The organism is Actinacidiphila alni (genome assembly GCF_900112845.1).
Classification (GTDB): domain Bacteria; phylum Actinomycetota; class Actinomycetes; order Streptomycetales; family Streptomycetaceae; genus Actinacidiphila; species Actinacidiphila alni.
Window position 1 is genome coordinate 1 of the sequence record NZ_FONG01000011.1, and the last position, 113,786, is coordinate 113,786.

Consider the following 113,786-nt stretch of genomic DNA (forward strand, 5'->3'; position numbering starts at 1 on the left):
CGAGCAGGGCCACCGCGACGGCGGCGGCGAGCAGGACCCGCAGCCGGCTCAGACGCCGCGACAGGCCCGGGGTATTCAGGGGACTCGGGGAGTCCGGGACGGTGACCACGGTGGCGATTCCTCTCGGTGGGGGGACGGAACGCTTCAGTTCGTGGTGGGGGTTCCGACGGGACCGCTTATGGGAGCGCTCCCATTCGTAACCGTATGGAAGCGACGTCAGCCGTCCGGCGTCAAGGGGAAGCGCAGCCTTCAAGAAGTGAAGCGGCGTCAGATCGGCGTCCGTACGGGCGCGCGGAGCGGCCCCGTGCGGGCGCGCGGAGCGGCCCCGTGCGGGCGCGCGGAGCGGCCCCGTGCGGGCGCGCGGAGCGGCGCGGCGGACTCGCGCGGGAATCGGTTAGGCTTACCTAACCAACAGCACGGCACGGCACCACCAGCACAGGGCCGCCGCACATCGACGGTCGATCGAGAGAGCGGAGCACGCCCATGGCAGAGCGACCGGCGGACCGGGAGCGCCGTACCCCGCGGCTGCGGCACGCCCGGGTGATCAGTTCCGAGCGCATCACCCCGCACATGATCCGGGTCGTGCTCGGCGGCGAGGGCCTGGCCGGGCTTCCCGTCGGCGACCACACCGACCACTACGTCAAGCTGCTCTTCGCGCCGCCCGGGGTCAGCTATCCCGAGCCGCTGGACATCGAGGCGGTCCGCCGGGACCTGCCGCGCGAGCAGTGGCCGACGACCCGTACGTACACCGTGCGGGCCTGGGACCCGGCGGGTCCGGAGATGACGATCGACTTCGTGCACCACGGCGACGAGGGACTCGCCGGACCGTGGGCGGCTGGCGTCAAGCCGGGCGACGGCATCCACTTCATGGGGCCCGGCGGCGGTTACGCGCCGGAGGCCGACGCCGACTGGCATCTGCTGGCGGGCGACGAGAGCGCGCTGCCCGCCGTCGCCGCCGCGGTGGAGCAACTGCCGCCCGGCGCGCGGGCGAAGGTGTTCGTCGAGGTCGAGGGGCCGGCCGAGGAGCAGAAGCTGGTCACGGCGGGCGACGCCGAGATCGTCTGGCTGCATCGCGGTACGCGGCCGGTCGGCCAGGCGCTGGTCGAGGCGGTCACCGCGCTCGACTTCCCGCCCGGTGACGTGCAGGTCTTCGTGCACGGCGAGGCCAATTTCGTCAAGGAACTGCGCCGCCACCTGCGTCTTGACCGGAAGATCCCGCGCGAGCGGCTGTCGATCTCCGGCTACTGGCGGCTCGGCAGGAACGAGGACGGCTGGCAGGCGTCCAAGCGGGAGTGGAACGAGCAGGTGGAGCGGGAGCAGGAGACCGGCGGCGCCGACGGCTGAGGCCCCGCTGCGACACGGGAGGCGGGCGGCGGCAGGGAGTCCCCTGTCACCGCCCGCCTTCTGTGCGGCCTTCGGTCAAACCGACTTCTGGTACGAGCGGAAGGTGCGCGTCGAGAGCCACACCGCGGCCAGTGCCAGGGCGAGCAGACCGCCGCCGCGGCTGAGCACATCGCCCCAGTCAGGGTCGGCGGACATCGCGGAACGGCCCGCGACCAGCGCCCAGTTGACCGGGTTGAAGTCGGCGACGTGCCGCATCCAGGACGGCATCAGGCCGGGAGCCATGAAGGCGGAGGACAGGAAGGTCAGCGGCAGCAGCAGGAAGGTGTTGATGCCGATGATGCTCTCGCGCTGCCTGACCAGCATGCCCAGCGCGTTGGAGAAGGCGCCGAAGACCGTGCCGAGCATGATCGACGCGATGATCAGCAGCACGATGCCGCCGATCCCGCCGGGGTAGTCGGCGCCGCCGAGCTTGCCGAGCAGCACGATGATCACCGACTGGCCCGCGGTGCTGAAGCCCTGCTGCACGACATTGGCGTTCATCAGGGCCGCGCGGCTGACCGGTGTGGTCAGGAAGCGGTTCAGCGTGCCGCGCTCGATCTCCTCCAACGTGCCCATGCCCGCCCACATGTTGGAGGACACCGCGCTCATCACGACGACGCCCGGCACCAGATAGTCCAGGTACGATCCGCCACCGAAGCCCGGCAGTTCGACGACCTTGCGGAAGAGCGAGCCGAACAGGAAGAGCCAGATGACGGGTTGGACGAGGGTGATGACGACGAAGACCGGCTGGCGGACGATCGCCATGAGCTGACGCTGCGTCATGTACCAGGTCTGGTCGAGGGTCGTGCTCATCGCGCGCCTCCGGAGGTGCGGGCGGGGACGTTCCCCGCGGTGTCGTCGTGCGCGCCGGCCGCGTCCGTACGGCCGGTGGGGTCGGCGGGCGCGGTTCCCCCCGTACGGCCGGAGTTGTCCTGGTGGCCCGCGGTGTCCGCCTCGGAGAAGCGGCGGCCCGCGTACCGCAGATAGACGTCGTCCAGCGACGGGCGGGCGACGGTGACCGAGGCGACAGCGGCGCCCTGCTGTTCCAGGGCGGTCAGCACCCGGGGTACGGCGGCAGGTCCGTCGTCGGCGCGGGCGCTGAGCCTGCGGCCGTCGAAGGTCACCTCGCGCACGGCGGCGCATTCGCCGAGCGCGGTGGCCAGCAGCCGTGCGTCCACCTCGTCGGGGGTGCGGCTCAGCTCCACATGGACGGCGTCGCCGCGCAGTTCGCCCTTCAGCCCGTCCGGGGTGCCCTCCGCGACCACCCGGCCGCGGTCGACGATCGCGATCCGTTCCGCGAGCCGATCGGCTTCCTCCAGATAATGCGTGGTGAGCAGGATCGTGAGTCCCTCGTCGCCCGCGAGCCGGGAGATCTCCTCCCACATCGCGGTGCGCGCCTCCGGGTCGAGTCCGGTGGTCGGCTCGTCGAGGAAGAGCACCTGCGGCCGGTGCATCAGGCCGAGCGCCACGTCCAGCCGGCGCTGCATACCGCCGGAGTACGTCTTCACCATCCGGCGCCCGGCGGCGGTCAGGTCGAAGCGGTCGAGCAGTTCGTCGGCCCGCTTGCCGAGCGCGGCGCCCCGCAGGCCGTAGAGCCTGCCCTGGAGCAGCAGATTCTCCCGGCCGGTGGCGACCGGGTCGGCGCCGGACTTCTGTGCGACGACGCCGATGGCGCGGCGCACCCGGTCCGGGTGGCGCAGCGCGTCGTGCCCGGCGACGACGGCGGCGCCGGAGTCCGGGCGGGCCAGTGTGGTGAGGATCTTGACGGTGGTGGACTTGCCCGCGCCATTGGGTCCGAGCAGTCCGAAGACGGTGCCGGCCTCGACGGTGACGGCCATGCCGTCCAGGGCCCGTACCCCGCCGGGATAGGTCTTGATCAGGTCGTGCGCCACGACAGCGGGCGCGTGAGCGGTCATGATGTCGGTCCTCCGCGTACAGGTGGGCGCCGCCGGGCGGCCGGGGCCCGCGCTGCTGCGGGGGCCGGCCGACGGACGGCGTTTCGGTGACGCGGGAGGGAGCCGGGTTATCGTGGGTGTGCCGCACCTCGGACCCGGCCCGCTTCCCGCGGGTGTCCGTTCGATGGTTCGTTCTCCGGCGTCCGCTGTTGCCGCAGCGGGCGCCGGAGTCTTGCGTTCCGGACCTGTTGCGGGTCCGGATTCCTCACGGTGCTTCGGTCAGTCGGTGTTCCCCTTCAGCCGCTCCAGCAGATCGCTCGCGGTGCCGGAGTCGCGCAGTTCGTCCTCCAGCACGGCCCACTGCTCCGGCACCCGGCCGGTCTCGTGCCACTCGCGCCATTCGGCGGCCCCGGAGACCGTCCCCTCGTCCAGTTCCTTGAGCAGCGACCGCACCCAGGTGACCTCGGCCTCCCGCATATGGGCCTGGAATTCGGTCTCCAGCACGAAGATCCGCGGCAGTTCGCCGTCCAGCATGGTCAGCACGCCGCGCAGCGCGGCGGCCTGCACTTCCTGCGCGCGGGCCCGCTCGGCGAGCAACTCCGCCGCCTCGTCCGGGTGCAGCGCCATGAGCAGCGACAGCGCGGACTCGAAGGCCGGGTACTCGCGGGACGGCACGGCCACCATGTCGGCGAGCCAGTCGTGCATCTCGGTGCGGCCCTCGTCGGTGAGCCCGTAGAGGGTGCGCTCGGGCCGGTTGCCCTCGCGCTGGACCCCGACGGCCGTCACGAAGCCGTGCTTCTCCAGATTCTGCACGACCGTGTAGAGCGACCCGTAGTTGATCTTGATGCTGTGTTCCTTGCCGCGCTGCCGCATCAGCCGGGCGATCTCGTACGGGTGCATCGGGCGTTCGTTGAGGAACACCATGACCGCCAGGGCCAGGGGGTTGGAGAGTTTGCGTCGCTTGGCCGTCGGACCCACCTCCCTTCGCTTGCCGCTTATCGCTCGTCGCCGTATATCCGTGGCCGAGCATATCGCGTGTATCGCGTCGGGACAACCGCGATACATCGTGAATTTGACGGCCGCGCGCACGATACCTCCGAAGGCCCTCCGGCGCCGGAAAGCGCACCGCCGGGGTGGGGTTTTCTGTACCCCGGAATCCGGATACTGCCTGCATGTCGCGGCCCTTCCGCGATCCGTAGCGTCGTCGGTGTCGGAAGAACAGCCGGTACGGCGGAAGGACAAGGCGATGGACAGCATCACGAGGGGCGGCGCCGCGGAGGCGCTGAGGCTGTCGGACGTGGTGAAGGTGTACGGGGCCGCGGGCGAGGGCGAAGGAGCGGGCGCGGGCCGCCCGGTGACGGCGCTCGACGGCGTCTCGCTGGCGCTGGCCGCCGGCACCTTCACCTCGGTGATGGGGCCGTCCGGCTCCGGCAAGAGCACCCTGCTGCAATGCGCGGCGGGCCTGGACCGGCCGACGTCGGGCCGGGTGCTGGTCGGCGGCACCGAACTGCCGGGCGGCGGCGAGTCGGAGCTGACCCGCTTCCGGCGCTCGCGGATCGGCTTCGTCTTCCAGCACTACAACCTGGTGCCGTATCTGACGGTGCGGCAGAACGTGCTGCTGCCGCAGACGCTGGCCGGGCGGCGCCGCCGCAGGGCCGGGGCCGAGGCCGTCGCGGTGCTCGAACGGCTGGGCATTGCCGAGCTGGCCGACCGCCGGCCGGCCGAACTGTCCGGCGGGCAGCAGCAGCGGGTGGCGATCGCCCGGGCGCTGGCCACCCGGCCCGCGGTGCTCTTCGCCGACGAGCCCACCGGCGCGCTCGACACCAGCAGCGGCCGGCAGGTGCTCAAGCTGCTGCGGGAGAGCGCCGACGCCTTCGGCCAGACCGTCGTCATGGTCACCCACGACCCGGTGGCCGCGGCCTACGCGGACACCGTCCTCTTCCTCGCGGACGGCCGCCTGGTGGATGAGCTGAGCTCCCCCGAGGCGACCGAGGTCGCCCGCCGGATGGCCGCTCTCGACTCCCGCGTGACCGCCGCGGGCGCCGCGCCGGCAGGACCCGGCACCCCCGTGACCGCCGCCGCCCGCGCCTTCCGGACGGAGGTCGCGTGATGGCCACCGGACTCGCCCGCGCCTCGGTCGCGCACCGCCGCGGCAGCTTCGTCGCCGCCTTCCTCGCCGTGTTCCTCGGCGCGGTCATCCTGATGTCCTTCGCCTCGCTGCTGGACACCGCGGGCGGCGACGGGGTCGGCAAGACCGATCGGAACACGCTCACCATCATGGCCTCGGTCGTCGGCGGCTGGGGGGTACTCGTGGTCGCCTCCGCGGTGGCCACCACCCTCGCGGTCGCGGCCAGGCAACGCGCAGGCGAACTGGCGCTGCTGCGCTCGCTGGGCGCCACCCCCGGCCAGAGCGTACGGCTGGTGGTCGGCGAGACGGCCCTGGTCGCACTGGCCGGTGTGGTGCTCGCGCTGCCCTTCGGCTACGGCGGCGGCTGGACCCTGCTGCGTCTGCTCCAGAACAGCGGCCAGGTGCGGGACGGGGTGGACTTCGCCTTCGGCGCCTCGGCGCTGGCCGTCGGCGCGGGCGGCACCCTGCTGGCCGCTCTGGCCGCGTCCTTCGGCACCGCCCGGCGCGCCGCCCGCAGGCGGGCCGTCGAGGCGCACCGGCAGGCGTCGGCGGGCGGGCGGCACACCAGCCGCTTCCGGCTGATCGCCGGGCTGGTGCTGGTGGTGGCGGGCGCGAGCTGCGCGGTCGTCACGGCCACCTCCCTGGACGGCTCGAAGATCGACTCGCAGTCGGTCGCCGGCGAGGGCGCGATCCTCACCGGCATCGGCTTCGCCCTGCTCGCCCCGGTGCTGGTGCGGGCGGTCACCGCCGCCGCGGCTCCGCTGCTCGGCCTGCTCGGATCGCCCGGCACGCTCGGTGTGCTGGCCGTACGGCAGCGCTTCCAGCGGGCGGCCACCGCGGTGATGCCGATCGTGCTGTGCACGGCGATCTCCACGGGCACGCTGACCATGCAGGCGGTGTGGAATTCCGCCCACCCGCAACTGTCCGCCGACGACAAGGGCACCGCGATACTCAACTACGTGGTGGTCGGCATGCTCGCGGTCTTCGCCGCGGTGATGCTGGTGAATCTGGTGGTGGCCGAGACCACCGCGCGGCGCGCCGAGTTCGCGCAGCTGCGGCTGGCCGGCGCGACACCCCGGCAGGTGCTGCGGCAGGTGACCGCGGAGACCGCGCTGATGCTGGTGACCGGGCTGCTGTTCGGCACCCTGGCGGCGGTGGCCTCCGCCGTGCCCTACAGTCTGGCCGTGACCGGTGACGCCCTGCCCAGTTCCGCCGTCGGCATCCACGCGGCCGTGGTCGCCGGGGTGGCGGTGCTCGCCCTCGGCGCCGCGCTGGCCGCCGCCCGGCGCACCGGGCGCACCCCCATGACCACGGCGCTGCGCCCGGCGGTGGCGGCGTGACCGCCGGTCAGCACCCCTCCCGACCGGGCCCGCGGCTGCGCGGGCCCGGTCGGGGCGCGTGGCCGCGCGGGTCGGGCTGGGGTGTGTGGCTGGTCCGGCAGGCGGCGCTCTCGGTGGTCGTCGCGGTGGCGGTGACGCTGGTGTGGGCGCAGGCGCGCCCGCAGTACTTCTGGCCGCGCTGGGTGTGGTTCGGCCTCGGCGTCAATCTGGCCGTGCAGTACGGCGTCCGGTGGGCGGTGCGCAAGCCGCGCGGCCGGCGCGGGTTCGCCCTCCAACTGGCGCTGAGCGCGGTGTACGTGGCGATCGACGTGGTGTCCTGGGCGCTGAGCGGCGGCGGCTTCTTCTGGCCGGTGTTCTCCACCCCGGTGGTGGCGGTGGCGCTGCTGGCGCACGCCTGGTGGCTGCAGCGCAGGCCGCCGGCCCGCGAGCGGGAGCTGGCCGAACGGGTGGCGGCGCTGCGCCGCACCCGCAGCGGCGTCCTGGACGTACAGGCCGCCGAGCTGAAGCGGATCGAACGGGACCTGCACGACGGGGCGCAGGCCCGGATGGTGTCGCTGGCGATGAATCTGGGCCTCGCGGAGCACTTGTTGAGCAGCAAGCCGGAGGCGGTCGCGCCGCTGCTCGCCGAGGCGCGGGCCACCACGCTGACCGCGCTGGAGGAGCTGCGGACGGTCATGGAGGGCATCCAGCCGCCGGTGCTGGCCGACCGCGGTCTGGTCGGCGCGGTGGAGGCGGTCGCCCTCGACCTGGCCCTGCCGGTACGTGTCGAGGCGGAGGTGCCGGGCAGGCTGGAGGCGCCGGTGGAGTCCGCAGTGTACTTCGCGTCCGCCGAGTGCCTGGCCAATGTGATCAAGCACAGCGGTGCCACCAGGGCGTGGGTCCACCTCGCGCACCGCGCCGGTACGCTGACGGTCGTCGTCGGCGACGACGGTTCCGGTGGCGCGCAGCTCGGCGCCGGCACCGGACTGACCGGGGTGGCCCGCAGGCTCGAGGTCTTCGACGGCACCTTGACTGTGGACAGCCCGCCCGGGGGCCCGACCCGGGTCACGATGGAGGTACCGTGCGCGTTGTCATCGCCGAAGACCTCGCCCTCCTCAGGGACGGCCTGACCCGCCTGCTGGAGGCGCACGACTTCGAGGTGGTGGCGGCGGTCGGCGACCCGGAGGCGCTGTCGCGGGCCCTGGCCGAGGAGGACGTGGACGTCGCCGTCGTCGACGTCCGGATGCCCCCCACCTTCAGCAACGAGGGCCTGGTGGCCGCGCTCGCCGCCCGCGAACGCCGCCCCGGCCTGCCGGTGGTCGTCCTCAGCCAGTACGTGGAGCAGCTCTACGCGCGGGAGTTGCTCAGCTCCGGCGAGGGCGCGATCGGCTACCTCCTCAAGGACCGGGTCGGCAATGTGCCCGACTTCGTGGACGCGGTGCGCCAGGTCGCCAGGGGCGCGACCGTGCTGGACCCGAAGGTGGTCTCGGCGATGGTCTCCCGGCTGGGCGGCAGCGGTCCCGTCTCCCGGCTGACCCCGCGCGAGCGCGAAGTCCTCTCCCAGATGGCCCAGGGACGTTCCAACGCGGGCATCGCCGCCGCCCTCGTCGTCACGGAGAACGCGGTGAGCAAACACATCAACAGCATCTTCGGCAAGCTCGACCTGCCGACCGCCACGGACGACAACCGCCGGGTGCTCGCGGTCCTTGAGTATCTGCGCACCGAGGAGTCGTCCTAGGCCGTGCGCCCGCACTCCCCCGCGAGGTCCGTCCCGTGCGGGGCGCCCCACGCGCACCCCCGGCACCTCAACCACCGTGCGCGTGACCGGAGTCGCACCCTCCGTGCGCGAACTGTCCCTACACTGTGCGGATTGCTCACCGACGGGGAGGACCACGGCCGCATGCGCCGCACCACCGCACTCACCACCACCTTGCTCGCCCTCGCGCTCGCCGGTACGGCGCTGGCGGGCTGTTCGTCGTCCGACGACAAGTCCGACGCCTCGGACAAGCCGTCGGGGCAGGCGTCGGGTCAGGCGTCGGGTCAGGCGTCGGCCTCGACGCAGCCGACCGGCTCCGCCGCCGCGCCGACGACGACGGCCGCGACCGTACCGACGAGGTCGGGCAACGGGCGGCTCGACTACACCGGGGACGCCTCCGGCACCGCGGTGTTCACCGGCGCGATCTCCTGCGAGGTCGTGGCGGGCAAGCTGATCGGGGTGACCGCGCCCGACAAGACCGACGCGTCGGCGCCCCGCTACCCCACCTTCATCGCGACGACCGCGGGTCCGCAGAAGCTGGCGCTGCTCGACATCTCGGCCGAGCAGAGCTTCAGCAGCCGCCAGTCGGGCACCGTGTCCGGCGGCAAGAGCGGCGGGACGTGGAAGGTGACGGTCAAGGACCTGGTCATCGAGGCCGGCATGACGGGCGGCAGCGGCCAGAAGGTCACCGTCAACGGCTCGCTGACCTGCACCAAGACCACCGGTCACTGAGCCCCGGTCGCGACGGCGGCCCCGTACCCGCGGGAAGCGGGCGCGGGGCCGTCAGCGTCGAGCGGCCGACCGCCGGCCGCCGGTCTTCGGCCCTCAGCTCTCAGCTCTCAGCTCTCAGCCGACCGATGAATACGCCACCACGCCGCGTCGCAGCCCGTCGACGGCCTTGCGGGCGTTGCGCCGGACGGGGCTGCCCTCGGGCGCCGCGTCGCTGATCTGCCCGAGCACATCGATGAGTTGCTTGCACCAGCGCACGAAGTCACCCGCGGGCATGTCGGCGTCGGACAGCACCGAGTCGAGGCCGTGGCCGGACGCCCAGCGGTAGGCGGGCCAGGCGAAGCCGAGATCGGGCTCGCGCTGACCGACGCCCTCGGCCTGGTTGATCCGGTGCGTCTCCTCCAGCGCGTCCAGCCGGCCCCAGATCCTGACCATCTCGCCGAGCGCCGCCTTGGCGTTGCCGGTCGGCAGCTTCGGCGCGACCGCGTCGTCGGACTGCCGGGTCTCGTAGACCAACGCCGAGGCGCACGCCGCCAGTTCGGCCGGGCCGAGCCCGTCCCAGACGCCCTCGCGCAGGCATTCACTGGCCAGCAGGTCCAACTCGCCGTAGAGCCGGGCCAGCCGCCGTCCCTCGGGCGTGACCTTCTCGCCCTCCAGATAGCCCAGTTCGGACAGCAGCGCGCAGATCCGGTCGAAGGTCCTGGCGATGGTGTTGGTGCGGCCCTCGATCCGCCGCTCCAACTGCTGGGTGTCGCGCCGCAGCCGGTGGTAGCGCTCCGCCCAGCGGGCGTGGTCCTCGCGCTCCTCGCAGCCGTGGCAGGGGTGCGCGCGGATCGCGGCGCGCAGCCGCGAGATCTCGGTGTCGTCGGCCGCCGCGGCCCGCTGCTTGCGGTGCCGCGCGGGCGCCGACCAGCCCGCCGTGCCCGCCTTGGAGCGCATGGCCGAGGCCAGGTCGCGCCGCGACTGCGGGCTGCGCGGATTGAAGGACTTGGGGATCCGCATCCGGTCGAGCGCCTCGACGGGCACGGGGAAGTCCATCTGTCCGAGTCGCTTGACCTGCCGCTCGGCGGTCAGCACCAACGGGCGCGGCCCGTCGGCGAATTCCTCGTTGCGATGCGGGTGGCCGTTGGACCGGCCGGCCGGGACCCCGGGTTCCAGCACCAGCGCGAGACCGGCGTACTTCCCCGCGGGCACATGGATGATGTCGCCCGGCTTGAGCTTCTCCAGCGCGCCCGAGGCCGCCGCGCGGCGCTGCATCGCGCCCTGCCGGGACAGCTCCGCCTCGCGTTCCTTCAGCTCGCGGCGCAGCCGCATATAGGCGTCGAAGTCGCCGAGGTGACAGGTCATCGACTGCTTGTAGCCGTCGAGCCCCTCCTCATTGCGCTGCACCTGCTTGGAGATGCCGACCACCGAGCGGTCGGCCTGGAACTGCGCGAAGGACGTCTCCAGCAGCTCCCGCGAACGGTGCCGCCCGAACTGCCCGACGAGATTGACCGCCATGTTGTACGACGGCTTGAAGGACGACCGCAGCGGATACGTACGGGTGCCGGCCAGGCCCGCGACCGCGCCCGGGTCGAACCCGCGCTGCCACAGCACCACGGCGTGGCCCTCGACATCGATGCCGCGCCGCCCGGCGCGGCCCGTGAGCTGGGTGAACTCGCCGGGGGTGATGTCGGCGTGGGTCTCGCCGTTCCACTTCACCAGCTTCTCCAGCACCACCGAGCGGGCCGGCATGTTGATGCCGAGCGCCAGCGTCTCGGTGGCGAACACCGCCTTGACCAGGCCCTTGACGAACAGCTCCTCCACGACCTCCTTGAAGGTCGGCAGCATGCCCGCGTGGTGGGCGGCGATCCCGCGCTCCAGGCCCTCCAGCCACTCGAAGTAGCCGAGGACGTGCAGATCCTCGTCCGGGATGGCGCGGGTGCGCTCCTCGACGATGGCCCGCACCTGGGCCCGCTTGTCCTCGGTGTTCAGCCGCAGGCCCGCGTACAGGCACTGCTGCACCGCGGCCTCGCAGCCGGCCCGGCTGAAGATGAAGGTGATCGCGGGCAGCAGTCCTTCGTTGTCCAGCCGGTCGATGACCTCGGCGCGGCTGGGCGTCCAGACCCGGCTGCGGGCGCGTCGTTCGCGCTCCCGGTCCGCCTCCCGGCCGCGCTTGGCCCGGGGGTGGTAGCTGCGCTGGTTCTCCATCCGCGCGAGCCGCTCCAGGTCCGCGTTGACCTCGCGGCGGCCCCTGCCCCGGCCGTCGGGGCCGGCGGACTTCTCCTCGAACAGGTCGTACAGCCGGCGGCCGGCCAGCACGTGCTGCCACAGCGGGACCGGCCGGTGCTCGGAGACGATGACCTCGGTGTCGCCGCGTACAGTGTCCAGCCAGTCGCCGAACTCCTCGGCGTTGGACACGGTCGCGGACAGCGAGACCAGGGTCACCGACTGCGGGAGGTGGATGATCACCTCTTCCCAGACGGCGCCGCGGAAGCGGTCGGACAGGTAGTGCACCTCGTCCATCACCACATAGCCGAGGCCGTCGAGGGCGGCGGAGCCCGCGTACAGCATGTTCCGCAGCACCTCGGTGGTCATGACGATCACCGGGGCGTCGCCGTTGACGCTGTTGTCGCCGGTCAGCAGGCCGACCTTCTCGGCGCCGTAACGCTTGGCGAGGTCGCTGTACTTCTGGTTGGACAACGCCTTGATCGGCGTGGTGTAGAAGCACTTGCGGCCCTCGCGCAACGCGAGGTGGACGGCGAATTCACCGACGATGGTCTTGCCCGAGCCGGTCGGCGCGGCGACCAGGACGCCGCTGCCGCCCTCCAGCGCACGGCACGCCTCGATCTGGAAGGGGTCGAGGCCGAATTCGTACATCTCGCGGAACTGCGCGAGAGCCGTCGCGTTCTCCGTGGCGCGGCGGCGGCTGGCGGCGAAGCGCTCGGCCGGCGACATCGCGTCGAACGCCGCTTCGTCGGCCGCCGTGCCGTCCGCGGGCGTCCCGCCCGGTGACATCTCGTGTGGGGACATCTCTTCGGTCATCTTGACTCCGAGCCTACCCGCAGGCACCGACACACCACGTGATCTTTTCCTCCGCCTTACCCGCCGCGGACCCCGGCGGCCGGGTCCCGGGCCGGCCCGCCGACCAGCCGGTACGGGCGACGGCCCGGCCCGGAACGGCACGGACATGCCCGTGCCGGCTCAGGCCAGCAGCCGTACCGCCTTGGGCACCGTCTCCGCGACCAGCGGCAGCGGGCCGACCCGCTCGCCGTCCGCGTAGCCGGTCACGTCCTGCGCCGGGTCGACGTCGAGCCGGACGCGGGCCGCGCGGCGCATCGTGACCACCGGGTGGCCGGTGTGGGTGCCGCGGTAGACGCGCGGGAAGACCCGCAGCAAGGTGGCGCGGCTGCACGGGCCGACCACGCACACGTCGAACCGCCCGTCGTCCATCGCCGCGTCCGCGCAGATCCGCATGCCGCCGCCGTACGAGGAGCCGTTGCCGACCGCGATCAGCGTGGCGTCGATCCGTTCCTCCGGCCCGTCGTCGAAGGTCACCCGGAACGGGATCGGCCGCAGCGCCGCCAGTTCCGCGACCATCGCCAGGTCGTAGCGGAAGCGGCCGACGGGCCAGGTCATGCGGTTGCCGCGGTCGTTGACCCGCGAGTCGAAGCCGGAGGCGAGCACCGTGCCGAACCAGCGGTCGCCGATCCGGCCGAGGTCCAGCGCCCGGTCCCGGCCGTCCCGCAGCGCCGCCGCGATCGCCGTGCCCGCGGCGGCCGGGTCGCGGACCGGCAGGCCGTTCACCCGGGCGAAGTCGTTGCCGGTGCCGACCGCGACCACACCGAGCGGGGTGCCCGTCCCGGCGACGGCCTGGAGCGCGAGCGAGACCATGCCGTCGCCGCCGACCGCGACCAGCGCCCCGGTGCCGTCCGCGACGGCCGACCGGGCCCGGTCCAGCGCGTCGGCCGCGTCCTCGCCGACGACGGTACGGACGCCGAAGCCGGCCGCGCGCAGCGCCTGAGCGGCGGGCTGCGCGGCCCGCGCGCCCCGGCCGCGTCCGGCGACGGGATTGACGAAGAGGGTGATCTCGCTGGTCACGCGCGGACCCTACCCGACCGGCGGCACGCCGTCACCCGGCCGGCCGGGGTCTCGCGTCAGGTGGCGTCGTCGTAGCCGTCGTCGAGGCGCTCGCCGGTCCTGTCCTGGTACGGCTCGGCGGTGATCTGCTCGGGCACGTGGTCCAGGGTGGACGCCTCGTCCGGGTCGAGCGAGAAGTCCGGGTCGGCCTCGCGGCGGCGCTTGCGGCGGTTGTCGTTGAAGAAGCAGACGCCCATCGCCAGGAAGTACAGCACCACGATCGGCGCGGCGAGCAGGCACATCGTGAGCGGGTCGCCGGTGGGGGTGGCGACGGCGGCGAAGACGGTGATGCCGATCACCATGCCGCGCCACCAGCCGAGCATCCGGCGTCCGCTGACCAGGCCGGTGAAGTTGAGCAGCACCAGCACCAGCGGCAGTTCGAAGGCGAGGCCGAAGACGATGACCATACGGACGACGAGGTCGAGGAAGTCGTCCAGCGCCAGCAGGTTGGTGGTGTCGTCCGGGACGAAGCCGATCATGATCTTGGCGGTCTGCGGCAGGATCGCGTACGCCAGCAGGGCGCCCGCGAAGAACAGCGGGACGCCCGCGGCGACGAAGCCCAGCGTGTAGCGCTTCTCGTTGCGGTGCAGACCGGGCGCGAGGAAGGCCCAGAGCTGGTAGAGCCAGACCGGCGAGGACACCACGATGCCGGCCATCAGCGAGACCTTGAGCGCGATGGAGAAGCCGCCGAGCAGACCGTTGACGGTCATCTGGGCGCAGGGCTGGCCGTTCTTCTGGTGGGTCGCGCCGTCCACACAGCCGACCGACTTCAGGATCGGGTGCTGGAAGAAGTGGATGATGTCCTTGTAGACGAAGGCCGCCACGATCGTGACGACCAGAATCGCCAGGACCGACTTGGCCAGCCTGTTGCGCAGCTCACGCAGGTGGTCCGCGAGGGGCATCCGCCCCTCGGGGTCCTTCTCCTGCTTGCGGGCAGTCTTGAGCACCCACGTCCTCGTCTCGTGCGGCAGCCGCCGCCTCGCGGCCGGCTTCGTCCTTCAGCAGAGGGGGTCAGGCCGGATCAGCCCTGCGTACGGTCCGCGGGCTCGGCGACCGGACGGGCACTGGTGGTGTCGCCGGGCGCGGCCTGGATCGTACGGGGAGCGGCCGTCTCCTGCGGCGCGGCGGTGGACTCCGCGGTGGCGTCGTCGTTCTTCATCGCCTTGGCCTCGCTCTTCAGGATGCGCGCCGACTTGCCGAGGGACCGGGCCATGTCGGGCAGCTTCTTCGCGCCGAAGAGCAGGACGACGACGAGAAGGATGAGGACGATCTCCAGGGGCTTGAGATTGCCGAGCATAAAATGTCTACCTTCTCACCGGTGGGCGGCGTGTTCCTGCCTGCCTCCGCATCAGCTTCGGCAGGTGCCCGGCGGTTCGGACAGGTGCCCGGCCGCCGCGCTGGCTGTGATCGTAGCGTGCACCGGTGAATGCCGGGCAATGCCCCGGAATCCGTCCGGTTGCGAGCCCTCGCCGCGCTGTTTGGTACGGGCCGCCCGGTCAGCGTACCCCGCGTGAGCGGGGTCGCGGCAGGCTCAACCCCGGGAGATCTGCCCGGCGCGCTCGGCCAGCGGGCGCGCGGCGCGCTGCATCCGGTCGCTCGCGGCGGCCAGTGCGGCGGTGCTCGCGGCCACCTGACGGGCCAGTTCCCGCACGGCGGCGAAGACCCGGATCGCGAGCACCCCGAGCACCAGGAGTCCCGCGGTCGACAGGCCGACGTACAAGTAGAGCCACCACATGGGCCGCGAGCCTACCGCTTCTCAGTGACCGTGCAGGCGCATCGTACTGACGCCGCCGACGGTGAGGAGTTCGACGATCCGCTCGCCGGCCGGCTTGCGGACGGCGGTGTCGCACTCGGGACAGGTGAAGGAGTAGAAGGTGGTGCGGGCCGAGGCGCCGATGGCCAGCCGCAGGGCGGTCGCGGACAGTTCGAAGCTGGAGCGGCAGTGCGGGCAGCCGGCCCGGAAGAGCACGGGGGCGGGCAGGGGCGTGGGCGCGCAGCCGGAAGCCGTGGCCGTCATCGTGATGTCCTCTCACTCCCCGTAGGCGGCGAGCGCCAGTACGGCCGCGTCGCGTGCGTCGGCGGCCAGTTCGGCGGGCGAGACGATCCGGCCGTCCCGGCCGAGGCGCAGCGCCAGCCGCCGCAGCGAGCCGGGGTCGGGGGTGCGCAAGGTGATGCGCAGGCCGCCGTCGGGCTGCTCCTCGGCGCTGTCGTGCGGATAGTATTCCGCGACCCAGCGCCCGCCGGGGCCGACTTCGATCACGACCTCCGGGTCGTCGCCCGCGGGCTGCACCAGGCCCTGCGACAGGTCGCGCGGCTCGATCCGCGGCGGGTCGGCGGGCTCGTCGAGCAGCCGGATCTCCTCGACGCGGTCCAGCCGGAAGGTGCGGCGGTCCTCCGAGAGGCGGCACCAGCCCTCGAAGTAGGTGTGCCCGACGGCGAACAGACGGATCGGGTCGACCTCACGCTCGGTCAGGGCGTCCCTGGCGGGCGAGTAGTAGCGCATCCACAGCCGGCGCCGCTCGGTGATGGCCCGGTCCACGGTGGCGAAGACGCTGCCCTCGGACTCGAAAGTCACCGACAGCCGGGCGCTGGCGCCCGCCGCCTCGCCCGCCGCGGCCTCCAGCTTGGCGCCGGCCCGCAGCAGCGCCTGCCGGTCGCTGTCGCGCAGCCCCGGCAGATTCGCCACCGCGCGGGCGGCCACCAGCAGCGCGGTGGCCTCGTCGGCGGCCAGCCGAAGCGGCTGCGCCACGTCGTCGGCGGTGCCCGGATTGTGCCACCAGATCCGCTCGCCGTCGGTGTCGATGTCCAGCAGGTCGCCGCCGCGGAAGCTGGTGCCGCACAGCGGCAGCACATTGAGGTCCCCGATCAGCTCGGCCTCGGTCACCCCGAACGCCCGCGCCACCTCGCTGACCCGCGCCCCGGGCCGCTCCCGCAGATACGTCACGAGGGACAGCATCCGCCGCGTCTGGTCGATCGCGTTGCTCATGAGTTCGAGCCCCCCTCAGCCCTTGGCCACGGCGCGCAGCCGGTCCGTCACGTCGGCGCGGAGTTCCTCGGGGGCCAGGACGACGACGTCGGGGCCGAATTCGGCGAGCCAGGCGTCGAGTCCGTGACCGTAGGGGATCTCCAGCTCGTCCCAGTCGGCGTCCACCGGGGTGCTCGTCACGGCGCGGGCGCGCAGCGGGTAGCCGCTGTCGCGGCGCAGGCGGATGCGGGCGGTCGTGGTGGCGCCCTCGCCCGCCCAGCGGGCCACGGCCTCGCGGACGTCCACGTGCGCGGGCACCTCGGCGGTGAAGGCGCCGCGGGTGCGGACCTTGCCGCTGATCCGGGAGAGCCGGAAGACCCGGACGGCGCCGCGGTCGCGGTCCCAGCCCGCCACGTACCAGTGGCCGCGCCAGCACTCCAGCGCCCAGGGTTCGACCTGCCGCGGCTCGGGCCGTACCGCGTTGGCCTTGCGGTAGTCGAAGGCGACGGCGCGCCGCTCGCGGGTGGCGAGCATCAGCGCCTCGAAGGCGGGCTCCGGCGTCGGGATCCGCGGCTCCAGGGCGCTGTGCGTGTCCTCGTACGGGACGCCGGCCGCGCGCAGCTTCTGCAGGGCGCCGCTGGCGGCCTCGGCGAAGCGGGCCTGCTGCCACACCTTCGCGGCCAGCGCGAGCGCCGCGGCCTCCTCCGGGTCGAGGGCGATGTCCGGCAGCCGGTTGCGGTCCCGCCGCGCCAGATAGCCGAATTCGCCGTCGAGATTCTCCACCGTGTCGATGACCAGGCCCAGTTCGCGCAGGTCGTCCTTGTCCCGCTCGAACATCCGGTTGAAGGCGTCGTCCGAGGTGACCTCGTGGTACGCCTCGATGGAGCTGCGCAGCTCGCGTTTGCTGACCGGGCGCCGGGTGTTCATCAGGCACAGCGCGAGATTCATCAACCGCTCAGCCTTGGCAATCGCCATCCCGCACCCTTCGTTCAGCTCTCGCCGCCGACCGTACCGCTACCGGGTCCCACGGCAAAAGCCGAGGGGCCCCGGCCTCCCGGCCGGGACCCCTACCCTCACCCAGAGGTGAGCGAGCCAAAGGGCGCGCCGGTGTCGAAAAGGAGAACGCGCGGAGATCCTGAGGAACGAAGGATTGAGCACGATCGACTGTCGACACCGGGTCTAAGCGCCCGGAGGCGAGCGAACACAATCAGACGGCGACGAGGTCGCAGACGAAGATCAGCGTCTCGCCCGGCTTGATGGCGCCGCCGGCGCCGCGGTCGCCGTAGGCGAGGTGCGCCGGGATGATCAGCTGGCGGCGACCGCCGACCTTCATGCCCTGCACGCCCTGGTCCCAGCCGGCGATGACCTGGCCGACACCGAGCTTGAACTGCAGCGGGGTGCCGCGGTTCCAGCTCGCGTCGAACTCCTCGCCGGAGGAGAACGCGACGCCGACGTAGTGGACGGAGACATTGTCCCCGGCCTTCGCGACCGGGCCGTCGCCCTCCCAGATGTCCTTGATCTCCAGATCGGCCGGCGGCTCGCCGCCCGGGAAGTCGATCTCGGGCTTCTCGATGCTCACGTCAATGCTCCTTGTGCTGTTGCGGGCAACCCGGACAGTCTTACAGAATCGCCAGGATGTCCAAGGAGAAGACCAGGGTGGCATTGGCCGGGATGTTGCTGCCGCTGGGCGGGTTGGCGCCGTAGGCGAGGTCCCCAGGGGTCACCAGCATCACCCGGCTGCCGGCCTTCTTGCCGACCAGGCCCTCCTGCCAGCCCTTGATCAGCTGGGCGAGCGGGAAGGCGGCGAGCTGTCCCGCGGTGTAGCTGGCGTCGAACTCCTTGCCGCCGTCCCACAGCACGCCCTTGTACTGGAGCAGCAGCGTGTCGGTGGCCTTCACCGCGGCGCCGTCGCCCTCCAGGATGTACTCGGAGACGAGCTTGGTGGGCGCCTTGGTCTTGGGCACGGTGATGCTGGGCGCCTTGCCGTCGGTGTTGGTGCCGACCTTGGGCAGGTTCGCGTCCTCCTGCGGGACTTCCTTGCCCTTGGCGGAGCTCTTGGCGTTGAAGGTCTCCAGGATGTCGATCACGAAGACCAGCGTGTCGGTGCCCTTGATGCCGGCCTGGGAGTTGCCTGAGGTGCCGTAGCCCAGGGCCGGCGGGATCGCCATCTCCACGCGGCTGTTGACCTTCTGGCCGACCAGGCCCTTGTCCCAGCCGGGGATGACCTTCCCCTGGCCGATGACGTTGGTGTACGGGCCGCGGCCGAAGGAGGTGTCGAAGACCTTGGCGGTGTCCCAGATCTGGCCGAGGTAGTTGGTGGTGACGTAGTCCCCGGCGACGACGGCGGCGCCGTCGCCCTGGATGACGGTCTTGACGGCCAGGTCGGTGGAGGGGGTGCCGGTGCCCTTGGCGACGGTGGGCTTGTCGCCGAACTTGGTGCCGGCGGTGATGTCCGGTACGGGCCCGGCCACGATCTTGGTGCTCGGCGTGGCGGACGCGGACGGCGTGCCCGAGGTCGAGGGCGATTCTGAGGCCGCCGCGTCGCTCTTGCTGTCGTCGCTGCCGCAACCGGCGGCGGTGAGCATGAGCGCGGGCACGGCGAGCAGTACGGAGCGTCGGCGCACGAGGGTCCTCGGTTCGGGTCGGGTCGGGAACGGCGGCTGGATGCCGTCCCACACCCTACGGCGTGCCACAGGCCCCGTACGAGTTCCGCACGGGGCCTGTGTGCCGCCTGTGGCGCCGAGTTGGGGTGTTTTCCGTCCGCCCCGGCACCGCCACCGGTCCTACATTCCGGCGATGAGCTTTTCGACCCGGTCGTCCACGGAGCGGAAGGGGTCCTTGCACAGCACGGTCCGCTGCGCCTGGTCGTTGAGCTTGAGGTGCACCCAGTCGACGGTGAAGTCGCGGCGCTGTTCCTGCGCGCGGCGGATGAAGTCGCCGCGCAGCCGCGCCCTGGTCGTCTGCGGCGGCACCGACTTGGCCTCGAAGATCTTCAGGTCGCTGCAGATCCGCTTGGCCTGCCCCTTGCGTTCCAGCAGGTAGTACAGCCCGCGGCGGCGGTGGATGTCGTGGTAGGCGAGGTCGATCTGGGCGACCCGGGGGTGGGACATCGAGATGTTGTCCCGGTTCCGGTAGCGCTCGATCAGTTGGTACTTCATCACCCAGTCGATCTCGGTGCCGATCGCGGACAGGTCGCCGCTGCCGATGGAGTCCAGGGTGCGGCCCCACAGCTCCAGCACCTGGTCGATGACGCCGCTGCGGATGCCGCGCCGCTCGCAGAATTCGACGGCTTTGGAGTAGTACTCCTGCTGGATGTCCAGCGCGGACGCCTCGCGGCCGGAGGCCAGCCGCACCTTGCGGCGGCCGGTGATGTCGTGGCTGACCTCGCGGATCGCCCGGATCGGGTTCTCCAGGGTCAGGTCGCGCATCACGGTGCCGGCCTCGATCATCCGCAGCACGAGGTCGGTGGCGCCGACCTTGAGCAGCATCGTGGTCTCGGACATGTTGGAGTCGCCGACGATGACGTGCAGGCGCCGGTAACGCTCGGCGTCGGCGTGCGGCTCGTCACGGGTGTTGATGATCGGGCGGGAGCGGGTGGTCGCGGAGCTGACGCCCTCCCAGATGTGCTCGGCCCGCTGGCTGACGCAGAAGACGGCGCCGCGCGGGGTCTGCAGCACCTTGCCCGCGCCGCACAGCAGCTGCCGTGTGACGAGGAAGGGAATCAGGATGTCGGCCAGCCGGGAGAATTCCCCGTGCCGGGCGACCAGGTAATTCTCGTGGCATCCGTAGGAGTTGCCGGCCGAGTCGGTGTTGTTCTTGAAGAGGTACACATCTCCGGCGATGCCCTCTTCGTGGAGCCGCCGTTCGGCGTCCACGAGAAGACCTTCCAGGATGCGTTCGCCAGCTTTGTCGTGCGTGACGAGTTCGGTGACGTTGTCGCACTCGGGAGTGGCGTACTCCGGGTGCGAGCCGACGTCGAGGTAGAGGCGGGCACCGTTGCGGAGGAAAACATTGCTGCTACGGCCCCATGACACGACACGGCGGAAGAGGTACCGCGCCACCTCGTCAGGGGACAGACGCCGCTGTCCCCTGAACGTGCATGTGACGCCGTACTCGTTCTCCAGCCCGAAAATGCGGCGGTCCATGTCTGAACATTACGCCTGATGCGTGGAGCTGAAACGAGGTTCGACCGCTCCGTTTCGATCTTTTTCGGACCCGCCCGCGAGGTTTGGAACCGTCAGGATTCGGCTGGTGGACAGCAGGACGAGGGTGGCGACCGCGCCGCCCGCGCCCGCCACGCCGAATCCGGCGGCCGTACCGCCGTGTTGGGCGGCAAGGCCCGCGGCGGCCGTCCCGAGCGCCGCGCCGACGCCGATGGCGGTCACCACCCAGGAGAACGCCTCCGTGACGGTGCCGCTCGGGGCGTGTCGGTCCACCACGAGGAAGCCGCAGGCCAGGGTCGGCGCGAGGAAGAGTCCGGACAGGGCGGCCAGCGGCAGCATCCAGCCGACGCCGGGGACGAGCATCAGCGGCGGGAAGCAGAGGGCGAGGCCGACCGAGAGCAGCCGCAGCCGCCGTTCGGGGACGCCGGACCAGCCGCGGGCGCCGTAGCCCAGGCCCCCGATGAGCGCGCCCGCGCCGTTGGCGGCCAGGACATACGCGGCGACCGGGCCGCCGCCGTGCGCGTCGCCGTAGGCCACGGCGGCCAGCGAGACGGTGCCCAGCGCGATGCCGACGAAGAAGAAGGCGCCGAGCAGGACGGCCAGACCCGGGGAGCGCAGGGCGCCGAGCCAGTGCGCCTCGCGCGGTGCGGCGCGCCAGTCCCGGGACGGCCCGGAGGTGATCACGACCAGGGTGCCGGCCACGCCGAGCACGCCGGTGACGATCAGGGCGGCAGCCTGCGAGGCGGCGGAGACCACCAGGGTCACCAGCAGGGGGCCGACCGTGAACAGCACCTCCTGGGCGGCGGCGTCCAGCGCGTACGCCTTCTGCACCTGCTGCTCGTCGCGCAGCACGGCGGGCCACAGGGCGCGCAGGCCGCCCTCCAGCGGCGGGGTGGCGACCCCGGCCAGGACGACGGCGGCCACGGCCACCGGGAGCGGCCGGGGGCCATTGGCGGCGAGCAGCGCGAAGCCCGCGCCGGACAGCAGGGCGGCGGCGGTCATCACCCGCGGCTGGCCGCGTCGGTCCACGGCCCGGCCGAGCAACGGCTGGCCGACGGCCACGGCGGCGCCGTAGAGCGCGGACAGCGTGCCCGCGAGCCCGTATCCGGCGCCCTCGGAGCGCAGGAACAGCACGATGGCGAGGGCGGCCATGGCGTTGGGCAGCCGGCCCAGCAGGGTGCCGCCGAGCAGCCGGCCGGCGTGCCGGGTGCGCAGCAGGTCCCCGTATCCGGTCCCAGGTCCCGCCATCCCGGCCCCTCTCCCCCGGTCGCCACCCGGTCGGCCGTCACTCGGCCGGCCGCTCAGGTGTTACGTATAACGTCTACGGTCATACGTACCATGACGGCTGTCGGCGGGTCCACCCGCACGGACGAACGGAAAGGGTGCGGAAGGTTGACGGGGAGCGCGCGGCCGACCTCGCGGGACGTGGCGCGGGCGGCCGGGGTGTCGCAGGCCACGGTGTCGCTGGTGCTCGGCGGGAAGTGGCACGGCCGGGTGTCGGAGCGGACGGCGCACGCCGTACGGGACGCCGCCGGTCGGCTCGGCTACCGGCCGAATCTCGCGGCCCGCAATCTGCGGCTCGGCCGCACCCGCACCGCCCTCATGGTGGTGCCCGCCCTCACCAACGACTACTTCGCCCGGGTCTACACCGGCGCGGCGCGGGTCGCCGCCGAGCACGGCTTCGGGGTGGTGCTCTATCCGTCGCCGGCCGGGGTGGGGCCCGCGCGTGACCCCTTCGGCTCCGCGCAGGCCGCGATCGACGGGGTGATCGCCTCCTCGATGGCCGCGGACGCGCTCGCCGGGATCGGCGGCGGCGAGCTGCCGCTCGTCATGCTCGACAGCGGTCCGGCGGCGCCGGGCGGGCCGCCCACGGTGGACCTGGCGGTCGCCGACGGGATGCGGCAGGTCGTACGGCACCTCGTCGGCCTCGGGCACCGCAGGATCGCCCATGTCGCGGCCGACATCGACGCCTGGACGTTCCGGGTCCGTACGGCCACGGTGGCGGCCGAGCTGGCCGGCGTGCCCGGGGCCGTCCTCACCTCCGAGCGGTGCCCGCTCGACGTGGACGCGGCCCGCGCCGCGGCTCTTCGCGCGCTGCGCCCGCCCGCCGGACAGGCCCGGCCCACCGCCCTGCTCTGCGACGGCGATCTCCTCGCCGCCGGCGCCTGCAAGGCCGCGCGGAGCCTCGGGCTCCGGCTGCCGGGTGACCTGTCGGTCACGGGATTCGACGATTTCGCGCTCGCCGCTGCGCTTGATCCCGAACTCACGTCGGTCCGGCTGCCCGCCGAGGACGTCGGTGCCCGGGGCATGACGGCCCTGCTCGCCCTCCTCGACGGCGAAGCCGTCGACTCCGTCGAGCTGCCCGTGGACCTGGTGGTCCGGGACTCCACGGCTCCGCCTGCGGTCTGACGTCTTCGGCCGCCCCGCCGTCGTGGTTGCTCGCGCAGTTCCTCCCCCAGCTACCGCTGGGGGTGCCCCCAGCGCCCTTCACGGGGCACCCCACTCCTCACGGAGAAAGGTGGCGCCCCAAAGGGGCGCGAGGAACTGCGCGCTCAGCCCAAGGCCGGGCAGCAGGTCTCGGGACGGGTCCCGAGTGGCTCGGCGGGGAGTCCGGCGAACCGAGCCGGATGGCTAGTCTTCGTCGGAGGGGTCGTCCGTTTCCGTGGTCGCGGCCGACTCCGTCTCCAGGAGACGGGAGAGCTGGCGGCCCAGGATCCGCTTGAACTTGCGCTGTTGGGGCCGGGTGCGGTCCAGGACCGCGACTTCGAGCTGCTCGGCGGTGAGCTGCCGGTCACTGCCGTTGTTGTCGCGGCCGAGGGATTCCACGGCCAGCGCCAGCGCCTCGGCGAGCGTCATCCCGTCCCGGTGCCGCTGGTCGAGATAGCTGCCGATCTGGTCGGAGTTGCCGCCGACCGCGACGGCGCCGTGCTCGTCCACGATGGAGCCGTCGTGCGGCAGCCGGTAGATCTGGTCGTCCTCGGGGGCCGCGCCGACCTCCGCGACGATCAGTTCGACCTCGTACGGCTTCTCCCCCACGCTGGAGAAGATGGTGCCGAGCGTCTGCGCGTAGACATTGGCGAGCCCACGGGCCGTCACGTCCTCGCGGTCGTAGGTGTAGCCCCGCAGATCGGCGTAGCGCACGCCGCCGATCCGCAGATTCTCGAACTCGTTGTACTTGCCGACCGCCGCGAAGGCGATCCGGTCGTAGATCTCGCTGACCTTGTGCAGGGCGCGGGACGGATTCTCGGCGACGAAGACGATGCCGTCGGTGTACTGGAGCACGACGACACTGCGGCCACGCGCGATGCCCTTGCGGGCGTACTCGGCGCGGTCGGCCATGGCCTGCTGGGGTGATACGTAAAAGGGCGTGGACACCGGCTAACCGTGCCTTTCTGCTGTCGGCTCTGAGGGGTGCGTCGGACGACCGGTACTCACCTGACCGGCTCTCAGAGCACCTGGGCCTGCGGCCCGTCGGGGTGCTCCAGACGTCCGTCGAGAACCGACCGGGCGATCTCGGAGACCTCCGCGTCGGCGAGCCTGCGGAAGCCCTCTTCGGTGATCACGCTGATGATGGGGTAGATCCGCCGGCTGACGTCGGGGCCGCCGGTGGCCGAGTCGTCGTCCGCGGCGTCGTAGAGCGCCTGGAGGACGGCGGTGACGATCTGCTGCTCGGTCAGATCGTGCCGGTAGAGCTTCTTGAGGGAGCTGCGCGCGTACACCGAGCCGGAGCCGGTGGCGGCGAAGCCGGTCTCCTCGCTGCGCCCGCCGGTCACGTCGTAGGAGAAGATCCGGCCCTTGTCGCGCTCGGTGTCGTAGCCGGCGAAGAGCGGGACGACGGCCAGGCCCTGCAGGGCCATGCCGAGATTGCCGCGGATCATGGTGGACAGCCGGTTGGCCTTGCCCTCCAGCGACAGCGTCGCGCCCTCGATCTTCTCGTAGTGCTCGAGCTCCAGCTGGAAGAGCTTGACCATCTCCACGGCGAGGCCGGCGGTGCCGGCGATGCCGACCGCGGAGAACTCGTCGGCGGGGAAGACCTTTTCGATGTCCCGCTGGGCGATGACGTTGCCCATGGTGGCGCGCCGGTCGCCGGCGAGGATCACGCCGCCGCCGAAGACCGCGGCCACGATCGTGGTGCCGTGCGGGAGTTCGACGGCGCCCTTGATCTCGGGGAGCGCGCGGTTGCCCGGCAGCAGCTCCGGCGAGTGGTCGCCCAGGAAGTCCAGGAAGGAGGAGGATCCCGGCGTCAGGAACGCCGCCGGGAGCCGTCCGGTGCCATACGTGCCGGCTGCCACCTACTCGCCGCCCTTCTGTACGAAGGAGCGCACGAAGTCCTCGGCGTTCTCCTCCAGTACGTCGTCGATCTCGTCCAGAACCGAGTCCACGTCGTCCGAGAGCTTCTCGTGGCGCTCCTTGAGGTCGTCGGCCGCCTGGGCGTCCTGCTGGACCTCCTCGACCTCCTCCGTGGAACGCGTCGCCTTCTGCTGTCCGCCGTCGGTGTCCTTGGTAGCCATGTCCCTCACCCCGCTTGATTCCGTGCGCTCGGTTGACTGCCTACAAGATCAGACCCTACAAGCAGGGCCCGACATCAGCGCTCGATTACGTCAACGTACGAGTGCTACTGGGTTGTTTCCCGGTTCTGGACCATTTCAGCCGCGGATCAGCCGCCGGACAGGATCCGTACCAGGTCCTCTGCCGTGCGGCAGCGGTCCAGCAGCTCCTTGACGTGCTTGCGGGTGCCGCGCAGCGGTTCCAGGGTGGGCACCCGCTGCAGCGAGTCCCGGCCGGGCAGATCGAAGATCACCGAGTCCCAGGAGGCGGCGGCGACGTCGTCCGCGTACTGTTCGAGGCAGCGGCCCCGGAAGTACGCCCTGGTGTCCTCCGGGGGCTTGGTCGCGGCCCTGACGACATCGGCCTCGTCCAGCAGCCGCTTCATGCGCCCGCGGGCCGCCAGCCGGTTGTACAGGCCCTTGTCGGGGCGCACGTCGGCGTACTGGAGATCCACCAGGTGCAGCCGGGCCGCGTCCCAGCCGAGGCCGTCACGGCGCCGGTAGCCCTCCAGGACCTCGCGCTTGGCGACCCAGTCCAGTTCGCTCGACAGGCTCATCGGGTCGTTCTCCAGCCGGTTGAGCACGTCCTCCCAGCGACCCAGCACGTCCCGGGTCTGCGGGTCGGCGTCCACGCCGTAGCGCTCCTCGACGTACTTGCGGGCCAGTTCGTAGTACTCCATCTGGAGCTGGACCGCGGTCAGCGTCCGGCCGTCACGCAGCGTGACGAGCTGTCGCAGGGTGGGGTCGTGGGAGACCTCGTGCAGGGTGCGGACCGGCTGGTCCACGGCGAGGTCGACCTTGATGAAGGAGTCCTCGATCATGGAGAGCACCAGCGCGGTGGTGCCCAGCTTGAGGTAGGTGGAGATCTCCGACAGATTCGCATCGCCGATGATCACATGGAGCCTGCGGTACTTCTCGGCGTCCGAGTGCGGTTCGTCGCGGGTGTTGATGATGGGGCGCTTGAGGGTGGTCTCCAGGCCGACCTCGACCTCGAAGTAGTCGGCGCGCTGGCTGATCTGGAAGCCGTCCTCGCGGCCGTCCTGGCCGATGCCGACGCGGCCGGCGCCGGTGACGACCTGGCGGGAGACGAAGAACGGCGTCAGGTGCCGCACGATGTCCGAGAACGGGGTCTCCCGCTTCATCAGGTAGTTCTCGTGCGTGCCGTAGGACGCGCCCTTGTTGTCGGTGTTGTTCTTGTAGAGGTGGATCGGCTGCGCTCCGGGCAGCTGGGCCGCGCGCAGCGCCGCCTCGGCCATGATGCGCTCGCCCGCCTTGTCCCACAGCACCGCGTCGCGCGGGTTGGTGATCTCCGGCGAGGAGTACTCGGGGTGCGCGTGGTCGACGTACAGCCGCGCGCCGTTGGTGAGGATCACATTGGCCAGGCCGATGTCCTCGTCGGTGAGCTGGGTGGAGTCGGCGGAGTCACGGGCCAGGTCGAAGCCCCGGGCGTCCCGCAGCGGGTTCTCCTCCTCGAAGTCCCAGCGGGCCCGCCGCGCCCGCTGCATCGCCGCCGCGTACGCGTTGACGATCTGGGACGAGGTGAGCATGGCATTGGCGTTGGGGTGTCCGGGGACGGAGATGCCGTACTCCGTCTCGATGCCCATTACTCGCCGTACGGTCATGCGGCCCTCCTTGCCCGGCTCCGGCCCGTGCTGAGCCGGGAACACACCGGCTGCGGGTACCCGCTGTGGGTGCCCGCAGCCGGAGGGTAGTGCTTACAGATACTGTCCCGTGTTCGCCACGGTGTCGATGGAGCGTCCGGTGTCCGCGCCCTGCTTTCCGGTGACCAGCGTGCGGATGAACACGATCCGCTCGCCCTTCTTGCCGGAGATCCGGGCCCAGTCGTCGGGGTTGGTGGTGTTGGGCAGGTCCTCGTTCTCCTTGAACTCGTCCACGCAGGCGGCGAGCAGGTGGGAGACGCGCAGGCCCCGCTGGTCGTGGTCCAGGAAGTCCTTGATCGCCATCTTCTTGGCCCGGTCCACGATGTTCTGGATCATCGCGCCGGAGTTGAAGTCCTTGAAGTACAGGACCTCCTTGTCACCGTTGGCGTAGGTGACCTCCAGGAAGCGGTTCTCCTCGGTCTCGGAGTACATCCGCTCCACGACCGACTGGATCATCGCGTCCACGGTGCCCGCCGTCGACCCGCCGTGCTCCGAGAGGTCCTCGGTGTGCAGCGGCAGGGTGTCGACCAGGTACTTGGAGAAGATGTCCTTGGCCGCCTCGGCGTCCGGCCGCTCGATCTTGATCTTCACGTCCAGGCGGCCGGGCCGCAGGATCGCGGGGTCGATCATGTCCTCGCGGTTGGAGGCGCCGATCACGATGACGTTCTCCAGGCCCTCCACACCGTCGATCTCGGCGAGCAGCTGCGGGACGATGGTGTTCTCCACGTCCGAGCTGACGCCGGATCCGCGGGTGCGGAAGAGGGACTCCATCTCGTCGAAGAAGACGATGACCGGAGTGCCCTCGCTGGCCTTCTCCCGGGCCCGCTGGAAGACCAGGCGGATCTGCCGCTCGGTCTCGCCGACGTACTTGTTCAGCAGCTCGGGGCCCTTGATGTTGAGGAAGTAGCTCTTGCCCTGCGGCTGTCCCGTGACCTCGGCGACCTTCTTGGCCAGCGAGTTGGCGACGGCCTTGGCGATGAGCGTCTTGCCGCAGCCGGGAGGGCCGTAGAGCAGCACGCCCTTGGGCGGGCGCAGTTCGTATTCCTTGAAGAGTTCGGCGTGCAGATAGGGCAGTTCGACCGCGTCGCGGATCTGCTCGATCTGGCCGCCGAGTCCGCCGATCTGGCGGTAGTCGATATCGGGCACCTCTTCGAGGACGAGTTCTTCGACCTCGCTCTTGGGGACCCGTTCGTAGACATAGCCGGAACGCGGTTCGAGCAGCAGGGCGTCGCCGGGACGCAGGGAGCCGTCGAGCAGGGGCTCGGCGAGCCGTACCACCCGCTCCTCGTCCGTGTGCCCGATGACCAGCGCGCGTTCGCCGTCCTCGAGGATCTCCTTGAGGGTGACGATGTCGCCGACCCGCTCGAACTCCATCGCCTCGACCACATTGAGCGCTTCGTTGAGCATCAGCTCCTGTCCGCGCCTGAGGTCGTCCAGCTCGACGGACGGGCTGACGTTCACCCGGAGCTTGCGCCCGCCGGTGAAGATGTCCGCCGTGCCGTCGTCATTGGCCTGCAGGAAAACGCCGAAGCCGGCAGGTGGCTGCGCGAGCCGGTCGACCTCCTCCTTGAGGGCCACGATCTGGTCGCGGGCCTCGCGGAGGGTGTTCGCCAGCCGTTCGTTCTGCGCGGACACACCTGCCAGGTTGGTCTGCAGCTCGACGATCCGCTCCTCGAGAATCCTCGTGTGCCGCGGAGAATCGGCGAGCTTGCGTCGCAGGACGGCGATCTCCTGCTCAAGAAAGGCGACCTGGCTCATGGGGTCTTCCGAACCACGAGCGGGTCGGCCGCCACGGTTGTAGTCGTCGTCGTGGGCCGCCACGGTCCTCACCTCCTCCAAGGGGAGCTGGACGTTTCCAGACCCTACCTGGGCCGGTAGGGGTGTAAACCCCTAGATCAAAAAGACGGTCGCGGTGTGTCCGATCTTCACCCTTGCGTATGTCCTTCCGCCAGTGAGATACCCACAGACACCCGCCGATCACCATCCGAAAGCCGCCGGTTGTATCGTCGATTCGGTCAACGTCCCGCGAGGGCTGTTGCTTCCTTGTGCTTCCTGAACGACGAACGACAGGCGAGGGTTTCCGTGGGCGACGAGACGGCCGAAGCGCTCGAGGTCTGGATCGACCAGGACCTCTGCACCGGCGACGGGATCTGCGTGCAGTACGCGCCCGAGATCTTCGAGCTGGACATCGACGGGCTGGCCTATGTGAAGGGGCCGGCTCCGGAGGGTGAGGAAGCCGAGCTGCTGCAGGAGCCCGGTGCCACCGTACCCGTACCCCTGCCGTTGCTGCGGGACGTGGCCGACTCGGCCAAGGAGTGCCCGGGCGACTGCATCCATGTGCGCCGCGTCACGGACCGCGTGGAGGTCTACGGGCCGGACGCCGACTGACCGGGCCGCCCCCGGCCTGGGTGTCTCAGATGCTGTTGGCCATGGCGCCGGGCAGCGCCACATAGCGGCCGTCGCGCCACTCCCAGGAGTAGTTCCGCCTCAGGTCGGGGCAGCAGCGCGGTGTGGTGTCGCTGGAGTAGCCCAGCACGGTGGCCTTGACCGTACGGCCTTCGAGCCGGAAATCGGTGATGTCGCGCTTGTCCTGCGGCCGGACCAGGGTCTCGGCTATTCGGGGGGCGCCGCCGGCCTTGGCGGGCGCGGACAGTACGAACACGCCGCTGGGCGGGGTGCCGGTGTCGGTCGCGCAGCGCACCACGACGACCGTCTCGGGCCGCCCGTCGCCGTCCAGGTCGCCGGAGACCTGGTGCAGCACGTCCACCGGCGCGCCCGCGCAGTCCAGCGGATACGTGACCGCCCGCGGGTCGGGTGCGGCCACCGGCGCCGCGGACGGCCCGGCCGCGCCGTGGGCGTCCTTGGGCGAGGCGTCCGCGGGCTGTACGAGGGCCACGGCCGCCACGACGGCGCCGAGCGCCGCGGCCGTGCTGAGCCAGTGCACCGTGCGGGTGCGGGTGTGCGGGAGGGCCGGGCCTGCGGACGGCTGCACTCGCCTGTCTCCTGGGGTCGAACGGCGGGGGTGGCCAGCATGGTGCCACACGTCACACCAGGGGGGAACGGCGGGGCGGGGGTTGCCCGTGGGACCGGCCGGGAGGGCTGTCGGGCGGAGCCTGGAGCGGGCAGGAAAAAGGCCGCCACCGGCGCCCAAGGGGAGCAAACCGGTGGCGGCCGCGTGAAGTTGGCCGAAAGCCGTGGCCTAGGAGACGGACTCGGGCGCGGCCGTACCGCCGCTGCCACTGCCGGGCCCTGTGTAGTCCTCGCCGTAGGCGCCCTTGGCGGGCCTGCGGCGGCGCAGCGGCGGCTCCACGCCGTCGGCGAGCCGGCGGGCGGTGAGCAGGAAGCCGGTGTGCCCGATCATCCGGTGGTCAGGGCGGACGGCGAGGCCCTCGACGTGCCAGGTGCGGACCATGGTCTCCCAAGCCGCGGGCTCGTTGAAGGTGCCGTGCTCGCGGATCGCCTCGACGGTACGGGCGAGCTGCGTGGTGGTGGCCACGTACGCGCACAGGATGCCGCCGGGGACGAGCGCCTTGGCGACCGGCTCCAGGCACTCCCAGGGCGCCAGCATGTCCAGGATGACGCGGTCCACGTCGGTGTCCGACAGGTGGTCCTGGAGGTCGCCGACGGTGAGCTGCCAGGCGGGGTGCGGGCCGCCGAAGTAGCGCTCGACGTTCTGGGTGGCGATCTCGGCGAAGTCCGCGCGGCGCTCGTAGCTGTGCAGCATGCCGTGGTCGCCGATGGCGCGCAGCAGGAAGGTGCTCAGCGAACCGGAGCCCACGCCCGCCTCGACCACCCGGGCGCCGGCGAAGATGTCGGCCATCGCCAGGATCTGCCCGGCGTCCTTGGGGTAGACCACGGCGGCGCCGCGGGGCATGGACAGGACGTAGTCGGGGAGCAGGGGGCGCAGCGCGAGGTAGGCGACGTTTCCCGTGGTTCTGACCACACTGCCCTCGGGGGCGCCGATCAGCTCGTCGTGCGGGAAAGCGCCCTTGTGGGTGTGGAACTGCTTTCCGGCTTCGAGCGTGAACGTGTAGTGGCGTCCCTTGGGGTCGGTGAGCTGGACCTGGTCCCCGACTCTGAAGGGCCCGCGACGGCGGGCGGCACCGGTCGGTTCGGACATAAGACCACCCTACCGGCTGTACGGACACCCACCGTTCACGTACCAGGGGCGGCCGTTCGGTCCCGCGGTCGGGTCAGGGCGGTCGCGGCGATCAGGCGCCGGGCCTGGCCATCGCCGCCAGGAAGGCGCGCTCGACGTCGGAGGTGGACAGCACCCCGTAGATCTCGCCGGTGGGCTCGACCACCAGATACTCCGTGGACGGGGTGGCCCGCAGGGTGTCCAGCAGGTCCTCGCCGGACAGCTCGGCGGAGACCCGCATGCCGGGGGTGAGGTCCTGGGCGAGGCCGCTGACCGCGACCCAGGGACGGCGGTGCTCGGGAATGCCGACGATCGCGGATTCGCGGACCAGCGCGGTGGCCGCGCCCGCTCCGTCCACCACGACCAGGGCGCGCGCCCCGGCCTCGTTGGCCCGGCGCAGCGCCTCGGACAGCGGGGTGTCGGAGGCGACCGGCACCGCGCGGCGGGTCAGGGTGCGGGCCCGCAGTCCTGGCAGCCGCTCGCGCAGCCGGGCCATCCGCAGGCTGTTGCCCGCGCCGGTCCAGATGATGGCGGCCAGGATCGCGGCGAGCAGGGCGTCGGTGAGCGAGTCGACCCCGCTGCCGCCGCCGTCGTCGCGCAGGCCGCCCGCGTAGGACAGCAGCGGCAGGCCGATCAGCACGGCGAGGGCCAGGCCGCGGCCGACCCAGGCGGCGGCCACGGTGCCGGTCATCGGCTTGCCGCTGATCTTCCAGACCACGGCGCGCAGCATCCGGCCGCCGTCCAGCGGCAGCCCCGGCAGGAAGTTGAAGATCGCCACGATCAGATTGCTGACCATCAGACCGGCCAGCAGCACACCGGGCACCGTGCCGGACTCGACGAGCTGCATGCCGCCGAAGAAGACCGCGGCCAGCACCAGGGAGAGCAGCGGGCCGACGAAGGCCAGCACGAATTCCCGGCCAGGGGTGTCGGACTCCTTCTCGATCTCCGAGACGCCGCCGAAGAACTGCAGCTGGATCCGCCGGACGGGCAGCCGGAAGCGCAGCGCGGCGACGGTGTGCGCCAGTTCGTGGATGAGTACCGAGGCGTAGAAGGCGACGGCGAAGAAGAGCGAGACCAGATAGCGGACCTTGCCCAGCTCCGGCAGGACGGTGTCGAGCTGTCCGCCGAACACCCAGGTGATCAGCGCGGCGACCAGGAACCAGCTCGGGGCGACATAGATCGGCACTCCGTAGAAGCGGCCCATGAGGATCCCGCCACCGGGCTCGCGCGGCTGCTTGTCGCCGTTGTCCCCGCCCGGGACGTGGGTGTTCTGGGACGGCGGACGGCCGCTCTCGCTCACTGGTTCCCCTCGTTCGGATACGGACCCTGAGTCGATCATGCGGGACGAAGGGCTCCGTAACCATGCTATTGCCCCGCCGTTTCGCACCGGACACCTGCACCTGCCGGGCCGGGACGCGCGCCGGGGCCGCGAAACACCCGGGTCCGGTCCGCCGGGCGGGCCGCCGCTGTCAGTGGCAGGCCATAGGGTCGTCTGCCATGGGCACCAGCACCGAGAACATTCCGCCGCAGCCGGACGGCGGCGCGCCGCGGGCGCAGAGCATTCCGCCGCGACCGCCGTCGTCGCTGTCCCCGTCGCGCGCGGCGGACTTCATGCGCTGCCCGCTGCTGTACCGGCTGCGGGTGATCGACCGGCTGCCGGAGCAGCCGAGCGAGGCCGCCACCCGGGGGACGGTGGTGCACGCGGTGCTTGAGCGGCTGTTCGACGCGCCGGCGGCCGAGCGCACCGCGGAGCGGGCCCGGGCGATGGTGCCGGGCGAGTGGGAGAAGCTGCTGGCCGCCCGGCCGGAGCTGGCGTCGCTGTTCCGGGCGGCGGACGACGCGCTGGACGCGGCGGCGCTGGCGAGCTGGCTGGAGAGCGCCGGGAAGCTGGTGGAACGCTGGTTCACGCTGGAGGACCCGACGCGTCTGGAGCCGGCCGAGCGCGAGCTGTACGTGGAGACGGTGCTGGAGTCCGGGCTGACGCTGCGCGGCTACGTGGATCGCTTGGACGTCGCACCGGCCAGCGGTGACTTGCGGGTGGTGGACTACAAGACCGGCAAGGCGCCCCGCCCGGAGTACGCGGACGAGCCGCTGTTCCAGATGAAGTTCTACGCGCTGGTGCTGTGGCGGCTGCGCGGGGTGGTGCCGCGCCGGCTCCAGCTGGTCTACCTGGGCAGCGGGGACGTGCTGACGTACGACCCGAGCGAGGCCGATCTGCGGGCCACCGAGCGGAAGTTGCAGGCGCTGTGGGAGGCGATCAGGGCGGCGACGGCCAGCGGGGACTGGCGGCCGCGCCGTACGCCGCTGTGCGGCTGGTGCGACCATCAGGCATTTTGTCCCGAGTTCGGTGGGACTCCCCCGCCGTATCCCCTCGCCGAAATCTCGGGGCCGCCGTCCCTCGTGGGTGAGAATGGTCCGGCCTAGCGAAGGAGATCCCGTGGCTATTCGCGTCCTGCTGGTGGACGATCAGCCCCTGTTGCGTACCGGTTTCCGGATGATCCTGGAGGCCGAGACGGATCTCGTCGTGGTCGGCGAGGCCGGGGACGGCCAGCAGGCACTGGACCAGGTACGGGCGTTGCAGCCCGATGTGGTGCTGATGGACATCCGGATGCCCCGGATGGACGGGGTGGAGGCGACCCGGCAGATCACCGGCCCCGACCGTTCGGGTCCGGCGAAGGTGCTGGTGCTGACCACCTTCGATCTCGACGAGTACGTGGTGGAGGCGCTGCGGGCGGGGGCCAGCGGCTTCCTGCTCAAGGACGCGCCGGCCGCCGAGCTGGTGCAGGCGATCCGGGTGGTCGCGGCGGGCGAGGCGATGCTCGCGCCGAGCATCACCCGGCGGCTGCTCGACAAGTACGCGGGCCGGCTGCCGTCCGGCGAGGACGCGGTGCCGCAGCCGCTGCACGCGCTGACCGAGCGCGAGGTCGAGGTGCTGAAGCTGGTGGCCCGCGGCCTGTCGAACGCGGAGATCGCCGCCGAGCTGTTCGTGAGCGAGACGACGGTCAAGACGCATGTCGGCCATGTGCTGACCAAGCTGGCGCTGCGCGACCGGGTGCAGGCGGCGGTGTACGCGTACGAGAGCGGCCTGGTGCGCCCCGGCGCGGGCTGACCGCCCTGACCCCGCCCTTGTGACTTTTGACCGCCGCCCGGCCCGCCCGCAACGGCCGTACGCCCCTGTGAACGCCGCCGACCGCGGCCCCCGGATCGCTCCGGGGGCCGCGGTCGGTGGCGTTTCGGCGCTTGTCGGCGCTCCGGGTCAGCCGGAGACGCCGCGGCCCAGCTCCCAGAACTGGGTGGTGGTCGAGGAGTTGAGCGCCCACTCGACACCGGTGATGTCGCTGCGCGCCGCGATGTACTGCTTGCCCTGCCACAGCGGCAGCATCGGCACATCGTTGGCGATCAGATTCTGCGCGGTCCCGAAGTCGGTGCTCGCGGTGGAGCGCTCGGCCTGCTTGCGGGTGGCGGGCAGGATCTGGTCCTGGATCTGCTTGTTCTGGTACGGCAGGTTGAGGAAGTTGTCCTTGTCGAAGAACGGCGCGATGTAGTTGTCCGGGTCCGGGAAGTCCGGCAGCCAGCTGATCGCGAAGATCTGGTAGGCGCGGGAGGACGCCTTGGACAGGAAGGCGTTCCACTGCTCGCTCTTGGCCGTGACCTGGAACAGGCCGCTGGCGTTGAGCTGCCGGGCGATCTCCTCCGCCTCCGCCTGGTTCGACGTACCACCGTTGTCACGGCGGTAGTTGATGGTCAGCGGCACCTTGTCGTGGATGCCCGCGCCGTGCAGCAGCGCCTGGGCCTTGCTGACGCTCGGCTTGCTGTACTTGTTGAAGAACGAGTTGATGTGGCCGGTGATGCCCTGCGGGACCACCGAGTACAGCGGCTCGGCGGTGCGCTTGTAGACGTCGCGGGTGATCGCCTGCCGGTCGATCAGCCACGCCATCGCCTGGCGGACCGCGACCTCCTTGAGGTTCGCGGAGTCGGTGTTGAGGAAGAGGTAGCGCGCCTCGCCACCGGGGGCCTCGGTGAGCTTGATCTTCTGGTCGGTGCTCTGCAGCAGGCCGTTGATCTGGTCCGGGTCCAGCGTGCGCGACATCACGTCGATGTCACCGGTCTTCAGCGCGGACTCCATCTTCTTGGAGTCGGCGAACAGCTTCAGCTCGACCTTGCTGTTGTTGACCTTGAGGATGCCGCCGTAGTGCGAGTTCTTGGAGAACACGCCCTGCTTGCCCTGGACGAAGGAGTCCAGCGTGTACGGACCGGAGCCGACCAGCTTGAAGCCGTTGTACGGCTTGTCCATGTCGTAGACCTGGCTGTCCACGATCGCGGCGGCCGGGGTGGCGAGCTTGGCGGGGAAGGTGGCGTCCGCCGACTTCAGGTGGAAGACGACGGTCTTGGAGTCGGGTGCCTCGACCGACTTCACGTCGGATATCAGGGAGGCGGGACCCACCTTGTAGTTGATCTTCTGCATGCGCTCGATGGAGAACTTGACGTCGTCAGCCGTCAGGTCGTGGCCGTTGGAGAACTTCTGGCCGTCGCGCATGGTGCAGGAGTACGTCAGCCCGGAGACGTCGGTGTAGTGGCACTCCTTGGCCGCGTCGGGCGTGGGCGTGGTGCTGCCGCGCGGGTAGGTGAGCAGCATCTGGAAGGTGTTGTAGAAGATGTTCCAGGTCGCGCTGTCGTAGGAGGTCGCCGGGTCGAGCGGGGCCGGGTTGTCCTTGGTCAGCTCGATGCTGTCCGTGGTGCCGACGACGATGGCTTTGCCGCTGTCGCCGCTCCCCCCGCCGGTACCGCCGCACCCAGCGATCAGGGGTGTCATGACGCCCAGCAGGGCGGGCAGCACCAGAAGCTTGCGGTTCATCGTCGTCGTTCTCCTCTTGTTCCTGCTCATGTTCCTTGGGCGCTCGCGGCGTGCTGGTGCAGGTGGCAGGCGACCTGCACGCCGGTCTTCGGAATCAGGTCGAGGCGCGGATCGCGTGGCGGGGCGAACTCCACCACGGCCCGGCCGCTTTCGGCATGCATCGAGACCACTCCGCGCCAGAAGGGCTCACGCGGATCGGACGCCGATGCTTCCTCACGCAGACGCCGGAGGTATTCCAGCACATCCTCGGCCGTGTGGCTTCTCCCGGGGGCGATCGATACCGTGCCGAGGCCGGGCGCGGCCGGTTCGTCGAAGTTCCCCAGCAGGGCCTTCTCGGCCGCCGAGGTCTCCGGCGGCAGGTCGAGCCAGCGGCGTTCCAGCAGCGCGCGCAGGTCGCGGGCCTCCCAGCCGCACTCGGCGACGGCCACCGGGCAGCGCGGGTGGAAGGCGCAGCCCAGCGGCGGCGCCGCCGCGTCCGGGATCTCGCCGCGCGGCAGTTCGCGCTCCACGGCCAGCCGCGGGTCGGGCTCGGGTATCGCGGCGAGCAGCGCCTTGGTGTACGGGTGCTGCGGGTCGGCGAAGACCTGCTCGGTGGGGCCGTACTCGACGATCCGGCCCAGGTACATGATCGCGATGGTGTCGCAGAAGAACTTCGCGCTCGCCAGGTCGTGCGTGACGTAGACGTAGGTGAGGTCCAGGTCGCGCTTGAGGTCCAGCATCAGCTGGAGGATCTTGGCGCGGACGCTCATGTCGAGCATCGAGATCGGTTCGTCGGCGACCAGCAGCTCCGGCTCGGCGATGATCGCGCGGGCCAGCACGGCGCGCTGCTTCTGGCCGCCGGACAGGTCGGCGGGGAACTTGCCGAGGTAGCGCTCGGGCGGGGTGAGGCCGACCCGCTCCAGGGCGTCGGTGACCCGTGCGTCGTACTCCTGCTCGCTGTCCACGAGCCCGTGGATGCGCAGCGGGTGGCCGACCGCGGTGCGGATGTCCATCGCGGGGTTGAGCGAGGCGTGCGGGTCCTGGAAGACCATCTGGAGCTTGCGGCGCAGCGGGCGCAGGGCGCGCTCGCCGAGGCCGGAGATCTCCTGGCCGCGGTAGCGGATGGAGCCGCCGGTGGCCTTGTTCAGGCCGATCAGGGTGCGGCCGAGGGTGGTCTTGCCGGAGCCGGACTCGCCGACCAGGCCGAGCACTTCGCCCTTGCGCAGGGTGAGGTTCACGCCGTCGACGGCCTTGACGGCGCCGGCCGCCTTTCCGCCGAAGCGGCCCAGCAGGCTGCCGCGCAGGCCGAAGTGGACTTCGAGGTCCGCGACCTCGACGAGCGCCTCCGCGCTGTCCCCGGCGCCTTCGCCGGAGGGCTTCACATCAGGCTTCGTCAGCAACGCTGATCTCCTTCACGGCGGCGAGCGGCTCGCGCCCGCCCGTTCCCAACTCGTCGGCCAGCGAGGGATCGACCTCGACGGCCTGCTGCCAGCAGGTGCTGCGCACACCGGAGGGCAGCGTCACCTCGGGCGGCTCCACCGTCGCGCAGCCCACCATCGCCACCGGGCAGCGCGGGTGGAAGCGGCAGCCCTCCGGCGGCTGCACCAGGTCCGGCGGGCTGCCGGGGATGAAGTGCAGTCCGGTGGTGGACAGCGAGATGGTCGAGCGGAGCAGTTCCTTGGTGTACGGGTGCTGCGGGTCGGCGAAGACCGTACGCGCATCGCCCTGTTCGACGATGTGTCCGGCGTACATCACCGCGACCCGGTCGCACGCTTCGGCGACGATACCGAGATTGTGCGTGATCAGCACCAAAGAGGTGTCGAAGTTCTTCCTCAGGTCGGCGAGGATGCGGATGATCTGGGCCTCGACCAGCACGTCGAGGGCGGTGGTGGGCTCGTCCGCGACGATGAACGCGGGCCGCAGCACCAGGGCGAGCGCGATCATGATGCGCTGGCGCATGCCGCCGGAGAACTCGTGCGGGTAGTTCTCGTAGCGGCTCTCCGGGATGCCCATGCCGCGCAGCGCCTCCAGGGCGCGCGCCTTGACCTCCTTCTTGGGCAGGCCCTTGTGGTGGGTGTGCAGGGCCTCCTCGAAGTGCTGGGAGATCCGCATCAGCGGGTTGAGCCGGGTCATCGGCTCCTGGAAGATCAGGCCGAGTTCGGGGCCGCGCAGCTGCTGGATCTCGCGGTCGGACAGCTCGGTGAGATTGCGGCCCGCGCCGCCCTTGCTGTTCAGCCGTACGTCGCCGTCGACCGCGGCGGCGGCCGGGGTCAGGCCCAGCACGCCCCGGCCCAGGGTGGACTTGCCGCAGCCGGACTCGCCGACCAGGCCGAGGGTCTCGCCGGGCCGTACGTCGAAGCTGACGCCGTCCACGGCCCGCACGGGGCCGCGTTCGGTGCCGTACCAGACGCGCAGGTCGCGGACGGACAGCACGGGGTCGGCGGTGCGGTTCATGGGTTCGGTCACGGTGCTCATTCGGCGGCCGTCCCTTCTGTGGCGTCGACCGTGCGGCGGCGGGTGTGTGCCGGGAGCAGCACCTTGGAGATCCGGCGGCGGCGCATGGTCGGGTTGAGGACGTCGTTGAGGCCCTCGCCGAGCAGGGTGAAGCCGAGGATCGCGATGATCATGGCGAGGCCCGGGTAGAGGCAGGTCCACCACATGCCGGCGTTCACGTCGTCGATGGCGCGGGAGAGGTCGTAGCCCCATTCGGCGGCGTCGGTGGGCTGGATGCCCAGGCCCAGGAAGCCCAGGCCCGCCAGGGTCGCGATGGCGTCGGCGGCGTTCATCGTGGTGATCACCGGCACCGACTGGATGACGTTGCCGAACAGGTACTTGCGGATCACCACCGACGGCTTGGCGCCCATCGCGCGGGCCGCCTCGACGAAGGTCGCCTCGCGGGCGGACAGCGCCGAAGCGCGGACCACCCGGAAGTACTGCGGGATGTAGACGACCGTGATCGACAGCGCCGCGGTGATGATGCTGCCGCCCGCGATCCCGGCGAAGACGAAACCGGCCACGATCGCCAGCAGCAGGTAAGGGAACGCGAACAGCGCGTCCATCACCAGCACCAGGATGCGGTCCAGCCAGCCGCCGAAGTAGCCGGACAGCAGGCCCAGCAGGACGCCGATGACCAGCGAGAACACCACGGCGAGCACCATCACCTCAAGGGCGGTGCGGGCGCCGTAGACGGTGCGGGAGAGCACGTCGAGGCTCTGCACCGTGGTGCCGAACCAGTGGTCGCCGTCGGGCGCGCCCTGCTTGGGGAAGCGGGTGCCGCCGGACTGGTAGGTGTCGAAGCCGTACGGCGCGATCAGCGGGCCGAAGAGCGCGAGGATCACGAAGAGCGCGGAGATCACGGCGCCGGTCCAGAGCATGAAGCGCGGTACGCCGCGGGCCTCGCGGATCGCCGCCCAGATCCGGCGCAGGCCGCCGAAGCGGGCCGACCGGGGCGCGGGCAGCGGCGGGCCCGCGGGCGTCTCGCCGACGGGGGCTGTGGGGGTTGTCTGGGCCATCAGTACCGCACCCTCGGGTCGATCAGCGCGTTCACGAAGTCGATCAGCATGCTGATCACCACGACGACCAAGGCGAAGACGGTGACGATGCCCTGGACGGCGACGTAGTCGCGCTGGTTGATGTAGTCGATCAACTGGCGCCCGATACCGGGCCAGTTGAAGATCTGCTCGGTGAGCACGGCGCCGCCGAGCAGCATGGCCACCTGGAGGCCGAGCACCGTGATGACCGGCACCAGGGCGTTGCGGAAGCCGTGCCTGGCCACCACATGGCGTTCCTTGACGCCGCGGGCGCGGGCCGCCTCGATGTAGTCGCCCTGGAGCGACTGGATGAGGTTGATCCGGATCATCCGGATGAAGACGCCGACCACGAGCAGGCCGAGTGAGACCGACGGCAGGATCAGGTGCTGGGTGATGTCGCCGACCGCGTCCCAGTCGCCGGCGAGCGCCGCGTCGAGGATCAGGATGTGCGTCTGGGTGGGCACGTTGAGCTGTACCAGCGGGGACGCCTGGCCGGAGGTGGAGCCGAAGGCCAGCATCAGCAGCGGCGCGGTGACGAAGACCGGCGCGGCGTAGCTGACGGTGCTGAACAGCCGGCTGGTGACGTCCACGGCGCGGTCCCGGTAGCGCCCGGCCAGCAGTCCGACGGGGATGCCGATGACGGCGGCGAAGACCAGCGCGCCGGCGGTCAGGGTGAGGGTGGCGCCGCCGTTCTCGACGATGATGTCCCGCACGCTGCGGCGGTCGGAGAAGGTGGTGCCGAAGTTCAGGGTGGCGACGGACTTCAGGTAGTCCCAGAACTGCTGGTAGAGGGGGGCGTCGAAGCCGGCCGCGTGGCGTCTGGCGGCGAGTTCGGCCGCGTTCAGCTTGCCGCCCTGCGAGGCGGAGATGGGGTCACCGGGCGCCACCCGCATCATCACGAAGACCAGGACCAGCAGGATGAGGACCATGGGCACGGCGAGCGCGATCCTGGTGAGGACGTAGCGGCGCAGCGACCCGGACTGCTTGCTCGTGTTGCTCAACTGAGTGTGTCTTTCTTCAGGAACATGAAGCAGGCTCAGGAACGGTTTCCGTCAGAGCGCGGGGTGGGGGGACGGCAGAAGCGGCCGGTCCGCGGGGGGGTGTCCCCCGCGGACCGGCCGTCCGTCACTTGGTGCCGAGCTCGTAGAACCGGAACATCGTCGGGTCCAGCGCCTTGTCGGCCCCGGTCACACCGTCGCGGATGACCACGGTCTGCTTGCCCTGCCAGAGCGGGATGATCGGGGCGTCGTCGGCCACGATCTTCTGGATGTCGGCGAACGCCTGGTCGCGCACCTTCGGGTCGTCGGTGCCCTGCTCCTTGACCAGCAGGTCCTGGACCTGCTTGTTGTCGTAGCCGGTGCCGAGGAAGGGCTGCTTGCTCAGGAACGGCGAGACGTCGTTGTCGGCGTCGGGCAGGTCGGGGAACCAGCCGATCATGTACGAGGCGTACGTGTCGGACTTCTCGTCCTTCTGGTACTGCTGCCACTCGGTGGAGCTGAGCTTCACCTTGAACAGGCCGGTGGCCTCCAGCTGCCGCTTGATCGCGGTGGCCTCGTCGGCCGCCGCCGCGCCGTAGTGGCTGGGGGTCCAGGCGTACGCGAGGTCGACCGGGGCGGTGATGCCTGCGGCCTTGAGGATCGCGGCGGCCTTGGCCTTGTCGGGCGTGCCGTACTTGTCCTTGAACGCCTCGGTGTGGCCCTGGATGCCGTTGCCGACCATGGAGTAGAGCGGGGCCACGGTGCCGTCGTAGGCGTCCTTGGCGATGCCCTCGCGGTCGATGACCTGGGCGACCGCCTGGCGGACCGCCTTCTGGTCGGCCGGCTTCACCTTGGCGTCGAAGACCAGGTAGCGCTTCTCGGTGCCGGTGCCGTCGAGCACCTGGATGCCGGAGGTCTTCTTCAGGTCCGCGGTGTCGGTGGGCGACAGGGTGCGGAAGGCGGCGTTGACCGTGCCGTCCTTGACGGCCTGCTTCAGCGCGGACGCCTCGGAGAAGTACTGGAGCACGAACTGCCCGTTGTTGAGCTTGGCCGGGCCCTTGTACGTCTTGCTGGCCAGGAACGACGCCTGCTGCTTGGCGGTGTACTTGTCCAGCGTGTACGGGCCGGAGCCGACGATCTTGGAGCCGTCGAGCAGCTTGTCCTTCGGGAAGGTCTTCTCGTCGACGATCGCGCCCGCGTCGGTGGCGAGCACCGAGGGGAAGGTCGAGTCGGCCTGCTTCAGGTGGAAGACCACCTGGTCGGTGCCCTTGGCCTCGGTGCTCTCCAGGCTGCCGAGCAGGCTGGAGGGGCCGTTGGGCGCCGCGATGCCGACCATGCGGTCGAACGAGAACTTCACCGACGCGGCGGTGAGCTTGTCGCCGTTGGAGAACACCAGCCCCGGCTGGAGCGTGCAGGCGTACGTCTTCGGGTCGGTGAAGGCGCACGACTTGGCCGCATCCGGCTCCGGCGTGGTGCCGCCGGTCGGGAAGTGCATGACCTTCTGGTAGACGCTGTCGATGACCTCCCAGGAGCCGTAGTCGTAGGCTCCCGCGGGGTCGAGTGACGACACCGAGTCGATGGTTCCGACGATCACGGCGCCTTTTCCGCCACCGGCCGACGAGTTGTCCTTCTTGCCACCACACGCGGACGCACCGACGGCCAGGAAGGCCACGGCGGCTGCGGCGACGACACGCTTGTTACGTGACATCCAGTGAATCCCCTTGCTCAAATGCCGGTCGTTCGATTCGGCATTGACCAGCAGGGACACTATCCGGACGGTCGTACTCCACCAGGGCACGGCAAAGTTGAGGCGGAATTACATACCGATAACGAGGTCCGGAACACCGATTAACGGACGACGGTACGTTCCGCACCGGTCGGAGCATTTCGGGCATTCCGCCGGGTCATGGGCTCCGATCTGCGGATCTCTTTCAGCTCCGGGCGCGCACTGTCGACCTTCCGCGCCCGTGACATAGATCACCAAGAGCCGGTCCCGACCTGTGAGACGGCCCTGAGCGGCCCTATTCAGGAATACGCTCAGTGAACGCGCGCATTCACAGCGCGCAGGAACGGAACACTCAGCTCTTCCAGCGAGCCGACGACGGTGCGGCCGGGAGCGGGCGGGATCGGCACCAATGACGGCACCGCCACCACCCGGCAGCCGGCGGCCTCGGCCGACGCCACACCGGTGAGGGTGTCCTCGACCACCACACAGGCGGCCGGGTCCGCGCCGAGCTTCGCCGCGGCCGTCAGATACGGCTCGGGGTCCGGCTTGGTGCGGCTCACCTCGTCCCCGGCGACGGTGAAGGCGAAATTCTCCGCGCCCAGCGTGCGCAGCATCACGTCGATGGTCCGCCGGTGCGAGGCCGACACCAGGGCGGTCGGGACGCCGTGCGCGGACAGTTCGGTGAGCAGCCTGCGGGCACCCGGCATCAGCGGCGCCCCGTGCGCGATCAGCGCCTCGAAGCGCGTATTGATCGCCACGGTCAGCTCGGCCAGGGTCGCCGTCGTCCCCGTGGCCGCGATCAGATGGCCGACGCTGCGGGCCATCGGGCCGCCGATCACCACCTCGCGGTGCGTGTCGTCCAGCACATGCCCGAGGTCGGCGAAGACCTCGCTCTCCGCGAGCCACCAGATACCCTCGGTGTCCACCAGGGTGCCGTCCATGTCGAGGAGCACCGCCTGGAGGGCGGGGCCCTGCGCCATACGGGTGTCGGCGACGGGGATGCTGCTGGTCATACGCCCCACTCCTCGGCTGGTCAGCGGTGCCGGCGCCGCCCCCTCGCGACCTGCCCCGTTCCCGGGGGACACAAAGGCCGGTCGCCGCGTCCCGCGAGCGGGAGGGCGACCGGCCTCTGCCGGACCGTCAAGTGTACGACGCGCTGGTGAGTGACGCTCAACGCGCGTTGAAGTACTTGGCCTCCGGGTGGTGAATGATGATCGCGTCGGTGGACTGCTCGGGGTGCAGCTGGAACTCCTCGGACAGCTCCACCCCGATCCGGCCCGGCTCCAGCAGCTCCGCGATCTTGGCCCGGTCCTCCAGGTCGGGACAGGCCCCGTAGCCCAGCGAGAAGCGCGCGCCGCGGTACTTCAGCGCGAACATGTCCTCGACCTCGGCCGGGTCCTCCCCTGCGAAGCCCAGCTCGGCGCGGACCCGCGCGTGCCAGTATTCGGCCAGCGCCTCGGCGAGCTGCACCGACAGGCCGTGCAGCTCCAGATAGTCGCGGTAGGCGTCGGCGGCGAACAGCTCATTGGCCGCCTCGGAGACCCGGTTGCCGACGGTCACCACCTGGAAGCCGACGACATCGGTCTCGCCGGACTCCTCGGGCCGGAAGAAGTCCGCGAGGCACAGCTGCCGGCCCCTGCGCTGGCGCGGGAAGGTGAAGCGGGTCCGCTCGGTGCCGTCCTCATGGAGCACGATCAGGTCGTCGCCCTTGGACACGCACGGGAAGTAGCCGTAGGTGACCGCGGCCTCCAGCAGGCCCTCGGACTGCAGCCGGGTCAGCAGCCCGCGCAGCCGCGGCCGGCCCTCGGTCTCGGCCAGCTCCTCGTACGTCGGACCGGTCGAGCGCGCCTGCTTCAGGCCCCACTGGCCCTTGAACAGCGCGCCCTCGTCCAGCCAGGAGGCGTAGTCGGCGAGCTGGATGCCCTTGACCACCCGGCTGCCCCAGAACGGCGGCGTGGGCACCGGATTGTCCACCGCGACGTCGGAGCGGATCTGGCCGAGGTTGACCACCGGCTCCTCCTCGGCGACGGGCCGCTGCGGCACCCGGCGCTGTTTCAGCTCCGGCAGCGCCGCGCCGGGCACCCCGCGCTTGACGCCGATCAGCGCGTCCATCAGCCGCAGGCCCTCGAAGGCGTCCCGGGCGTAGCGCACCTCGCCCTGGTAGATCTCGTGCAGATCCTGCTCGACATAGGCGCGGGTCAGGGCGGCGCCGCCGAGGATCACCGGGAAGTCGGCGGACAGGCCGCGCTGGTTCAGCTCCTCCAGGTTCTCCTTCATGATCACCGTGGACTTCACCAGCAGGCCGGACATGCCGATCACATCGGCCCGGTGCTCCTGGGCGGCGTCCAGGATCGCAGAGACCGGCTGCTTGATGCCCAGATTGACCACGTTGTAGCCGTTGTTGGACAAGATGATGTCGACCAGATTCTTGCCGATGTCGTGCACGTCGCCGCGGACGGTGGCGAGCACGATGGTGCCCTTCCCGTCGTCCTCACTCTTCTCCATGTGCGGTTCGAGATAGGCGACCGCGGTCTTCATCACCTCGGCGGACTGGAGCACGAACGGCAGCTGCATCTGGCCCGAGCCGAACAGCTCGCCGACCACCTTCATGCCCGCGAGCAGCGTGTCGTTGACGATGTCCAGCGCGGGCCGCTCGGCCAGCGCCTCGTCCAGGTCGGCGGACAGGCCGTTCTTCTCGCCGTCGATGATCCGGCGCTGCAGCCGCTCCTCCAGCGGCAGCGCGAGCAGCTCCTCGGCCCGGCTCGCCTTCAGCGACTTGTTGTCGACGCCCTCGAACAGCTCCATCAGCCGCTGCAACGGGTCGTAACCCTCGCGGCGCCGGTCGTGGACCAGGTCGAGCGCCGCCTCCCGCTGGTCCTCGGGGATGCGGGCGATCGGCAGGATCTTGGAGGCGTGCACGATCGCCGAGTCCAGGCCGGCCTTGACGCACTCGTCGAGGAAGACGGAGTTCAGCGCGACGCGGGCGGCCGGGTTGAGGCCGAAGGAGATGTTGGACAGGCCGAGCGTGGTCTGCACATCGGGGTGCCGGCGCTTGAGTTCGCGGATCGCCTCGATGGTGGCGACACCGTCCCCCCGGGACTCCTCCTGGCCGGTGCAGATGGTGAAGGTCAGGCAGTCGATGAGGATGTCGCTCTCACGGATGCCCCAGTTGCCGGTCAGGTCGGCGATCAGCCGCTCGGCGATCTCCACCTTCTTCTCGGCGGTACGGGCCTGGCCCTCCTCGTCGATGGTCAGCGCGATCAGTGCCGCGCCGTGCTCCCGCGCGAGGGCGGTGACCTTGGCGAAGCGCGACTCGGGCCCGTCGCCGTCCTCGTAGTTGACGGAGTTGAGCACCGCACGGCCGCCGAGCTTCTCCAGGCCCGCGCGCAGCACCTCCACCTCGGTGGAGTCCAGCACGATCGGCAGTGTCGAGGCGGTGGCGAACCGGCCGGCGATCTCGGCCATGTCGGCGACGCCGTCCCGGCCGACGTAGTCCACGCACAGGTCGAGCAGGTGGGCGCCCTCGCGAATCTGGTCGCGGGCCATCTCCACGCAATCCTCCCAGCGGCCCTCCAGCATCGCGTCGCGGAATTTGCGGGAGCCGTTGGCGTTGGTGCGCTCGCCGATCGCCAGGTACGAGGTGTCCTGCCGGAACGGCACGGTCTGGTAGAGGGAGGCCGCGCCCGGCTCGGGGCGGGGCCTGCGCGGGTGCAGGTCCTGGCCGCCGACCCGCTCCACGAGCTGCCGCAGGTGCTCGGGCGTGGTGCCGCAGCAGCCGCCGACCAGGGACAGACCGTACTCGCGGGCGAACATCTCGTGCGCGTCGGCCAGTTCCCCGGGTGTCAGCGGGTAGTGCGCGCCGTCCTTGGTGAGCACCGGCAGGCCGGCGTTGGGCATGCAGGTGAGCGGGATGCGCGAGTGCCGGGCGAGATAGCGCAGGTGCTCGCTCATCTCGGCCGGTCCGGTCGCGCAGTTCATGCCGATCAGGTCGATGCCCAGCGGCTCCAGCGCGGTCAGGGCGGCGCCGATCTCGGAGCCGAGCAGCATCGTGCCGGTGGTCTCGACGGTGACCGAGCAGATCACCGGCAGGTCCGCCCCCGCGGACGCCATCGCGCTGCGGGCGCCGATCACGGCGGCCTTGGTCTGCAGCAGGTCCTGGGTGGTCTCGATGATCAGCGCGTCGGCGCCGCCGGCGATCAGTCCGGCCGCGTTGGCCTCGTACCCGTCGCGCAGCACCTGGTAGGGCGCGTGGCCGAGGGTCGGCAGCTTGGTGCCGGGGCCCATCGAGCCGAGCACCCAGCGCGGCCGGCCGTCGGCGGCGAAGCCGTCGGCGACCTCGCGGGCCAGGCGCGCGCCCGCCTCGGCCAGTTCGTGGATCCGTCCCGGGATGTCGTACTCGCCCAGCGCGCTGTGGTTGGCGCCGAAGGTGTTGGTCTCGACGCAGTCCACGCCGACCGCGAAGTACGCCTCGTGGACCGAGCGCACGATGTCGGGGCGGGTGATGTTGAGGATCTCGTTGCAGCCCTCGAGCTGCTGGAAGTCGTCCAGCGTCGGGTCCTGCGCCTGGAGCATGGTGCCCATGGCGCCGTCGGCGACGACCACGCGGGAGGCGAGCGCCTCGCGGAGGGCGGCGGCGCGGGGGGCGTTCATCGGCGACGCGCTCGTCAGCGATGCGGAGGAACCGGACGTAGGGGACGACGGAGAAAGCGAGGCCATGGAACGTGCTCCCTGGGATGCGACGGCTGTCGGCTATGCGTGTCCCCGCCGCGCCGACGAGTCGGCCGCGGGACGCGCACCCGGCCAGCCTAGCGGGCCGGGACGCCACGGCTCGAAGGCATTCCGAAGGGCGGACGGCAGTGCCAGAATCGGTTCTGAGACGATGAAGGTCGACATTGTCGACCGACGCACGACAGAATGATCACTGCGATCATCGCCTCGGGCCGTCCGACCGGTCCGTGGCCGCCCCCCCTCGCTTGGAGTGCTCCGATGCCAGGTCCCATCCAGTCGCTGGAACGCGCGGCGGCCATCCTGCGGCTGCTGGCCGGCGGCGAGCGACGGCTCGGCCTGTCCGACGTGGCCTCCTCGCTGGGCCTGGCCAAGGGCACCGCGCACGGCATCCTGCGCACCCTCCAGCAGGAGGGCTTCGTGGAGCAGGAACCGGTCTCGGGCAAGTACCAGCTGGGCGCCGAGCTGCTGCGCCTGGGCAACAGTTATCTGGACGTGCACGAATTGCGGGCCCGCGCCCTGGTGTGGACCGACGACCTGGCCAGGTCCAGCGGCGAGGCGGCGTATCTCGGGGTGCTGCACCAGGACGGGGTGCTGATCGTGCACCACGTCTTCCGGCCGGACGACAGCCGCCAGGCGCTGGAGGTCGGCGCGATGCACCCGCTGCACAGCACCGCGCTCGGCAAGGTGCTGTCCGCCTTCGACCCGGTGGCGCACAACGAGGTGGCCGAGCACGAGCGGGCCGCGCTGACCGCCCGCACCGTCACCGGGGCCGCCGAGCTGGAGGCGGTGCTCGACCTGACCAGGGCGCGCGGCTGGGCCGCGGACCTGGAGGAGACCTGGGAGGGCGTGGCGTCGGTGGCCGCGCCCGTCTACGACCGGCGGCGGATGCCGGTGGGCGCGGTGGGCATCACCGGCGCCGTGGAACGGGTCTGCGACGAGTCCGGCATCCAGGCCCGGCTGGTCGCGGCGGTACGGGACTGCGCCCGCGCCGTCTCCCGCGACCTGGGCGCCGCCCGCTTCTGACGAGGCCGGGTCCCACCCCGCCCCCCGCCCGGTCGTACGGGGCCTTCCGCACCGTTCACGCGCCCTTTCGCGCAGTTCACAGTCCCACCCTCTTGACCTGCCGCTTCCGGGAGGAAAATATTCGCTGTACGGTCGACATTGTCGAACGCCGGACGGAACCCGGGCCGCTCGTGCCCTGACGTCAAGACACTTGGACAAAGGAGTCGCTGTGTCCAACGGCCACATCTTCATCGGCGAGACCATTGGCACCGCCGTGCTCATCCTGCTCGGTGGCGGCGTCTGCGCCGCCGTCACGCTCAAGAGATCGAAGGCACAGGGAGCGGGCTGGGTCGCCATCTCCTTCGGCTGGGGATTCGCCGTCCTCGGCGGTGCCTACATCGCCAACGGCTACTCCGGAGGCCAGCTCAACCCGGCCGTCACGCTCGGCGTGGCCATCAAGTCCGGTGTGTGGCACACCGTGCCCTTCTATCTGATGGGCCAGCTGCTCGGCGCGATGATCGGCGCCTTCTTGGTGTGGGTGGCCTATCTGGGCCAGTTCCAGGCGCACTTGACCGACCCCGAGGTGATCGGCGAGGGCGAGACCTCGCCCGAGGGCCCGGAGACCGACCGCAAGGGCCGTCCCGCGGGCCCCGTTCTCGGCATCTTCTCGACCGGCCCGGAGATCCGTAACCCGGTGCAGAACGTGCTCACCGAGGTCATCGGCACCGCCGTCCTGGTGCTCTTCATCCTCACCCAGGGCATGACCAAGGGCCTGGCGCTCAACGGGACCGGCATCCTGCTCACCTCGCTGCTGGTGGTCGGCATCGGTCTGTCGCTCGGCGGGCCGACCGGCTACGCGATCAACCCGGCCCGCGACCTCGGCCCGCGTATCGTGCACAGCCTCCTGCCGCTGCCCAACAAGGGCGGTTCCGACTGGAGCTACGCGTGGATCCCGGTGCTGGGCCCGCTGGCCGGCGCCGCGATAGCCGGCGGCCTGTACAAGCTCGCCTTCACGTAGCACGCACCGACGGCGGCACGCGGCGGCACCCGCCATCGGCGGCCGCCCGCCGGAGCCGCCACTCCCCCGCAGCCCTTCCCCCGCGCAGACCACCGAGGAGCACGACGTGACCGACACCACCGCCACGGGCAGCAGCCACTCGCACGGCACCGGCCCGTTCATCGCCGCCATCGACCAGGGCACCACCTCCAGCCGCTGCATCGTCTTCGACCGGGACGGCCGGATCGTGGCCGTCGACCAGAAGGAGCACGAGCAGATCTTCCCCAAGCCGGGCTGGGTGGAGCACGACGCCGCCGAGATCTGGACCAATGTCCAGGAGGTCGTCGAGGGCGCCATCCGCAAGGCCGCCCAGGACATCGAGGGTTTCACCGCCGCCGACGTCAAGGCGATCGGCATCACCAACCAGCGCGAGACCACCCTGCTGTGGGACAAGAACACCGGTGAGCCGGTGCACAACGCGCTGGTCTGGCAGGACACCCGTACCGACGCGCTCTGCCGGGAGCTGGGCCGCAACGTCGGCCAGGACCGCTTCCGCCGCGAGACGGGCCTGCCGCTGGCCTCGTACTTCGCCGGACCCAAGATCCGCTGGCTGCTGGACAACGTCGAGGGCCTGCGCGAGCGTGCGGAGCGCGGCGAGATCCTCTTCGGCACCATGGACTCCTGGGTGATCTGGAACCTCACCGGCGGGGTCAACGGCGGCCGGCACGTCACCGACGTCACCAACGCCTCGCGCACGCTGCTGATGAATCTGCGCACCCTGGACTGGGACGCCAAGATCCTGGAGTCGATCGGTGTGCCGGCCGCCGTGCTGCCGGAGATCCGCTCCTCCGCCGAGGTGTACGGCGCCACCGTCGGCGGTGTGCTGGACGGCGTGCCGGTGGCCTCCGCGCTCGGCGACCAGCAGGCCGCGCTGTTCGGCCAGACCTGTTTCGCCGAGGGCGAGGCCAAGTCCACCTACGGCACCGGCACCTTCATGCTGATGAACACCGGCGAGACCCCGGTGAACTCCTACAACGGCCTGATCACCACCGTCGGTTACCGGATCGGCGACGACGCGCCGGTCTACGCGCTGGAGGGCTCGATCGCGGTCACCGGCTCGCTGGTGCAGTGGATGCGCGACCAGATGGGGCTGATCAGCACCGCCGCCGAGATCGAGACGCTCGCCTCCTCCGTCGAGGACAACGGCGGCGCCTACTTCGTCCCGGCCTTCTCCGGCCTGTTCGCCCCCTACTGGCGCGACGACGCGCGCGGGGTGATCGCCGGTCTGACCCGGTACGTCACCAAGGCGCACATCGCCCGCGCGGTCCTGGAGGCGACGGCCTGGCAGACCCGGGAGATCGCCGACGCGATGACCAAGGACTCCGGCGTGGAGCTGGCGGCCCTCAAGGTCGACGGCGGCATGACCTCCAACAACCTGCTCATGCAGACCCTCGCGGACTTCCTGGACGCGCCCGTGGTGCGCCCGATGGTCGCCGAGACCACCTGCCTGGGCGCGGCCTACGCGGCCGGTCTCGCGGTCGGCTTCTGGCCCGACACCGAGGCGCTGCGGGCGAACTGGCGGCGCGCCGCCGAGTGGACCCCGCGGATGGACGCGGCCCAGCGGGACCGCGAGTACAAGAGCTGGCTCAAGGCCGTGCAGGCCACGATGGGCTGGCTCGACGAGAGCACCGCGAAGGAGCACTGAGACCCACCATGACCACCGTGCAGCCCACCCTGCCGCGCGTTCCCGCCCTGGGTTCGCACCCGACCGCCGGCGCCAACCCCGGACGGGCCGAGACCCGGGACGTCCTCGGCCGCGCCACGTACGACCTGCTGGTCGTCGGTGGCGGCATCCTCGGCATCACCACCGCCTGGCACGCCGCCCAGTCGGGGCTGCGGGTGGCCATGGTGGACGCCGGTGACTTCGCCGGCGCCACCTCGTCGGCCTCCTCCAAGCTGCTCCACGGCGGTCTGCGCTACCTGCAGACCGGCGCGGTGAAGCTGGTGGCCGAGAACCACCTGGAGCGGCGCGCGGTCTCCCGGGACATCGCGCCGCACCTGGCCAATCCGCTCACCTTCTACCTGCCGGTCTACAAGGGCGGCCCGCACGGCGCGGCCAAGCTCGGCGCGGGCGTCTTCGCGTACTCGGCGCTGTCCGCCTTCCGGGACGGTGTCGGCCATGTGATCAGCCCCGCGAAGGCCGCGCAGGATGTGCCGGAACTGCGCACCGACAATCTGCGCGCGGTCGCCGTCTACGAGGACGGGCAGATGAACGACGCCCGGATGGCGCTGATGACGGTACGGGCCGCGGTCGACGCGGGCGCCACCGTGCTCAACCACGCGGAGGTGACCGGGCTGCGCTTCACCCGCGGCCGGGTCACCGGCGCCGATCTGCGCGACCGTGTGGACGGCAGCGAATTCGGGGTGGACGCGCGGCTGGTGCTTAACGCGACCGGGCCGTGGGTGGACCACCTGCGGCGGATGGAGGACCCGGCGGCGGCGCCGTCGATCCGGCTGTCCAAGGGCGCCCACCTGGTGCTCAAGCGGCACTCGCCGTGGCGGGCCGCGCTGGCCACGCCGATCGACAAGTACCGCATCACCTTCGCCCTGCCCTGGGAGGACATGCTGCTGCTCGGCACCACCGACGAGGTGTACGAGGGCGACCCTGCCGATGTGCGGGTCACCGAGGCCGACATCGCGCAGATCCTGGACGAGGCGTCCTTCTCCGTCCGCGACCAGCAGCTGACCCGGGACCTGATGACGTACTCCTTCGCCGGGCTCCGGGTGCTGCCGGGCGGCCCCGGCGACACTTCCAAGGCCAAGCGGGAGACGGTGGTCACCGAGGGCACCGGCGGCATGCTGTCGGTGGCGGGCGGCAAGTGGACGACCTTCCGGCACATCGGCCGCACCGTGATGACGAAGCTGGCGTCGCTGCCGGGCCACCCGCTGGCCGACGACATGGAGCCGATGGCGCGGCTGCCGCGCCGGGCGCCGCTGCCGGGCTTCGCCAGCCCCGACGCGGTGGCGCACCGGCTGCTGGTCGACGGCGACGCGCCGGGGCCGCGGATGGCCGCCGACACCGCGCGGCACCTGGCGACCCACTACGGCTCGCTGGCCTTCGACATCGCCCGGCTGGCCAACGAGGACCCGGCGCTCGCCGCCCGGATCCACCCGGACGCGCCGGAGATCTGGGCGCAGGTCGTCTACGCCCGCGACCACGAGTGGGCGCAGGACGCCGACGACGTGCTGCGGCGGCGGACGACGCTGACGATCCGCGGTCTCGACACCCCGGAGGTACGGGACGGGGTCGAGCGGCTGCTGCGGGCGCGGGACTGAGATCCGCCCGGTCCTGACGGCCGCCGCCGCGCTCAGCCGACGGCGGCCGTCAGCCGGTCCAGCTCGGCGAAGAGCGCGGCCGGCTCCGGGCGGCCGGTCCTGGCCAGCAGGGTCAGCCAGCGGTCGCGGCCCTCGCGCCAGAGGCTCACGGGGGTGGCTTCGGCGACGGCCGCGACCGTACGGGCGGGCAGTTCGGCCTCGGCGGCGCGCGACGGGGTGAGCCAGTGCGCGGTGCTGTTCTCGGCGAGCCGGGCCATCCACAGCACATGGCGGGCGGCGTGCCACAGCGCGTCCTGGGCGCGCAGCCGCTCGCCGCGCGCGCCCACGTGCAGGGCCAGCACCAGCCAGTTGGCGAAGCGGCCGCACAGATCGGCGATCTCCTGCGGCCGCGAGGGGATCACCGGGTGTTCCGGCACCGCGGCGAGCACCGGGGTCAGCAGGCCCTCGCGGTCCACCACGATCATCGTGTCCACGGCGGCGCCGCGGGCCGGCCACCGCGCGACGGACGGGATGTCGTCGGTGGTGGCGAAGTGGAATTCGCCGCGCACCGGGCCGGGGAAGAGCGCGACATGGCTGCCGAATTCATTGAGCAGCACCAGATCGGTGGCCGCGACCTGACCGATCCACCGCTCGGGGTCCAGCTCGGCGCGCCGCTCCGGCTCGGCGAAGAGCCAGAATTCGACGTCGCTGTGGGCGTCGCCCTCGCCCGCGGCGAAGGAGCCGTACATCAGGGCCGCGCCGATCCGGTCGTCGGCGCGGCACAGCTCCCGCACCCGGGCGATGAGGTCGTACTGGATCACGCGGCCCAGTATGGGTCGCGGCCGGAGAGGGCGACAGCGATTTCGAAGTCGGTCGCGCCGGCGGGCGGCTCGACGGGCTCGGCGAAGCCCTTGTACTGGCGGAACATCTCGGCCTGTTCGCGGACGATCGCCAGCAGCAGCTTCCCGGACGCCGGGTCGGCGCGGAATTCCTGCCCGGTGGCCTTGGCGACGTCCCAGCCGTGCAGCAGCAGCTCCATGAAGAGCATGCCGGCGATGGCCTCGGCGGACATCGCCATGCCGCCCATGTCCAGGTCGCCCTCCCAGGCGGCCGGGTCGGCCCAGGCGTCGGCGGACCTGCGCAGCTGCTCGGCGTAGGCCGCGGCCCAGCCGCGCTCCGCGGTGAAGTCGCGGGTCGCGAGGTCATCGGGATACGGCTGCTTGCGGGCCCGCAGCTCCATGCCGGGGCCGGTGTAGGCGACCCAGTGGTTGACCAGGGCGCGGGTGTCGTAGTCGGGGCAGGGCGTGGCGCCGGTCAGCCGGTCGTCGGTGACCCCGGCGGCGACCCGGGCGGCCTCCACCGCGCTGTCGGCGATCTGTGCGTGGAAGTTCATGCCACCGACGCTAGGCGTGGGCCGACCGCCGGTCTTGAAGAAACGCGACAGCGGCCGTCCGTCGTACCGGGGCCTTGTCGGTGGCCGCGCCTACAGTGGCGGCATGAGCGGGGCGGACGGCACGGGCGGGCACGGAATGGGGCGCGGGGTGCTGCGGCCCGACCTGGCGGCCGGGCGCGTCGAGCTACGGCAGCGGGCGCCCCGGCCGGAACTGGCGCCGCTGGTCGAGTTCTACTGGAATCCGCGCTGGGACCTGCGCGGGCGCCCGGACCACGAGCAGAAGGTGCTCGCGCACCCCAATGTGCATCTGGTCTTCGAGGAACCGGGGCCGCTGGTCTACGGGGTGCAGCGCGGGGTGTTCAACAGGGTGCTGTCCGGGCGCGGGCAGGTGCTGGGGGTGAAATTCCGGCCGGGCGCCTTCCGGCCGTTCATCGACGGCCCGGTCGCGGATCTCGCGGACCGCGCGGTGCCCGCCGCGGAGCTGCTCGGCCCGGACGCCGGGCCGGGCCTCGCGGCGCTGAACCGGGAGATCCTGGTACTGGACGACCTGACGGCGATGACCGCACTCGCCGAGGACCATCTGCTCGGGCTGCTCCGCTCGGCCCGGCCCGATCCGCTGGTCGCCGAGGTCACGGAGCTGGTCGAGAGGATCACGGCGAGCCCGCAGCTCTTCCGGGTGGACGAGCTGGCCCGCGAGCTGGACATGCCCGTACGGCGGCTGCAACGGCTCTTCGCGGAGTATGTCGGGGCCAGCCCCAAGTGGGTGCTGCGCAGGGCGCGCCTCCATGAGGCGGCGGCCCGCGCGGACGGCGGCGCGGACATCGACTGGGCGGCGCTGGCCGCCGACCTCGGCTACGCCGACCAGGCCCATCTCACCCGCGACTTCACCGCCGCGGTCGGCGCGCCGCCGAGCCGGTACGCCAGCCGCTGAGCCCGGTGGTGCCCACTGTTAGGTGTTCGGGCCCGGCGGGCCCATAATGAGACCAATACATCGGAGGTCTGGCGGCGGCGGGACCTGAGCAGGGGAGGCGCTGATGGCGGTCACCGACGAGGCCATCGAGAGAATCAAGGAGATGATCGTCTCCGGGGCGCTGCGTCCCGGAGACCGGCTCCCCAAGGAGAGCGAGCTCGCGGCCGAGCTGGGACTGTCCCGCAACTCCCTGCGGGAGGCCGTGCGGGCGCTGTCGCTGATCCGCATCCTGGACGTACGGCAGGGCGACGGCACCTATGTCACCAGCCTGGACCCGCAACTGCTGCTCGAAGCGCTCAGCTTCGTCGTGGACTTCCACCGGGACGACACGGTGCTGGAATTCCTCGCCGTGCGCCGGATCCTGGAGCCCGCGGCCACCGCGATGGCCGCGGTGCGCATCCCCGTCGAGGAGCTGGACGCGCTGGAGGGCAAGCTCGACGCGCTCGGGCCGCAGCCGTCGGTGGAGGAACTGGTCGCCTCCGACCTGGAGTTCCACCGCGGCATCGTGCAGGGCTCCGGCAATTCGGTGCTGTGCTCGCTGCTTGACGGCCTGTCGGGGCCGACCACCCGGGCCCGGGTGTGGCGCGGCCTGACCCAGGAGGACGCGGTCAGCCGCACCCTGCACGAGCACCGCGCGATCCTCACCGCGCTGCGCGACCGCGACGCCGAGGCCGCCCGCTCCTGGGCGACGGTGCATGTGGCGAGCGTCGAGCAGTGGCTGCGCTCGACCCTGTAGCGCCGTAGCTCCTCGTACCGCCGTAGCTTCTCCGGGGGCTCAGCCCAGACCGTAGACGCGGGCCGCCGTGCCGCCCAGGACGGCGGCCCGGTCCGCGGCGGGAAGTCCGGCGACCGCCTCCTCCGCGAGGGCGAGCACGTCCCCGTAGCTTCCGGCGAGTGTGCACACCGGCCAGTCGGAGCCGAACAGCAGCCGGTCAGGGCCGAAGCTGTCCAGCAGGTGCCGGGCGTACGGCAGCACGTCCGCGGGCCGCCACCGCTCCCAGTCGGCCTCGGTGACCAGCCCGGACAGCTTGCACGCGGTGTTCGGCAGCGCCGCCAGGTCCGTGACCCGCGCCGCCCACGGCTCCCGACCGCCCGCCGCGATCGCCGGTTTGGCACCGTGGTCGAGCACGAAACGGGTGCCGGGCAGCGCCCGTACGGTCGCGGTCGCGGCCGGCAACTGGTCGTGGGTGACCAGCAGGTCGTAGACCAGACCGGCCGCGCCGACCGCGGCGAGACCGGCCACCACGTCGGCGCGCGCGAGCCAGTCGGGGTCCGCCTCGTCCTGCACCTGGTGGCGTATCCCGACCAGGGGTCCGGCCGCGGCGAGCGAGGCCAGCACGTCGGGCAGCGCCGGATCGGTGAGATCGGCCCAGCCCACGACGCCGGCGATCCGGCCGCCCGACGCGGCCGCCAGGGCGAGCAGTTCGCGGGTCTCGTCGAGCGAGGAGCTGGACTGGACGAGGACGGTCGCGTCGATCCCGTGCTCGTCCAGTTCGGGGAGGAGGTCGGCCGGCCGGAAGGTGCGGGCGATCGGGTCGAGCGCCGCGCCGGTCAGCCAGGGCTGCGGCCGCCGCTCCAGGTCCCACAGATGGTGGTGCGCGTCGATCCGCATCGGCTCAGGCCCCCGGCCCCGGTGCGGCCACCGGCAGCGGCACGTCCTGGTCGAGCAGGCCGCGCGCGACCAGCGCGGTCCACAGTGCGTCGGGGATGTCGTAGCTGAACAGCGCGGCGTTGTCGCGTACTTCGGCGGCGCTCGCCGCGCCGATCAGGGCGGAGACCACCGACGGGTGCGCGAAGGGGTAGCGCAGCGCGGCGGCTCGCAAGGGGACGCCGAATTCCGCGCAGACGGCCTCGATGGCCTGGGCGCGGGCCAGCACCTCCGGGGGCGCCTGCTGGTAGTTGTAGTGCGCGCCGGGCCGCGGGTCGGCCAGCAGCCCGGAGTTGTAGACGCCGCCGACGACGACCTGGGTGCCGCGCCGGGCGCAGACCGGCAGCAGGTCGTCGAGCGCGGTGCGCTCCAGCAGTGTCCAGCGGCCCGCGCAGAGCACCACGTCCACGTCCAGGTCGGTGACCAGCCGGGCCAGGACGTCGCTGTGGTTCATGCCGAAGCCGATCGCCTTGACCACCCCCTGGTCGCGGAGGTCGGCCAGGGCCGCGAAGCCGGTGGCGTACACCTGCGGCAGGTGGTCCTCGACGTCGTGCAGATAGACGATGTCGACGGCGTCCACGCCGAGGCGTTCCAGCGAGCCCTCCAGCGTGGCGCGGATGCCGTCGGCGCTGAAGTCCCACTCGCGGGCGCGGGCCGGCAGGTCGGTGAAGCCCTGCCCGTCCGGGGCCTCGCCCGGCCGCAGGTCGCGCAGCCTGCGGCCGACCTTGGTGGACAGCACGTACGAGCCGCGGTCCCGCCCCGCGAGCGCCCGGCCGAGGCGTTCCTCGGAGCGGCCGAGACCGTAGTGCGGCGCCGTGTCGAGATACACCGGCCCCGCGGCCCCGGTCTCGAAGGCGGCGGCCACGACAGCCTCCGCCTCCTCCTCGGCGACGGCGCGGTAGAGATTGCCGAGCGGCGCGCAGCCGAGGCCGAGCCGGGGCAGTGCGGGTACGGGCATGGCGGGCTCCCTCGTCTCTCCCTTGAAGGGGGTCAATCCTGCTTCTCGCCGCTGGCGAAGCGGGAGATGATCAGCGCGACGATGATGATCGCACCGTAGAGGAACTTGTCCCACAGCGGCGGCACTCCGCCCAGCGTCGTGACGTTCACGACGAGTTGCAGGGCGATGACACCGGTGAGGGCGCCGAAGAGGGTGCCCTTGCCGCCGTTGAGGCTGACCCCGCCGATGACGGTGGCGGCGAAGACCTGGAAGATCCAGCCGTTGCCCTGCGTCGAGGAGATCGCGCCGTAGTGGCCGACGTAGAGGACGCCCGCGAAGGCGGCCAGCAGTCCGGCGACGGCGAGCACGATCCAGGTGATCAGGTCGACCCGGATGCCGGCCGCGCGGGCCGCCTCCTTGTTGCCGCCGATCGCGTAGAGCGCGCGGCCGTGCCGCAGATAGCCCAGCGCCAGGCCGCCGAGCACGAACAGCACCAGGCAGATCCAGACCGCGGCCGGCGCGCCGAGCCAGGACGCGCCGCCGAGATAGGAGAAGGACGCGGGCACCTCGACGATGGACTTGCCCTGCGAGATGCCGTCCTGGAGGCCGCGGAGCATGGTGAGCATGCCGAGGGTGGCGATGAAGCCGTTGACCCGCAGTTTCAGGATCAGGAATCCGTTGAAGGCGCCGATGACCACGCCGACCAGCAGGCACAGCGGGATCGAGGTCCAGCCGGGCATCAGCCCGATGCCGTGATAGGTGGCGGGGCCGCTGCTCGGCATCACCAGCCACATCGCGACCACCGGCGCGACACCGATGGTGGACTCCAGCGACAGGTCCATCCGGCCGCTGATCAGGATCATCGCCTCGCCGAGCACCAGCAGGCTCAGTTCGCTGCACTGCTGGAGCACCCCGAGGAGATTGTCGGAGGTCAGGAAGGTGGGCGACACGATGAAGCCGATGACGCCCAGCAGCAGGATCACCGGCAGCAGGGACAGGTCCCGGTAGCGGGTGAGCTGGATGCGCGGCGCCGGGCGCCGGGTGTTGTCCACGGCCGCCACGTCGGCGGTCAACTGGCTGGTGTCACTCATTCCTCGGCTCCCTCGTCGCCGCCCGCGGGCAGCCCTTCCATGGCCGAGACCAGGTCCCGGTCGGTCCATCCACTGCCGAACTCGGCGATCACCCGCCCGTGGAACAGCGCGATCACCCGGTCGCAGACCCGCAGGTCGTCCAGTTCGTCGGAGACGATGACGGCCGCGTCGCCGCGGTCGGCGACGCCACGGACGACGCCGAGCAGCGCGTCCTTGGACTTCACGTCCACGCCGGCGGTGGGCCGCACCGCCACCAGGACGCGCGGCTCACGGGCCAGGGCGCGGGCGATGACGACCTTCTGCTGATTGCCGCCGGACAGGTCGGCGACGGGCTGTCCGGGCCCCGAGGTCTTGATGTCCAGCGAGCTGATCATGCGCTGGGCGAACTCCCTGGTCCTGGACGGCAGTACGGTGCCGTACGGGCCGAGCTGGTCGGTCACCGTGAGGGTGGCGTTCTCCGCGACGCTGCGGCCGAGCACCAGGCCCTGCCGGTGCCGGTCCTCCGGGACGTAGCCGATTCCGGCGCCGAGCGCGTGCGCGACGCTGCCAGGGCGTACGGCCCTGCCCGCGACCAGGGTGCGGCCGCCGCTGGCCTTGCGCAGACCCACCAAGGTCTCGCCGAGCGCGGTGTTGCCGCTGGCGGTGGCTCCGGCCAGGCCCAGCACCTCGCCGGGGCGCACGGCGAAGTCGATGCTCTCGAAGGCGCCGTCGAGGGCGAGCCCTTCGGCGCGCAGCACGGCCTCGCCCGCCGCCGTGTCCGTCACTCCTGTCGTAGCGGTGTCCCGCGCGGACCGCTTGGCGTGCCAGGCCAGTTCGGCCTTGGCCGCCTCGCCGGTCATCGCCTCGACCAGTTCGGCCTTGCTCAGTTCCGCGACGGGCGCGGTCACCACATGGCGGGCGTCACGGTAGACCGTGACGGTGCTGCACAGGTCGTAGACCTCCTGGAGGTGGTGCGAGATGAACAGGAAGGCCACGCCCTGGCGTTGCAGTTCGCGCAGCTTGGTGAAGAGCCGGTCGATGCCCGCCGCGTCGAGCTGCGCGGTGGGTTCGTCGAGGATGATGAAGCGGGCGCCGAAGGACAGCGCCCTCGCGATCTCGACGAACTGCCCCTGCTCGACGGTGAGATCACCGGCCCGCACGGTGGGGTCGACGTCGACCCCGTACTCGGCGAGCAGGTCGCGGGCCCGGGCGCGCAGCGCGGACCAGCGGATCCGGCCGCGGTCGAAGCGGTTGAGGAAGAGATTCTCCGCGACGGTGAGGTCGGGCACCACCATCGACTTCTGGTAGACGCAGGCGACTTTGGTCTGCCAGGCGGCGGTGTCGCCGGCCGCCGGCGCGGGCTCTCCCTGGAAGGAGACCCGCCCGGCGTCCGGGGTGTGCAGCCCGGTCAGGACCGAGACCAGCGTGGACTTGCCCGCCCCGTTGCGGCCGACGAGCGCGTGCGAGTCGCCGGCCGCGACGGTGATGCCGACCCGGTCCAGGGCCACGGTGGCCCCGAACCGTTTGACGATGCCCTCCGCGTGGACCGCGGCGGGCGGTACGGCCTCGCTCATGGCTCAGCTCTTCCCCAGCTGGTTGGCCCACAGGCTGCTGTCGTCCACGTTGTCCTTGGTGACCAGCGGGGCGGGGAGCTGGTCCTCAAGACCGTTGGGGATCTTGATGATCGTGGAGTCGTGGTCGGTCGTGCCCGGCTCGAACGTCTTGCCCGCCAGCGCCTCCTTGGCGTAGTACAGCGCGTACTTCGCGTACAGGTCGGCGGGCTGGGAGACGGTGGCGTCGATCTGCCCGGCCTTGATGGCCTTGAACTCCTCGGGGATGCCGTCGTTGGAGATGATCGTGATGTGGCCCGCGGTGCCGGCCGGCTTGAGCAGGTTCTTCTGCTGGAGCAGCGCGAGGGTGGGCTGGAGGAAGACGCCGCCGGCCTGCATGTAGATGCCGTTCAGGTCCGGGTCGGAGGCGAGCGTGGTCTGCAGCTTGGCCGAGGCGGTGGCGCCGTCCCAGTTGGTGACCAGCGGGATCACCTTGATGCCCGGGTACTTGCTCTTCATGCAGGCGGCGAACGCCTCGGAGCGGTCCCGGCCGTTGATGGAGGACAGGTCGCCCTCGAATTCGGCGACCTTGCCCTTGCCCTTCAGCTGCTCACCCAGGTATTCGCACGCCTTGGTGCCGTACGCCTTGTTGTCGGCGCGGACGACCATGTAGACCGGGCCCTTGTCGGGGCGGGTGTCGACGCTGATCACCGGGATCTTCTTCTTGGCCATCTGGTCGAGCGTGGAGGCGATGGCGCCGGTGTCCTGCGGGGCCATCACGATCGCCTTGGCGCCCTCGTTGGCGAAGCTCTGCACATTGGCGACGAGCTTGCCGATGTCGTTCTGCGAGTTGGTGCGGGGCAGCGCGGAGACGTCGCCGGCCTTGACGCCCTTTTCTATGTAGCTGTTGTACGAGTTCCAGAAGTCGCTGTCGGAACGCGGCAGGTCGATGCCGACCTTGCCGGAGCTGCCCGCCTTGTCGTCGCTGCCCCGGTTGCACCCGGCGAGGGCGGCGACCGCGAGCAGTGCGGCACAGGCGGCCACGGACGTTCTGCGCAGTCTCATCGTCGAGTCCTGCCTTTCCCAAGTTGTGTGTGTCGGCGCGGTGGAGAGGTGGTGCGGGTGGTGCTGCCGCTCGGCGGTTCCGCGGTTCAGGTCGCGGCGGGCCGCAGGCGCAGTCCCTGCATTCCGCCGTCGACGGCGAGCGCGGTTCCGGTCACGCTCGCCGCGGCGGGACTCGCCAGGTAGACGATGGCCGCGGCGACCTCGTCGGCGGACACCAGCCGGCCCATCGGCTGGCGGGCGTCCAGGGCCGCGCGCTCGGCGGCCGGGTCCTCGGCCTGGTCGAGGAGGCGGCCGATCCAGGGGGTGTCGGCGGTTCCGGGGTTCACGCAGTTGACGCGGACGCCCTCGCGTACGTGGTCGGCGGCCATCGCCAGGGTGAGGGAGAGCACCGCGCCCTTGCTCGCGCTGTACAGCGCCCGCTGCGGCAGGCCGGCGGTCGCGGCGATCGAGCAGGTGTTGGTGATGGAGGCGCTGCCGGGGCGTACGGCGGCGGCCTCGCGCAGGTGCGGCAGGGCGGCGCGGGCGGTCCGCACCATGCCGAGCACATTGATGTCGAGCACCCGCAGCCATTCGTCGTCGGCGTTGTCCTCGACGGTGCCGATGGCGCCGATCCCGGCGTTGCTCACCAGGATGTGCAGGCCGCCGAGTTCGGCGACGGCCTCGGCGACGCCGGCCCGTACCGCGGCGTCGTCGGTGACGTCGGCGGCGACCGCGTAGGTGCCGGCCGGCGCGCCCGCGGGGTCGCGGTCGAGGACGGCGACCCGGGCGCCGCGTGCGGTCAGCAGCGCCGCGGTGGCGGCGCCGATGCCGGAGGCGCCGCCGGTGACGAGGGCGGTCAGGCCCGCGAGGTCGCGGCCGGGGGCGGTGCCGGGTGCCTGGTCGGCGCTGGTGCTCATCGGGTCAACTCCTGTCGGGCCTGCCACACCGGGCCGTCCGGGTAGCGGTAGTCGGCGAGCGACTCCGGGACGATGCGGGCGGAGAAGCCCGGGGCGGCCGGGGCGCGGTAGCGGCCGTGGTCCATCACCACGGGATCGGTGAAGTGCTCGTGCAGATGCGGGACGTATTCGATCACGCGGTCGTCCCAGCTGCCGGAGACGGCGACGTAGTCGAACATCGACAGGTGCTGGACGAGTTCGCACAGGCCGACGCCGCCGGCGTGCGGGCAGACCGGGACGCCGAATTTGGCGGCGAGCAGCAGGATCGCGATGTTCTCGTTGACGCCCGCCACCCGGGCGGCGTCGATCTGGACGAAGTCCACGGCGCCGGCCTGGAGGAGCTGTTTGAACACCACGCGGTTGGCGACGTGTTCGCCGGTGGCGACGGGGACGGGCTGCCCGGCGCGGATCGCGGCGTGCGCGAGGACGTCGTCGGGGCTGGTGGGTTCCTCGATCCAGTACGGGTCGAAGGGGGCCAGTGCCCGCATCCAGCCGACCGCGTCGGCCACGTCCCAGCGCTGGTTGGCGTCGACGGCGATCCTGATGTCGGGGCCGACGGCGTCGCGGGCCAGCCGCATCCGGCGCAGGTCGTCGTCGAGGTCGCCGCCGACCTTGAGCTTGATCTGCCGGAAGCCCGCGGCGACCGCTTCCTTGGACAGCCGGGTCAGTTTGTCGTCGGAGTAGCCGATCCAGCCGGGTTCCGTGGTGTAGGCGGGGTAGCCGTGGCGGCGCAGTTCGGCGGCGCGCGCGGCGCGGCCGGGTTCCGCGCGGCGCAGGATCTCCAGCGCCTCGTCGCGGGTCAGGGCGTCGCTGAGGTAGCGGAAGTCGACCATGTCCACGAGCTGTTCCGGGCTCATCCCGGCGAGCAGTTCCCAGACCGGCAGCCCGGCCTGGCGGGCGGCCAGGTCCCAGGCGGCGTTGACGACCGCGCCGGCCGCCATGTGCATCACGCCCTTCTCCGGGCCGAGCCAGCGCAGTTGGGAGTCATGGGTGAGCAGGCGGTAGAAGGCGCCGAGGTCGCCCGTGACACTGTCCACGGAGCGGCCGACCACGTAGGGTCGCAGGGTGGCGATGGCGGCGGCGACGACGTCGTTGCCGCGCCCGATCGTGAAGCACAGACCGTAACCCGCCAGGCCGCCGGGCGAGTCCGTACGGAGCATGACGTAGGCGGCGGAGTAGTCGGGGTCGGGGTTCATGGCGTCCGAGCCGTCGAGCTGCTCCGAGGTCGGAAAGCGGATGTCGTACACGTCGACCTCGGTAATGGTCGGACTCATGCACACCCCCGTCGTGAGACATCGGATCTTTTCTTGATGATCCGATGTATAGCGGCGCGTGATGGTGTGCGTCCAGGGGCTGACCAAAGTTCGTGGATAACAGATCGGATGTCTCGGTCGGCGCCCGTTGCGGGCCTTCCGCAGGTCGGCCGCCGTGCGCGCGCCGGCCCGCCGCCGGTCGCGCGTCGCCGCACACCGTGCCCCGCCCATGACGCCGTAGGCTGGTGCCGCACGTGCAGGAACAGCAGCCGGTACGGGGACGCTGCCGCGCCCGGCCGGTCGGAAGGAGGCGCTGGGTGATCGAGCTCGAGGGGGTACCCGAGCTGATCGACCCGGTCATGGTGGCCGCGTTCGAGGGCTGGAACGACGCCGGGGACGCCGCCTCGACCGCGGTCGGGCACATGGACCGGGAGTTCAAGGGCGAGGTCTTCGCCGCGCTCGACGCCGAGGACTACTACGACTTCCAGGTGAACCGCCCCACGGTCTGGATGGACGGCGGGGTGCGCCGCGTCGTGTGGCCCACCACCCGGCTGTCGGTCGTCAGGATCACGACGCCCAAGCCCCGCGACCTGGTGCTGGTGCGCGGCATCGAACCGAGCATGCGCTGGCGTTCGTTCTGCAACGAGATCCTCGGCTTCGCCCATGAACTGGGCGTGGAAATGGTCGTGGTGCTCGGCGCGCTGCTCGGCGACACCCCGCACACCCGGCCGGTCCCGGTCACCGGGGTGACCTCGGACCCGGACCTTGCCACCACCCTCAATCTGGAGGAGTCCCGCTACGAGGGGCCGACCGGCATCGTCGGCATCCTCCAGGAGGCGTGCACGCACGCGGGCATCCCCGCGGTGAGCCTGTGGGCCGCGGTGCCGCACTATGTGTCGCAGCCGCCCAACCCCAAGGCCACGCTGGCGCTGCTCAACCGCCTCGAGGACCTGCTGGACCTGCGCATCCCGCAGGGCGAGCTGCCGGAGGACGCGCGCGCCTGGCAGGTCGGGGTGGACCAGCTCGCCGCCGAGGACAGCGAAGTCGCCGAGTACGTACAGACGCTGGAGGAGGCGCGGGACACCGCGGAGCTGCCCGAGGCGTCAGGCGAGGCGATCGCCAAGGAATTCGAGCGCTATCTGCGCCGCCGCGACCCGCAGGCCGGGGAGTACGCGAGCGAGGGCGAGGGCGGGGTGCCGCAGTTCCGGGAGCGGGCGCAGTCGCCGCGCCCGGACCGGGACATCGACACCGACACCGATCCGGGCCCGGAGCCGAGTTCCGGGCCGGACGGCGGCGCGGACGAGGACGGCGACGGCGAATCGCCGGAGGACAGCAAGTAGGGGGGTGAGGGGGCCCGCCCCCTCACCCCCCTGTTCAACCGGTCACGCGCAGTGGAACGTCGCGTCCGCCCAGTCCCCGTGGTCGCCGCTCAGCGAGGCCGCGGCCGGGGTGATCTTCAGATGGACGTGCCTGGCGCCCGTGACCGGCACGGACACCGGCACCGTGTCCGACGCCCCGGTGAGCACCGGTGACGTCCACAGCGTGGTGCCGTCCGCGACGACGGAGAAGGTCACCGAGCCGTAGCCGTTGATCTCGTCGTCGATACCGACGTCGGCGCTGAACACCGAGCACCGGCCGCCGAGGTACACCTCGATGTCGGAGGCGGCGTGCGCCCCGATGCCCTTGGCGTACGTCTTCCCCGCCAGGGTCAGGGTGTGGCCGTCGTCGGCCGCCGACTCGCCGTTGCTGCGGTCGCGTTCCGGCGGACCCCAGCCGTTGGTCGAGGTCAGCCAGGTCAGATCGCTCGCGTACGTGTCGGTGGTCGGCGGTGCGGGCATCGCCGCGACCGCGAAGGGCTGGGTGGCGACCCGCCCCGGCGCCGACGACAGGTAGTCGGCGCGCGCGGTGAGCACCGCCTGCCCGGCCTTGACCCCGGCGGGCGGCGTGACGGAGAAGGTCAGCCGCTTGGTGGCGCCCGCGGTCAGCACCGGCACGGTCCGCGGCGCCGACACCTGCCAGCCGTCCGGCACCTGGAGCGACACCTTGGCGCCGACCACCGGCAGCCGGCCCGCCGTCAGGTCCACCGTGACGTCGGAGGCCACCCCGGCGCCGGTCTCCTGGCCCGCGGGCGCGGAGACGACGGCGGCGGAGTCCGGCACCCGGCCGCCGAGCGCGCTGGCACCCGCCAGCCGCAGCGTGAAGGCGTGCGCGGTGGACCGGCTCGCGGTCTTGACCCGCACCACTCCCCCGCGGTCGGCCGCGTCGTACCACCAGCCCTGCGTCGCCTTGTCGAAGGCGGCCTTGCTGCCGAGCCGCGGCAGCGGCCGGTTCTCCAGCAGCACCGCGCCGGGCGCGTCACCGGTGTGCAGCGTGAAGTCGTACGGCCGCGAGGTCTGCTTCCCCTTGAAGTCGCCGACACTGGCGCCGACGTTCACGCTCACGTCGCCCGCGCCGGACCGCGGAGCGGCGACGGTCACCTTCTGCTGCGCGTACTTGCCGTCACGGCTCTGCCGGGTGACGCCGTCGTCCTCGTAGAGGGTGAAGGACGAATTGCCCTGCGGGTAGACGTCCCAGGCGAGCGGGGAGTCCGCGGTGCGGTCCTGGTACGACCTGATGCCGGGCCACATCGGCACGGCGGCGCCGGCCTTGACGAACAGCGGCAGGGTGCCGAGCGGCGCGCTGTAGCCGTCGACGGTGGTCGGGCCGTGGTAGATCCGGCCGGTCCAGTAGTCGGTCCAGGTGCCCTTGGGCAGGTAGATCCCGTCGCGCACCGTGCTGTCCTGGTAGACGGGCGCCACCAGGAAGTCCTGGCCGGACAGGAATTCGTACTTCGCCGCGTCGGTGGCCGCCTTCGGGTCGTCGGGGTACTCCAGCGCCAGCGGCCGGACCGCGCCGACCCCGGTACGGTTCGCCTCGGCCGCGTAGCTGTACATGTACGGCAGCAGCGACTCCTTGAGCTTGAGGTACTTCCGGTTGATCGAGGTGTACGGCTCCCCGTACTGGTACGGCTGCTTGTCGCTCGCCGCCCAGCCGTCCATGCTCATCACGGCGGGCAGGAAGGACTTCCATTCCAGGTCGCGGGTGTACGTGTCGGCGCTGCCGCCGAAGATGCCGTCGATGTCGCCGGAGGTGTAGGCGAGGCCGGACATCGTGGCGCCGGCGTAGGTCGGGATCTGCCAGCGGATGTAGTCCCAGGTGCCGTACTGGTCGCCGGACCACTGCACTCCGCAGCGCTGCGCGCCCGACCAGCTCTCCGGCGCCCAGGTGAAGCCGCGCGCGTCGCTGTTGTCCTCGATGCCCTGGTAGGCGGCCTTGCAGCCGTCCAGCGCGTGCTTGTAGCCGTCGCCGACCCAGGCGACGTCCAGCTTGGCGACCCGCTGGCCCGCCTTGACCTGGTCGGCGAGCTTGTCGAGGCCGTCCTCGGTCCACAGGCCGAGCTTCATCTTCTGCTGTGCCAGGCCCGCCGAGGTCTCCGGCAGGTTCTCGTAGCCGCAGCCGTAGCCGTCGTTGACCAGCATCCAGCCGTTCGGCATGTCGTTGGCGGTGTAGTCGGCGGCCACGTCGAGCGCGTCCAGGGTGTGCCGTTCACCGCGGTTGGCGTTGTGCAGGTAGCAGTCGGAGTCGCCCGGCTCCAGGCCGTAGATCGGCGGCAGGAAGGGCTTGCCGGTGAGCTTGGTGTAGTCGCCGATGACCTGCTTGGCGTCGCCGGCGAAGTAGTAGGCGTCGAAGCGCTGTTCCTTCGCGCTGGCGGTCACCGGGTCGCCGAACGCGTAGGTGTTGGGCGCGTAGGTGTTGCGGAAGACGCCGTAGCCGGCCGTGGAGAGGTAGAAGGGCACGGAGTTGGGGTGCCCGCCGTCGTTCCAGTTGCCGTCCACGCTGACCTGGACGGTCTTGCCGCGGTGCGAGGTGTTGCCGCTGCCGTTCTGCATGCCGCCGCCGTAGAACTGCTCGGTGGCGCCGCGGGTCAGGGTCTGGGTGGTGCTGTCCCCGGTCCAGCTCAGCGGCTTGGTCTCGGCCCAGATGCGGGTGCCGTCCGCCTTGTAGAGCGCGAAGCGCAGCGGCACCTTGTAGGCCCGCAGCGTGACGGCCGAGGTGCTCAGTTCGTAGGCGTCGCCCGCGTCCTTCCAGCGCGTGGCGGGCGGGGCGCCCTGCGGAAGGACGATGTCGTCGCCGGTGGGGTCGGTGAAGGTGCCGTCCGGGGCGAGTTCGATGCGGAAGGTGTCGGTGGACACGAAGCTGACCCGCGCCTGCGCCTGGCCGGCGTGCAGCCCGTAGACGGAGCCGTCGTGGTCGAAGCCGGTCACGTCCCCGACGGACGTCGTGGCCGACGGGTCGGGCGCGGCGGCCTGGGCGCCGCCGGGGCCGGCGAAGGCAAGGAGCAGACCGAGCACGGCCGCACCGGCAAGCGCCACTCTAGTGCGCACTCTTGTTTGCATGAAGCGTGTTTAGCGCAAAATCGAGCATTCGACCATGGGCACGACAGAAACCGCCCCTGGACTCCGGGGAGTCCAGGGGCGGTGAAGTCCGGCGGGGCGCCGTGACGAGGCCGGCTCCGGGGTGGCTACAGGGCGACGCCCAGCAGCGCGTCCACGGCGCGGGAGACCAGACCGGGCGCACCGGTGTCCGTCCCGCCGTCGGCCTCCTGCGCGGCGGCCCAGCGGTCCACGGCGGCCAGCGCGCGCGGCGCGTCCAGGTCGTCGGCGAGCGCCTCGCGGATCTCCTCCAGCAGCGCGTCGGCGGCCGGTCCGTCCGGCCGCGAGACGGCGGCGCGCCAGCGCCCGAGCCGGTCCACGGCCTCGGCGAGCACCGCGTCCGTCCACTCCCAGTCCGAGCGGTAGTGGTGCGCGAGCAGGGCGAGCCGGATCGCCGCCGGGTCCACGCCGTCGCGGCGCAGCGCCGAGACGAAGACCAGATTGCCCTTGGACTTCGACATCTTCTCGCCGTGCAGCGCGACCATTCCGGCGTGCACGTACGCCTTCGCGTACGGGTACTCGCCGGTCAGCACCTGCGCGTGCGAGGCGCCCATCTCGTGGTGCGGGAAGGCCAGGTCGGAGCCGCCGCCCTGGACGTCGAAGCCCATGCCGAGGTGGTCGAGCGCGATCGCCACGCACTCGATGTGCCAGCCGGGGCGGCCGGGGCCGAGCGAGCCGCCGTCCCAGCTCGGCTCGCCCTCGCGGGCGCCCATCCACAGCATCGGGTCCAGCGGGTTCTTCTTGCCCGGCCGGTCCGGGTCGCCGCCGCGCTCGGCGGACAGGACGCGCATCGCCTCCGCGTCCAGGTTGGAGACCTTGCCGAAGTCGGGGTCGGCCGCGACCGAGAAGTAGACGTCGGTGCCCAGTTCGTACGCGGCGCCGGCGTCCCGCAGCCGCTCGATCAGCGGGACGATGCCCGGGATGGCCTCGACCGCGCCGATGTAGTGGGCGGGCGGCAGCATCCGCAGCGCGGTCATGTCCTCGCGGAAGAGCGCGGTCTCCCGCTCGGCCAGCTCCGTCCAGTCGTCACCGGTGGCGTTCGCCCGCTCCAGCAGCGGGTCGTCGATGTCGGTGACGTTCTGGACGTACTCCACCTGCCGCTTGGTGTCGAGCCACACGCGCTGCACCAGGTCGAACGCGTTGTACGTGGCCGCGTGCCCCAGGTGGGTGGCGTCGTAGGGGGTGATCCCGCAGACATAGATCCGGGCCACCGGGCCCGGATCGATCGTCAGCGGCCCACCGGTCGCGGTGTCGTGGAGACGGAGTGCGCGTCCAGTGCCGGGAAGGGCGGGGACGTCGGAAGCGGGCCAGGCATGCATGTCATGAGATTAACCGTGCGCACGACCGGCAAACGAACCGGAGCTGGGGAAATGCGTCACGCAGCGGCCACGGGGCGGGGCCGACGGGCCCCTCGGGCCGTCGTCGGCGGGCGTCCCGGACCGGGACTCGCGGGCCTGCGGGACCGGGCGCGGCGGCCCGGCGGCTGCGCTCCTCCGACCGACCGTCCCCGGCCATCCCCGCCCGCCCCCGGCCGGTCCGTCAGACCGGCGGCCAGGGGATCGACGGCCAGTCGCCGCCCGGCGCCGGATGGATCCCGGACCGCAGCAGCCGGTCCGTCCTGGCCCGCAGCGCGGCCGTCTCCGCCTCGGTGATCAGCTCGCCGAGCCGGTCGCCGAGCGCCCCGGACAGCTCCCGCTGAAGGGTGTGCAGGACGGCCACGGCCTCGTCGGTCAGCGGCTCGCCCGCCCAGCCCCACAGCAGGGTGCGCAGCTTGTCCTCGGCGTGGAAGGTCACCCCGTGGTCGATGCCGTAGAGCCGCCCGTCGGAGGCGGCGAGCAGATGACCGCCCTTGCGGTCGGCGTTGTTGATGACGGCGTCCAGCACGGCCAGGCGGCGCAGGCGTATGTCGTCCGCGTGCACCAGCAGAGCGTTGCGGCCGTTCTCCAACTGGGCCTCGACGACGCGCTTCCAGCCGGGGGCGGGCTCGGTGTCCTCGGTCAGCCCGAACAGCTCCGGCCGCCCGTCGTCCTCGCCGTCGTCGGTAACAACATCATCGGCGTCGGCGTCGGCGTCATCGGCCTCCGCCCCGTCCGAGTCCCCGTCCGAGCCCTCGTCCGCTTCCGCTCCCAGGTCCGGCGGGTCGATCCAGAGCTGGACCATGCCCTCGCCGTACGGCCCGTCCCGCAGCACCGTGGGCGGCACCAGGCCCCAGCCGGTCGCCTCCGAGACCAAGTACGCGGCCACCTCGCGCTGGGCGAGGGTGCCGTCGGGGAAGTCCCACAGCGGCCGTTCCCCGGCCACCGGCTTGTACGCGCACGCGTAGCGGCGGCCCTCGTACTCCGTCTCGCAGAACAGCACGGCGTTGGACGCGTCGCGCACCTGGCCGCGTACGGTCAGCTCGCCGTGCAGCAGCACCTCGGGGCCGGGCCGCGCGCCCGCTTCGGGGCCCGGGCGGGCCGCCGGCTTCAGGCCGACCTCCGGTACCCGTTCTGACGCGGGCATACGTGTCCTTCCGGGTCCAGGGGGAGGCTGCACAGCGGGCACGGCGGGCGGCCCGCGGAGACCACGTCGAGGGCGCGCTTGGCGAAGGAGCGGGCCTGGGCGCCGGTCAGCAGCACGCGCAGCAGCGGGGGGCCGTTCTCGTCGTCCTGGAGCAGCTCCTCCTCGGCCGCCTCCAGATCGTCGTCGTCCTCACCGCTCAGCTCGACCAGCGCCTGTGCCTCGATGACCATCCGGTCGTGGGCGCCGTCCCAGGCCAATGCCATGGTGCCGACCCGGAACTCCTCCTCGACCGGGGCGTCCAGCGGCGCGGAGTCGGCCAGTTCCGCGGGGGCGACGGCGGGCACCGGGGCGTTGCCGCCGGACCTGCGCACCACCTCGTCCAGCAGTTCGTCCACCCGCTCGGCGAGCGCCGCCACCTGCGTCTTCTCCAGGGCGACACTGGTGGTCCTGCCCTTGGCGGTGGCCTGGAGGAAGAAGGTCCGCTGGCCCGGCTGTCCGACCGTCCCGGCCACGAAACGGTCCGGGTGCTCGTAGAAGAAGACCTGACGGGGCACGTCCCGCTCCGTTATCTCGACTGAATCGCTGCGATGGTGCGATGCGCTTGTGGTGGCATTCTGTGTTCCGCCTGCCGGTCCCCCACCCTACTGCGGAAGCTGATCACGGGGCGCCGGTGGAGCCCCCGACGACCGCGTCGCCGCTGTGGTCGTCGGCGTCGGAGGTGTCCGAAGCGTCGGCGGTGTCCTGCTGCCCGTCCTTCCCATTGTCCCGCGGGGGCGGCGGGATCAGCGGGGTCAGGTCGCCGGTGTCGCCGAGCCGCAGCAGGAACGGGCGGTGCGGGGTGTAGCGGATCACCGTCACCGAGCAGGGGTCGGTGCTGATCCGCTGGAAGAGGTCGAGGTGCATGCCGAGGGCGTCGGCGGCCAGCGACTTGATGATGTCGCCGTGCGAGCACATCAGGTAGAGCGCGTCCGGCCCGTACTCGGCCTCGATCCTGGCGTTCCAGTCGCGTACCGCGTCCACCGCGCGGGCCTGCATCGCGCGCAGCGATTCGCCCTCCTCGCCGGGGAAGACGGCCGCCGACGGGTGCTGCTGAACGGTCTTCCACAGCGGTTCGCCGGCCAGTTCGCCCAGCTTGCGGCCGGTCCAGTCGCCGTAGTGGCACTCGCCGATCCGCTCGTCGGTGTGCGACGGCAGTTCGGGCCGGGTGTCCAGCAGCGGTCGCAGGGTCTCCTGGCAGCGCTGCAACGGGCTGCTGACGACGGCGGCGAGCGGCAGGGCGGCGAGCCGGGCGGCGAGCACGGTGGCCTGGGCCCGGCCGGTGTCGTCCAGGGCCACGCCCGGACTCCATCCGGCCAGCACTCCGTCGGCGTTGGCGGTCGACCGGCCGTGCCGGACAAGGATCACGGTGGGCATGCCCGCCACCGTAACCCTTCCGCGGCACACCCGTTGTGCTGGGTGACGGCCGTGGCGGGGAAGATCCCCCCGAGCCCCCACCACGGCCGCTGAATTCCCGCGATCCGCTTGCCCCCGGCGTGACCCTCACCGACTTGCCCCCTGGGTAAGGTCTAGGGGTCGAGGGGCCCCTTCAGTTGTCGGGCAGCCGTCGGGATCGCGAAGCAGGTGGAGATGTTCAGCAAGGCGACGAGGAGCCGTCCGGCCGCGCGCCGGACCGGGCCGGCCGGCTCGGACTGGTCGCCGTACGGACGTCTCGAGGACGCGGCCGACGCCTACTTCCTGCACGCCGATGTCGCGCTCGACGCCATCGGGGGTGTGCTGGGCCGCCGCCGGGTGCGCGGTTTCACGCTGGAGCGGGTGGTCGACCTGACCGAGGCGGGCACCTCGGTGTGGCAGGAGGCCGCGGTCTGCGACGGGCGGCGGCTGATCCTGTGGCACAGCGAGGAACTGGCCGACGACAAGGCGCCGGGCGGGACCGTGCTGGACTCGTCGGTGCAGGTGCTGCCGCTGGACTCGATCGGGCACGTCGGGATGCGCACCCTGGTGGGGCGCGACGAGTTGGGGCGGCGGATCGACCGCGGGGTGTATCTGGTGCTGGCCACCGCGATGCCGCACGAGATGAGCGCGGTGCAGTCCGATCCGGACTCGCCGCTGCCGGTCACCTCCGCCAAGTTCCGTCCCGAGGCGTTCCGTTTCAGCAAGTCGCTGGACGACGGCGGGGCCGGGCAGATAGCGCGGCTGATCGCGTTCGGGCGGCTGCTGGGGCAGTTGGTGCCCCACTAGGCAGGACGGGACCGGGTGCGCTCACGGGGCACGGATCCCCCGTGAGCGCGCCCGGCCGCCCGGGCGTGTCGTACGGCTCAGGCGACGCCCGCGCGCTCCAGCGCCTCGACGCCGGCGCGCAGGCCCGCGATCCGCTCGTCGAGCGTGAAGCCCGCGGGTGTCACATTGAGCGTGGTCACCCCGGCCGCGGCGTACTCGCGCAGCCGGTCCGCGATCCGGTCGACGGTGCCGAGCAGGCAGGTGGAGTCGATCAGGTCCTGCGGTACGGCCGCGCCCGCGCCGTTCTTGTCGCCCGCCAGGTACTTGTCCTGGATCTCGGCGGCCTCCTTCTCGTACCCCATCCGCTGGGCGAGCTGGTTGTAGAAGTTCTGCTTGCGGCTGCCCATGCCGCCGACGTACAGCGCGGTGTACGGGCGGAAGATGTCGGCGAGCGCGGCGACGTCGTCGCCGAGGGCCAGCGGCAGCGTGGGGCTGACGTCGAAGCCGTCCAGCGTCAGGCCGGCCTTCTCGCGGCCCGCCCTGATGTGCCGCAGCGCGGTCTCCTCCAGATGGGCGGCGGACGGGAAGATCAGCAGGGCGCCGTCGGCGATCTCGCCGGTCTGCTCCAGGTTCTTGGGGCCGATCGCGGCGATGTACAGCGGGATGTACTCGCGCTCGGGGTGCACGGTGAGCTTGATCGGCTTGCCGGGGCCGCCGGGCAGCGGCAGCGTCCAGTGCTCGCCCTCGTAGCTGAGCCGCTCGCGGGTCATCGCCTTGCGGACGATCTCCACGTACTCGCGGGTGCGGGACAGCGGCTTGTCGAATTTGACGCCGTACCAGCCCTCGGAGACCTGCGGGCCCGACACGCCGAGGCCGAGCCGGAAGCGGCCGCCGGACAGCGAGTCCAGGGTCGCGGCGGTCATCGCCGTCATCGCCGGGGTGCGCGCCGGGATCTGGAAGATCGCCGAGCCGACGTCGATCCGCTCGGTCTGGGCGGCGACCCAGGAGAGCACGGTGGGGGCGTCGGAACCGTACGCCTCGGCCGCCCAGCACACCGCGTAGCCGAGCCGGTCCGCCTCCTGGGCGACGGCAAGGTTGTCCGCGTCCATCCCGGCGCCCCAGTAGCCGAGGTTGATCCCGAGCCGCATACCGCTCCCCTTTACTGATGAGTAACGTCGTTGTCACTCCGGACTGTAGCGCCCACCCGGGGCGTGGTGGCCTGTCAGGTACGTCACTGCCGCCCATTCGACCGGCGCGGGCAGTAATCTCAGCGCCCATGGAGCAAAGGCACCTCGGCCGCACCGGGTTGCGCGTGTCCCGGCTCGGGCTCGGCACGCTCACCTGGGGGCGCAACACCGGCGAACGCGACGCCGCCGACCAGCTCAAGGCGTTCTGGGACGCCGGGGGCACCCTGGTCGACACCGCGGACGTCTACGCGGACGGCGGCGCCGAGTATCTGCTCGGGCGGCTGATCGAGGATCTGGTGCCACGGTCCGACCTGGTCATCGCCACCAAGGCGGGCAGTGTGCCCGACCCCGACCGGCGGTTCGACGCCTCGCGCGGGCATCTGCTGTCCGCGCTCGACGCGTCCTTGCAGCGGCTGGGCACGGACTACGTCGACCTGTGGCAGGTGCACGCCTTCGATCCCGGGACGCCGCTGGAGGAGACGCTCCAGGCGCTGGACATCGCGGTCAGCTCCGGGCGGGCGCGCTACGTCGGGGTGTCCAACTTCTGCGGCTGGCAGCTGTCCAAGGCCGCGACCTGGCAGCTGGCCGCGCCGGGGCGCACCCCGCTGGCCAGTACGCAGATGGAGTACTCGCTGCTCCAGCGCGGTGTGGAGCGGGAGGTGCTGCCCGCGGCGGTGGACCTCGGCGTCGGACTGCTGCCGTCCTCGCCGCTGGGCCGGGGCGTGCTCACGGGCAAGTACCGGCACGGGACGCCGCCGGAGTCGCGCGGCGGCTCCGAGGACATGGCCGCTTTCGTCGCGCCCTATCTCGACGAGACGGCGCGGCTCATCGTGGACGCGCTGGCCATAGCGGCCGACGGTCTGGCGGTCTCGCCGCTGCACGTCGCCCTCGCGTGGGTACGCGACCGGCCCGGGGTCGCCGCGCCCATCCTCGGGGCGCGCAACGCGCAGCAGCTCATCGCCTCGTTGTCAGTGGAGGCACTTACGCTTCCGGATGAGATCTGTCTGGCGCTCGACGATGTGTCGGCGCCGCTGCACCGCTATCCGGACCACGACTGGAGCACGCTCTGAACGGCACGCACGTCCCACGGAGGCCGCAGTGACCGACCGCCCCACGGACGGTTCCGCCGGAGTCCCGGCGTCCCGTACCGCCCCGGCCCCCGACCTCGCCGCCCTCGCGGCCGCCGTCCGCTCCATCGAACGCGGCGAGAACCCCGCGGCCCCGGCCCCCCGCGGCGACGCCGCCGAGGCCCGCCGCAAACGCCGCGAGGCGATGGCCGCGGAGGCCGCCGCGATGCAGGCCGCCGAAGCAGCGGAAGCGGCGGGCACCGCCGCGACACCCCAGCCCGCCGCCCCGGCGGAAGCCACCACCGAGGACACACCCCCGGTCGGGACCACTGACACGACGGCGACGCCCGCCGCGGCCGGGAGCACGGATGCCGCCGGTGCGGCGACCGAGGACACGGCGACCGCCGACGCCGACCGCGACAGCGCTACGGAAGGCGCCGGAGGCGAGGGCCCGGACGGTACCGGCGGGACGGGGACGCAGGACGGTCCCGGCCCGGAAGCCGGCGAGCACGGCAGCGAGGCCGCCGACCCGGCAGGCACCGAGGGAACGGCCGTCGCGGGGCCCGGCGACGCGGGTCAAGCACCGGACACCGCAGGTGCGGCTGCGGAACATACCGGGGCGGAAGCCGCCGAGGCCGAAGCAGACCCCCGTGCCGAGGACACGGCCGCCGGGCCGTCCGGCCAGGAAAGGCGGGCGCCGCACGCTTCGGGCGCGGGAGCCGGCGAGCACGGGCGCGAAGCTTTCGGCGCCGACGCGAGTTCGGTCGGGCGGGCCGGGCGGGCGGACGCGGGTGGTCGCGGGAGCGGGGCGCAGGGCGGGGCGGCTGCGGCATCGCGGAAGGTCGAGGTGGATGCGGGGGCCGTGGCGGCGACGCGGGTGGTGCTGGAGGAGGGCGGCGCGCCCGGGGAGTTGGGGGAGGCGGCCGTACGGGCGCTCGGGGAGCGGGCCGGGGAGGCGCTGCGGGCGGATCCCTGGCTGGTGCTCGGGCTGCCCGGGGTGCGGATGGAACCCGCGGACGCCTTCGCGCGGGCACTGCTCGGCGCGGAGTGCCGCCCGGACGACGAGCGGCGCGCGAACGCCCTGGTCGGCTGGCTGCTGGAGCGCGCCGCCGACCAGGGCCACACCGCCCTGCGCGCCGCCGACCTGGAATCGGCGCTGGCGGCCCGTGCCGTACCCGACCCGGCCGCCGCCCTGGCCTCGGCCGCCGCCGACGGCCGGGTCCTGGTCTTCCCGGAGAATCCCGGGAAGCCCGGCGCGGAAGCGCCCGCCGAGGAGGACGAGGAGGAGTCCGAGCCGGACGTCCCCCTGCTCGTCGGCCTCGACCGTTACGCCCTCGCCGAGGAGAGCCTCGCGGACGGCTGCGTCCGCCTGCTGCGTTCCTTCGAGAGCGAGGGCGACGGCGCCGACTGGGAGCAGGCCGCCGCGGGCGCCCCCTCCCGCTCGGCCGCCGACCTGATCCGGGCCGCGGCCGGCAGCGGCCTGGTCGTGCACTCCGGCGGCGAGGCGGCCCGCGAGGAGCCGGTCGCCCTGGTGGCCGCCGCCCGCGCGGCGGGCCTGCGGGCGTACGCCGCCGCGTACACCGCCAACGGCAGGCGCAGGCTCGCCGACGCCCTCGGCGAGGACGCGGCCGTGACCGTCGAAGCGCTGCTTGCGGGCACGCAGGGTCCGGGCCGCGCGCCCGACGGCGCCCTCGCCCTGGACGTGCTGGCGGTGCTGGACGCCCAGCAGTTGGGCACCGAGGAGGCCGCCACCTTGGTGGAGGCGGTGCCCGACGGCGCCCGCCTCGTCCTCAGCGGCGACGAGCACGCCATGTGGTCCGCCGGCCCCGGCCACGCCTTCGCCGACCTGCTGGCCGCGAAGATCTGCCCGCGCGCGGCCTCCCGCACCCCCGACCCGGGCCCGATCGGCGAGCTGACCTCCCTGGTCGGCATCGGCGAACTCGCCCCCGTGGACGCCCCGGACAAGGAGGTCGTGGTCGTCCCGGTGCGCGACCCGCGCGAAGCCGTGCACCGTACGGTGCAGCTCGTCGCCGACTCCGTACCCCGCGCCCTCGGCGTCCCCGCCGACCGCACCCAGGTCATCACCCCGGGCCACGGCGGCGCCGTCGGCACCCGCGTGCTCAACGCCGCGCTGAAGGAACGCCTCAACCCCGGCCCCGGCCGCTTCGCCGGCTTCGACCCCGGCGACCGCGTCGTCCACGTACCGGTCCCGGGCCGTACGCTGCCGGGCACCGTCGTCGGCGCGGAGCCGGACGGGCTGCGGCTGGAGTGCGAGGACGGGCCCGTCCTCGTACCGCGCGCGGACGTCGCGGCCACCGTCCGGCACGGCTGGGCGATCACCGGCCACCAGGCCGCCGGTATGCGCTGGCCCGCCGTGGTGGTGGTCGTACCGGGCGACGCGGGACCGCTGCTGACCCGCTCCTGGGTCTACACGGCGTTCGCCCGCGGCGAGCGGCACCTGTCGGTGGTGCAGGGCGCCGACCAGGGCCTGGCCCAGGCGGTGGCGGGTCCGCCCGCGGCGCCCCGTACGACCCGGCTGGTGACGGTGCTGCGCGAGCTGGCCACCGACTGACGGCTGTCGGCGGCCGACACACGAGAGGCGGGGGCGGACAGTTCGGCACTGTCCGCCCCCGCCCGCGCCGTAAGCCGTAAGCCGTAAGCCGCGAGAACGACCGCCTCAGCGGTCCGGATCGAGCGCCCCCAACTCGTCGTCGAAGACCGCGCTCACGTCGAACCGGCAGATCACCAGCTGCGGATCGGCCTGTTCGAAGGGCGCCTCCAGCCACTCCCCCGGTTCCGCCGCCTCCTGCGCGGCCGAGACCCACACCGTGGAGTCGCCCTCCTCCAGGCCGAACTCCTTGTGCCGCTGGGCGATCTCGTCGGGTTCGTACTCCCCGAAGATCACCCCGACGGCCGCGTTCACGGTGGCGTCGGCCGCGCTGTCGTCCTCGTCGGCCCGTCTGGCCTGGGCGAAGAGCCGGTCCGGCTCGACGATGGTGTAGTCGCGGCGGATCAGCACGCTGATCGCCTCGGGGTCCTCGGGCCCGGTGTACTCCGGCATCGAGTCACCGGCCGGCACCTCGAAGGGAGTCACCTCGTCGTAGGTGTCGTACAGCAACTCGTCGTAGGTCTCGGCGGCCGAGGCCAGTGACTCGAACGCCGCGTAAACGGCGGGATCGTCTTCGCCCGTACGGTGCTCGATCGCCTCGAGGTGGCGGTCCAGCGCGGCCTTGACCGCCTCGACAGCGGCTCGGACCTCGGCAACGGTGGGCTGCACGTCATCAGACATGAGGCAGACGCTATCCGCACCGGGGTGTTGCCCGCACAATAGATAGCGATGCCGGAATACGAATTCAGAGAGATGTACGTCGCACGCGGGGTCTCCCGCAAGGAAGCGACGCGACTGCTGACGGACGAGGCCGAGTACGGGCACTGGGAACTGGACCGGGTCCGGCTTTACGCCGACGGCAGTCGCAGGGTGCGGCTGCGCCGCAGGATCATCCGCCAGGTGCGGGCCACATGGTGAGCCCGCCGCCGTAGGAGTGCCGCCCGCAAGAGCCCGGACACGGGTCCGGCCCCGGCGCGCGGCATACGCGCGTCCGGGGCCGGTTCCGACATGCCGGGCCTGTCGGTCGACTACTTGTTGACGCAGTAGTTGCCGAAGGCCGGGTTGAGCAGACCGATCACGGAGACCGTGTTGCCGCACGCGTTGACCGGCACGTGCACGGGGATCTGGATCAGGTTGCCGGACAGCACGCCGGGAGACTGCACAGCGGCGCCCTGGGCGCCGGAGTCGGCGACAGCCATGCCGGCGCCCGCGAGCACGAGACCGCCGGTGACAGCCGCAGCGGCTACGACCTTCTTGATCATTTTCTTCCTCCTGATTGACAAGTGCGGTCCCAGCCGCGGACCACACCCGTCGTAACGAAGGCGGAGGAATAGAGCTACGAAAGCACTGGATCATTCACTCGTCCCGGCGACAACGGCCGCCGGGACGGGCACACACGGACGAATCCTCAGCAGTTGTCGATGAAACGATCGAGGACGCGCACCCCGAAGCGCAGGCCCTCCACCGGGACCCGCTCGTCCACGCCGTGGAACATCCCCGCGAAGTCCAGCTCCGGCGGGAGCTGGAGCGGCGCGAAACCGAAGCAGCGGATGCCGAGGTCGTCGAAGGACTTGGCGTCGGTGCCGCCGGAGAGCATGTACGGCACGGCGTGCGCGATCGGGTCCTCCGCCTTGAGGGCGAGCTGCATGGCGTCCACGAGGGCGCCGTCGAAGTCGGTCTCCAGCGCCTTGTCGGAGTGCAGCGACTCACGCTTGACGCGCGGGCCGAGGATCCGGTCGAGGTCGGCGAGGAACTCCTCCTCGTAACCCGGCAGGAAGCGGCCGTCCACATGGGCGGTGGCCTGCCCGGGGATGACGTTGACCTTGTAGCCGGCGCCGAGCATCGTCGGGGCCGCGGTGTTGCGCAGGGTGGTGCCGATCATCTTGGCGACGCCGCCGAGCTTGGCGAGCGTGGTCTCCATGTCCTCCGGGTCCAGCTCGATGCCGAAGGCGTCGGACAGCTCGTCGAGGAAGCCGCGCACCGACTTGGTGACCCGGACCGGGAACTGATGCCGGCCGAGCCGTCCCACGGCCTCGCACAGCTCGGTGATCGCGTTGTCGTTGTTGGTCATGGAGCCGTGCCCGGCGGTGCCGTCCACGGTGAGCCGCATCCAGTGCATGCCCTTCTGGGCGGTCTCGATCAGATACAGCCGCAGATTCTCGTTGACGGTGAAGGAGAAGCCGCCGACCTCGCCGATCGCCTCGGTGACGCCCTCGAACAGATCGGGGTGCTTGTCGACCAGGTGCCGGGCGCCGTACACCCCGCCCGCCTCCTCGTCCGCGACGAAGGCCAGCACGATGTCGCGCGGCGGCTTGCGGCCGGACCGCAGCCGGTCGCGGACGACCGCCAGCGTCATGGCGTCCATGTCCTTCATGTCGACCGCGCCGCGGCCCCACACACAGCCGTCGGCGATCTCGCCGGAGAACGGGTGGTGCGTCCAGTCGTCGGCGTTGGCCGGGACCACGTCGGTGTGGCCGTGGATCAGCAGCGCGGGCCGCGACCGGTCCTCGCCCTCGATCCGGGCGACGGTGGAGGCGCGGCCCTGGTGCGACTCGAAGATCCGCGGCTCCAGGCCGACCTCGGCGAGCTTCTCCGCGACGTACTCGGCCGCGGCCCGCTCGCCGGGCCCCGAGTGGTCGCCGTAATTGCTGGTGTCGATCCGGATCAGCTCACGGCACAGGTCGACGACCTCGTCCTGGCCCGCGACCGCCCCGTTCTCCGGTCCGCCCGGCTTCGACTCGCTCACGCTGTCTCCGTCTCCTCGCTCGTTCCCGTCCGCACCCGCCGCCACCCGCCCGGCGACCGCGGCCGACTTCCTCCTCCCATACTCCCCCGACACCCCCGCCCGCCCCAAGGCTCCGCCACCGCGCGCGTGATCGACGTGACGGGATCTTTGCTATGGTTTACCTCGTCGCCACGGCCCCGCAGCCGCGGTGACACACCCGGTCCGGGTGGCGGAATGGCAGACGCGCTAGCTTGAGGTGCTAGTGCCCTTTATCGGGCGTGGGGGTTCAAGTCCCCCCTCGGACACCATCATCATCGGCACGGCCTCCAGTGCCGCCCGATGCCGACCGCGCTCGCGGTCGCACTCCCCCCTTCCGTCCGTCGCGGCGGCCACCCTCTGACCGGCACACCGGCCGGGCGTACGGCTGCGGCCGGCCCGGGAGGGATCCGGGCCGGCCGCGGCGGCGGAGCCGACGGTGCGTCAGGACACCGCGCAGCTCGCGCCGTTGAGCGTGAACGCGGTGGGCGAGCCGCTGCCCGAGGCCGTGCCCTGGAAACCGAAGGCGGTGGAACCGCCCGCCGCAATGGTCCCGTTGTAGCCCAGGTCGGTGGCGGTCACCGCGGCGCCGGACTGGGTGGCCTTGGCGTTCCACGCGCTGGTGATCTTCTGGTCGCCGGGGAAACTCCATGCGAGCGACCAGCCGTTGACGGCGGCGGCGCCGGTGTTGCGTACGGTCACGTCGGCGGTGAAGCCGCCCGTCCAGGCGCTGGCGATCTTGTAGCTGACGGAGCAGGCCGCGCCGGTGGGCGGCGGGGTCGTCGGCGGTTCGGTCGTGGGCGGCGGAGTCGTAGGAGGCGTGGTGGTCGGTGGGGTCGTGGGCGGGGTGGTGGCCGGCGGCACGGGATCGGACGGCGCGGCGGACGCCAGCGCGTAGGCGATGTCCGGCAGGAAGGTGCCGGCGGCTCCGGCGCAGCCGTCCGCCTCACCCGGCGGCTTCACCCAGAGGAACGCGTCGATCGCCTGGTCCCCGGTGTCGGTCGTGGGATAGGTGCCGATGGCGCGGCCGGACGGATCGCACCATTCCCCGCCGCCGGCCGGGCCGTTGCCGTTCCGGCTGGTGTCGATCACGGCGTGCAGATTGGCCGGGTTGCCGAGCGCGGCCAGGACGTTCTTGGCGAAGTTCACTTCGTTGGACGTGGTGTTGAAGTTGGAGACATTGGTGAACAGGCCGTCGGCGCTGGTCAGGATGCCGGCGCTGCGCAGCCGGTTGGCCTGCTCCGAGGCGCTGTTCCAGGCCGAGTGGCCGCCGTCCAGGTACACCTTCGCGTTCGGCGCGGCGGCGTGGATGGCGGAGCCCGCGCGGGAGAGCGAGGCGAACCGGTCGGCCTGCTGCTGCGCGGTGAGGCAGGTGGTCAGGGCGATGGAGTCGGGTTCCAGGATGATGATCGACTGGCCGCTGCCCAGCCCGGCGGCGAAGTCGCGCACCCAGGCGTCGTACGAGGCCAGGTCCGGTGCGCCACCGGCGGAGGCGCCGCCGCAGTCCCGGTTGGGGATCTCGTACACGGCGAGCACCGGCACCTGTCCCGCGGCCGCCGCGGCCGTGGTGATCGCCCGGACGTCACCGGTGACGGTGGTGGGACTGTAGTTGGAGAACCAGATCGCCTGCGGCTGGCTCGCTATCCGACGGGCGATGACCGGCCGGCGGGAGTCGCCGGGGTTGGCGGCGACCCAGCGGGCGACCTGCGAGTCGGGGTCCTTGTAGAGCTGGGTGGCTGCCGGAAGTCCGGCCGGTGCGGCGGCGCCCGCGGTGAGTCCGGTGCTCAGCGCGATACCGGTGGCGGCGAGGCCCGCCGCGAGGCCGAACGCCACGGCCTTGCGGAGCCGCGACCCGCGCGGTGGGACCGCGGGCGGCTCGGTGGGGGGCGGGTTTCCGATGGGACGTGTCACAGGTGTCCTCCGTGCTCTCGTGGGGGGAGAGTGGCCGTCCAATGAGCGGGGGCCGGATGCGGCGTATGGGAGCGCTCCCATACGCCGGACCGAGCCTAGCGAGTACGACGAGGGTGCGTCATCCCCCGTGCGGGGACGCGTTTACCGCGTTCGCGGGCGCCCGCGGGTCTCTCACGGCCTCGCCGCGAGGCGGCAGTACGCCTGGTTCCAGCGGATTTCCTTGGCGAATTCCCTGACGGTGGTGCTGTCGTCGATGAGCAGCAGTTCGGTGCGGAGCATGTCGGCCAGGTCGATCAGCTCTTCGCTGCCCACGGCGCTGGACAGCACGGCGCGATGGGGCCCGCCGGCGGTCGGCCACGCCGGGGAGTTGGCGCGGACCGCCGAGGTCCTCGAAGTTTGTGGTGAAGGCGTTGAACCCGCTCTCGGTCGGGAAGGCGCGCAGCCCCAGTTCGATACGTGCGGCCTAGCGCAGCGATCCGTGCCCTTCGCCGTCGGCGGCGACAACTGTGTCGGCGCGGTCCCGCGGCTCTCCGCGGGACCGCGCCGGGCGACGAGTGGGTCCGGTACGAGCACTCGTACCGACCGGTTCGCTTTCGATGACGGCCGCGGTCTCCGTGGCGTCGGGCCGGGTGCTGCCGTCCGTGGGGGTACATGGCATACGTGGCGTACGTGGCGTCGCCCTTGTCGGCGCGCCGGGTCAGCGCGCCTTGTCGGTGCGGCCGAGGCGCAGGGCCGAGACGAGGAAGAAGATGCCGCCGAGGATGGCGTAGCCGCCGATCGAGGTCAGCTTCGGGTCGGAGCCGGAGGCGCTCAGCGCGAACTGGGCGCCGGCGAGCACCGAGATGCCGCCGCTGAGCATCATCGGCCACTGGCCGCCCATCGCGCCCTTGCGGCGGCTGAGGCCCACGATCAGCTGGACGGCGCCGGCGACGATCGCCCAGGCACCCCACACCCGCAGTACGGCCGGGACGCCGGAGGCGCCCGCGACGCCGAGGCCGGCGGCGGCGACCGCGCTGATCAGGATGTTCGCCTGGAGGCCGCGGACCGGTCCCGTGGTGCCCGCGGAGCGGATGTCCACGACGGCCGCGGCGACGTCGAACAGCGGGTAGACGACGAGCAGGGTGATGCCGAGCGCGCCGAGGTGGGACTTGTCGGCGAACAGCAGGGCCGCCCAGACGACGGCGAACGCGAACCGCACGAAGTACAGGCGGCGCAACGCGGGTGCGAAGCCGCCGGTGGCGGTGGGTGAGTCTGCCGCGGTCGAGTCGACGGTGGTCATGAGGGGTCCTTTCGGGCTGGGGCGAAGGGGAGGCGGGGACGGTCGGCCGCCGGAGTCCCCGTGCGAGACCGAACGTTCTCCCTCGACTCAGCATGGCAACGCCGCTCCACACTGTCAAGGCAGAACGTTCTTTCTCGTTCATGACATATGAGACCGATCGTTCTGCCGTTTGTTAACCTGGCCCCCATGAGTCGGACCACAGAAGGCGGCAGGGGCGGCAGCACCTCCGAGGCGCGGGCGCGGCTGCTCGGCACGGCGACCCGGATCTTCTACACGGAGGGGATCCACTCCGTCGGCGTCGACCGGATCGTCGCGGAGGCGCAGGTCACCCGCGCCACGCTGTACCGGCACTTCTCCGGCAAGGAGGACCTCGTCCTCGCCTATCTGGACCTGGCCGACCAGGGCATCCGCGGGCCGGTCGGCGCCGCACTCGCCGGCGGGGAGTCCGCGCCCGACCGGGTCAGGGCCGTCGCCAGGACCATCACCGACGGCATCCGCTCCCCCGGCTTCCGCGGCTGCGCCTTCCTCAACGCCGTCGCCGAGTACCCCGACGCCGCGCACCCGGTCCACCGGGCCGTCATGGCCCACCGGGACTGGTTCCTCGCGACCGTCACCGAGCTGCTGGCGGAGACCGGCATCGAGCCGGCCGACGCGGCCGGGCGGCACTTCGTCATGCTGCGCGACGGTGCGATGGCGGCCGGCTGCCTCTTCGATCCCGAGCTGATCTCCGAGACCTTTCTCCGCGGGGTCGACGGGCTGCTGCGGGTGGCGGCCGAGCGGGCCGCCGCCGCGGCGCAGTCCGGCTGAGGCGCGGCGACGCGGAGCCGCGCACACGAAAGGGACCGCCCCCTTGAGGGGACGGTCCCTTTCGTACGGCTGCGGCCGCGTCAGACGACGGCGAGGTCCACGGTGATGTTGCCGCGGGTGGCGTTGGAGTACGGGCACACCTGGTGCGCCTTCTCCACCAGGTCCTTGGCGGTGACGTCGTCCACGTTCGGGATCGACACCGACAGCTCGACCGTCAGGCCGAAACCGCCCGACGGGATCTTGCCGATGCCCACCTTCGCCGTCACCCGCGAGCCGGAGATGTCGGCCTTCGCCTGCCGGGCCACTACGCCCAGGGCGCCCTGGAAGCAGGCGCTGTAACCGGCAGCGAAGAGCTGCTCGGGGTTGGTGCCGCTGCCCGCACCGCCCATCTCCGTCGGCGGGTTGACGATCACGTCGAGCTTGCCGTCATCGGTGGCGACCCGGCCGTCACGGCCGTTCTCCGCGGTGGCGACGGCGGTGTACAGCACGTCCACGGGCTGGATGCTCATGAGGGGGTTCTCCTTGGGTGCGAGGTTGTGCGCTACTGGGTAGACTCAGCCAGGTAGACTAACTAGTAACTCTACCTAGAGCCACAGTGCCAGACGCGACGGCTCGATGCAAGAGGAGGCGAAACACGTACGATGACCACCGTGAACACGCCGGTACGAGAGCGCCTGATCGAGGCGGCCACCGAGCTCTTCTACGCGCACGGCATGCGGGCGGTGAGTGCGGACCGGATCATTGAGCGGGTCGGCACCACGAAGGTGACCTTCTACCGGCACTTCAGGACCAAGGACGATCTGGTCGTCGCGTATCTGGAGGGGCGGGCCGCCGCCGAGCGGGAGGCGGTCGAGGGGGCGATCGCGCGGGCCGGCGGTGATGTGGACGCGGCGCTGCGGCTGATCTCGGAGGGGATCGGGGCTTCGGCGTGCAGCCCGGGTTTTCGTGGCTGCGCCTTCATCAACGCCGCCGCCGAATATCCGGATCCTGCCGGGCCCGTGCGCCGGCTCAACGCGACCCATCGCGCCTGGTACACCTCGACCTTCGAGCGCCTCCTCGCCCCCCTCGCCCTCCCCGACCCGTCCGCCGCCGCGGCGGACCTGATGGTCCTCCGCGACGGCGCGATGGTAGCGGGCTACCTGGGCGACCCCACGGCGGCCGCCGGCTCCTTCCTCCGCGGAGGCCGCGCGATCACGGGGTTGCGGCGGGGCTGAAGCCCGCTCGGAGAAGCGTCGTCGCCCGATGTCGTTCGGTACGACCGGCCGAGCGGGCCGCTGTCATGTCGATACCTGGTCGAGGACCGTCTGAAGGGCCTCCTCCAGAAGGTGCGGACCACAGGCCGCCTGGATCGAATTCCCGTCCGCCCAGTAGTGAAGCCAGTTGTCTTCCGAAGTACCGACGACTACGCGGTCCAGCGTTCGCCCTTCCCATACGGTCCCGGTGGTGTCGAGGCGGATCATCCACCCTGGGTTGTCGAGGCTTTCGATCCTGACACCCGCGGAATGTTCCCAATCACCGTCGCAGTTGCTCGCGTACCAGTCTTGCAAGCGCACCAACGCATCGGCACTTGACATCGGCTCCACTCAGCTTCTCTAGTAACCGGCCGTGTTTTCCCAGGGCTCCGTGGGCCTGGCGGAACCGTCCGGAAGGTTGACGTGAGGTGTGGGTATCGAATCGCCGGTCACCTTGTCATAGTGAGGAACGCCTTGCATGTCGACGCGCTTCACCTGTTCCCACGGCGCAGGATTCCGGGGGTTGGTCTGCTCGGTCCATTCCGCGTAATGGGCCACCTTTCCGGTCGAGGCGTCCCTCCGGAAGGTCACATGCGGCCCCTCGGCGCGAGGATCAGGGCGCAATCCCTTTGTCCGGCCTCCGGCCGCACAGTTGTGCACCAGCACCGGTGCCCCGCCCGCCACGACATAGTACGTGTGGGCGCTGTCCACCGTGAGGTTGTGGACGGTGGAGAGGGCGGTCCAGGCGCGGGTGGCGGTGATTTGGACCCAGGCGCCCGTGCTGGTGCGGAGCCATTGGCCGGGCTTGAGTTGGCCGGCCTGGAGCCATTTGTGGAGGTTGGGGGACCAGAAGGGGTGGCCCTTGGTGGCGGTGAGGGTGCCGGTGGCGTGGCCCTTGGGGCCGTCGGTGTCGACGGTCAGCTCGACCATCTGCTTGGTGCCGCGCCCGGTGATCGTGTCGGTGACCTCGTCACCGGCCGACTTTCCGGTGGTGGGATCGGTCGCCTTCACCCTGTCGCCGGGACGGACGTCCTCGATCGGCTTCGTACTGCCGTCGGCCATCAGCACCTTGGTGCCGGCGGCGAAGCTGTTCGCCGACGCCAGCGCGGTGACGGTGTTCACGCAGTCCACCGCGTCGCCGACATCCTCGGCCGCGTGCTGCGCCTTCCGTGCCCCGTTGGCGAGCTTCTCCGCCTCCACGGCCATCCGGCCGGCCTTCGCCGAGCGGGCCGCGACCGCGCCCGCGCCGCCGGCCAGCAGGCCGGCCACCGTGGCGGCGGCCCACACGCAGGACTCGGCGTCACCGGTGGTGACGCAGGAGGTGATGTCGCTCAGCCCCGAGACCTCGTAGGCCAGTTGCGCGCCCACCTTGACCGCGTCCCACACCACGGGCGCCGCCGCGCGGGCGAAGTCCGTGGCCGCCTGGACGGCGTTGGAGACGTCCTCGACGACCACCCCGGCGGCCTGGACCGCCACGTCGCGGACGGTGCTGACCGCCTTGGCGGTGTCGGCGACCACGTCACGGGTGACCGAGACGACCGCGGCCGGGAGTTTCGCCGCCACCGACACCACCGTCTTCACCGCGGTCATCAGCGGTTTGGCGGCGGCGACGATGTCGGGGATCGGATTGTGCTGCACGGCCCAGGCGACGGCCTGCTTCGCCTTCTTGGTGATGGCCTTGGCCCGGGCGATCGCCGCCCGCTTGGCGGCCTCGGCCTTCTCCTTCGCCCAGCGGGCCGCGTCCGCGGCACCGCTCTTCTGCGCGACCCAGGTGACGGCGTTCTTCACCGCCTGCACACCGCGTTGCAGCGCCTTCTTGCCCTGCTTGTACACCCACTTCAGGCCGCTGCCGATCGCCTTGACCGCCGAGACCGCGAAGTGCCAGGCGGGCGCGATGACGCTGTTGTACAGCCAGGAGGCGCCGGACCGGATGCCGCCCCAGACGTAGCTCGCGCCCTTCGCGACGTAGCCGGCGCCCTTGGCGACGTAATGCGCGCCCTTCTTGGCGGCGCTCGCCACCTTGTGGCAGGCGCCCGAGAAGATGCCGCAGCCCAGGTGCCCGTCGGGGTCCACGGTGTCGAGCGGGTCGCCGTTGCCGTAGGTGTAGCGGTTGGCCAGGATCGACGCGCCGCCGGAGTAGTCGAGCGAGTCGCGGGAGTCGAAGGTGCCGCCGGACGGGTCGTACCAGCGTGCCCCCATGTCGACCTGGTCGGTCGACGGGTCGGTCCAGTCGCCCTGGTAGCCGACGTCGCCCGGCGCTGTTCGGCCTCGACGCCTCGGGCGCGGTGCAGACCGCGCTCTTCAACGGCACCTCGGTGTCGGCCTGGACCAGCCTCGGCGGGTCCGGCCTCAACGGCAGCCCGGCCGTGGTGGTCAACCCCGGATACCGGCTGCGGCTCTTCGTCCGGGACGCGGACGGGCACATCGTCACCAAGGCCCAGTCCGCCGAGGGCGGCGCCTACGACGCGGACTGGACCCAGGTGGGCGACCAGATCGCGGCCGGCTCCCCCGCGGCGACGCTCAGCCCGACCACGGGCAGCATCGAGATCGTGGTGCGCGGCACCGACAGCCTCATCCACAGCACCGGTGAGGCGGTCCAGGGTTCGGGCACCTGGCGGGACTGGGAGACGCCCACGCCCACGGAGACGGCGACCGACCCCACCGTCCTGAACTACTCCACCGCCAACGGCCAGATCTGGGGCTACAGCTTCCGCACCACCACCAACCAGGTCTGGCTCTTCTCCACCTCGACGACCGGCTTCGCGGCCCGCGCGAAGACGGCCCAGGGGTCCGCCGCTCCGGAGACCGGCGCCCCGGTGCGGGCCCCGGCCTTCACCGGGCACGCGCTGCCGGCCCCGCCGCAGGAGTAACCAAGGCGCAGCACATAGGAGAGAGCACAGTAATAAGAGGAGTCACCGCGTGACGGTCGGGGGCGGCGGCGCATGCCGCCCCCGACCTTCTTGTGCCAGGACGCGGTCGAGGGCCGCCCGGCCGGCCGGGCCCCACGAGGGCTTGCCGCCGGGCAGGCCGCGCTCGCCGTTCTCCCCCATGAGCATGAGGAACAGGCTCTTCATGACGGCCAGTCCGCGGGCGCGGCGGATCGTCGCGGGTTCCGCTTGCGCGTACGTGTCGAAGAATCCGGCCGCGGCGCCCGCGGGAAGAAGGACCCACGCCGCCGCGAGGTCCCAGGCCGGGTCGCCCGCGCAGAGGTCGCCGAAGTCGACCACGCCCGCGAGGGTGCCGTCGGCGACGACGACATTGGCGGGGTGCAGGTCGCCGTGCACCCAGACCGGCGGCCCCTGCCACGCCGGGGCGGCGACCGCGTCGTCCCAGACGGCCCGGATGTCGCTCTCGAGGCCGGCCGGGGCGACGGCGTCGAAGAAGTACGTGAAGCCCTCGGTGGCCTCGGCCGGATGACCGCCCCGGTCGGAGGGTGCGGGCGCCTGCGCGGGCGCCGCGACATGGAGGGCGGTGAGGAAACGGGCCAGGGCGTCGGCCGCGTGGGCGCCGCGGCTGATCGGGGCGCGGTCGAGCGGCTCGCCCGGCACCCAGGTCATGACGGTCCACGGCTTGGGGAAGCGGGCGGACGGCTCGCCGGTCCGTACCGGGACCGGCACCGGGAGCGGCAGGCGCGGGGCCAGTTCGGGCAGCCAGCGGCGTTCCTTGCGCTGGAGGTCGGGCGCGCGGTCGGTGCGCGGCATGCGGACGGCCAGGTCGTCCCCGAGCCGCCACTGCTGGTTGTCCCAGCCGCCCGTCACCTCGCGAACGGCCAGCCCGGCCAGGTCCGGGTGCTGCTCCCGCAGTAGTTCACGGACCAGGTCGGCGGTGATCTCGATCGCGGAGTCGGTCATGCGACGCCACGGTACCGGGGCCGTCGTAGGGCCCGCGTACGTACGGCGGGCCGCTCAGGCCGGGCGCACGGTGCGGGTGACGACCCAGCGGTGCGGGGAGACCGGGCGGGTCCGGGTGAAGCCGTGCGACTCGAAGACGGCCATCGGTCCGGTGTGCAGGAAGGAGCCCGACACCGTACGGTCGTCGGTCTCCTCCGGGTAGCCCTCGACGGTGCCGCCGCCCAGGCGGGCGATCTCGGCCAGGGCGCCGCCTAGCGCGGCATGGGCGACACCGCTCTTGCGCAGGCCCTTGCCGGTGAAGAAGCAGGTGATGCGCCAGTCGGGCGGTTCGGCGAGACCCTGCTCGTACTTGCGGCGGCTCTTGATCTCCGGCAGTTCCTCCGGCGGCCCGAACTGGCACCAGCCCACGCACTCGGCGCCGCGGAACACCAGGGCGGCGTGGGTGCGGCCCTCGCGGACCCGCTCCTGCTTCTCGGCCCGATTCTGCTCGGCGCTACGGCCCTTGCCGACCTTGACGTGGAAGCCCATGCACCAACAGCCGCCCCACACCCCGTTGTTGGCCTCCACCAGCGCCGCGAAGGCGGGCCAGGTGGAGGTGTCGAGCGGGCGGACGGTGAGGGGTGCGGCGGGTGCGGCGTCGGTCGCGTCAGGGCTCACCCCTCTTCTTTAACACGGCGAGGCGCCGCCGGAGCCGGTGCGACACCGGTCCCGCGGTGACACGCCCTAGCCGCGGCCGGCGGCGGTGCGGGCGCCGTCCGCGGTCAGCCGTGCCAGAGCGTCCGCGAGCAGGCCGGGCACCACAGGGTCGTCGATCAGGTCCTTGCCGAAGATCTCGGGCAGGGCCAGGAGCCGGCCGACGACCTGCTCGGCGGACGTACAGTCCGCGACGGCGGTCCGCAGGACGGGGGCGAGCGGGTCGTCCAGGTCGCGTGGCGCGCCGTCGTCGGTGCGGTCGGTCCACACCCAGCGCATCCAGGCCGCCACCGCGAAGGCGCTGCCGCGCGGTTCGATGCCGGCCTCCCGGCAGGCACGGACCGTCGCGAGCAGGCGTTGCGGCAGCTTCTGCGAGCCGTCCATCGCCACCTGCGCGGTGCGGTGCCGCAGCGCCGGGTTGGCGAAGCGGCCGAGGAGCTGCCCGGCGTAGTCGCGCAGGTCCATGCCGTCGGGTGCGTCGAGCGTGGGGATCACTTCGTCGGCGAGCATCCGCTCCACCAGGCCCCGGAAGCCGTCGTCCGCGACGGCGTCCGCGATGCTGCGGCAGCCGGCCAGCGCGCCCAGATAGGCCAGCGTCGAGTGCGACCCGTTGAGCATCCGCAGCTTGACCCGTTCGTACGGCGCCACATCGGGGGCGAGGACGGCGCCGGCCCGTTCCCAGGCGGGGCGGGACGCGGCGAAGTCGTCCTCGATGACCCACTGGCGGAACGGCTCGGTGACCACGACTCCGGCGTCCGTCACGCCGAGCGCGGCGGCGGCCCGCTCGCGGTCGGCGTCGGTGGTGGCCGGCACGATCCGGTCGACCATGCTGCCGGGGAAGCGCACCTGGGCGTCGGTCCAGGCGCGCAGGGCGGTCGCCTCCGCGGCGGGCAGGAGGTCGGTGAACTCCGCCACCAGGCCGCGCAGCGTCGCCCCGTTGTGCGGCAGATTGTCGCAGCTGAGCACGGTGACCGGCCCGGCGTCGGCGCGCATCCGCCGTTGCAGGCCGCGGACCAGCAGGCCGAGCGCGGTGCGGGGACCGGTCCCGTCGTCGGCCACGTCGGCCAGGACGCGGGCGTCCCGGCACAGCAGGCGGCCGGTCGCCGGGTCGTGGCTGTAGCCCTTCTCGGTGACGGTCAGCGTGACCACCCGTACCGCCGGGTCGGCGATCCGCGCGAGCACCTCGGCCGTACGCTCGGCCGCGAACAGCACTTCCCGGACGGCGGCGGACACCCGGGCGGTCGTCCGCGTACCGCCGTCGCAGAGCACGGTGTAGAGGCCGTCCTGCGGGGCGAGTTGGCCGACCACGGCGGCGCTGCGCATCGTCACGCCGCAGATGCCCCACCGGCCGCCGGCCGACGCGATCGCGTCCTCGGTGTAGGCGGCCTGGTGGGCGCGGTGAAAGGCGCCGAGGCCGAGGTGGACGATGCCGACGCCGAGGCCGCGCGGGTCCACGGGGGGCCGCAGCTCGCGCGGGACGGTGTCGAGGGTGCGCAGATCGAGCCGGGCGGTCACTCACATCACCGCGCCGAGCTGCCAGGGCGCGAACTCGTTGTCACCGAAGCCGAGGAGTTCGCTGGCGGTCTGCCGCCCGGAGGCCGTGTCGAGCACCGCGTCGTAGATCCGCCGCCCGACCTCCTCGACGGTGACCGAGCCGTCGACGATGCCGCCGCAGTCGAGGTCCATGTCGTCGGTCATCTGCTCGTACAGGTCGGTGTTGGTGGACAGTTTCAGGCACGGTACGGGCTTGCAGCCGAAGACCGAGCCGCGGCCGGTGGTGAAGCAGAGGACGTTGGCGCCGCCCGCGACCATGCCGGTGACCGACACCGGGTCGTAGCCGGGCGTGTCCATGAACACGAAGCCGGGGATGCCGACGCGTTCGGCGTACTCGAACACACCGGCCAGCGGTGCCTGGCCGCCCTTGGCCGCGGCGCCGAGGGACTTCTCCAGGATGGTGGTGAGGCCGCCGGCCTTGTTCCCGGGCGACGGATTGTTGTCCATGCTCGCGTTGTTGGCCGCGGTGTACTGCTCCCACCAGCGGATCCGGGCGTAGAGCCGCTCGGCGACCTCGGGGGTGACGGCCCGGCGGGCCAGCAGGTGCTCGGCGCCGTAGATCTCCGGTGTCTCGCCGAGTACGGAGGTGCCGCCGGCCGCGACCAGCAGGTCGGAGGCGACGCCGAGGGCGGGGTTGGCGGTGATGCCGGAGAAGCCGTCGGAGCCGCCGCACTGGAGACCGAGCACCAGCTCGGACACCGGGAGCGGTGCGCGCCGGAAGGCGTTCACGGTGGGCAGCAGGTCCCGGATCCGCTCGACGCCCTCGCGGACGGCCGCCCGGGTGCCGCCGGCCGCCTGGATCGTGAGCGTCTCGGCGGCGCCGACGCCGTCGCGCGCGAAACGGTCCGTCAGTTCGGCGACGGTGTTCACCTCGCAGCCGAGGCCGACGACGATGACGGCGGCGAAGTTGGGGTGCGCCGCGTATCCGCTGAGCGTGCGGCGCAGCATTTCCATGCCGTCGCCGTCGGGCGTCATCCCGCAGCCGGTCGGGTGGGTGAGGGCCACGACTCCGTCGACGTTGGGGTGGTCGGCGAGCACGCCGGACCGGGTGACCTGGTCGGCGACCAGCCGGGCCACGGTGGCGGAGCAGTTCACCGACGACAGGACGCCGATGTAGTTGCGGGTGGCGGCGCCGCCGTCGGGGCGCCGGTAGCCGTCGAAGGTGAGCCGCAGTCCCGCGGGCAGCTCCGGCAGCCGGGCCACCACGTCGTCGCCGACCTCGTCGCGGCCGAGCGTGCCGATTCTGAGGTTGTGCGCGTGCAGGTGCTCGCCCCGGCGGACCGGGCGGTCGGTGACGCCGATCACCTGGCCGTACTTGCGTACCGTCGCGCCCGCGGGGAGGTCGCGGACGGCGAGCTTGTGGCCGCGCGGCACGGCGTCGCGGACCGTCAGCTCCAGCCCGTCGAGATCCTGCCCGGGGGCGAGGGCGCGCAGGGCGACCGCGACGTCGTCGTCCGGGTGCAGCCGCAGGAACGGCGCTCCCTGGCGCGGGCCGGCGGTGGTGGAGGCGGCGGTGGAAGTGGCAGTGGAGGTGGAGCCGTTCGTGGCGCCTGTGGTGGTCATCGGCCTTCCTCGGTCGTCGGCCGGTGTCGGTCACGGGGGTGGACCGACGCCGGTCCGTCGCTTCGTCGACTCGTCGTTTCATCGGCTCGTCGCGTGGATGTCGTGCCGTGTCGCACGGATCGCGTGGATGGTCGTGCCGCTGCGGGCGGCCCGTCGCTTCAGGTGTGCAGCCAGCAGCGGACCCAGTGGCCGGATCCGGCGTCCGCCGCTTCCGGCATCCGCTCGGCGCAGATCGCCTGCGCGTGCGGGCAGCGGGCGCGGAACGGACAGCCGGCCTCCGTACCGCCGTCGGCGCCCGTGGCGGATCCGGCGGCGGAATCGGGGTCGTCGTCCGCGTCCGGTCCGCCGGCCGCGGCGGCGAGCGAGGCCGCCGCGGTCCCGGTCCCGGCCTCGCCGGACAGCAGCCGGTCGGGGTCGGGCGAGGCGGCCAGCAGCAGTTGGGTGTAGGGGTGCTTGGCGTTCTGGGTGACCGCCTCGGCCGGGCCGCCCTCGACGAGGTGCCCGCTGAACATCACCACGACCTCGTCGGCCACGTGCCGGGCGCTGGCGATGTCGTGGGTGATGTACAGCATCGACAGGCCGTCGCGGTCGCGCAGTTCGGTGAGGAGGTTGAGGATGTCGAGCCGGATCGAGACGTCCAGCATCGACACCGGTTCGTCGCCGAGCAGTACGGAGGGGTCGGCGGCCAGTGCCCGGGCGACGGCGGCGCGCTGCCGCTGCCCGCCGGACAGTTCGTGCGGGTACTTGTCGATGAATTCGCGGCCCGGGGTGAGATTGACCCGCTCCAGCAGCTCGATGATCCGCGCCTCCAGTTCGGCCGCGCCGGGCGTGCCGAAATTCCGCAGCGGCCGGGACAGGATGTAGCGCAGGCGGTGCAGCCGGTTCAGTGACGCGAACGGGTCCTGCATGATCATCTGCACATGGCCGTAGTGCCGGCGCCGGTCGCGTCTGCGCTCGGCGTTGACCGGCCGGCCGTCGAACCGGATCTCACCGGAGGTCGGCCGGTCGCCGAGGGCCAGCAGCCGGGCGAGTGTGCTCTTGCCGGAACCGCTCTGCCCGACCAGCGCGAGGATCTGCCCGCGCCGCAGGGCCAGGTCCACTCCGTCGACGGCCCGGACCACCTGGCCGTGGCGCCGACCGTGCATCGGGATGTGCCGGGTGAGGCCGACGGCTTCGAGGATCGGCGGAGCCGTGTCCGGCGCCTTGTACGTGTCGTTGGCCGTCGCTGTCATGACTGCTCCTGTGTGGCGGGCCCGGTCAGCAGGCAGGCGGTGCCGTGCCCGCCGACGGTGAGCAGGGGCGGCCGTACGGTGTCGCATCCGTCGGTACGGCGCGGGCAGCGCGGGTGGAAGGCGCAGCCCTTGGGCAGGTCCCACAGATCGGGCGCCGAGCCGCCGATGGCGCGCACCGTACGCGGGCGGCCGTGCAGGCTCGGCGAGGAGTCGCGCAGCCCGAGGGTGTAGGGGTGCAGCGGGTCGCGGTAGATGGTGGCCGCGGCCCCCGTCTCGACCACCCGGCCCGCGTACATGATCATGATCCGGTCGGCCAGTTCGACGAGCAGCGACAGGTCATGGGTGATGAAGACGATCGCGAAGCCGAACTGTGCCTGCAACTCCTGGAGCCGGCCGAGGATCTGACGCTGCATCACCACGTCGACCGCGGTCGTCGGCTCGTCCATCACGATGATCTCGGGGTCGCAGGCCAGCGCGAGCGCGATGGCCGCGCGCTGCCGCATCCCGCCGGAGAACTCGTGCGGGTAGTTGCGCGCCCGGTCGCCCGGGATGCCGACCATCTCCAGCAGTTCGGCGGCGCGCTGCCACGCCTCCTTGCGGCCGATCCGCCGGTGGGCGCGGAGCACGTCGACGAATTGCGCGCCGACCCGCATCACCGGGTTGAGGGCGGTCATGGCGCTCTGGAAGACCACGGCGAGCCGGTCCCAGCGCAGCTCCCGCAGTTGCCGGTTGGGCGCGCCGAGCAGGTCCACCGGTTCGCCGTCGCGCGGGTGGTAGCGGACCGAGCCCGCCACGATCCTGGCCGGCGGGCGCTCCAGCCGGGTGACCGCGGTCATCAGGGTCGACTTGCCGCTGCCGCTCTCCCCCGCGACGCCGAGGATCTCGCCGCGGTGCAGCCGGAAGCTGATGTCGTCGACCGCGCGGGACGGCCGGTCGGTGCCGTATTCGACCGTGAGGCCGGCCACGTCGAGTATCGGATCCGCGGTCATCGGGCGCCCTCCGGGGTGACGCCGCCGGAGCGGCGGGAGCGGCCTGCGGCGGACCCGGGTTTCCGGGTGCGCAGCCGGGGGTCGGCGAGTTCGTCCACGCCGAAGTTGATGAGTCCGGCGGCCGTGCCGACCAGGGCGATGCACAGGCCGGGCGGCAGGAACCACCACCAGGCGCCGCTCTGCAACGCGCCCTGCGACTGCACCCAGTAGAGCATCGTGCCCCAGCTGACGGTGCTGGCGTGGCCCGCGCCGATGAAGTCGAGTCCGGCCTCCGCGGCGATCGAGCCGACGACGGAGAACAGGAACGTCGAGGCGATGACCGGCGCGAGGTGCGGGATGACCTCGAGCAGCAGGATCCGGGTACGGGACTCGCCGGAGTAGTTGGCCGCCTCGACGAAGTCCCGGTTACGCAGCGACAGGGTCTGGGCGCGTTTGGCCCGGGCTCCGCCGGCCCAGCTGGTCAGGCCGATGATCACGGCGACGGTCAGCCAGCCGCCCCGGCCGCGGGTGTAGCTGGCGACCAGGATCAGCAGCGGCAGGCCGGGGATGACCAGGAAGATGTTGACGAAGGCGGTCAGGGCGGCGCCGGACCGTCCGGTGGTGTAGCCGCTGAGCACACCGAGCAGCACGGCCAGGGCCGTGGCGATGGCGCCGCCGATCAGGCCGACCAGCAGCGAGGTCCGGGTGCCGGCCACCAGTTGGGCGAAGACGTCCTGCCCGAAGGAGGTGGTGCCGAGCCAGTGCCTGCCCGACGGCGACTCCAGATTGCCGCCGGCGTGCAGCCGGTTGGCCGACTGGCCCAGCACATGGCCGACGAAGAGCTGCCCGAAGGCGGCGACCAGGACGAGCAGCAGGAAGACGGCCAGTCCGACACGGACCTTGCGGTTGGCCGGGACACGGAAGCGGACGTGGTGTCGACGGGTCATGACGCCGCCTCACGGGTGCGGGGATCGAGCAGGACGTACAGGCAGTCCATGACGAAGTTGGCCACCAGGACCGTCATGGAGATCACCAGGAACAGCGCCTGCATCAGGGGGTAGTCGAGGTTGAGGATGGCCTGGTTGAGCAGGCTGCCGAGTCCGGGGTAGTTGAAGACCATCTCGGTGAGCAGCGAGCCGCCGACGACCAGGCCGATGGAGACCGCGAAGCTGCTGACGCTCGGCAGCACCGCGTTGCGCGCGGCGTACGCGGTGGTCACCCGGGTCTCCGACAGGCCCTTGGCGCGGGCGAGCAGCACGTAGTCCTCGTTGACGACGGAGGCCATCATGTTGCGCATGTGGATCAGCCAGCCGCTGATCGAGGTGAGCACGATGGTGGCGGCGGGCAGCAGCGCGTGGGTGACCGCGCTGGAGATGAACCGCGGGTCGAAGCCGGGGGCGAGGTCGGGCCTGGCGCCGCCGGACAGCGGGAACCAGTCGAGCCGGAAGGCGAAGACGTACACCAGGATCAGCGCGGCCCAGAAGTACGGCAGCGAGTGCACGAAGATCGACAGCGGGCTGATGACGGTGTCGAGCCAGCCGCCCGGCCGGCGGCCGGCCAGTGCGCCCAGGACGGTGCCGAGGACGAACGCGATCACCGTCGAGACGCCGAGCAGCAGCACCGACCACAGGAAGCCGGAGCGCACCACGGTGGAGACCGGGGTGGGGTAGAAGGCGAGCGACAGACCGAAGTCGCCGTGGAACAGGCCGCCGAGGTAGGAGAAGTACTGCCGCCACAGCGGCTCGCTGTGGGCGCCGCCGAACAGCCGGTGCACCAACTGCACCCGGTCGGGGGTGACGGGCCCGAGTTCGGACATCTTCAGCAGGATCGCGGAGGCCGGGTCGCCCGGCATCAGGCGCGGCAGCAGGAAGTTCAGCGTCGCCGCCGCCCACGCCGCGACCAGGTAGAACGCGATCCGCTTCAGCAGCACGCTGCCCCAGATCCGCCGGACCGCGCTGCGGGAGGTCCGGCGGACGGCGGCCGGTGCCTTGGACACCGCCGGCGACAGGGTCACGCCGCCCACGCCTAGCCCTTGGTCGCGGGTCGCAGCGACAGGAACAGCTTCTCGGCGTACACACCGCTCACCGCACCGGGGTCGGGCGTGGTGTACGGGTTCTTCTCGGTGGGCCAGCCGGTGTACCGCGTCGTGGAGTACATATACGGCGTGCCCTTGACGACGACCGGGATGGTCGGCACCTGGTCGGTCATGATCTTCTCCAGGCCCTTGGTGGCCTCGGTCTGGCCGGCCGGGTCCGCCTTGGCGAGCTTGTCCAGCGCGGCCTTGGTGGCGGGGTCGTCCCAGCCGATGATGCTCTGCGTGCTGTCCGGCGAGAGCATGCTCCAGTAGAAGTTGTAGAGGTTGGAGCCGAAGACGTAGGCGTCGCCGAAGACCGCGTCGAAATTGTGCTTGCCCTCGTCGGCGACGTACGCGCTGGGCGCCTCGCCCGGCACGGTCGCCTTGATACCGAGCTGCGACAGCTGTCCGGCCAGTTCCTGGGCGTAGGCCATGCCGTCGGCGAAGGTGCTGACGGTGAGGATCTCCAGGGAGAGCTGCTTGCCCTTGGCGTCGACCAGGCGTCCGCCCTTGAGCTGGTAGCCGGCCTGGGCCATCTCCTTGAGCGCGGCCTGCCGGTCCTGCGCGAGGGGTTCCTTGGCACCGTCGGGGATGACCTGGCCCCAGCTCTGCGCGGTCAGGCCGGTCGGGCCGACCGCCTGGTAGACGCCGGGGTTGTAGGCGTCGGCGACCTTCTCGCGGTCGAGCGCGAGCGCGATGCCCTTGCGCACGTGCACGTTGTCGAACGGCGCGCGCCGCAGATTGAGCAGCAGCGGCTTCATGCTCGCGCGGATCGGCCACAGGTGATTGTGGGCGGTGTCCTTGTCGAGGTACTGGGACTTGATGTTGGGGATGCCTGCGTAGGAGAGGTCCACCTCGTGCCGGACCATCTGCTGCGCGAGCAGATTGGTGCTGCTGGTGGTGACGTAGTTGATCTGCTTGACCGGGACGTCCTGCCGCCAGTAGTCCTTGCGGGCGGTGAAGCTCACCTGCTGGCCGGTGACGCGGCCCAGCGCGTACGGGCCGCTGCCGACCGGGCTGCGGTTGATGTACGTGTCGGGGTCCTGCTTCGCCCACAGCTTGCGCGGGACGATCGCGACCCGGCCGATCTGCTGGATCTGGGAGTAGGCGGGGCTGGCGAAGGTCAGGGTGACGCCGCCGCCCTCGGGGACGACCGTGGTCAGCGGCACGGCCAGCAGCTTGTGCTGCTTCATGTACTCGAAGGTGAACACCACGTCGTCCCGGCTTAGCGCGGTGCCGTCGGACCACTTCGCGCGGTTGTCGAGTTCCAGGTGCAGCGCCTTGCCGCCGGCGTCCCAGGTGTACTTGGTCGCCAGGCCCGGCATGAACTGGTTCTTGTCGGCGGTGTTGAAGTCGAAGAGCTGCTCGTAGATCAGGCCCACCGTGCCGCGCAGCGCGTTGGGTGAGAACGGGTTGAAGTTCGCCTGCAACGTGGGCTGGGAGTACGCGGCGACGGTGAGCACCGAGGAAGCGGAGCTCGCTTCCTCGCCGGATGTACAGGCCGCCGTACCCGCGCCCAGCACCGCCATGGCGGAGATGACCGACGCGACGGTTCGCGATCTGGCAGACACCCCTGCCTCCTCTCGTCATTCACCAGGCTGGATGTGCCCCGCGACAGGGGGTTCTCGGCGGGGTGCAACGCATGCTGCCAACGATTGCTGCAACTGTCAATGCAATGTGCAGCAACGATGGCCAGACCTGAGGCGGCGGCGCAGCAAACGATTGCGGTACACTCGCACCTTCAGGAAGAGGTAACAGCTCACCAGCGGAGGGGCCCCCATGACCGTGACCCTCGCGGACGTCGCGGACGCCTGCAATCTGTCGGCCTCGACGGTGTCGCGCGCACTGTCCGACCCCGGCAAGGTCAATGCCGCGACCCGCAGCCGGATCGAGCGGGTGGCCCGCGAGATGGGCTATGTGCCGAACCGGGTGGCCCGGTCCCTGGTCTCCGGGCGCACCGACACCATCGGCCTGATCGTGCCCGACATCGCCAACCCGTTCTTCCCGCCGGTCATCAAGGCCGTCCAGGCACGCGCCCGGGACAAGGGGTACACGGTGCTGCTGGCCGACACCGACGAGCACGCCGCCGACGAGCTGGACCGCGCGCGCAGCCTCGGCAAGCAGGCCGACGGGCTGATCCTCGCCTCGCCCCGCACCTCGATCGAGACGCTGCGCCGGCTCGGCGGGAACGGCACGGTGGTCTTCGCCAACCGGGACGTCGAGGGCGCCCCCAGCGTCGTGATCGACGAGGCCGAGGGCATGTCGCAGGCCGTCGAACACCTGGTCAGGCTCGGCCACCGGCGGATCTGCTACCTGTCGGGCCCCAAGCGCTCGTGGTCGAACAAGCAGCGGCACGAGGCGGTCGTGGCGGCGAGCGCCGCCTTCGGCGCCGAGCTGCTGGAACTCGGCCCGTTCGAGCCGCAGATCCAGGCCGGGATGCGCGCCGCCGACGTCCTGCAGTCCGCGGGCGCGACCGCCGCGATCGCCTACGACGACCTGATCGCGCTCGGTGTCATGGCCCGGCTCACCGAGCAGGGCATGCAGATCGGCCGCGAGGTGAGCGTCATCGGCATCGACGACAGCCCGATGTCGCAGGCCGCCTACCCGATGCTGACCTCGATCCACGTCCCCGGGGTGGAGCTGGGCACCACCGCGGTGGACCTGCTGCTCGCCCGCATCCAGGACGACGCGGACGCGCCCGAGACCGACGGCGGGGCGATCCGGCTGGAGACCCGGCTGGTCATCCGCGGCTCGACGGGCCTGCCCGTCACCTGACGCGGCACGCTCGTACGCACTCGCCCGCGGCCACGCACCGAGCGGTACGTGGACGCGGGCGAGCTGCTGTCAGAGGTGCCGCCTCAACGGATCGGCGTCAGTGAGTGGGTGTCAGCACCAGACCGGTGTTCGGCGGCACCGTCGTCCGGCCCGAGTACGTCACGCCGTGCAGGTCCGTCCAGGTGCCCGGCAGGATCAGCTGCCGCGACGCGGTGCTCGACGGGTTCACCACCGTCATGCCGTGCTGGTAGGAGCGCAGCCACAGGCCCGTGCCGTGCCCGATCGGCCCGGTGACCGGCCTGCCGAGGTCGACGTCCAGCTCGGGGATGTCGTTGTACTGGGCGTAGTCCTTGAGCCCGGTCATCACCATCATCGTCGGCCGCTCGCGGTAGAGCAGGTAGTTCGCCACCACCCACTGCCGCTGCTCGGGCGACGCCTGGTCCCAGGTGTCGGTGGGCAGCTTGTTGTCGATCACCATCGGCTTGCAGCGGAACTCGCGGATCAGGTCGTACATCATGGACCACTCGTCGTCGGTGACGTTCTCCGGACGGTGGACGGTGAAGCCCTGTTCGTTGAGCCAGATGTCGGACGTGGCGATCGCCTTGCGCGTCGCGTTCAGCCACGCCTCGGTCTTGTCCTGGCTGAAGTCGTGCAGGCTGGCGTTGAAGGTGATGTTGAAGGCGCCCGCGGCGCCGCGCGCGTGCAGCCCGCCTGACAGGTAGGACAGCCAGTCGTTGACGTAGTCGAAGAACGTCGCGTCGTCCGGGTCGTCGCTGAACTGCTGCACCCAGTTGCCGTCGGCGTCGTAGTGCCCGCTCATCTTGAAGTCGTTGCGCAGGCCGATGTTGTCCACCGCGATCACCTTGTACCCGGCGGCGATCGCGGGCTCGATGATGGTGGTGAAGTACCACTGCCGCACTTCGGGGTTGGCGACGTCCAGCGGGGTGTACACCTGGTTGCCGAACTCCCAGGCGGGGGTGGTGCGGTCGGCGGTGTACTCGATCCACGTCGGGTGGTTCGTGCGGAACCAGTCGTAGGTGTACGTGCGCAGCGGCGCGTTGCGGAACGCGGTCATGTAGTAGCTGCCGACCACGCCCTGCGGCTGCTGCGGGCTGAGCGATCCCCAGACGTAGTACACATGCCCGGCGTACACCGAGGGGTCGGTGACACCGCGGTCGAAGATCTGGGCCTGCGACACCCCGTGGTCGGGCGTCTGCGGGAGGGTCAGGCCACTGTTCGACGGCGGACAGGCGGCCGACGTCGTCCGCGCGACGGACGACGCGGCGGTGGACGCGGCGGCGGCCGGGGCGGCCGACGCGGTCTGGGACACGCCCGCGCCCGCCGCCGTGACAAGACCGGCGATGACGGTCGCGAGTACGCGTATGCGTTTCACTCTTGCTCCTTTTCGGGTGGTGCGCCGTGTGGTGGTGCGTTCTTCGGGGGGCCGGGTGGCCGGGGGTCAGGCGGTCGGGCCGGCCAGGACGGTGCCGGAGTTGGGCGGCAGCGCGATCTGCCCGGTGTGGGCGGTGCCGCGCAGGTCGGTCCAGGTGCCGGCCGGCAGCGCGGTGGTGGTCGTCTGCGTGGACGAGGGGTTCACCAGCGCGAGGCCGCCGGTGTAGGCGCGCGCCCGGGCGCCGCCGGTGTCGGTGTACGGCGCGGCGGACGGCGCCCCGATGTCGGTGTGCAGCTCCGGCCGGTCGAGGAAGACGTGATACTGCTGGTCCCCGCAGAGCGCGAGCATGCTCCGCTGCTCGCGGCAGAGCAGGTAGTTGGCGATCACCCAGTCGATCTGGGCGGTGCTCGCGTCGGCCAGGTCGTCGGTCGCGGTCTGGTTGATGGACACGTACGGGGTGGTCGGCGCGATCTGCCGGACGAGGTCGAATCTGTCCTGCCACGCCTGGTCGTTGTAGTTCGCCACCCGGTGCGCGGTGAAGCCCTGCTCGTCGACGTAGACATCGACCAGGCCGATCGCCGCGAGCATGTCGGCGGGCTTGACCGACGCGTTCCAGGTGATGTTGGCGGCGATGCCGGCGCCCGCCGCGTGCAGCCGGCCGGCCAGGTAGTCCAGCCAGTCCAGGACCGCGGCGGCCCAGTCGTCGTCCACCCGCTCCCCGCTGAACTGCTGGACCCAGGTGCCGGCGGAGTCGAAGTGCCCGCAGTTGCCGTAGCCGTTGAAGGTGACGACATTGTCGAAGCCGACGAAGGGATAGCCGGCGTCGAGCAGCGGCTGGACGTAGGTGTCGTAGTAGTAGGTGCGGACGGCCGGATTGGTGAAGTCGATCGGCAGGTAGACGGTGTTGCCGAATTCGTAGGCCGGGGTGGTCCGGTCGGAGGTGTAGACCAGCCAGTCGGGGTGGTTGGCCTGGAACCAGGCCAGGTCGTGGGTGCGGTCGTAGTCGCGGAAGGCCGGCAGATAGCCGCACGGGACGGCGCCGGCCGGCTGGGCGAGGCTGCTCGCGCCCCAGACGAAGTAGGTGAGCCCCGCGTAGACGGAGCGGTCCGGAATCTGGTTGTCGAAGATCTGCGCCCGGGCGATCCCGGAGTCCGGCGGGTCCGGGAGCACCGGTCCCGCGGTCACCGCCGCCGGCGTCGCCGCGGCAGCGCCGGGCAGGTCGGCGGTGGTCGCGAGGGCGGCCGCCACGAGCGTCGAGCCGGCCAGGAACACCCTGCGGGTGACGCCCCGTCCGGGTCCGGCACTGCGTTCATCACTCATCCTGTGCCCCTTCGGGAAGTTCTGCACACGCTTGCCGAGTTGCCTTGAGCTGTTACGCGATATCGGCCGGCAGCGATGCTGCCGTGCTGATGCGACCGCAAGGTAAAACACTGCAAACGATTGTTGCAATAGGCGCACGAAGCTAAGCTGCTCGGCGTGACGGCACACGAGACTTCCCCTCCCCGCCCATCCGACGGCAGTACGGCGGCCCCGGCCGCCGCGCTGTCCGGCCTCCTCGCCGCGGACCGGCCACTCACCTGGGTGATCGCCGGCGACAGTGTCGCGCAGGGCGCGCGCTGGACCGCGGGTGAACGCGACTACGCCCAGCACCTGGAGGAACGCGTCCGCTACGAACTCGCCCGGTACGCCGACGCGTTCACCCGCACCGCGGTCAGCGGCTGGCGCACCGGCGACGTCGCCGGCACCCTCGACCGGGTCACCCGGCCCGAGCCCGACATCGTCTCGCTGGGCATCGGGCTCAACGACACCAAGCTCGGCCCCGCGCATCTCGCGGACTTCGACCGGGGCCTGCGGGATGTCGTCGCACGGCTGCGGTCGGCCGGCGCGCTGGTCCTGCTCCATCTGCCCAATCCCGTACGCCCGCAGGCGCCGCCGGAGCTGATCGGGCCGCTGCCGGAGTACGTGGCGGCCATGCGCGCGGTGGGCCGGGACACCGGTTGTGTGGTGGTGGACCACTACACGCCGTGGACCGGCGCCGGTGACGGCTGGGCGCCCGCCGCCTGGATGGGCGACCCGATCCACCCCAACGGCCGGGGCCACAAGGTGATGGCGGGCACGCTGCTGCGGACCCTGGGCCTGTGGGACGACGCGAGCGAGTGCTGCGCGCTCACCGTCGCGGCCGGGCTGCCCGACGGTCCGGGCGGTCCCGACAGCCCCGGCGGATCCGATGGTCCCGGCGATGCCGGCGGGTCCGATGGTCCCGGCGATTCCGGCGGCCCGTCCGCCGCGGAGGGCTCCGGCGCCCCCACGGCCTGAGCGGCCGATCCGTGCACGAGAAGGTCCGGCAGGACCGGAAAGGAACTCCCATGTCCACAAAGCGCTATGCGGTATGCGGTCTGTCTAACCGCGGCCTGGCGGCGTTCGTCCATCCGCTGATGGGGCTGACCGGCGGGCGCGCGGACGGCGTCCTCGGCTACGGCGGTGTCAGCGACGACCTGTCCGGCTCCGCGCAGGTGGTGGCGCTGGTCGACAGCGACCCGCGGCGGCTCGACGGGTTCAACGCCCAACTGCGGGCCGCCGGGGCGGCCGAACTGCCCCGCTACTCCCCCGACGCCTTCGACCGGATGATCGACGAGGCGGCGCCCGACGCCGTCATCGTCACCTCGCCCGACAGCACGCACGAGGCGTACATCGTCGCCGCCCTCGCCCGCGGCGTCGAGGTCATCACCGAGAAGCCGATGGTGAGTTCGGCGGCGGCGGCCCGGTCGGTGCTCGCCGCGGAACGCGACAGCGCCGCCGGGGTACGGGTCACGCACAATCTGCGGTACGCCCGTACGCACCGCGAGATCAAGCGGATGATCCTCGGCGGCGCGATCGGCGCCGTGACCCGGGTGACGCTGGACTACCACGTGGACGTCCGCCACGGCGCGAGCTACTTCACCCGCTGGAACCGGCAGCGCGCCCACGGCGGCCTGGCCGTGCACAAGTGCTGCCACCACTTCGACCTGGTGACCTGGCTGGTGGGCCAGGAGCCCGTGGAGATCTTCGGCTACGGCGCGCTGAACTACTACGGGCCGCGCAGCCCGCACCGCCCGCGCGTACCGGCGGGACCCGACGGCGGGGGCGGCGCGGACGCGTCGGCCGGGCCGCCGACGGCCGATCCGTATCTGCCCGGGCTGCGTGCGACCGGTGTCGTCGCCGACGGTGCCGGCGGGCAGGCGCGCACCGGCCTGTTCGGCCTGCCGTACGCCGAGCAGTATCCGGCCGACCGCCCGATGTACATCTACGACGACGCGATCGACATCGAGGACACCTACAGCGCGGTGGTGGCGTACGCGGGCGGCGCGAGTCTCGGGTATTCGATCGACTTCTCCAGCACGTGGGAGGGGTACCGGCTCGGGATCAGCGGCACGCACGGCTCGATCGAGATGCTGCACGGCCGCGGGCTCGACGGCGAGCCGCTGCCCGGCAGCGACACGATCGCGCTGGCACCGCTGTTCGGGGAACGGTCGACCGTGCACGTGGACGCGCCGAGCGGTGAGCACGCCGGGGCCGACCCGGAGATGCGCCGCGATCTGTTCGTCGGACAGAGCGCGGAATCACGGGAGTTGGGGCTTGCCGCGAGCAGCCTGGAAGGCGCCTGGGCGGTGGCGCTCGGCGAGGGGCTGTGGCGCTCGTGCGTGGAGCACCGGCCGTTCACGGTCGCGGAACTGCTCGGCTGAGCCAGGTCCCCCGGCGCACCGCTCGGCGCGCCGACGAGCTGCCTCTCGTCGGCGCGCCGTTTCCGTGGCCCGCGCGGTCGCCCGGCGCGAGCCGTGGCCCGTACGGACGGTGCGCCGTCAGCGCGTCGGCCCGCCCGGGGCGCTCGCGGGCTAGCCGCGGGTCACGCGCCGTCCCCGGCGGCGGCCAGCTCCCGGATGACCTCGGCCGACTCGGCGGCCGACTCCGCGTCGAGGAACAGCCGGGCGTGCGGGGTACGGCGCAGGATCGTCGACGGCCAGTCCGTCGTCGGCTCCAGCGTCAGGGTGCTGCGCACGGCCTGCGCCTTGCGCGCCTCAGGCGTCACCACCTGCACGCTGCCCGCCGCGAGCAGCGCCGGGATGGTCAGCGATATCGCGGTGACCGGCACCGAGGCGCGGTCGGGGAAGTGGCCCTCGCCGACCTGCTGGTCGATCGAGCGCTGGGTCAGCCGGATGACCCGCACCCACCGCGGGTCGGCGAAGTCCGCCTCGCCCGGCTCGTTGAACGCCAGATGGCCGTTCTCGCCGATGCCCATGCAGGTGAGGTCGATCGGTGCCGCGCGGAGCAGCGCCTCGTAGCGCGCGCACTCGGCCTCGATGTCCTCGGCGGTGCCGTCGATGTACTCCACGGCGGCCGGGCCGAACGGTTCGGCGACCCGCTCGCGTATCCATTTGCGGAACGAGGCCGAGTGCCCGTCACCGACGCCGATGTATTCGTCCATGTGGAACACCGTGATCTTGCTCCACGGGATGTCCTGGCCGGGCAGCGCGGCGACGAAGGCGAGCTGGGAGTTGCCCGTCGCCATGATCACGCGGGCCGAACCGCGCTGGTCGACCGCCTGCCGCAGCACCTCGGCGGTGTGCTGCGCGGCGGCTTCCGCCATCTCGGCGGTGGTCGGGTGAATCGCCACCGGCAGGCTGCCGGCGCGGACGAGTCGGGCCGTGGTCAAGGGAGTCCTCCTCGGGACTGGGGTGCGGACACCGCAAGGTTAGCAATCGCTTGCAGCAATGTCACCGCAAATGCCCACACCGCCTCATCGCTCGGCCATCACGGCTGGTGGAGGGCTGTTGAAACGAGTGCACCTCAGCAACTACATTGCTGCAACGCTTGCAGTGCGGTGGGCCTGCACAGCGGAACCGCGGACCGGGAATCGAGGAACGATGACGGAGACGCTCGAAGGCTTCAGCGCGGAGGGCCGACCGATCCGGGTGCGGTTCTCCCCCGCGGGCATCGAGGAGATCGGCGAGATCGACCACGCCCCGGACCTGCTGCTGGTCCCCGGGCTGATCGACGTCCAGCTCAACGGCTACGGCGGGGTGGACGTCAACGCGACCGACGGGGACCGGGCGCTGCCCGACCTGCTGCCGCTGCTGTGGGCGCACGGGGTGACGACCTTCTACCCGACGGTGGTCTCCGCCGCCGCGGACCGCACCGCGGAGCTGGTCGCGCGGATCGCGCACGCGCGGGCCACCGACGAGGACTTCGCCGGCGCCGTCCCCGGCATCCACCTGGAGGGGCCGTATCTGTCCGGGCTGGACGGCTATCGCGGGGCCCACGACCCGGCGATCCTGCGGGACCCGGACACCGCCGAGTTCGACCGCTGGCAGCGGGCGGCGGGCGGTCTGATCAGAATCGTCACGCTGGCCCCGGAACGCGCCGGAGCGGCGGACTTCACCCGGCACCTGACGGCGCACGGGGTGACGGCCGCCATCGGCCACTCGGCCGCCGGCGCGGCCGACGTGGCGGCCTTCCGCCGGGCCGGCGGACGCTTCTCGACCCACCTCGGCAACGGGATCCCGGCGTCCCTCGACCGGCACGACAACGTGCTGTGGCCACAGTTGGCGGAGCCCGGCCTCGCGGCGACCCTCATCGCCGACGGGCACCACCTGCCGCTCCCGGTGTTCACCGCGCTGCTGCGCGCCAAGGGCCTGGAACGCGCGGTGCTCGTCAGCGACGCCGTGACCGTCGCCGGGTGCCCGCCGGGCGACTACCGGACCCCGGTCGGCGGAGACGTCACGGTCGAGGCAGGCGGCCGGGTGTCGCTGCGCGGGACGGCGTATCTGGCGGGCAGCGGCGCCTCGTTGGCCGAGTGCGTGCGGTGGGCCTGCGCGACGGCCGGGCTGCCGGCCGCCGACGCCTTCGCGATGGCCACCCGGCACCCGGCGGATCTGCTCGGCCTCACCGACCGCGGCCGGCTGGCCGTCGGCGCGCGCGCCGACCTGGTGCGGTTCGAACGGGACGCCGCCGGCCGGCCGGGCGCGGTCCGCACCACGGTGGCCGGCGGCGTCGTACGCTTCAGCGCGGACGCGGACCCGGTTCGAGCGTGACCGCGGCGCCGCCGAGCGCCGGTGCCTCGACCGGAGTCCGATCCAGCGGGCTGCCCTCGTCCCGGCACCGTCGGCCCGACGAGGCGGGACCGGGGGTCGTCCAGGTCCAGGAAGCGTGCCCGCGCCGGGAGTTCGACCAGGGGGACACGGAACCGCCGGCCCCGCGCCGGGTCACCGTACCGGGCCGCGTCATCAGGCACGGCCCCTAGGCCGAGGACGCCTGAGGCCCGCGTCCGCCACCTCTCGACCCTCCCTGTCCGTCCTGTACCGGAGCCCCGTCCCCGTCCCCAAGGGGGGATCGGCGATCCGTGGACAAGCGGGCCCTTAATCCGCGGACGGCCGGGTCCGAGCATGGACGTACCGGCCGACGGCCGGACGCCGCTGCTCGGCGCGGGCACCGGCGGACACCGCGGGCCCCGGAACAGCCGCGGCGCGCACGCAGGAAGAGGGCCCTCTCATGACGCGGAACACCGATATCGACATCCCCGACCTGTCGGGGAAACTCGCCGTCGTCACCGGCGCGAGCGACGGGATCGGGCTGGCCATGCTCCCCCGGCTCGCGGCGGCGGGCGCGGAGGTGATCATGCCGGTCCGCGACCCCGCCAAGGGCGAAAGGGCCGCCGGGCTGGTCCGTGACCGCGTGCCCGGCGCGCGGATCTCCACCCGGGCGCTCGACCTGGCCTCGCTCGACTCGGTCGCCGCCCTCGCGGACCTGCTCGTCTCGGAGGGCCGCCCGATCGACCTCCTGATCAACAACGCGGGCGTGATGAACCCGCCGAACCGGCAGGTGACCGCGGACGGCTTCGAGTTGCAGTTCGGCGTCAACCACCTCGGGCACTTCGCCCTCACTCTCGGCCTGCTGCCGCTGCTGCGCGAGGCCGGTGCCCGGGTCACGCACCAGACGAGCATCGCCGCGCGGCGCGGCGGCATCCACTGGGACGACCTCAACTGGGAGCAGGGCTACGACACGGCGAAGGCGTACAGCCAGTCGAAGATCGCCGTCGGGCTGTTCGCCCGTGAGCTGGACGCGCGCAGCGCCGCCGAGGGGTGGGGCATCACCAGCAATCTGAGCCACCCGGGCGTCTCCCCCACCAATCTGCTGTCCGCCCAGCCCGGTATGGGCCGCCCCCGGGACACCCCCGCGGTCCGGCTGATCCGTACCTTCTCCCGGCTGGGCGTCCTCGTCGGCACCGCCGAGACCGCCGCGCTGCCCGCGCTGCTGGCCGCGACCGGCCCGCGGGCGCGCGGCGGGGAATTCTACGGTCCGGGCGGCGCCGGCAATCTGCGCGGCGCCCCGGTCCGGCAGGAACTCTGGCCGCCGCTGCGGGACATGGCCGCGGCGCACCGGCTGTGGGAGGCGTCCGCGCGCCTGGTCGGCGAGCGGTTCCCGGTCTGAGCCCGCGCCGGGCCGGGGGCGCCCGCGCCGCACCATTGACAGGGCGGGCGGGCGCCCGCATTGTGGGAGCGCTCCCATGCATGACCGCACCGCTCCCCCCACATCCCGCCTTCCGAAGGTGAGAACGCCGTGCGCCCACTCATGTCCTCCCGGCCTCCCCGGAGCCGGCCCCTACCCGGGCGCCGCCGCCTGATGGCCGCCGCCTCGACCGTCGCGCTGCTCGGCGCCCTGCTGATCGGCGGCGCGTCCGCGCGGGCGGACGACCCGCCCGCCGGCGCGGCCGACGCCGACGTGACCGTCAACACCGCCCAGGGCCTGGGCACGATCCCCGACACGGCGTACGGCCTCAACAGCGCCGTGTGGGACGCGCAGATGAACGCGCCCCAGGTGCGGGACCTGCTCAACGCCGCGAACCTCGGCATGCTGCGCTATCCCGGCGGGTCCTACGGCGACATCTACCACTGGCGGACGAATTCGGCGCCCGGCGGATACGTCGCGCCCGGCACGGACTTCGACGCCTTCATGGGCACGGTGCGCTCGATCGGCGCGCAGCCGATGCTCATCGCGAACTACGGCTCCGGCACCCCGCAGGAGGCCGCGGACTGGGTGCGCTACGCCAACATCACCCAGGGGTACGGCGCGAAGTTCTGGGAGGTGGGCAACGAGCTGTACGGCAACGGGCATTACGGCTCCGGCTGGGAGCACGACGACCACCCCGACACCTCCCCCACCGCCTACGCCGACGGGGTGCTCCAGTACGCCGCCGCGATGAAGGCCGTCGATCCGACCGTCAAGGTCGGCGCGGTGCTCACCATGCCGGGCAACTGGCCGGACGGGGTGCTCGGCGACGGCGAGGCCGCGGACTGGAACCACACGGTGATCCCGCTGATCGCGGGCAAGGCCGACTTCGTGATCGTGCACTGGTACCCGACCAGCTCCGACACCGCACACCTGCTGAACACCCCGTCCCAACTGACCGGCGAACTTGCCCAGTTGCGCGACGAGCTGGCCGCGGCGGGCGCGCCGGACACCCCGATCGCGCTGACCGAGGTCAACGGCGGCCGGGACGTGAACACCCAGCCCAACGCCCTGTTCGGCGCGGACGCCTGGTTCACGGCGTTGCAGAGCGGGGTGTTCACGGTCGACTGGTGGGACACCCACAACGGCGCCCAGCAGATCTCCACCTCCCCCGACGGCGCCACCGACTTCAACGACTGGGGCGTGCTCTCCAGCGGGGACTGCGTCGGCGCGGTGTGCGAGCCGCCGCTGAACACGCCCTTCCCGGCGTACTACGCGATCAGGATGCTCAGCCAAGTGGGCCGTCCCGGCGACACGATGGTCGGTTCGGGCAGCAGCAGCGCGACGGTCGCAGCCCACGCGGTGCGCCGCGCGAACGGCGATCTGAGCGTGCTGCTGATCAACAAGGACCCCGCCGCCGCGCACAGCGTGGATCTGCGCTTCGCCGGTTTCACGCCGGACACCGCGGCGCCGGTGACGGTGGCGACCTACCGCGACGGCGCCACCGGCATCGACACCGCCACCGCGGCGTACGGCGCGCGGCAGACCCTGCCCCCGTACTCGCTGACCACGGTGACCGTGCACCCCAAGGCCGGTACCGCGTCGGCCCTTTCGGCGCCCGGGGCGCCGAAGGTGATCGCGGCGGGGGCCACGGGCGCGACGGTGAGCTGGACCCCGTCGACCGGCGGCACGGTCACCCGCTACGAGGTCTACCGGCAGCTCGGCACGACCAGTGAGCTGCTCGCGGACAGCACGGGCGGCTCCGTCACCGTCCGCAATCTCACCCCGGGGACCACCTCCACCTGGAACGTGCTGGCCCGGGACGCCGACGGCCGGCTGTCCGCGCCCTCGGCACCCGTCACCGTACGCACCGGCACGCCCGCGGACTCCACCTGCCGGGTCGCGTACCGGACCACGGCCGGCTGGGGCAACGGCTTCAACGCCGAGGTGACGGTCACCAACACCGGTCCGACGCCGATCACCGGCTGGACGCTGGCCTTCGACTTCCCCGGGGCGGGTGAGTCCGTCACCGGTTTCTGGAACGCCACGGTCCGCGCGGACGGCCGGCATGTCGTGGCCACCCCGGTGGACTGGAACGCCACGCTGGCCGCCGACGGCGGCAATGCGGCGTCCTTCGGCTTCACCGGCGCCAATGACGGCGCGGCTCCCCCGCCGACCGTCTTCACCCTCAACGGCACGGTCTGCACGACGACATGACGGCTCCCCGGCCCACCCCTGTCATAGGGGTGGGCACGCGGGCCGCGGCGGTCAGCGTTCGTGGATTCCGGTCAGCCGGCCGCGGGCGAGGACGGCGGCGGGGACGGCGGACAGGAAGGCCCGGGGCCGCGCGGTGACGGCCAGCTCCGCGGGCGCGGACAGCGCGAAGAGCTGGAAGACGTAGCGGTGCGGGCCGTGGCCCTTGATCGGCGCGGGGCCGTGGTAGCCGCGGCCGACGGTGGAGCGCAGCGGCCGTACTCCCCCGGCGGGCTCGCGGGCGTCGAGGGCACCGGGGTCGAGGGCGCGGACGGCCGGGTCGATCAGCGCGACGCAGTGCACGGCGGGTGTGCGCAGGGGGACATCGATGTCCTCGACGACGAGCAGGAGTTGCACGGTGCCGGCCGGCGGCGGACTCCAGGTCAGCCGGGGCGAGCGGTCGGCGCCGCCGACCCGCTTGGCGCGGCTCTCCCGGGGCATGGTGTCGCCGTCGCCGAAGTCCTCGCTGGTGAGGGTGAGTTGCCGCGCGCTTTGGAGATGGGGCAGGTGCCAGGCGGCCCGGCCCTCGTCCGCGCGGCGGTTCCGCAGCAGCCGGCCGAGCGGGCTCATCGGCCCGCCCCGGTCATCGCGACGATCTCGGCGGTGGTGGCGGTCTCGCCGAGCTTGGGGAAGATCCGCTCGACGCTGTGGCGGTGCGCGTCGGCGTCCGGGTCGGTCATGGCGTCGGTGGCGAGCACGACGTGGTAACCGTGGTCGGCGGCCGAGCGGGCGGTGGACTCCACGCCGGAGCTGGTGGAGATGCCGGCGAGAAAGACCTGGGTGACGCCGAGGTCGCGCAGCAGCGTGTCGAGTCCGGTGTCGTGGAAAGCGCTGCGCCGGCGCTTGGTCACGCGGTGGTCGGTCGGCCGGACACCCAGGTCGTCGACCGGATCGGCCCAGCCGGGCGGCCGTTCGGTGTCCCGCGCCGCGGCCCGTACGGTGTCGACCCGGCCGGGCGCGCGGCCGGTGACGGTGACCAGGACGACGGGCAGGCCGCGGCGCCGGAAGGCGTCGGCCAGCTCCGCCGAGCGCGCGACGGCCGCGGTGGTGGCGGCGCCGGGCAGCGCGGAGACGATGCCCTGTTGCAGGTCGACCAGGACGAGCGCGGGTACGGGGTCGATGGTGGTCAGTGTCATGGTGCGTGCTGCTCCTGTGGAGGGTGTACGGGGCCGGGCTCGCGCGGCGCGGTGGCCCGCGGGGCACTGGCGCCGCGCAGGTAGGAGGCGATCGCGGCGAGCAGGGCGAGTGTCGCGCCGAAGGCGAAGACGACGACCAGGCCGGAGTGGAAGGGGCCGGAGATCAGGTGCGGGAAGAATTCGTGCCCGGTCAGCGTCTGCCGCTGCGCCGCCGTCAGGTGCGTCAGGGCACCGGTGGGCCGGAGCAGGTTCTCGACCGGATTGACGCCGAGCTGGGCGGCGAAGAGCGAGGAGACCGGGGGCAGATCGGCGGCCTGTGCGGCGGCGTGCGCGGGGACGCCCTGGGCCTGGAGCCCGGTGCTGAGCGAGTGCGGGAGGCGACTGGCCAGTCCGGCGATCATCAGGGAGAAGAACACGCCGATCGAGACGGCGGTGCCCGAATTCTGGAAGGTGGCGCGCATCCCGGAGGCGACACCGCGCGACCGGGTGGGCACGCTGCCCATGATCGAGGAGGAGTTGGGGGACGCGAACATCCCGCTGGCGATGCCGTTGAGCGCGATCAGCACCGCGAAGACCCAGTAGCTGAAGTCGATCGGCAGGGCCATCAGTCCGAGGAAGGTGGCGCCGAACAGCAGCGCGCCGCCGGTGGCCAGGCCGCGCGAGCCGAGCCGGTCCGACAGATAGCCGGAGACGGGTCCCGCGGCGAGGAAGCCCGCGGTGAGCGGCAGCATGAAGATGCCCGCCCACAGCGGCGTGTCCACGTAGTCGTAGCCGTGCAGCGGCAGCCAGATGCCTTGCAGCCAGATGACCAGGACGAATTGCATGCCGCCGCGGCCGATGGAGATGGCCAGGCCCGCCAGATTGCCGAAGGTGAAGGCGCGGCGCCGGAACAGGCCGAGGTCGATCATGGGCGCCGGGCTGCGCCGCTCGATGACGACGAAAGCCGCGAGCAGCGCGAGACCGCCGATGATCATCGCGTCGACCAGCGGGTTCGTCCACCCCATGGTGTGCCCGTGGTACGGCTGGAGGCCGAAGGTGACGGCGATCAGCACCGCGCTGAGCCCCACCGCGAAAGTGATGTTGCCCCACCAGTCGATCCGGCCGCCGCCGCGCTGCCCGGTCTCGCGCAGCGTGCGGTAGGCCCACACGGTGAAGAACACGCCGACCGGTACGTTCACCCAGAACACCGCGCGCCAGTCCCAGGCCGCGAGCAGTCCGCCGGCCACCAGGCCGATGAACATGCCCGCGAGGCCCGCGATCTGATTGATGCCCAGGGCGAAGCCGCGCCGCTCCTTGGGGAAGGCGTCGGTGAGGATGGCCGCGGAATTCGCCTGGAGCATGGACCCGCCGACGGCCTGCACGACGCGCCAGGCGATCAGCCACATCGCGGCGTGGCCGCCGTCGAACGGGTCGAAGGAGAGCAGGACCGAGGCGACGGTGAAGACCGCGAAGCCGCTGTTGTAGATCCGGACCCGGCCGTACATGTCGCCCAGCCGGCCGACCGTGACCACCAGCACGGCCTGGACCAGCCGGTAGCCCATGATCATCCAGAGCAGATACGCGATGTTTCCCGGCGCCAGCGGGTCCAGATGGATGCCGCGGAAGATGGCGGGCAGCGAGATCAGCACGATGGAGCCGTCGAGCGCCGACATGAAGACGGCGGCGGTGGTGTTGGTCAGCGCCGTCCAGCGGTAGCGGTCGTCGGCGCCGCGGCTGCCGCGGCCCGCTGTCTCCTGCCGCGCTATCGGTCCGCGCTTCATATGTTTCACCGGTCGGCGCCCCCCTGGTCGGTCCGGGGGTCGATGTGCTGTGCCAGCCGCTCCAGCAGGGGCGCGGCCGCCGCGAGCCGCTCCAGCTCCTCCGGTGTGAAGGCGCCGCCGGTCAGCGCCCGGGCGGCCAGTTCCACCCGTGCGTTCCGCTTGTCCTGCAATGCCTGCCGCCCGGCCGCGGTCACCGACAGCAGGACGCGCCTGCCGTCGGCGGGGTCGGGGCGGCGCTCGACGTAGCCGCGTTCGCGCAGCGTGCCGAGCGTCGCC

General features: G+C 71.9%; 100 protein-coding genes, 1 tRNA gene and 2 pseudogenes (1 of these 103 running past the window's edge). 31 read left to right on the plus strand and 72 right to left on the minus strand.

What is annotated here, in order from left to right; genetic code table 11:
• Positions 1-483: 483 nt before the first annotated feature.
• Positions 484-1,344: a siderophore-interacting protein gene (locus tag BM076_RS19180; RefSeq protein ID WP_093714846.1), complete on the plus strand. Its 861-nt coding sequence runs from the start codon at positions 484-486 to the stop codon at positions 1,342-1,344.
• 75 nt (positions 1,345-1,419) lie between these two features.
• Here BM076_RS19180 and BM076_RS19185 read toward each other — a convergent pair whose 3' ends face one another.
• The 3 genes from BM076_RS19185 to BM076_RS19195 form a co-directional block, all read right to left on the minus strand.
• Complete coding sequence (locus BM076_RS19185) at positions 1,420-2,196, minus strand: ABC transporter permease (RefSeq protein WP_093714847.1); 777 nt, start codon at positions 2,194-2,196, stop codon at positions 1,420-1,422.
• Positions 2,193-3,299: an ATP-binding cassette domain-containing protein gene (locus BM076_RS19190; protein WP_093714848.1), complete on the minus strand. Its 1,107-nt coding sequence runs from the start codon at positions 3,297-3,299 to the stop codon at positions 2,193-2,195. Before BM076_RS19190 ends, BM076_RS19185 begins: the two co-directional genes overlap by 4 nt.
• Positions 3,300-3,557: 258 nt before the next feature.
• On the minus strand, positions 3,558-4,202 hold the full coding sequence (locus tag BM076_RS19195; RefSeq protein WP_245796162.1) for a PadR family transcriptional regulator: 645 nt from the start codon (positions 4,200-4,202) through the stop codon (positions 3,558-3,560).
• A 322-nt stretch (positions 4,203-4,524) separates the two neighbouring features.
• On the opposite strand from BM076_RS19195, the gene BM076_RS19200 reads away from it, so the two are divergent.
• The 5 genes from BM076_RS19200 (at position 4,525) to BM076_RS19220 (ending at position 9,213) form a co-directional block, all read left to right on the plus strand.
• Entirely contained in the window at positions 4,525-5,388 is an 864-nt protein-coding gene (locus BM076_RS19200) for an ABC transporter ATP-binding protein (protein ID WP_093714849.1), read from the plus strand.
• Positions 5,388-6,746: an FtsX-like permease family protein gene (locus BM076_RS19205; RefSeq protein WP_093714850.1), complete on the plus strand. Its 1,359-nt coding sequence runs from the start codon at positions 5,388-5,390 to the stop codon at positions 6,744-6,746. Before BM076_RS19200 ends, BM076_RS19205 begins: the two co-directional genes overlap by 1 nt.
• On the plus strand, positions 6,743-7,855 hold the full coding sequence (locus tag BM076_RS19210; RefSeq protein WP_093714851.1) for a sensor histidine kinase: 1,113 nt from the start codon (positions 6,743-6,745) through the stop codon (positions 7,853-7,855). The genes BM076_RS19205 and BM076_RS19210 overlap by 4 nt, the downstream gene beginning before the upstream one ends.
• Positions 7,807-8,463 (plus strand): response regulator, encoded by a 657-nt coding sequence (locus BM076_RS19215; protein WP_093714852.1) that lies wholly within the window; start codon positions 7,807-7,809, stop codon positions 8,461-8,463. The genes BM076_RS19210 and BM076_RS19215 overlap by 49 nt, the downstream gene beginning before the upstream one ends.
• Before the next feature lie 132 nt (positions 8,464-8,595).
• Positions 8,596-9,213 carry a hypothetical protein gene (locus BM076_RS19220; RefSeq protein WP_143120595.1) on the plus strand — a complete coding sequence of 206 codons (618 nt, stop codon included), beginning with the start codon at positions 8,596-8,598 and terminating at the stop codon, positions 9,211-9,213.
• A 114-nt stretch (positions 9,214-9,327) separates the two neighbouring features.
• Here BM076_RS19220 and BM076_RS19225 read toward each other — a convergent pair whose 3' ends face one another.
• The 12 genes from BM076_RS19225 to BM076_RS19280 form a co-directional block, all read right to left on the minus strand.
• A complete protein-coding gene (locus tag BM076_RS19225; RefSeq protein WP_407640683.1) occupies positions 9,328-12,147 on the minus strand; it encodes a DEAD/DEAH box helicase in 2,820 nt (939 codons plus the stop codon).
• 246 nt (positions 12,148-12,393) lie between these two features.
• Complete coding sequence (locus tag BM076_RS19230) at positions 12,394-13,290, minus strand: diacylglycerol kinase (protein WP_093714854.1); 897 nt, start codon at positions 13,288-13,290, stop codon at positions 12,394-12,396.
• A gap of 56 nt (positions 13,291-13,346) precedes the next feature.
• Entirely contained in the window at positions 13,347-14,276 is a 930-nt protein-coding gene (gene tatC / locus BM076_RS19235) for a twin-arginine translocase subunit TatC (RefSeq protein WP_093714855.1), read from the minus strand.
• A gap of 74 nt (positions 14,277-14,350) precedes the next feature.
• The gene (gene tatA, locus BM076_RS19240; protein WP_093714856.1) at positions 14,351-14,626 is read right to left on the minus strand and encodes a Sec-independent protein translocase subunit TatA; all 276 of its coding nucleotides are present in this window, start codon (positions 14,624-14,626) and stop codon (positions 14,351-14,353) included.
• 234 nt (positions 14,627-14,860) lie between these two features.
• Positions 14,861-15,064 (minus strand): hypothetical protein, encoded by a 204-nt coding sequence (locus BM076_RS19245; RefSeq protein WP_093714857.1) that lies wholly within the window; start codon positions 15,062-15,064, stop codon positions 14,861-14,863.
• Positions 15,065-15,085: 21 nt separating this feature from the next.
• Positions 15,086-15,346 carry a hypothetical protein gene (locus BM076_RS19250; RefSeq protein WP_093714858.1) on the minus strand — a complete coding sequence of 87 codons (261 nt, stop codon included), beginning with the start codon at positions 15,344-15,346 and terminating at the stop codon, positions 15,086-15,088.
• Between the two features lie 12 nt (positions 15,347-15,358).
• Positions 15,359-16,315, minus strand: coding sequence for a helix-turn-helix transcriptional regulator (locus BM076_RS19255; protein ID WP_093714859.1), 957 nt, complete (start codon positions 16,313-16,315; stop codon positions 15,359-15,361).
• Between the two features lie 15 nt (positions 16,316-16,330).
• Positions 16,331-17,269, minus strand: coding sequence for a helix-turn-helix transcriptional regulator (locus BM076_RS19260; RefSeq protein ID WP_093714860.1), 939 nt, complete (start codon positions 17,267-17,269; stop codon positions 16,331-16,333).
• A gap of 232 nt (positions 17,270-17,501) precedes the next feature.
• The gene (locus BM076_RS19265) at positions 17,502-17,873 is read right to left on the minus strand and encodes an FKBP-type peptidyl-prolyl cis-trans isomerase (RefSeq protein WP_093714861.1); all 372 of its coding nucleotides are present in this window, start codon (positions 17,871-17,873) and stop codon (positions 17,502-17,504) included.
• Positions 17,874-17,913: 40 nt separating this feature from the next.
• Positions 17,914-18,918, minus strand: coding sequence for an FKBP-type peptidyl-prolyl cis-trans isomerase (locus BM076_RS19270; RefSeq protein ID WP_093715047.1), 1,005 nt, complete (start codon positions 18,916-18,918; stop codon positions 17,914-17,916).
• A gap of 159 nt (positions 18,919-19,077) precedes the next feature.
• The gene (pafA, locus tag BM076_RS19275; RefSeq protein WP_093714862.1) at positions 19,078-20,439 is read right to left on the minus strand and encodes a Pup--protein ligase; all 1,362 of its coding nucleotides are present in this window, start codon (positions 20,437-20,439) and stop codon (positions 19,078-19,080) included.
• A gap of 9 nt (positions 20,440-20,448) precedes the next feature.
• Positions 20,449-21,705 carry an MFS transporter gene (locus BM076_RS19280; protein ID WP_093714863.1) on the minus strand — a complete coding sequence of 419 codons (1,257 nt, stop codon included), beginning with the start codon at positions 21,703-21,705 and terminating at the stop codon, positions 20,449-20,451.
• A 90-nt stretch (positions 21,706-21,795) separates the two neighbouring features.
• Here BM076_RS19280 and BM076_RS19285 point away from each other — a divergent pair, with 90 nt between their 5' ends.
• Positions 21,796-22,866, plus strand: a complete 1,071-nt coding sequence (locus BM076_RS19285; protein WP_177246515.1) for a LacI family DNA-binding transcriptional regulator — start codon at positions 21,796-21,798, stop codon at positions 22,864-22,866.
• 222 nt (positions 22,867-23,088) lie between these two features.
• On the opposite strand, the gene prcA is transcribed toward BM076_RS19285, so the two are convergent.
• The 5 genes from prcA to arc form a co-directional block, all read right to left on the minus strand.
• On the minus strand, positions 23,089-23,832 hold the full coding sequence (gene prcA, locus BM076_RS19290) for a proteasome subunit alpha (RefSeq protein ID WP_093714865.1): 744 nt from the start codon (positions 23,830-23,832) through the stop codon (positions 23,089-23,091).
• A 71-nt stretch (positions 23,833-23,903) separates the two neighbouring features.
• Positions 23,904-24,749 carry a proteasome subunit beta gene (prcB, locus tag BM076_RS19295; protein WP_093714866.1) on the minus strand — a complete coding sequence of 282 codons (846 nt, stop codon included), beginning with the start codon at positions 24,747-24,749 and terminating at the stop codon, positions 23,904-23,906.
• Positions 24,750-24,968: a ubiquitin-like protein Pup gene (locus tag BM076_RS19300; RefSeq protein WP_093714867.1), complete on the minus strand. Its 219-nt coding sequence runs from the start codon at positions 24,966-24,968 to the stop codon at positions 24,750-24,752. It lies immediately after the preceding gene.
• Positions 24,969-25,114: 146 nt separating this feature from the next.
• Entirely contained in the window at positions 25,115-26,626 is a 1,512-nt protein-coding gene (gene dop / locus BM076_RS19305; protein ID WP_093714868.1) for a depupylase/deamidase Dop, read from the minus strand.
• Positions 26,627-26,719: 93 nt separating this feature from the next.
• The gene (gene arc / locus BM076_RS19310; RefSeq protein WP_093714869.1) at positions 26,720-28,486 is read right to left on the minus strand and encodes a proteasome ATPase; all 1,767 of its coding nucleotides are present in this window, start codon (positions 28,484-28,486) and stop codon (positions 26,720-26,722) included.
• 261 nt (positions 28,487-28,747) lie between these two features.
• On the opposite strand from arc, the gene BM076_RS19315 reads away from it, so the two are divergent.
• Entirely contained in the window at positions 28,748-29,053 is a 306-nt protein-coding gene (locus BM076_RS19315) for a ferredoxin (RefSeq protein ID WP_177246516.1), read from the plus strand.
• Positions 29,054-29,078: 25 nt separating this feature from the next.
• Here the strand turns inward: BM076_RS19315 and BM076_RS19320 are convergent, their stop codons facing one another.
• The 3 genes from BM076_RS19320 to BM076_RS19330 all read right to left on the minus strand — a co-directional run bounded on the left by BM076_RS19320 (position 29,079) and on the right by BM076_RS19330 (position 32,142).
• Positions 29,079-29,657, minus strand: coding sequence for a hypothetical protein (locus tag BM076_RS19320; protein WP_093714870.1), 579 nt, complete (start codon positions 29,655-29,657; stop codon positions 29,079-29,081).
• Positions 29,658-29,864: 207 nt separating this feature from the next.
• Entirely contained in the window at positions 29,865-30,785 is a 921-nt protein-coding gene (locus BM076_RS19325; protein ID WP_093714871.1) for a tRNA (adenine-N1)-methyltransferase, read from the minus strand.
• Between the two features lie 91 nt (positions 30,786-30,876).
• Entirely contained in the window at positions 30,877-32,142 is a 1,266-nt protein-coding gene (locus tag BM076_RS19330) for a site-2 protease family protein (RefSeq protein ID WP_093714872.1), read from the minus strand.
• A 158-nt stretch (positions 32,143-32,300) separates the two neighbouring features.
• On the opposite strand from BM076_RS19330, the gene BM076_RS19335 reads away from it, so the two are divergent.
• On the plus strand, positions 32,301-33,227 hold the full coding sequence (locus BM076_RS19335) for a RecB family exonuclease (protein WP_093714873.1): 927 nt from the start codon (positions 32,301-32,303) through the stop codon (positions 33,225-33,227).
• Between the two features lie 13 nt (positions 33,228-33,240).
• Positions 33,241-33,912, plus strand: a complete 672-nt coding sequence (locus tag BM076_RS19340) for a response regulator (protein WP_093714874.1) — start codon at positions 33,241-33,243, stop codon at positions 33,910-33,912.
• 147 nt (positions 33,913-34,059) lie between these two features.
• Here BM076_RS19340 and BM076_RS19345 read toward each other — a convergent pair whose 3' ends face one another.
• From BM076_RS19345 to metH, 8 genes are all read right to left on the minus strand, one after another.
• Positions 34,060-35,658 (minus strand): ABC transporter substrate-binding protein, encoded by a 1,599-nt coding sequence (locus BM076_RS19345; protein WP_093714875.1) that lies wholly within the window; start codon positions 35,656-35,658, stop codon positions 34,060-34,062.
• 26 nt (positions 35,659-35,684) lie between these two features.
• Complete coding sequence (locus tag BM076_RS19350; RefSeq protein WP_093714876.1) at positions 35,685-37,037, minus strand: ABC transporter ATP-binding protein; 1,353 nt, start codon at positions 37,035-37,037, stop codon at positions 35,685-35,687.
• The gene (locus BM076_RS19355; protein WP_093714877.1) at positions 37,021-38,112 is read right to left on the minus strand and encodes an ABC transporter ATP-binding protein; all 1,092 of its coding nucleotides are present in this window, start codon (positions 38,110-38,112) and stop codon (positions 37,021-37,023) included. Before BM076_RS19355 ends, BM076_RS19350 begins: the two co-directional genes overlap by 17 nt.
• Positions 38,109-39,149 (minus strand): ABC transporter permease, encoded by a 1,041-nt coding sequence (locus BM076_RS19360; RefSeq protein ID WP_093714878.1) that lies wholly within the window; start codon positions 39,147-39,149, stop codon positions 38,109-38,111. The genes BM076_RS19355 and BM076_RS19360 overlap by 4 nt, the downstream gene beginning before the upstream one ends.
• Complete coding sequence (locus BM076_RS19365) at positions 39,149-40,168, minus strand: ABC transporter permease (RefSeq protein WP_245796152.1); 1,020 nt, start codon at positions 40,166-40,168, stop codon at positions 39,149-39,151. The genes BM076_RS19360 and BM076_RS19365 overlap by 1 nt, the downstream gene beginning before the upstream one ends.
• Before the next feature lie 124 nt (positions 40,169-40,292).
• Positions 40,293-41,852 (minus strand): ABC transporter substrate-binding protein, encoded by a 1,560-nt coding sequence (locus BM076_RS19370; RefSeq protein WP_093715050.1) that lies wholly within the window; start codon positions 41,850-41,852, stop codon positions 40,293-40,295.
• Between the two features lie 329 nt (positions 41,853-42,181).
• Positions 42,182-42,883, minus strand: a complete 702-nt coding sequence (locus BM076_RS19375; protein ID WP_093714879.1) for an HAD family hydrolase — start codon at positions 42,881-42,883, stop codon at positions 42,182-42,184.
• 157 nt (positions 42,884-43,040) lie between these two features.
• A complete protein-coding gene (gene metH / locus BM076_RS19380; protein WP_407640680.1) occupies positions 43,041-46,520 on the minus strand; it encodes a methionine synthase in 3,480 nt (1,159 codons plus the stop codon).
• A gap of 336 nt (positions 46,521-46,856) precedes the next feature.
• Here metH and BM076_RS19385 point away from each other — a divergent pair, with 336 nt between their 5' ends.
• The 4 genes from BM076_RS19385 (at position 46,857) to BM076_RS19400 (ending at position 51,933) form a co-directional block, all read left to right on the plus strand.
• Positions 46,857-47,621, plus strand: coding sequence for an IclR family transcriptional regulator (locus BM076_RS19385; RefSeq protein WP_093714881.1), 765 nt, complete (start codon positions 46,857-46,859; stop codon positions 47,619-47,621).
• A 208-nt stretch (positions 47,622-47,829) separates the two neighbouring features.
• Positions 47,830-48,618 carry an MIP/aquaporin family protein gene (locus tag BM076_RS19390; protein ID WP_093714882.1) on the plus strand — a complete coding sequence of 263 codons (789 nt, stop codon included), beginning with the start codon at positions 47,830-47,832 and terminating at the stop codon, positions 48,616-48,618.
• Positions 48,619-48,724: 106 nt separating this feature from the next.
• Entirely contained in the window at positions 48,725-50,302 is a 1,578-nt protein-coding gene (gene glpK, locus BM076_RS19395; protein WP_093714883.1) for a glycerol kinase GlpK, read from the plus strand.
• An 8-nt stretch (positions 50,303-50,310) separates the two neighbouring features.
• Positions 50,311-51,933, plus strand: a complete 1,623-nt coding sequence (locus tag BM076_RS19400; RefSeq protein WP_093714884.1) for a glycerol-3-phosphate dehydrogenase/oxidase — start codon at positions 50,311-50,313, stop codon at positions 51,931-51,933.
• A 32-nt stretch (positions 51,934-51,965) separates the two neighbouring features.
• Here BM076_RS19400 and BM076_RS19405 read toward each other — a convergent pair whose 3' ends face one another.
• Together BM076_RS19405 and BM076_RS19410 are read right to left on the minus strand one after the other, a co-directional pair.
• Entirely contained in the window at positions 51,966-52,733 is a 768-nt protein-coding gene (locus BM076_RS19405) for a hypothetical protein (RefSeq protein WP_093714885.1), read from the minus strand.
• Positions 52,730-53,305, minus strand: a complete 576-nt coding sequence (locus BM076_RS19410) for a TIGR03086 family metal-binding protein (protein ID WP_093714886.1) — start codon at positions 53,303-53,305, stop codon at positions 52,730-52,732. The genes BM076_RS19405 and BM076_RS19410 overlap by 4 nt, the downstream gene beginning before the upstream one ends.
• A gap of 103 nt (positions 53,306-53,408) precedes the next feature.
• Between BM076_RS19410 and BM076_RS19415 the strand changes: the two genes are divergently transcribed.
• Together BM076_RS19415 and BM076_RS19420 are read left to right on the plus strand one after the other, a co-directional pair.
• Positions 53,409-54,236, plus strand: a complete 828-nt coding sequence (locus BM076_RS19415) for a helix-turn-helix domain-containing protein (RefSeq protein ID WP_245796153.1) — start codon at positions 53,409-53,411, stop codon at positions 54,234-54,236.
• Between the two features lie 103 nt (positions 54,237-54,339).
• Positions 54,340-55,011, plus strand: coding sequence for a FadR/GntR family transcriptional regulator (locus BM076_RS19420; protein WP_093714888.1), 672 nt, complete (start codon positions 54,340-54,342; stop codon positions 55,009-55,011).
• A 39-nt stretch (positions 55,012-55,050) separates the two neighbouring features.
• On the opposite strand, the gene BM076_RS19425 is transcribed toward BM076_RS19420, so the two are convergent.
• From BM076_RS19425 to BM076_RS19455, 7 genes are all read right to left on the minus strand, one after another.
• Positions 55,051-55,887: an amidohydrolase family protein gene (locus BM076_RS19425; protein ID WP_093714889.1), complete on the minus strand. Its 837-nt coding sequence runs from the start codon at positions 55,885-55,887 to the stop codon at positions 55,051-55,053.
• Between the two features lie 4 nt (positions 55,888-55,891).
• Positions 55,892-56,881: an aldo/keto reductase gene (locus tag BM076_RS19430; protein WP_093714890.1), complete on the minus strand. Its 990-nt coding sequence runs from the start codon at positions 56,879-56,881 to the stop codon at positions 55,892-55,894.
• Positions 56,882-56,913: 32 nt separating this feature from the next.
• Positions 56,914-57,951: an ABC transporter permease gene (locus BM076_RS19435; RefSeq protein ID WP_093714891.1), complete on the minus strand. Its 1,038-nt coding sequence runs from the start codon at positions 57,949-57,951 to the stop codon at positions 56,914-56,916.
• The gene (locus tag BM076_RS19440) at positions 57,948-59,504 is read right to left on the minus strand and encodes a sugar ABC transporter ATP-binding protein (RefSeq protein WP_093714892.1); all 1,557 of its coding nucleotides are present in this window, start codon (positions 59,502-59,504) and stop codon (positions 57,948-57,950) included. Before BM076_RS19440 ends, BM076_RS19435 begins: the two co-directional genes overlap by 4 nt.
• Positions 59,505-59,507: 3 nt before the next feature.
• Positions 59,508-60,545 carry a sugar ABC transporter substrate-binding protein gene (locus tag BM076_RS19445; RefSeq protein ID WP_093714893.1) on the minus strand — a complete coding sequence of 346 codons (1,038 nt, stop codon included), beginning with the start codon at positions 60,543-60,545 and terminating at the stop codon, positions 59,508-59,510.
• An 86-nt stretch (positions 60,546-60,631) separates the two neighbouring features.
• The gene (locus tag BM076_RS19450; protein WP_093714894.1) at positions 60,632-61,441 is read right to left on the minus strand and encodes an SDR family NAD(P)-dependent oxidoreductase; all 810 of its coding nucleotides are present in this window, start codon (positions 61,439-61,441) and stop codon (positions 60,632-60,634) included.
• On the minus strand, positions 61,438-62,754 hold the full coding sequence (locus BM076_RS19455) for an enolase C-terminal domain-like protein (protein WP_093714895.1): 1,317 nt from the start codon (positions 62,752-62,754) through the stop codon (positions 61,438-61,440). Before BM076_RS19455 ends, BM076_RS19450 begins: the two co-directional genes overlap by 4 nt.
• A gap of 296 nt (positions 62,755-63,050) precedes the next feature.
• On the opposite strand from BM076_RS19455, the gene BM076_RS19460 reads away from it, so the two are divergent.
• The gene (locus tag BM076_RS19460) at positions 63,051-64,073 is read left to right on the plus strand and encodes a PAC2 family protein (protein WP_093714896.1); all 1,023 of its coding nucleotides are present in this window, start codon (positions 63,051-63,053) and stop codon (positions 64,071-64,073) included.
• Positions 64,074-64,115: 42 nt separating this feature from the next.
• On the opposite strand, the gene BM076_RS19465 is transcribed toward BM076_RS19460, so the two are convergent.
• The 5 genes from BM076_RS19465 to BM076_RS19485 form a co-directional block, all read right to left on the minus strand.
• Positions 64,116-67,169 (minus strand): NPCBM/NEW2 domain-containing protein, encoded by a 3,054-nt coding sequence (locus BM076_RS19465; RefSeq protein WP_093714897.1) that lies wholly within the window; start codon positions 67,167-67,169, stop codon positions 64,116-64,118.
• A gap of 125 nt (positions 67,170-67,294) precedes the next feature.
• Positions 67,295-68,524 (minus strand): cysteine--1-D-myo-inosityl 2-amino-2-deoxy-alpha-D-glucopyranoside ligase, encoded by a 1,230-nt coding sequence (gene mshC, locus BM076_RS19470; protein WP_093714898.1) that lies wholly within the window; start codon positions 68,522-68,524, stop codon positions 67,295-67,297.
• Positions 68,525-68,744: 220 nt separating this feature from the next.
• Positions 68,745-69,707: an SCO1664 family protein gene (locus BM076_RS19475; protein ID WP_093714899.1), complete on the minus strand. Its 963-nt coding sequence runs from the start codon at positions 69,705-69,707 to the stop codon at positions 68,745-68,747.
• Complete coding sequence (locus BM076_RS19480; RefSeq protein ID WP_093714900.1) at positions 69,671-70,261, minus strand: DUF3090 domain-containing protein; 591 nt, start codon at positions 70,259-70,261, stop codon at positions 69,671-69,673. The genes BM076_RS19475 and BM076_RS19480 overlap by 37 nt, the downstream gene beginning before the upstream one ends.
• Before the next feature lie 103 nt (positions 70,262-70,364).
• On the minus strand, positions 70,365-71,120 hold the full coding sequence (locus BM076_RS19485; RefSeq protein ID WP_093715051.1) for a histidine phosphatase family protein: 756 nt from the start codon (positions 71,118-71,120) through the stop codon (positions 70,365-70,367).
• Between the two features lie 213 nt (positions 71,121-71,333).
• Between BM076_RS19485 and BM076_RS19490 the strand changes: the two genes are divergently transcribed.
• Entirely contained in the window at positions 71,334-71,945 is a 612-nt protein-coding gene (locus BM076_RS19490; protein ID WP_093715052.1) for a hypothetical protein, read from the plus strand.
• Between the two features lie 77 nt (positions 71,946-72,022).
• Here BM076_RS19490 and BM076_RS19495 read toward each other — a convergent pair whose 3' ends face one another.
• Entirely contained in the window at positions 72,023-73,072 is a 1,050-nt protein-coding gene (locus BM076_RS19495) for an LLM class F420-dependent oxidoreductase (protein WP_093714901.1), read from the minus strand.
• Between the two features lie 128 nt (positions 73,073-73,200).
• Here BM076_RS19495 and BM076_RS19500 point away from each other — a divergent pair, with 128 nt between their 5' ends.
• Both BM076_RS19500 and BM076_RS19505 read left to right on the plus strand, forming a co-directional pair.
• Positions 73,201-74,181, plus strand: coding sequence for an aldo/keto reductase (locus BM076_RS19500; RefSeq protein ID WP_093714902.1), 981 nt, complete (start codon positions 73,201-73,203; stop codon positions 74,179-74,181).
• Between the two features lie 28 nt (positions 74,182-74,209).
• The gene (locus tag BM076_RS19505) at positions 74,210-76,750 is read left to right on the plus strand and encodes a helix-hairpin-helix domain-containing protein (RefSeq protein WP_407640681.1); all 2,541 of its coding nucleotides are present in this window, start codon (positions 74,210-74,212) and stop codon (positions 76,748-76,750) included.
• A gap of 105 nt (positions 76,751-76,855) precedes the next feature.
• On the opposite strand, the gene BM076_RS19510 is transcribed toward BM076_RS19505, so the two are convergent.
• The gene (locus BM076_RS19510; protein ID WP_093714903.1) at positions 76,856-77,467 is read right to left on the minus strand and encodes a hypothetical protein; all 612 of its coding nucleotides are present in this window, start codon (positions 77,465-77,467) and stop codon (positions 76,856-76,858) included.
• 48 nt (positions 77,468-77,515) lie between these two features.
• Here BM076_RS19510 and BM076_RS19515 point away from each other — a divergent pair, with 48 nt between their 5' ends.
• On the plus strand, positions 77,516-77,704 hold the full coding sequence (locus tag BM076_RS19515; protein WP_093714904.1) for a DUF5703 family protein: 189 nt from the start codon (positions 77,516-77,518) through the stop codon (positions 77,702-77,704).
• 110 nt (positions 77,705-77,814) lie between these two features.
• On the opposite strand, the gene chpH is transcribed toward BM076_RS19515, so the two are convergent.
• Entirely contained in the window at positions 77,815-78,048 is a 234-nt protein-coding gene (chpH, locus tag BM076_RS19520; protein ID WP_093714905.1) for a chaplin ChpH, read from the minus strand.
• A 146-nt stretch (positions 78,049-78,194) separates the two neighbouring features.
• A complete protein-coding gene (locus BM076_RS19525) occupies positions 78,195-79,532 on the minus strand; it encodes a M20/M25/M40 family metallo-hydrolase (protein ID WP_093714906.1) in 1,338 nt (445 codons plus the stop codon).
• 199 nt (positions 79,533-79,731) lie between these two features.
• Between BM076_RS19525 and BM076_RS19530 the strand changes: the two genes are divergently transcribed.
• Positions 79,732-79,819, plus strand: a tRNA-Leu gene (locus tag BM076_RS19530).
• A 172-nt stretch (positions 79,820-79,991) separates the two neighbouring features.
• Here the strand turns inward: BM076_RS19530 and BM076_RS38190 are convergent.
• The 3 genes and pseudogenes from BM076_RS38190 to BM076_RS19540 form a co-directional block, all read right to left on the minus strand.
• Entirely contained in the window at positions 79,992-81,458 is a 1,467-nt protein-coding gene (locus BM076_RS38190; RefSeq protein ID WP_322936006.1) for a glycoside hydrolase family 6 protein, read from the minus strand.
• A 171-nt stretch (positions 81,459-81,629) separates the two neighbouring features.
• Positions 81,630-81,945 (minus strand): annotated as a pseudogene (locus BM076_RS38320) (L-arabinose isomerase family protein); the annotation flags it as partial.
• A gap of 210 nt (positions 81,946-82,155) precedes the next feature.
• Positions 82,156-82,737 carry a hypothetical protein gene (locus BM076_RS19540; RefSeq protein ID WP_093714908.1) on the minus strand — a complete coding sequence of 194 codons (582 nt, stop codon included), beginning with the start codon at positions 82,735-82,737 and terminating at the stop codon, positions 82,156-82,158.
• A 186-nt stretch (positions 82,738-82,923) separates the two neighbouring features.
• On the opposite strand from BM076_RS19540, the gene BM076_RS19545 reads away from it, so the two are divergent.
• Positions 82,924-83,544: a TetR/AcrR family transcriptional regulator gene (locus BM076_RS19545; RefSeq protein ID WP_093714909.1), complete on the plus strand. Its 621-nt coding sequence runs from the start codon at positions 82,924-82,926 to the stop codon at positions 83,542-83,544.
• 80 nt (positions 83,545-83,624) lie between these two features.
• Here the strand turns inward: BM076_RS19545 and BM076_RS19550 are convergent, their stop codons facing one another.
• Positions 83,625-84,053, minus strand: coding sequence for an organic hydroperoxide resistance protein (locus BM076_RS19550; RefSeq protein ID WP_093714910.1), 429 nt, complete (start codon positions 84,051-84,053; stop codon positions 83,625-83,627).
• Positions 84,054-84,185: 132 nt separating this feature from the next.
• Here BM076_RS19550 and BM076_RS19555 point away from each other — a divergent pair, with 132 nt between their 5' ends.
• Positions 84,186-84,758, plus strand: coding sequence for a TetR/AcrR family transcriptional regulator (locus BM076_RS19555; protein ID WP_093714911.1), 573 nt, complete (start codon positions 84,186-84,188; stop codon positions 84,756-84,758).
• 63 nt (positions 84,759-84,821) lie between these two features.
• Here the strand turns inward: BM076_RS19555 and BM076_RS19560 are convergent, their stop codons facing one another.
• From BM076_RS19560 to BM076_RS38040, 3 genes and pseudogenes are all read right to left on the minus strand, one after another.
• Positions 84,822-85,118, minus strand: coding sequence for an immunity 53 family protein (locus BM076_RS19560; RefSeq protein WP_093714912.1), 297 nt, complete (start codon positions 85,116-85,118; stop codon positions 84,822-84,824).
• A gap of 18 nt (positions 85,119-85,136) precedes the next feature.
• Entirely contained in the window at positions 85,137-86,366 is a 1,230-nt protein-coding gene (locus BM076_RS38195) for a polymorphic toxin-type HINT domain-containing protein (protein ID WP_218160095.1), read from the minus strand.
• A 477-nt stretch (positions 86,367-86,843) separates the two neighbouring features.
• Positions 86,844-87,023, minus strand: a pseudogene (locus BM076_RS38040) (RHS repeat-associated core domain-containing protein); the annotation flags it as partial.
• 38 nt (positions 87,024-87,061) lie between these two features.
• Between BM076_RS38040 and BM076_RS19570 the strand changes: the two are divergent.
• A complete protein-coding gene (locus BM076_RS19570; RefSeq protein ID WP_093714914.1) occupies positions 87,062-87,646 on the plus strand; it encodes a hypothetical protein in 585 nt (194 codons plus the stop codon).
• Between the two features lie 42 nt (positions 87,647-87,688).
• On the opposite strand, the gene BM076_RS19575 is transcribed toward BM076_RS19570, so the two are convergent.
• The 9 genes from BM076_RS19575 to BM076_RS19615 form a co-directional block, all read right to left on the minus strand.
• Positions 87,689-88,627, minus strand: coding sequence for an aminoglycoside phosphotransferase family protein (locus BM076_RS19575; RefSeq protein ID WP_093714915.1), 939 nt, complete (start codon positions 88,625-88,627; stop codon positions 87,689-87,691).
• Between the two features lie 54 nt (positions 88,628-88,681).
• On the minus strand, positions 88,682-89,284 hold the full coding sequence (locus BM076_RS19580; RefSeq protein ID WP_093714916.1) for a GNAT family N-acetyltransferase: 603 nt from the start codon (positions 89,282-89,284) through the stop codon (positions 88,682-88,684).
• A gap of 66 nt (positions 89,285-89,350) precedes the next feature.
• Entirely contained in the window at positions 89,351-90,835 is a 1,485-nt protein-coding gene (locus BM076_RS19585; protein WP_218160090.1) for a mannitol dehydrogenase family protein, read from the minus strand.
• Positions 90,836-92,437, minus strand: a complete 1,602-nt coding sequence (locus BM076_RS19590) for a UxaA family hydrolase (RefSeq protein WP_093714917.1) — start codon at positions 92,435-92,437, stop codon at positions 90,836-90,838.
• 158 nt (positions 92,438-92,595) lie between these two features.
• Positions 92,596-93,669: an ATP-binding cassette domain-containing protein gene (locus BM076_RS19595; RefSeq protein ID WP_093714918.1), complete on the minus strand. Its 1,074-nt coding sequence runs from the start codon at positions 93,667-93,669 to the stop codon at positions 92,596-92,598.
• Positions 93,666-94,658, minus strand: coding sequence for an ABC transporter ATP-binding protein (locus BM076_RS19600; protein ID WP_093714919.1), 993 nt, complete (start codon positions 94,656-94,658; stop codon positions 93,666-93,668). The genes BM076_RS19595 and BM076_RS19600 overlap by 4 nt, the downstream gene beginning before the upstream one ends.
• Positions 94,655-95,584 carry an ABC transporter permease gene (locus BM076_RS19605; RefSeq protein ID WP_093714920.1) on the minus strand — a complete coding sequence of 310 codons (930 nt, stop codon included), beginning with the start codon at positions 95,582-95,584 and terminating at the stop codon, positions 94,655-94,657. Before BM076_RS19605 ends, BM076_RS19600 begins: the two co-directional genes overlap by 4 nt.
• Complete coding sequence (locus BM076_RS19610; RefSeq protein WP_245796166.1) at positions 95,581-96,579, minus strand: ABC transporter permease; 999 nt, start codon at positions 96,577-96,579, stop codon at positions 95,581-95,583. Before BM076_RS19610 ends, BM076_RS19605 begins: the two co-directional genes overlap by 4 nt.
• Before the next feature lie 83 nt (positions 96,580-96,662).
• Positions 96,663-98,282, minus strand: a complete 1,620-nt coding sequence (locus BM076_RS19615) for an ABC transporter substrate-binding protein (RefSeq protein ID WP_143120596.1) — start codon at positions 98,280-98,282, stop codon at positions 96,663-96,665.
• 208 nt (positions 98,283-98,490) lie between these two features.
• Between BM076_RS19615 and BM076_RS19620 the strand changes: the two genes are divergently transcribed.
• Positions 98,491-99,486 (plus strand): LacI family DNA-binding transcriptional regulator, encoded by a 996-nt coding sequence (locus BM076_RS19620; protein ID WP_093714922.1) that lies wholly within the window; start codon positions 98,491-98,493, stop codon positions 99,484-99,486.
• A gap of 97 nt (positions 99,487-99,583) precedes the next feature.
• Here the strand turns inward: BM076_RS19620 and BM076_RS19625 are convergent, their stop codons facing one another.
• Together BM076_RS19625 and BM076_RS19630 are read right to left on the minus strand one after the other, a co-directional pair.
• Positions 99,584-100,879, minus strand: a complete 1,296-nt coding sequence (locus BM076_RS19625; RefSeq protein ID WP_093714923.1) for a putative glycoside hydrolase — start codon at positions 100,877-100,879, stop codon at positions 99,584-99,586.
• A gap of 66 nt (positions 100,880-100,945) precedes the next feature.
• Positions 100,946-102,199, minus strand: a complete 1,254-nt coding sequence (locus BM076_RS19630) for a putative glycoside hydrolase (RefSeq protein WP_143120597.1) — start codon at positions 102,197-102,199, stop codon at positions 100,946-100,948.
• Positions 102,200-102,355: 156 nt separating this feature from the next.
• Here BM076_RS19630 and BM076_RS19635 point away from each other — a divergent pair, with 156 nt between their 5' ends.
• Together BM076_RS19635 and BM076_RS19640 are read left to right on the plus strand one after the other, a co-directional pair.
• Complete coding sequence (locus BM076_RS19635; protein ID WP_093714925.1) at positions 102,356-103,195, plus strand: SGNH/GDSL hydrolase family protein; 840 nt, start codon at positions 102,356-102,358, stop codon at positions 103,193-103,195.
• Between the two features lie 50 nt (positions 103,196-103,245).
• Complete coding sequence (locus BM076_RS19640; RefSeq protein WP_093714926.1) at positions 103,246-104,601, plus strand: Gfo/Idh/MocA family protein; 1,356 nt, start codon at positions 103,246-103,248, stop codon at positions 104,599-104,601.
• Between the two features lie 161 nt (positions 104,602-104,762).
• On the opposite strand, the gene BM076_RS19645 is transcribed toward BM076_RS19640, so the two are convergent.
• A complete protein-coding gene (locus tag BM076_RS19645; RefSeq protein ID WP_093714927.1) occupies positions 104,763-105,569 on the minus strand; it encodes a 6-phosphogluconolactonase in 807 nt (268 codons plus the stop codon).
• A gap of 211 nt (positions 105,570-105,780) precedes the next feature.
• Here BM076_RS19645 and BM076_RS19650 point away from each other — a divergent pair, with 211 nt between their 5' ends.
• The 3 genes from BM076_RS19650 (at position 105,781) to BM076_RS19660 (ending at position 110,578) form a co-directional block, all read left to right on the plus strand.
• Positions 105,781-106,947 (plus strand): N-acetylglucosamine-6-phosphate deacetylase, encoded by a 1,167-nt coding sequence (locus tag BM076_RS19650; protein WP_093714928.1) that lies wholly within the window; start codon positions 105,781-105,783, stop codon positions 106,945-106,947.
• A gap of 457 nt (positions 106,948-107,404) precedes the next feature.
• Positions 107,405-108,343, plus strand: coding sequence for an SDR family oxidoreductase (locus BM076_RS19655; protein WP_093714929.1), 939 nt, complete (start codon positions 107,405-107,407; stop codon positions 108,341-108,343).
• Between the two features lie 192 nt (positions 108,344-108,535).
• Positions 108,536-110,578, plus strand: a complete 2,043-nt coding sequence (locus BM076_RS19660; RefSeq protein ID WP_245796155.1) for a cellulose binding domain-containing protein — start codon at positions 108,536-108,538, stop codon at positions 110,576-110,578.
• Between the two features lie 51 nt (positions 110,579-110,629).
• Here the strand turns inward: BM076_RS19660 and BM076_RS19665 are convergent, their stop codons facing one another.
• The 4 genes in view from BM076_RS19665 to BM076_RS19680 are tightly spaced (at most 5 nt apart) and all read right to left on the minus strand, a layout consistent with a single transcriptional unit that may run on beyond the window.
• Positions 110,630-111,184, minus strand: a complete 555-nt coding sequence (locus BM076_RS19665; protein WP_093714931.1) for a YbhB/YbcL family Raf kinase inhibitor-like protein — start codon at positions 111,182-111,184, stop codon at positions 110,630-110,632.
• A complete protein-coding gene (locus BM076_RS19670; RefSeq protein ID WP_093714932.1) occupies positions 111,181-111,750 on the minus strand; it encodes an isochorismatase family protein in 570 nt (189 codons plus the stop codon). Before BM076_RS19670 ends, BM076_RS19665 begins: the two co-directional genes overlap by 4 nt.
• Entirely contained in the window at positions 111,747-113,510 is a 1,764-nt protein-coding gene (locus BM076_RS19675; RefSeq protein ID WP_093714933.1) for an MFS transporter, read from the minus strand. Before BM076_RS19675 ends, BM076_RS19670 begins: the two co-directional genes overlap by 4 nt.
• Before the next feature lie 5 nt (positions 113,511-113,515).
• Positions 113,516-113,786: the 3' portion of a MarR family winged helix-turn-helix transcriptional regulator gene (locus BM076_RS19680; RefSeq protein WP_093714934.1), read on the minus strand. 203 nt of this gene lie beyond the right edge of the window; 271 of the gene's 474 nt are visible here — the last part of the coding sequence; its start codon lies off the right edge, out of view; it ends in the stop codon at positions 113,516-113,518.

Bases quoted from the DNA above. Each gene is read 5' to 3' on its own strand.
- BM076_RS19180 (WP_093714846.1), top strand. From the start codon at position 484: ATGGCAGAGCGACCGGCGGACCGGGAGCGCCGTACCCCGCGGCTGCGG.
- BM076_RS19185 (WP_093714847.1), bottom strand. From the start codon at position 2,196: ATGAGCACGACCCTCGACCAGACCTGGTACATGACGCAGCGTCAGCTC.
- BM076_RS19190 (WP_093714848.1), bottom strand. From the start codon at position 3,299: ATGACCGCTCACGCGCCCGCTGTCGTGGCGCACGACCTGATCAAGACC.
- BM076_RS19195 (WP_245796162.1), bottom strand. From the start codon at position 4,202: ATGGTGTTCCTCAACGAACGCCCGATGCACCCGTACGAGATCGCCCGG.
- BM076_RS19200 (WP_093714849.1), top strand. From the start codon at position 4,525: ATGGACAGCATCACGAGGGGCGGCGCCGCGGAGGCGCTGAGGCTGTCG.
- BM076_RS19205 (WP_093714850.1), top strand. From the start codon at position 5,388: ATGGCCACCGGACTCGCCCGCGCCTCGGTCGCGCACCGCCGCGGCAGC.
- BM076_RS19225 (WP_407640683.1), bottom strand. From the start codon at position 12,147: ATGTCGCCGGCCGAGCGCTTCGCCGCCAGCCGCCGCCGCGCCACGGAG.
- tatA (WP_093714856.1), bottom strand. From the start codon at position 14,626: ATGCTCGGCAATCTCAAGCCCCTGGAGATCGTCCTCATCCTTCTCGTC.
- BM076_RS19245 (WP_093714857.1), bottom strand. From the start codon at position 15,064: ATGTGGTGGCTCTACTTGTACGTCGGCCTGTCGACCGCGGGACTCCTG.
- BM076_RS19250 (WP_093714858.1), bottom strand. From the start codon at position 15,346: ATGACGGCCACGGCTTCCGGCTGCGCGCCCACGCCCCTGCCCGCCCCC.
- BM076_RS19255 (WP_093714859.1), bottom strand. From the start codon at position 16,315: ATGAGCAACGCGATCGACCAGACGCGGCGGATGCTGTCCCTCGTGACG.
- BM076_RS19260 (WP_093714860.1), bottom strand. From the start codon at position 17,269: ATGGCGATTGCCAAGGCTGAGCGGTTGATGAATCTCGCGCTGTGCCTG.
- pafA (WP_093714862.1), bottom strand. From the start codon at position 20,439: ATGGACCGCCGCATTTTCGGGCTGGAGAACGAGTACGGCGTCACATGC.
- BM076_RS19280 (WP_093714863.1), bottom strand. From the start codon at position 21,705: ATGGCGGGACCTGGGACCGGATACGGGGACCTGCTGCGCACCCGGCAC.
- BM076_RS19285 (WP_177246515.1), top strand. From the start codon at position 21,796: ATGACGGCTGTCGGCGGGTCCACCCGCACGGACGAACGGAAAGGGTGC.
- BM076_RS19300 (WP_093714867.1), bottom strand. From the start codon at position 24,968: ATGGCTACCAAGGACACCGACGGCGGACAGCAGAAGGCGACGCGTTCC.
- dop (WP_093714868.1), bottom strand. From the start codon at position 26,626: ATGACCGTACGGCGAGTAATGGGCATCGAGACGGAGTACGGCATCTCC.
- BM076_RS19325 (WP_093714871.1), bottom strand. From the start codon at position 30,785: ATGTCCGAACCGACCGGTGCCGCCCGCCGTCGCGGGCCCTTCAGAGTC.
- BM076_RS19330 (WP_093714872.1), bottom strand. From the start codon at position 32,142: ATGATCGACTCAGGGTCCGTATCCGAACGAGGGGAACCAGTGAGCGAG.
- BM076_RS19335 (WP_093714873.1), top strand. From the start codon at position 32,301: ATGGGCACCAGCACCGAGAACATTCCGCCGCAGCCGGACGGCGGCGCG.
- BM076_RS19345 (WP_093714875.1), bottom strand. From the start codon at position 35,658: ATGAACCGCAAGCTTCTGGTGCTGCCCGCCCTGCTGGGCGTCATGACA.
- BM076_RS19355 (WP_093714877.1), bottom strand. From the start codon at position 38,112: ATGAGCACCGTGACCGAACCCATGAACCGCACCGCCGACCCCGTGCTG.
- BM076_RS19360 (WP_093714878.1), bottom strand. From the start codon at position 39,149: ATGGCCCAGACAACCCCCACAGCCCCCGTCGGCGAGACGCCCGCGGGC.
- BM076_RS19370 (WP_093715050.1), bottom strand. From the start codon at position 41,852: ATGTCACGTAACAAGCGTGTCGTCGCCGCAGCCGCCGTGGCCTTCCTG.
- BM076_RS19375 (WP_093714879.1), bottom strand. From the start codon at position 42,883: ATGACCAGCAGCATCCCCGTCGCCGACACCCGTATGGCGCAGGGCCCC.
- metH (WP_407640680.1), bottom strand. From the start codon at position 46,520: ATGAACGCCCCCCGCGCCGCCGCCCTCCGCGAGGCGCTCGCCTCCCGC.
- BM076_RS19385 (WP_093714881.1), top strand. From the start codon at position 46,857: ATGCCAGGTCCCATCCAGTCGCTGGAACGCGCGGCGGCCATCCTGCGG.
- BM076_RS19400 (WP_093714884.1), top strand. From the start codon at position 50,311: ATGACCACCGTGCAGCCCACCCTGCCGCGCGTTCCCGCCCTGGGTTCG.
- BM076_RS19410 (WP_093714886.1), bottom strand. From the start codon at position 53,305: ATGAACTTCCACGCACAGATCGCCGACAGCGCGGTGGAGGCCGCCCGG.
- BM076_RS19415 (WP_245796153.1), top strand. From the start codon at position 53,409: ATGAGCGGGGCGGACGGCACGGGCGGGCACGGAATGGGGCGCGGGGTG.
- BM076_RS19420 (WP_093714888.1), top strand. From the start codon at position 54,340: ATGGCGGTCACCGACGAGGCCATCGAGAGAATCAAGGAGATGATCGTC.
- BM076_RS19425 (WP_093714889.1), bottom strand. From the start codon at position 55,887: ATGCGGATCGACGCGCACCACCATCTGTGGGACCTGGAGCGGCGGCCG.
- BM076_RS19430 (WP_093714890.1), bottom strand. From the start codon at position 56,881: ATGCCCGTACCCGCACTGCCCCGGCTCGGCCTCGGCTGCGCGCCGCTC.
- BM076_RS19435 (WP_093714891.1), bottom strand. From the start codon at position 57,951: ATGAGTGACACCAGCCAGTTGACCGCCGACGTGGCGGCCGTGGACAAC.
- BM076_RS19440 (WP_093714892.1), bottom strand. From the start codon at position 59,504: ATGAGCGAGGCCGTACCGCCCGCCGCGGTCCACGCGGAGGGCATCGTC.
- BM076_RS19445 (WP_093714893.1), bottom strand. From the start codon at position 60,545: ATGAGACTGCGCAGAACGTCCGTGGCCGCCTGTGCCGCACTGCTCGCG.
- BM076_RS19450 (WP_093714894.1), bottom strand. From the start codon at position 61,441: ATGAGCACCAGCGCCGACCAGGCACCCGGCACCGCCCCCGGCCGCGAC.
- BM076_RS19455 (WP_093714895.1), bottom strand. From the start codon at position 62,754: ATGAGTCCGACCATTACCGAGGTCGACGTGTACGACATCCGCTTTCCG.
- BM076_RS19465 (WP_093714897.1), bottom strand. From the start codon at position 67,169: ATGCAAACAAGAGTGCGCACTAGAGTGGCGCTTGCCGGTGCGGCCGTG.
- mshC (WP_093714898.1), bottom strand. From the start codon at position 68,524: ATGCATGCCTGGCCCGCTTCCGACGTCCCCGCCCTTCCCGGCACTGGA.
- BM076_RS19475 (WP_093714899.1), bottom strand. From the start codon at position 69,707: ATGCCCGCGTCAGAACGGGTACCGGAGGTCGGCCTGAAGCCGGCGGCC.
- BM076_RS19485 (WP_093715051.1), bottom strand. From the start codon at position 71,120: ATGCCCACCGTGATCCTTGTCCGGCACGGCCGGTCGACCGCCAACGCC.
- BM076_RS19490 (WP_093715052.1), top strand. From the start codon at position 71,334: ATGTTCAGCAAGGCGACGAGGAGCCGTCCGGCCGCGCGCCGGACCGGG.
- BM076_RS19495 (WP_093714901.1), bottom strand. From the start codon at position 73,072: ATGCGGCTCGGGATCAACCTCGGCTACTGGGGCGCCGGGATGGACGCG.
- BM076_RS19500 (WP_093714902.1), top strand. From the start codon at position 73,201: ATGGAGCAAAGGCACCTCGGCCGCACCGGGTTGCGCGTGTCCCGGCTC.
- BM076_RS19510 (WP_093714903.1), bottom strand. From the start codon at position 77,467: ATGTCTGATGACGTGCAGCCCACCGTTGCCGAGGTCCGAGCCGCTGTC.
- BM076_RS19515 (WP_093714904.1), top strand. From the start codon at position 77,516: ATGCCGGAATACGAATTCAGAGAGATGTACGTCGCACGCGGGGTCTCC.
- chpH (WP_093714905.1), bottom strand. From the start codon at position 78,048: ATGATCAAGAAGGTCGTAGCCGCTGCGGCTGTCACCGGCGGTCTCGTG.
- BM076_RS19540 (WP_093714908.1), bottom strand. From the start codon at position 82,737: ATGACCACCGTCGACTCGACCGCGGCAGACTCACCCACCGCCACCGGC.
- BM076_RS19545 (WP_093714909.1), top strand. From the start codon at position 82,924: ATGAGTCGGACCACAGAAGGCGGCAGGGGCGGCAGCACCTCCGAGGCG.
- BM076_RS19550 (WP_093714910.1), bottom strand. From the start codon at position 84,053: ATGAGCATCCAGCCCGTGGACGTGCTGTACACCGCCGTCGCCACCGCG.
- BM076_RS19555 (WP_093714911.1), top strand. From the start codon at position 84,186: ATGACCACCGTGAACACGCCGGTACGAGAGCGCCTGATCGAGGCGGCC.
- BM076_RS19560 (WP_093714912.1), bottom strand. From the start codon at position 85,118: ATGTCAAGTGCCGATGCGTTGGTGCGCTTGCAAGACTGGTACGCGAGC.
- BM076_RS38195 (WP_218160095.1), bottom strand. From the start codon at position 86,366: ATGACCGCGGTGAAGACGGTGGTGTCGGTGGCGGCGAAACTCCCGGCC.
- BM076_RS19575 (WP_093714915.1), bottom strand. From the start codon at position 88,627: ATGACCGACTCCGCGATCGAGATCACCGCCGACCTGGTCCGTGAACTA.
- BM076_RS19590 (WP_093714917.1), bottom strand. From the start codon at position 92,437: ATGACCACCACAGGCGCCACGAACGGCTCCACCTCCACTGCCACTTCC.
- BM076_RS19595 (WP_093714918.1), bottom strand. From the start codon at position 93,669: ATGACAGCGACGGCCAACGACACGTACAAGGCGCCGGACACGGCTCCG.
- BM076_RS19600 (WP_093714919.1), bottom strand. From the start codon at position 94,658: ATGACCGCGGATCCGATACTCGACGTGGCCGGCCTCACGGTCGAATAC.
- BM076_RS19605 (WP_093714920.1), bottom strand. From the start codon at position 95,584: ATGACCCGTCGACACCACGTCCGCTTCCGTGTCCCGGCCAACCGCAAG.
- BM076_RS19620 (WP_093714922.1), top strand. From the start codon at position 98,491: ATGACCGTGACCCTCGCGGACGTCGCGGACGCCTGCAATCTGTCGGCC.
- BM076_RS19630 (WP_143120597.1), bottom strand. From the start codon at position 102,199: ATGAGTGATGAACGCAGTGCCGGACCCGGACGGGGCGTCACCCGCAGG.
- BM076_RS19640 (WP_093714926.1), top strand. From the start codon at position 103,246: ATGTCCACAAAGCGCTATGCGGTATGCGGTCTGTCTAACCGCGGCCTG.
- BM076_RS19650 (WP_093714928.1), top strand. From the start codon at position 105,781: ATGACGGAGACGCTCGAAGGCTTCAGCGCGGAGGGCCGACCGATCCGG.
- BM076_RS19655 (WP_093714929.1), top strand. From the start codon at position 107,405: ATGACGCGGAACACCGATATCGACATCCCCGACCTGTCGGGGAAACTC.
- BM076_RS19660 (WP_245796155.1), top strand. From the start codon at position 108,536: ATGGCCGCCGCCTCGACCGTCGCGCTGCTCGGCGCCCTGCTGATCGGC.
- BM076_RS19665 (WP_093714931.1), bottom strand. From the start codon at position 111,184: ATGAGCCCGCTCGGCCGGCTGCTGCGGAACCGCCGCGCGGACGAGGGC.
- BM076_RS19670 (WP_093714932.1), bottom strand. From the start codon at position 111,750: ATGACACTGACCACCATCGACCCCGTACCCGCGCTCGTCCTGGTCGAC.
- BM076_RS19675 (WP_093714933.1), bottom strand. From the start codon at position 113,510: ATGAAGCGCGGACCGATAGCGCGGCAGGAGACAGCGGGCCGCGGCAGC.